The 115343-nt window shown below is 49.6% G+C and carries 106 protein-coding genes, 18 tRNA genes, 2 rRNA genes and 1 other RNA gene (1 of these 127 cut by a window edge); 98 read left to right on the plus strand and 29 right to left on the minus strand.

What is annotated here, in order from left to right; genetic code table 11:
- From G3255_RS05515 to G3255_RS05620, 22 genes are all read left to right on the plus strand, one after another.
- Positions 1–2476 (plus strand): 23S ribosomal RNA (locus tag G3255_RS05515) (it extends 456 nt beyond the left edge of the window).
- 130 nt (positions 2477–2606) lie between these two features.
- A 5S ribosomal RNA gene (gene rrf / locus G3255_RS05520) occupies positions 2607–2722 on the plus strand.
- Positions 2723–2732: 10 nt separating this feature from the next.
- Positions 2733–2807: transfer RNA gene (locus G3255_RS05525), tRNA-Asn, on the plus strand.
- A gap of 5 nt (positions 2808–2812) precedes the next feature.
- Positions 2813–2902: transfer RNA gene (locus G3255_RS05530), tRNA-Ser, on the plus strand.
- A 21-nt stretch (positions 2903–2923) separates the two neighbouring features.
- Positions 2924–2998: transfer RNA gene (locus tag G3255_RS05535), tRNA-Glu, on the plus strand.
- Between the two features lie 6 nt (positions 2999–3004).
- Positions 3005–3080 (plus strand) — tRNA-Val (locus G3255_RS05540).
- A 41-nt stretch (positions 3081–3121) separates the two neighbouring features.
- A tRNA-Met gene (locus G3255_RS05545) sits at positions 3122–3198 on the plus strand.
- Positions 3199–3201: 3 nt separating this feature from the next.
- Positions 3202–3277 (plus strand) — tRNA-Asp (locus G3255_RS05550).
- Positions 3278–3294: 17 nt separating this feature from the next.
- Positions 3295–3370, plus strand: a tRNA-Phe gene (locus tag G3255_RS05555).
- Between the two features lie 13 nt (positions 3371–3383).
- A tRNA-Thr gene (locus tag G3255_RS05560) sits at positions 3384–3459 on the plus strand.
- Positions 3460–3462: 3 nt separating this feature from the next.
- Positions 3463–3546 (plus strand) — tRNA-Tyr (locus G3255_RS05565).
- Positions 3547–3552: 6 nt separating this feature from the next.
- Positions 3553–3626: transfer RNA gene (locus tag G3255_RS05570), tRNA-Trp, on the plus strand.
- Between the two features lie 21 nt (positions 3627–3647).
- Positions 3648–3723, plus strand: a tRNA-His gene (locus G3255_RS05575).
- Positions 3724–3765: 42 nt separating this feature from the next.
- Positions 3766–3841: transfer RNA gene (locus tag G3255_RS05580), tRNA-His, on the plus strand.
- Between the two features lie 7 nt (positions 3842–3848).
- A tRNA-Gln gene (locus G3255_RS05585) sits at positions 3849–3920 on the plus strand.
- Between the two features lie 5 nt (positions 3921–3925).
- Positions 3926–4000 (plus strand) — tRNA-Gly (locus tag G3255_RS05590).
- A 7-nt stretch (positions 4001–4007) separates the two neighbouring features.
- Positions 4008–4081: transfer RNA gene (locus tag G3255_RS05595), tRNA-Cys, on the plus strand.
- A 9-nt stretch (positions 4082–4090) separates the two neighbouring features.
- A tRNA-Leu gene (locus G3255_RS05600) sits at positions 4091–4174 on the plus strand.
- A 212-nt stretch (positions 4175–4386) separates the two neighbouring features.
- Positions 4387–4470 (plus strand) — tRNA-Leu (locus tag G3255_RS05605).
- A 257-nt stretch (positions 4471–4727) separates the two neighbouring features.
- A complete protein-coding gene (locus tag G3255_RS05610; RefSeq protein ID WP_211652904.1) occupies positions 4728–5909 on the plus strand; it encodes an IS256 family transposase in 1182 nt (393 codons plus the stop codon).
- A gap of 329 nt (positions 5910–6238) precedes the next feature.
- Entirely contained in the window at positions 6239–8902 is a 2664-nt protein-coding gene (locus G3255_RS05615) for a cation-transporting P-type ATPase (RefSeq protein WP_211653649.1), read from the plus strand.
- A 27-nt stretch (positions 8903–8929) separates the two neighbouring features.
- Complete coding sequence (locus G3255_RS05620; protein ID WP_211653650.1) at positions 8930–9979, plus strand: C45 family autoproteolytic acyltransferase/hydrolase; 1050 nt, start codon at positions 8930–8932, stop codon at positions 9977–9979.
- Between the two features lie 25 nt (positions 9980–10004).
- Here G3255_RS05620 and G3255_RS05625 read toward each other — a convergent pair whose 3' ends face one another.
- Together G3255_RS05625 and G3255_RS05630 are read right to left on the minus strand one after the other, a co-directional pair.
- Entirely contained in the window at positions 10005–11075 is a 1071-nt protein-coding gene (locus G3255_RS05625) for a C45 family autoproteolytic acyltransferase/hydrolase (protein WP_058381331.1), read from the minus strand.
- A gap of 92 nt (positions 11076–11167) precedes the next feature.
- Positions 11168–11830 carry a B3/B4 domain-containing protein gene (locus G3255_RS05630; protein ID WP_211653651.1) on the minus strand — a complete coding sequence of 221 codons (663 nt, stop codon included), beginning with the start codon at positions 11828–11830 and terminating at the stop codon, positions 11168–11170.
- 65 nt (positions 11831–11895) lie between these two features.
- On the opposite strand from G3255_RS05630, the gene queG reads away from it, so the two are divergent.
- The 3 genes from queG (at position 11896) to G3255_RS05645 (ending at position 14155) form a co-directional block, all read left to right on the plus strand.
- On the plus strand, positions 11896–13041 hold the full coding sequence (gene queG, locus G3255_RS05635) for a tRNA epoxyqueuosine(34) reductase QueG (protein ID WP_211653652.1): 1146 nt from the start codon (positions 11896–11898) through the stop codon (positions 13039–13041).
- A gap of 10 nt (positions 13042–13051) precedes the next feature.
- Complete coding sequence (gene trmL, locus G3255_RS05640) at positions 13052–13525, plus strand: tRNA (uridine(34)/cytosine(34)/5-carboxymethylaminomethyluridine(34)-2'-O)-methyltransferase TrmL (protein WP_211653653.1); 474 nt, start codon at positions 13052–13054, stop codon at positions 13523–13525.
- Between the two features lie 321 nt (positions 13526–13846).
- Positions 13847–14155, plus strand: coding sequence for a hypothetical protein (locus G3255_RS05645; protein WP_101189917.1), 309 nt, complete (start codon positions 13847–13849; stop codon positions 14153–14155).
- 127 nt (positions 14156–14282) lie between these two features.
- Here G3255_RS05645 and G3255_RS05650 read toward each other — a convergent pair whose 3' ends face one another.
- Positions 14283–15584, minus strand: a complete 1302-nt coding sequence (locus tag G3255_RS05650; protein ID WP_211653654.1) for an NCS2 family permease — start codon at positions 15582–15584, stop codon at positions 14283–14285.
- Between the two features lie 155 nt (positions 15585–15739).
- On the opposite strand from G3255_RS05650, the gene G3255_RS05655 reads away from it, so the two are divergent.
- Positions 15740–16570, plus strand: coding sequence for an aldo/keto reductase (locus tag G3255_RS05655; protein WP_211653655.1), 831 nt, complete (start codon positions 15740–15742; stop codon positions 16568–16570).
- Between the two features lie 37 nt (positions 16571–16607).
- Here the strand turns inward: G3255_RS05655 and G3255_RS05660 are convergent, their stop codons facing one another.
- The 3 genes from G3255_RS05660 to G3255_RS05670 are packed head-to-tail and all read right to left on the minus strand — an operon-like array spanning position 16608 to position 18404.
- The gene (locus tag G3255_RS05660) at positions 16608–17450 is read right to left on the minus strand and encodes an RluA family pseudouridine synthase (RefSeq protein WP_211655774.1); all 843 of its coding nucleotides are present in this window, start codon (positions 17448–17450) and stop codon (positions 16608–16610) included.
- 56 nt (positions 17451–17506) lie between these two features.
- A complete protein-coding gene (locus G3255_RS05665) occupies positions 17507–17977 on the minus strand; it encodes a thioredoxin family protein (protein WP_211653656.1) in 471 nt (156 codons plus the stop codon).
- A gap of 1 nt (position 17978) precedes the next feature.
- On the minus strand, positions 17979–18404 hold the full coding sequence (locus G3255_RS05670) for a disulfide oxidoreductase (protein ID WP_058381323.1): 426 nt from the start codon (positions 18402–18404) through the stop codon (positions 17979–17981).
- Between the two features lie 132 nt (positions 18405–18536).
- Here G3255_RS05670 and G3255_RS05675 point away from each other — a divergent pair, with 132 nt between their 5' ends.
- From G3255_RS05675 to G3255_RS05690, 4 genes are all read left to right on the plus strand, one after another.
- Positions 18537–20081, plus strand: coding sequence for a carbon-nitrogen hydrolase family protein (locus G3255_RS05675; RefSeq protein ID WP_121301389.1), 1545 nt, complete (start codon positions 18537–18539; stop codon positions 20079–20081).
- A 75-nt stretch (positions 20082–20156) separates the two neighbouring features.
- Entirely contained in the window at positions 20157–21857 is a 1701-nt protein-coding gene (locus G3255_RS05680; RefSeq protein ID WP_211653657.1) for a phospho-sugar mutase, read from the plus strand.
- A 93-nt stretch (positions 21858–21950) separates the two neighbouring features.
- Positions 21951–23060: a GAF domain-containing sensor histidine kinase gene (locus G3255_RS05685; RefSeq protein WP_211653658.1), complete on the plus strand. Its 1110-nt coding sequence runs from the start codon at positions 21951–21953 to the stop codon at positions 23058–23060.
- Between the two features lie 12 nt (positions 23061–23072).
- On the plus strand, positions 23073–23708 hold the full coding sequence (locus tag G3255_RS05690; protein WP_211653659.1) for a response regulator transcription factor: 636 nt from the start codon (positions 23073–23075) through the stop codon (positions 23706–23708).
- 44 nt (positions 23709–23752) lie between these two features.
- Here G3255_RS05690 and rsgA read toward each other — a convergent pair whose 3' ends face one another.
- Positions 23753–24808, minus strand: a complete 1056-nt coding sequence (rsgA, locus tag G3255_RS05695; protein ID WP_211653660.1) for a ribosome small subunit-dependent GTPase A — start codon at positions 24806–24808, stop codon at positions 23753–23755.
- Positions 24809–25198: 390 nt separating this feature from the next.
- On the opposite strand from rsgA, the gene G3255_RS05700 reads away from it, so the two are divergent.
- Both G3255_RS05700 and G3255_RS05705 read left to right on the plus strand, forming a co-directional pair.
- On the plus strand, positions 25199–26509 hold the full coding sequence (locus G3255_RS05700; RefSeq protein ID WP_211653661.1) for a DUF2254 domain-containing protein: 1311 nt from the start codon (positions 25199–25201) through the stop codon (positions 26507–26509).
- 50 nt (positions 26510–26559) lie between these two features.
- A complete protein-coding gene (locus G3255_RS05705; RefSeq protein WP_211653662.1) occupies positions 26560–27618 on the plus strand; it encodes a mechanosensitive ion channel family protein in 1059 nt (352 codons plus the stop codon).
- A 461-nt stretch (positions 27619–28079) separates the two neighbouring features.
- On the opposite strand, the gene G3255_RS05710 is transcribed toward G3255_RS05705, so the two are convergent.
- The 3 genes from G3255_RS05710 to G3255_RS05720 form a co-directional block, all read right to left on the minus strand.
- The gene (locus tag G3255_RS05710; protein WP_211653663.1) at positions 28080–28643 is read right to left on the minus strand and encodes a hypothetical protein; all 564 of its coding nucleotides are present in this window, start codon (positions 28641–28643) and stop codon (positions 28080–28082) included.
- Positions 28636–29529, minus strand: a complete 894-nt coding sequence (locus G3255_RS05715; protein WP_211653664.1) for a cation diffusion facilitator family transporter — start codon at positions 29527–29529, stop codon at positions 28636–28638. The genes G3255_RS05710 and G3255_RS05715 overlap by 8 nt, the downstream gene beginning before the upstream one ends.
- A 74-nt stretch (positions 29530–29603) precedes the next feature.
- Positions 29604–30959, minus strand: coding sequence for a hemolysin family protein (locus tag G3255_RS05720; RefSeq protein WP_249222068.1), 1356 nt, complete (start codon positions 30957–30959; stop codon positions 29604–29606).
- A 195-nt stretch (positions 30960–31154) separates the two neighbouring features.
- Here G3255_RS05720 and chrA point away from each other — a divergent pair, with 195 nt between their 5' ends.
- Genes chrA through kynB form a run of 3 tightly spaced genes read left to right on the plus strand, consistent with a single transcriptional unit; the run spans position 31155 to position 34258 of the window.
- A complete protein-coding gene (gene chrA, locus G3255_RS05725) occupies positions 31155–32363 on the plus strand; it encodes a chromate efflux transporter (RefSeq protein ID WP_211653666.1) in 1209 nt (402 codons plus the stop codon).
- A gap of 29 nt (positions 32364–32392) precedes the next feature.
- Positions 32393–33634 (plus strand): kynureninase, encoded by a 1242-nt coding sequence (gene kynU, locus G3255_RS05730; protein WP_211655775.1) that lies wholly within the window; start codon positions 32393–32395, stop codon positions 33632–33634.
- A complete protein-coding gene (gene kynB, locus G3255_RS05735; RefSeq protein WP_211653667.1) occupies positions 33635–34258 on the plus strand; it encodes an arylformamidase in 624 nt (207 codons plus the stop codon).
- Positions 34259–34308: 50 nt separating this feature from the next.
- Here the strand turns inward: kynB and G3255_RS05740 are convergent, their stop codons facing one another.
- Together G3255_RS05740 and G3255_RS05745 are read right to left on the minus strand one after the other, a co-directional pair.
- Entirely contained in the window at positions 34309–34746 is a 438-nt protein-coding gene (locus G3255_RS05740) for a low molecular weight phosphatase family protein (RefSeq protein WP_058381310.1), read from the minus strand.
- A gap of 171 nt (positions 34747–34917) precedes the next feature.
- Positions 34918–35439 carry a universal stress protein gene (locus tag G3255_RS05745; protein WP_211653668.1) on the minus strand — a complete coding sequence of 174 codons (522 nt, stop codon included), beginning with the start codon at positions 35437–35439 and terminating at the stop codon, positions 34918–34920.
- A 520-nt stretch (positions 35440–35959) separates the two neighbouring features.
- Between G3255_RS05745 and G3255_RS05750 the strand changes: the two genes are divergently transcribed.
- Entirely contained in the window at positions 35960–37699 is a 1740-nt protein-coding gene (locus G3255_RS05750; RefSeq protein WP_211653669.1) for an ABC transporter ATP-binding protein, read from the plus strand.
- A 1-nt stretch (position 37700) separates the two neighbouring features.
- Positions 37701–39452: an ABC transporter ATP-binding protein gene (locus G3255_RS05755; RefSeq protein ID WP_211653670.1), complete on the plus strand. Its 1752-nt coding sequence runs from the start codon at positions 37701–37703 to the stop codon at positions 39450–39452.
- 128 nt (positions 39453–39580) lie between these two features.
- Here G3255_RS05755 and G3255_RS05760 read toward each other — a convergent pair whose 3' ends face one another.
- Positions 39581–39784: a YheE family protein gene (locus tag G3255_RS05760; RefSeq protein WP_058381306.1), complete on the minus strand. Its 204-nt coding sequence runs from the start codon at positions 39782–39784 to the stop codon at positions 39581–39583.
- A 77-nt stretch (positions 39785–39861) separates the two neighbouring features.
- On the opposite strand from G3255_RS05760, the gene G3255_RS05765 reads away from it, so the two are divergent.
- The 3 genes from G3255_RS05765 to G3255_RS05775 all read left to right on the plus strand — a co-directional run bounded on the left by G3255_RS05765 (position 39862) and on the right by G3255_RS05775 (position 42238).
- Positions 39862–41010 carry a DUF445 domain-containing protein gene (locus G3255_RS05765; RefSeq protein ID WP_249222069.1) on the plus strand — a complete coding sequence of 383 codons (1149 nt, stop codon included), beginning with the start codon at positions 39862–39864 and terminating at the stop codon, positions 41008–41010.
- A 13-nt stretch (positions 41011–41023) separates the two neighbouring features.
- The gene (locus tag G3255_RS05770; RefSeq protein WP_121301008.1) at positions 41024–41371 is read left to right on the plus strand and encodes a YlbF family regulator; all 348 of its coding nucleotides are present in this window, start codon (positions 41024–41026) and stop codon (positions 41369–41371) included.
- 87 nt (positions 41372–41458) lie between these two features.
- Positions 41459–42238, plus strand: coding sequence for an enoyl-CoA hydratase (locus G3255_RS05775; protein WP_211653671.1), 780 nt, complete (start codon positions 41459–41461; stop codon positions 42236–42238).
- A gap of 348 nt (positions 42239–42586) precedes the next feature.
- Here G3255_RS05775 and G3255_RS05780 read toward each other — a convergent pair whose 3' ends face one another.
- Positions 42587–42772: a YhzD family protein gene (locus G3255_RS05780; protein WP_121301010.1), complete on the minus strand. Its 186-nt coding sequence runs from the start codon at positions 42770–42772 to the stop codon at positions 42587–42589.
- Positions 42773–42896: 124 nt separating this feature from the next.
- On the opposite strand from G3255_RS05780, the gene G3255_RS05785 reads away from it, so the two are divergent.
- From G3255_RS05785 to yhaM, 5 genes are all read left to right on the plus strand, one after another.
- Positions 42897–43796: an ABC transporter ATP-binding protein gene (locus G3255_RS05785; protein WP_211653672.1), complete on the plus strand. Its 900-nt coding sequence runs from the start codon at positions 42897–42899 to the stop codon at positions 43794–43796.
- Positions 43789–45039 carry an ABC transporter permease gene (locus G3255_RS05790; protein WP_211653673.1) on the plus strand — a complete coding sequence of 417 codons (1251 nt, stop codon included), beginning with the start codon at positions 43789–43791 and terminating at the stop codon, positions 45037–45039. Before G3255_RS05785 ends, G3255_RS05790 begins: the two co-directional genes overlap by 8 nt.
- A 99-nt stretch (positions 45040–45138) precedes the next feature.
- Positions 45139–46353, plus strand: a complete 1215-nt coding sequence (locus G3255_RS05795) for a metallophosphoesterase family protein (RefSeq protein WP_211653674.1) — start codon at positions 45139–45141, stop codon at positions 46351–46353.
- Positions 46350–49184 carry an ATP-binding protein gene (locus G3255_RS05800; protein WP_211653675.1) on the plus strand — a complete coding sequence of 945 codons (2835 nt, stop codon included), beginning with the start codon at positions 46350–46352 and terminating at the stop codon, positions 49182–49184. Before G3255_RS05795 ends, G3255_RS05800 begins: the two co-directional genes overlap by 4 nt.
- Positions 49181–50119: a 3'-5' exoribonuclease YhaM gene (gene yhaM, locus G3255_RS05805; RefSeq protein ID WP_058381299.1), complete on the plus strand. Its 939-nt coding sequence runs from the start codon at positions 49181–49183 to the stop codon at positions 50117–50119. Before G3255_RS05800 ends, yhaM begins: the two co-directional genes overlap by 4 nt.
- Before the next feature lie 52 nt (positions 50120–50171).
- Here the strand turns inward: yhaM and G3255_RS05810 are convergent, their stop codons facing one another.
- The 7 genes from G3255_RS05810 to G3255_RS05835 form a co-directional block, all read right to left on the minus strand.
- A complete protein-coding gene (locus G3255_RS05810) occupies positions 50172–51101 on the minus strand; it encodes a peptidylprolyl isomerase (protein WP_211653676.1) in 930 nt (309 codons plus the stop codon).
- A 247-nt stretch (positions 51102–51348) separates the two neighbouring features.
- Positions 51349–51534: a hypothetical protein gene (locus tag G3255_RS20380; protein WP_249222070.1), complete on the minus strand. Its 186-nt coding sequence runs from the start codon at positions 51532–51534 to the stop codon at positions 51349–51351.
- Positions 51535–51593: 59 nt separating this feature from the next.
- Positions 51594–52139: a DUF3267 domain-containing protein gene (locus G3255_RS05815; protein ID WP_211653677.1), complete on the minus strand. Its 546-nt coding sequence runs from the start codon at positions 52137–52139 to the stop codon at positions 51594–51596.
- Positions 52140–52243: 104 nt separating this feature from the next.
- On the minus strand, positions 52244–52804 hold the full coding sequence (locus G3255_RS05820) for an HTH-type transcriptional regulator Hpr (protein WP_083509225.1): 561 nt from the start codon (positions 52802–52804) through the stop codon (positions 52244–52246).
- A gap of 115 nt (positions 52805–52919) precedes the next feature.
- Positions 52920–53360: a YtxH domain-containing protein gene (locus G3255_RS05825; RefSeq protein ID WP_211653678.1), complete on the minus strand. Its 441-nt coding sequence runs from the start codon at positions 53358–53360 to the stop codon at positions 52920–52922.
- Positions 53361–53719: 359 nt separating this feature from the next.
- Positions 53720–54253, minus strand: coding sequence for a tryptophan transporter (locus tag G3255_RS05830; protein ID WP_211653679.1), 534 nt, complete (start codon positions 54251–54253; stop codon positions 53720–53722).
- A gap of 103 nt (positions 54254–54356) precedes the next feature.
- Positions 54357–54788, minus strand: coding sequence for an HIT family protein (locus G3255_RS05835; protein WP_211653680.1), 432 nt, complete (start codon positions 54786–54788; stop codon positions 54357–54359).
- A gap of 174 nt (positions 54789–54962) precedes the next feature.
- Here G3255_RS05835 and G3255_RS05840 point away from each other — a divergent pair, with 174 nt between their 5' ends.
- The gene (locus tag G3255_RS05840) at positions 54963–55712 is read left to right on the plus strand and encodes an ABC transporter ATP-binding protein (protein WP_211653681.1); all 750 of its coding nucleotides are present in this window, start codon (positions 54963–54965) and stop codon (positions 55710–55712) included.
- Positions 55696–56913 carry an ABC transporter permease gene (locus G3255_RS05845; RefSeq protein WP_211653682.1) on the plus strand — a complete coding sequence of 406 codons (1218 nt, stop codon included), beginning with the start codon at positions 55696–55698 and terminating at the stop codon, positions 56911–56913. Before G3255_RS05840 ends, G3255_RS05845 begins: the two co-directional genes overlap by 17 nt.
- Positions 56914–56970: 57 nt before the next feature.
- On the opposite strand, the gene G3255_RS05850 is transcribed toward G3255_RS05845, so the two are convergent.
- The 3 genes from G3255_RS05850 to G3255_RS05860 form a co-directional block, all read right to left on the minus strand.
- Positions 56971–58137, minus strand: a complete 1167-nt coding sequence (locus tag G3255_RS05850; RefSeq protein ID WP_211653683.1) for a M20 metallopeptidase family protein — start codon at positions 58135–58137, stop codon at positions 56971–56973.
- Between the two features lie 78 nt (positions 58138–58215).
- Entirely contained in the window at positions 58216–59214 is a 999-nt protein-coding gene (locus G3255_RS05855; RefSeq protein ID WP_211653684.1) for a sodium:calcium antiporter, read from the minus strand.
- Between the two features lie 67 nt (positions 59215–59281).
- Positions 59282–59797, minus strand: coding sequence for an antibiotic biosynthesis monooxygenase family protein (locus G3255_RS05860; RefSeq protein ID WP_211653685.1), 516 nt, complete (start codon positions 59795–59797; stop codon positions 59282–59284).
- A 220-nt stretch (positions 59798–60017) separates the two neighbouring features.
- On the opposite strand from G3255_RS05860, the gene hemE reads away from it, so the two are divergent.
- From hemE to G3255_RS05875, 3 genes are all read left to right on the plus strand, one after another.
- Positions 60018–61061 carry a uroporphyrinogen decarboxylase gene (gene hemE, locus G3255_RS05865; protein ID WP_211653686.1) on the plus strand — a complete coding sequence of 348 codons (1044 nt, stop codon included), beginning with the start codon at positions 60018–60020 and terminating at the stop codon, positions 61059–61061.
- A gap of 21 nt (positions 61062–61082) precedes the next feature.
- A complete protein-coding gene (hemH, locus tag G3255_RS05870; protein WP_211653687.1) occupies positions 61083–62015 on the plus strand; it encodes a ferrochelatase in 933 nt (310 codons plus the stop codon).
- Positions 62016–62167: 152 nt separating this feature from the next.
- Positions 62168–62620: a FixH family protein gene (locus G3255_RS05875; RefSeq protein ID WP_211653688.1), complete on the plus strand. Its 453-nt coding sequence runs from the start codon at positions 62168–62170 to the stop codon at positions 62618–62620.
- A gap of 88 nt (positions 62621–62708) precedes the next feature.
- On the opposite strand, the gene yhfH is transcribed toward G3255_RS05875, so the two are convergent.
- Positions 62709–62834 carry a protein YhfH gene (gene yhfH, locus G3255_RS05880; protein WP_083509120.1) on the minus strand — a complete coding sequence of 42 codons (126 nt, stop codon included), beginning with the start codon at positions 62832–62834 and terminating at the stop codon, positions 62709–62711.
- A 144-nt stretch (positions 62835–62978) separates the two neighbouring features.
- Here yhfH and lplA point away from each other — a divergent pair, with 144 nt between their 5' ends.
- From lplA to G3255_RS05915, 7 genes are all read left to right on the plus strand, one after another.
- A complete protein-coding gene (gene lplA, locus G3255_RS05885; protein WP_211653689.1) occupies positions 62979–63971 on the plus strand; it encodes a lipoate--protein ligase in 993 nt (330 codons plus the stop codon).
- A 71-nt stretch (positions 63972–64042) separates the two neighbouring features.
- Positions 64043–64747: a response regulator transcription factor gene (locus G3255_RS05890; protein WP_211653690.1), complete on the plus strand. Its 705-nt coding sequence runs from the start codon at positions 64043–64045 to the stop codon at positions 64745–64747.
- Positions 64747–65754 carry a HAMP domain-containing histidine kinase gene (locus G3255_RS05895; RefSeq protein ID WP_249222072.1) on the plus strand — a complete coding sequence of 336 codons (1008 nt, stop codon included), beginning with the start codon at positions 64747–64749 and terminating at the stop codon, positions 65752–65754. Before G3255_RS05890 ends, G3255_RS05895 begins: the two co-directional genes overlap by 1 nt.
- Positions 65751–66524 (plus strand): ABC transporter ATP-binding protein, encoded by a 774-nt coding sequence (locus G3255_RS05900; RefSeq protein WP_211653692.1) that lies wholly within the window; start codon positions 65751–65753, stop codon positions 66522–66524. Before G3255_RS05895 ends, G3255_RS05900 begins: the two co-directional genes overlap by 4 nt.
- A complete protein-coding gene (locus tag G3255_RS05905) occupies positions 66496–68430 on the plus strand; it encodes an FtsX-like permease family protein (protein WP_211653693.1) in 1935 nt (644 codons plus the stop codon). The genes G3255_RS05900 and G3255_RS05905 overlap by 29 nt, the downstream gene beginning before the upstream one ends.
- 140 nt (positions 68431–68570) lie before the next feature.
- Positions 68571–70124, plus strand: coding sequence for a fatty acid--CoA ligase family protein (locus G3255_RS05910; protein WP_211653694.1), 1554 nt, complete (start codon positions 68571–68573; stop codon positions 70122–70124).
- 161 nt (positions 70125–70285) lie between these two features.
- The gene (locus G3255_RS05915; RefSeq protein WP_211653695.1) at positions 70286–72265 is read left to right on the plus strand and encodes a S9 family peptidase; all 1980 of its coding nucleotides are present in this window, start codon (positions 70286–70288) and stop codon (positions 72263–72265) included.
- A gap of 47 nt (positions 72266–72312) precedes the next feature.
- Here G3255_RS05915 and G3255_RS05920 read toward each other — a convergent pair whose 3' ends face one another.
- Positions 72313–73089 (minus strand): enoyl-CoA hydratase-related protein, encoded by a 777-nt coding sequence (locus G3255_RS05920; RefSeq protein ID WP_211653696.1) that lies wholly within the window; start codon positions 73087–73089, stop codon positions 72313–72315.
- 100 nt (positions 73090–73189) lie between these two features.
- Here G3255_RS05920 and G3255_RS05925 point away from each other — a divergent pair, with 100 nt between their 5' ends.
- Complete coding sequence (locus tag G3255_RS05925) at positions 73190–74806, plus strand: ABC1 kinase family protein (protein WP_211653697.1); 1617 nt, start codon at positions 73190–73192, stop codon at positions 74804–74806.
- A 210-nt stretch (positions 74807–75016) separates the two neighbouring features.
- A complete protein-coding gene (locus G3255_RS05930) occupies positions 75017–75382 on the plus strand; it encodes a YhjD family protein (protein WP_211653698.1) in 366 nt (121 codons plus the stop codon).
- On the opposite strand, the gene G3255_RS05935 is transcribed toward G3255_RS05930, so the two are convergent.
- A complete protein-coding gene (locus G3255_RS05935; protein WP_211653699.1) occupies positions 75379–75933 on the minus strand; it encodes a competence protein ComK in 555 nt (184 codons plus the stop codon). The genes G3255_RS05930 and G3255_RS05935 overlap by 4 nt on opposite strands.
- Positions 75934–76109: 176 nt before the next feature.
- Here G3255_RS05935 and G3255_RS05940 point away from each other — a divergent pair, with 176 nt between their 5' ends.
- From G3255_RS05940 to G3255_RS05955, 4 genes are all read left to right on the plus strand, one after another.
- Complete coding sequence (locus tag G3255_RS05940; protein ID WP_058381274.1) at positions 76110–76349, plus strand: IDEAL domain-containing protein; 240 nt, start codon at positions 76110–76112, stop codon at positions 76347–76349.
- 201 nt (positions 76350–76550) lie between these two features.
- Complete coding sequence (gene uvrB / locus G3255_RS05945; RefSeq protein ID WP_211653700.1) at positions 76551–78533, plus strand: excinuclease ABC subunit UvrB; 1983 nt, start codon at positions 76551–76553, stop codon at positions 78531–78533.
- A 6-nt stretch (positions 78534–78539) separates the two neighbouring features.
- Entirely contained in the window at positions 78540–81422 is a 2883-nt protein-coding gene (uvrA, locus tag G3255_RS05950; RefSeq protein ID WP_211653701.1) for an excinuclease ABC subunit UvrA, read from the plus strand.
- Between the two features lie 83 nt (positions 81423–81505).
- Positions 81506–82669, plus strand: coding sequence for a DUF4097 family beta strand repeat-containing protein (locus G3255_RS05955; protein ID WP_211653702.1), 1164 nt, complete (start codon positions 81506–81508; stop codon positions 82667–82669).
- 50 nt (positions 82670–82719) lie between these two features.
- On the opposite strand, the gene G3255_RS05960 is transcribed toward G3255_RS05955, so the two are convergent.
- Positions 82720–83262 carry an N-acetylmuramoyl-L-alanine amidase family protein gene (locus G3255_RS05960; RefSeq protein ID WP_211653703.1) on the minus strand — a complete coding sequence of 181 codons (543 nt, stop codon included), beginning with the start codon at positions 83260–83262 and terminating at the stop codon, positions 82720–82722.
- A 162-nt stretch (positions 83263–83424) separates the two neighbouring features.
- Between G3255_RS05960 and hprK the strand changes: the two genes are divergently transcribed.
- From hprK to G3255_RS06060, 20 genes are all read left to right on the plus strand, one after another.
- Positions 83425–84351 (plus strand): HPr(Ser) kinase/phosphatase, encoded by a 927-nt coding sequence (hprK, locus tag G3255_RS05965; RefSeq protein ID WP_211653704.1) that lies wholly within the window; start codon positions 83425–83427, stop codon positions 84349–84351.
- A gap of 21 nt (positions 84352–84372) precedes the next feature.
- Entirely contained in the window at positions 84373–85185 is an 813-nt protein-coding gene (lgt, locus tag G3255_RS05970; protein WP_211653705.1) for a prolipoprotein diacylglyceryl transferase, read from the plus strand.
- Between the two features lie 19 nt (positions 85186–85204).
- Positions 85205–86140, plus strand: coding sequence for a nucleoside recognition domain-containing protein (locus tag G3255_RS05975; RefSeq protein ID WP_211653706.1), 936 nt, complete (start codon positions 85205–85207; stop codon positions 86138–86140).
- On the plus strand, positions 86137–86790 hold the full coding sequence (gene ppaX, locus G3255_RS05980) for a pyrophosphatase PpaX (RefSeq protein WP_211653707.1): 654 nt from the start codon (positions 86137–86139) through the stop codon (positions 86788–86790). Before G3255_RS05975 ends, ppaX begins: the two co-directional genes overlap by 4 nt.
- Positions 86787–87299, plus strand: coding sequence for an acyltransferase (locus tag G3255_RS05985; RefSeq protein WP_211653708.1), 513 nt, complete (start codon positions 86787–86789; stop codon positions 87297–87299). Before ppaX ends, G3255_RS05985 begins: the two co-directional genes overlap by 4 nt.
- 138 nt (positions 87300–87437) lie before the next feature.
- Positions 87438–88601, plus strand: a complete 1164-nt coding sequence (gene hisZ / locus G3255_RS05990; protein WP_211653709.1) for an ATP phosphoribosyltransferase regulatory subunit — start codon at positions 87438–87440, stop codon at positions 88599–88601.
- Positions 88594–89220 (plus strand): ATP phosphoribosyltransferase, encoded by a 627-nt coding sequence (gene hisG / locus G3255_RS05995; protein ID WP_101189964.1) that lies wholly within the window; start codon positions 88594–88596, stop codon positions 89218–89220. Before hisZ ends, hisG begins: the two co-directional genes overlap by 8 nt.
- On the plus strand, positions 89217–90500 hold the full coding sequence (hisD, locus tag G3255_RS06000) for a histidinol dehydrogenase (protein ID WP_211653710.1): 1284 nt from the start codon (positions 89217–89219) through the stop codon (positions 90498–90500). The genes hisG and hisD overlap by 4 nt, the downstream gene beginning before the upstream one ends.
- Positions 90497–91084: an imidazoleglycerol-phosphate dehydratase HisB gene (gene hisB, locus G3255_RS06005; protein WP_249222073.1), complete on the plus strand. Its 588-nt coding sequence runs from the start codon at positions 90497–90499 to the stop codon at positions 91082–91084. The genes hisD and hisB overlap by 4 nt, the downstream gene beginning before the upstream one ends.
- A complete protein-coding gene (gene hisH / locus G3255_RS06010; RefSeq protein ID WP_211653711.1) occupies positions 91081–91710 on the plus strand; it encodes an imidazole glycerol phosphate synthase subunit HisH in 630 nt (209 codons plus the stop codon). Before hisB ends, hisH begins: the two co-directional genes overlap by 4 nt.
- Positions 91703–92431, plus strand: coding sequence for a 1-(5-phosphoribosyl)-5-[(5-phosphoribosylamino)methylideneamino]imidazole-4-carboxamide isomerase (gene hisA / locus G3255_RS06015; RefSeq protein WP_211653712.1), 729 nt, complete (start codon positions 91703–91705; stop codon positions 92429–92431). The genes hisH and hisA overlap by 8 nt, the downstream gene beginning before the upstream one ends.
- Positions 92425–93177 carry an imidazole glycerol phosphate synthase subunit HisF gene (gene hisF / locus G3255_RS06020; protein ID WP_211653713.1) on the plus strand — a complete coding sequence of 251 codons (753 nt, stop codon included), beginning with the start codon at positions 92425–92427 and terminating at the stop codon, positions 93175–93177. The genes hisA and hisF overlap by 7 nt, the downstream gene beginning before the upstream one ends.
- Positions 93174–93800 (plus strand): bifunctional phosphoribosyl-AMP cyclohydrolase/phosphoribosyl-ATP diphosphatase HisIE, encoded by a 627-nt coding sequence (gene hisIE / locus G3255_RS06025; protein WP_211653714.1) that lies wholly within the window; start codon positions 93174–93176, stop codon positions 93798–93800. Before hisF ends, hisIE begins: the two co-directional genes overlap by 4 nt.
- Positions 93801–93881: 81 nt before the next feature.
- Positions 93882–95408: a tetratricopeptide repeat protein gene (locus tag G3255_RS06030; protein WP_249222074.1), complete on the plus strand. Its 1527-nt coding sequence runs from the start codon at positions 93882–93884 to the stop codon at positions 95406–95408.
- Positions 95409–95475: 67 nt separating this feature from the next.
- Complete coding sequence (gene trxB, locus G3255_RS06035) at positions 95476–96435, plus strand: thioredoxin-disulfide reductase (protein ID WP_211653715.1); 960 nt, start codon at positions 95476–95478, stop codon at positions 96433–96435.
- A gap of 206 nt (positions 96436–96641) precedes the next feature.
- The gene (locus G3255_RS06040) at positions 96642–97127 is read left to right on the plus strand and encodes an NUDIX domain-containing protein (RefSeq protein ID WP_211655778.1); all 486 of its coding nucleotides are present in this window, start codon (positions 96642–96644) and stop codon (positions 97125–97127) included.
- On the plus strand, positions 97120–98001 hold the full coding sequence (gene rapZ / locus G3255_RS06045) for an RNase adapter RapZ (protein ID WP_211653716.1): 882 nt from the start codon (positions 97120–97122) through the stop codon (positions 97999–98001). The genes G3255_RS06040 and rapZ overlap by 8 nt, the downstream gene beginning before the upstream one ends.
- 4 nt (positions 98002–98005) lie before the next feature.
- Positions 98006–99001: a gluconeogenesis morphogenetic factor MgfK gene (gene mgfK / locus G3255_RS06050; protein ID WP_211653717.1), complete on the plus strand. Its 996-nt coding sequence runs from the start codon at positions 98006–98008 to the stop codon at positions 98999–99001.
- A 21-nt stretch (positions 99002–99022) separates the two neighbouring features.
- Positions 99023–99973 carry a DNA-binding protein WhiA gene (whiA, locus tag G3255_RS06055; RefSeq protein WP_058381252.1) on the plus strand — a complete coding sequence of 317 codons (951 nt, stop codon included), beginning with the start codon at positions 99023–99025 and terminating at the stop codon, positions 99971–99973.
- Between the two features lie 57 nt (positions 99974–100030).
- Positions 100031–100288, plus strand: coding sequence for an HPr family phosphocarrier protein (locus tag G3255_RS06060; protein WP_211653718.1), 258 nt, complete (start codon positions 100031–100033; stop codon positions 100286–100288).
- A gap of 74 nt (positions 100289–100362) precedes the next feature.
- Here G3255_RS06060 and clpP read toward each other — a convergent pair whose 3' ends face one another.
- Entirely contained in the window at positions 100363–100974 is a 612-nt protein-coding gene (gene clpP, locus G3255_RS06065) for an ATP-dependent Clp endopeptidase proteolytic subunit ClpP (protein WP_211653719.1), read from the minus strand.
- A 166-nt stretch (positions 100975–101140) separates the two neighbouring features.
- Between clpP and G3255_RS06070 the strand changes: the two genes are divergently transcribed.
- The 15 genes from G3255_RS06070 (at position 101141) to ssrA (ending at position 115295) form a co-directional block, all read left to right on the plus strand.
- Positions 101141–101212, plus strand: a tRNA-Arg gene (locus tag G3255_RS06070).
- A gap of 157 nt (positions 101213–101369) precedes the next feature.
- Complete coding sequence (locus G3255_RS06075) at positions 101370–101948, plus strand: LemA family protein (protein WP_211653720.1); 579 nt, start codon at positions 101370–101372, stop codon at positions 101946–101948.
- On the plus strand, positions 101945–102745 hold the full coding sequence (locus G3255_RS06080) for a TPM domain-containing protein (protein ID WP_211653721.1): 801 nt from the start codon (positions 101945–101947) through the stop codon (positions 102743–102745). Before G3255_RS06075 ends, G3255_RS06080 begins: the two co-directional genes overlap by 4 nt.
- A 14-nt stretch (positions 102746–102759) precedes the next feature.
- Positions 102760–102990 carry a glutaredoxin family protein gene (locus tag G3255_RS06085; protein ID WP_211653722.1) on the plus strand — a complete coding sequence of 77 codons (231 nt, stop codon included), beginning with the start codon at positions 102760–102762 and terminating at the stop codon, positions 102988–102990.
- 104 nt (positions 102991–103094) lie between these two features.
- Positions 103095–104138 (plus strand): sugar-binding transcriptional regulator, encoded by a 1044-nt coding sequence (locus G3255_RS06090; protein WP_211653723.1) that lies wholly within the window; start codon positions 103095–103097, stop codon positions 104136–104138.
- Positions 104139–105146 carry a type I glyceraldehyde-3-phosphate dehydrogenase gene (gap, locus tag G3255_RS06095; protein WP_058381245.1) on the plus strand — a complete coding sequence of 336 codons (1008 nt, stop codon included), beginning with the start codon at positions 104139–104141 and terminating at the stop codon, positions 105144–105146. It begins immediately after the preceding gene.
- Between the two features lie 110 nt (positions 105147–105256).
- Positions 105257–106441, plus strand: a complete 1185-nt coding sequence (locus tag G3255_RS06100; protein ID WP_211653724.1) for a phosphoglycerate kinase — start codon at positions 105257–105259, stop codon at positions 106439–106441.
- A 13-nt stretch (positions 106442–106454) separates the two neighbouring features.
- Complete coding sequence (tpiA, locus tag G3255_RS06105) at positions 106455–107216, plus strand: triose-phosphate isomerase (protein WP_211653725.1); 762 nt, start codon at positions 106455–106457, stop codon at positions 107214–107216.
- Positions 107209–108741, plus strand: a complete 1533-nt coding sequence (gene gpmI, locus G3255_RS06110) for a 2,3-bisphosphoglycerate-independent phosphoglycerate mutase (RefSeq protein WP_211653726.1) — start codon at positions 107209–107211, stop codon at positions 108739–108741. Before tpiA ends, gpmI begins: the two co-directional genes overlap by 8 nt.
- Before the next feature lie 55 nt (positions 108742–108796).
- Positions 108797–110092, plus strand: coding sequence for a phosphopyruvate hydratase (gene eno, locus G3255_RS06115; RefSeq protein ID WP_211653727.1), 1296 nt, complete (start codon positions 108797–108799; stop codon positions 110090–110092).
- An 831-nt stretch (positions 110093–110923) separates the two neighbouring features.
- The gene (secG, locus tag G3255_RS06120) at positions 110924–111151 is read left to right on the plus strand and encodes a preprotein translocase subunit SecG (protein ID WP_058381240.1); all 228 of its coding nucleotides are present in this window, start codon (positions 110924–110926) and stop codon (positions 111149–111151) included.
- A gap of 105 nt (positions 111152–111256) precedes the next feature.
- Entirely contained in the window at positions 111257–112003 is a 747-nt protein-coding gene (locus G3255_RS06125) for an alpha/beta hydrolase (RefSeq protein WP_211653728.1), read from the plus strand.
- A gap of 71 nt (positions 112004–112074) precedes the next feature.
- Entirely contained in the window at positions 112075–114348 is a 2274-nt protein-coding gene (gene rnr, locus G3255_RS06130; protein ID WP_249222240.1) for a ribonuclease R, read from the plus strand.
- 48 nt (positions 114349–114396) lie between these two features.
- A complete protein-coding gene (smpB, locus tag G3255_RS06135; protein ID WP_058381238.1) occupies positions 114397–114861 on the plus strand; it encodes an SsrA-binding protein SmpB in 465 nt (154 codons plus the stop codon).
- Positions 114862–114940: 79 nt separating this feature from the next.
- Positions 114941–115295: a transfer-messenger RNA gene (gene ssrA / locus G3255_RS06140) on the plus strand.
- Positions 115296–115343: the final 48 nt, after the last annotated feature.

Raw genomic sequence — 115343 nt, forward strand, 5'->3', positions numbered from 1 at the left:
GGACCATCTCCCAAGGCTAAATACTCCCTAGTGACCGATAGTGAACCAGTACCGTGAGGGAAAGGTGAAAAGCACCCCGGAAGGGGAGTGAAATAGATCCTGAAACCGTGTGCCTACAAGTAGTTAGAGCCCGTTAATGGGTGATAGCGTGCCTTTTGTAGAATGAACCGGCGAGTTACGATTGCATGCAAGGTTAAGGTGAGAAGCCGGAGCCGCAGCGAAAGCGAGTCTGAATAGGGCGAGTGAGTATGCAGTTGTAGACCCGAAACCAGGTGATCTACCCATGTCCAGGGTGAAGGTAAGGTAACACTTACTGGAGGCCCGAACCCACGCACGTTGAAAAGTGCGGGGATGAGGTGTGGGTAGCGGAGAAATTCCAATCGAACCTGGAGATAGCTGGTTCTCTCCGAAATAGCTTTAGGGCTAGCCTCAAGAAGAGAATCCTGGAGGTAGAGCACTGTTTGGACTAGGGGCCCATCCCGGGTTACCGAATTCAGACAAACTCCGAATGCCAGTGATTTATGCTTGGGAGTCAGACTGCGAGTGATAAGATCCGTAGTCAAGAGGGAAACAGCCCAGACCACCAGCTAAGGTCCCCAAATATCCGTTAAGTGGAAAAGGATGTGGCGTTGCTTAGACAACCAGGATGTTGGCTTAGAAGCAGCCATCATTTAAAGAGTGCGTAATAGCTCACTGGTCGAGTGACACTGCGCCGAAAATGTACCGGGGCTAAACGGATTACCGAAGCTGTGGATGGACATCGTAGATGTCCGTGGTAGGAGAGCGTTCTAAGGGCGTTGAAGTCAGACCGGAAGGACTGGTGGAGCGCTTAGAAGTGAGAATGCCGGTATGAGTAACGAAAGACGGGTGAGAATCCCGTCCACCGAATGCCTAAGGTTTCCTGAGGAAGGCTCGTCCGCTCAGGGTTAGTCGGGACCTAAGTCGAGGCCGATAGGCGTAGACGATGGACAACAGGTTGATATTCCTGTACCACCTCCCCGCCGTTTGAGTAATGGGGGGACGCAGAAGGATAGGGTGAGCGTGCCGTTGGTTGTGCACGTCCAAGTTGTGAGATGAGAAACGAGGCAAATCCCGTTTCTATATAACATCAAGCAGTGATGGCAAGAGGTTTACCTCAGAGTCCCTGATTTCACACTGCCAAGAAAAGCCTCTAGCGAGGCGGGAGGTGCCCGTACCGCAAACCGACACAGGTAGGCGAGAAGAGAATTCTAAGGTGAGCGAGTGAACTCTCGTTAAGGAACTCGGCAAAATGACCCCGTAACTTCGGGAGAAGGGGTGCTCTGGTAGGGTGAATAGCCCGAGAGAGCCGCAGTGAATAGGCCCAGGCGACTGTTTAGCAAAAACACAGGTCTCTGCAAAACCGTAAGGTGACGTATAGGGGCTGACGCCTGCCCGGTGCTGGAAGGTTAAGGGGAGTGCTTAGCGCAAGCGAAGGTGCGAACCGAAGCCCCAGTAAACGGCGGCCGTAACTATAACGGTCCTAAGGTAGCGAAATTCCTTGTCGGGTAAGTTCCGACCCGCACGAAAGGCGTAACGATCTGGGCACTGTCTCAACGAGAGACTCGGTGAAATTATAGTACCTGTGAAGATGCAGGTTACCCGCGACAGGACGGAAAGACCCCGTGGAGCTTTACTGTAGCCTGATATTGAATTTTGGTGCAACTTGTACAGGATAGGTAGGAGCCAGAGAACCCGGAGCGCCAGCTTCGGGGGAGGCGTCGGTGGGATACTACCCTGGTTGTATTGAACTTCTAACCCACAAGCCTTAGCGGCTTGGGAGACAGTGTCAGGCGGGCAGTTTGACTGGGGCGGTCGCCTCCTAAAGAGTAACGGAGGCGCTCAAAGGTTCCCTCAGAATGGTTGGAAATCATTCGCAGAGTGTAAAGGCACAAGGGAGCTTGACTGCGAGACGGACAGGTCGAGCAGGGTCGAAAGACGGACTTAGTGATCCGGTGGTTCCGCATGGAAGGGCCATCGCTCAACGGATAAAAGCTACCCCGGGGATAACAGGCTTATCTCCCCCAAGAGTCCACATCGACGGGGAGGTTTGGCACCTCGATGTCGGCTCATCGCATCCTGGGGCTGTAGTCGGTCCCAAGGGTTGGGCTGTTCGCCCATTAAAGCGGTACGCGAGCTGGGTTCAGAACGTCGTGAGACAGTTCGGTCCCTATCCGTCGCGGGCGCAGGAAATTTGAGAGGAGCTGTCCTTAGTACGAGAGGACCGGGATGGACACACCGCTGGTGTACCAGTTGTTCTGCCAAGAGCATCGCTGGGTAGCTATGTGTGGCCGGGATAAGTGCTGAAAGCATCTAAGCACGAAGCCCCCCTCAAGATGAGATTTCCCATTGCGCAAGCAAGTAAGATCCCTCAAAGACGATGAGGTAGATAGGTTCGGGGTGGAAGCGTGGCGACACGTGCAGCTGACGAATACTAATCGATCGAGGACTTAACCAATAAACTGAAACGTGAGTTTCCACAATGTCGATTTATCCAGTTTTGAAAGAATAAGATATTATTTTTAAAAAAATACTTGAAAAAATCGGTATTATTGATATAATAAATCTTGTCTTTCAAATTAGTACAGTCTAGTGATGATGGCAAAGAGGTCACACCCGTTCCCATCCCGAACACGGAAGTTAAGCTCTTTTGCGCCGATGGTAGTTGGGGGTTTCCCCCTGTGAGAGTAGGACGTCGCTAGTCTGGTTATTATTCCGAAGTAGCTCAGTGGTAGAGCACCGCACTGTTAATGCGATGGTCGTAGGTTCGAGTCCTACCTTCGGAGCCAATTATGGAGAGCTGTCCGAGTGGCCGAAGGAGCATGATTGGAAATCATGTAGGCGGGCAACCGTCTCAAGGGTTCGAATCCCTTGCTCTCCGCCAGTATCTTAAGCTCAAAATAAAGGCCCCTTGGTCAAGCGGTTAAGACACCGCCCTTTCACGGCGGTAACACGGGTTCGAATCCCGTAGGGGTCACCATTCAATGGAGGATTAGCTCAGCTGGGAGAGCATCTGCCTTACAAGCAGAGGGTCGGCGGTTCGATCCCGTCATCCTCCACCATTTCTTTCATGCATATAAATAGAAGGAAACTTTAATATTATCGCGGGGTGGAGCAGTTCGGTAGCTCGTTGGGCTCATAACCCAAAGGTCGCAGGTTCAAATCCTGCCCCCGCAACCAAATGGTCCCGTGGTGTAGCGGTTAACATGCCTGCCTGTCACGCAGGAGATCGCCGGTTCGATCCCGGTCGGGACCGCCATTTTTATTAATTAATATGGGTCAGTAGCTCAGTCGGTAGAGCATTAGATTGAAGCTCTAAGTGTCGGCGGTTCGATTCCGTCCTGACCCACCATATTTTTCTCCATGCCGGAGTAGCTCAACTGGTAGAGCAACTGACTTGTAATCAGTAGGTTGAGGGTTCAAGTCCTTTCTCCGGCACCATTAGGTGGGGTAGCGAAGTGGCTAAACGCGGCGGACTGTAAATCCGCTCCTTCGGGTTCGGCAGTTCGAATCTGCCCCCCACCACCAGTTTTTAGGGGCATAGTTTAACGGTAGAACAGAGGTCTCCAAAACCTCCGATGTGGGTTCGATTCCTACTGCCCCTGCCATTTTTTAAAAATATTATGATGGCGGTCGTGGCGAAGTGGTTAACGCACCGGATTGTGATTCCGGCACTCGGGGGTTCAATTCCCCTCGTCCGCCCCATGTTTTTCTTGAGAATTTAATATCATACATAATAATAGCGTGGCGGTCGTGGCGAAGTGGTTAACGCACCGGATTGTGATTCCGGCACTCGGGGGTTCAATTCCCCTCGTCCGCCCCAGTATTATTGGGGTATAGCCAAGCGGTAAGGCAACGGGTTTTGATCCCGTCATGCCCTGGTTCGAATCCAGGTACCCCAGCTTTTGCGGAAGTAGTTCAGTGGTAGAACGCCACCTTGCCAAGGTGGAGGTCGCGGGTTCGACCCCCGTCTTCCGCTCCATTATTTAGGCGGCATAGCCAAGCGGTAAGGCATGGGTCTGCAACACCCTTACCACCGGTTCGAGTCCGGTTGCCGCCTCCAAACTATTTTGCCGGCGTGGCGGAATTGGCAGACGCGCGGGACTCAAAATCCCGTTCCTTCACGGGAGTGTCGGTTCGACCCCGACCGCCGGTATCAATTGATCATCACTCTGCCAAGTGATGAGAGCTTAAAACTCTGACTATCAAAGTCAGAGTTTTTTTCTTTATTTAGGTGAATGATTATAAGTTCTACATAGCAAAGATTTTTTAAAAAATATCTAATAACCCCTTGCAAAATAATCGGTTTACTAATATAATAATAAATGTTCCTGAAAGCAATGAATAATTGTATCTGGATTCAATTTTGCCGGCGTGGCGGAATTGGCAGACGCGCGGGACTCAAAATCCCGTTCCTTCACGGGAGTGTCGGTTCGACCCCGACCGCCGGTATCATTTTCATTGCTCTGCCAAGCAATGTATGGAAAAGCCCTAACTTCGGTTAGGGCTTTTTTCTTTATCTTGTCTTGGTTGCTAAGAGTAGGACTGTTATTAAATAAAGACTACAAGTGAATACAAATGAAATAGAAGGAATTACTTTATTGAAGAGAGCGTAAAATATCTTGTGTAAATGAATAAATAGAAAAAGGAAGACCTTTTCTTGTAGAATTAAGTCACCACAACCAATTCACAGAAAAGAGGCCTTCCCTATGACTCAGTTTACAACAGATATTATGCAAGCTCTAGTAAAAAAAGAAGACATCTCCGAAGTTTTTCGCAAACATTTGGAGACGGCGGTGAATACACTTCTTCAAACGGAACTAACAGCGTTCCTGGATTACGAAAAATACGACCGCATCGGGTTTAATTCCGGCAACTCACGCAATGGTGTCTACACGCGGACACTCCATACGGAGTATGGGGATTTAGAGCTTTCGATGCCACGGGACCGGAATGGCGAATTCAACCAACAGACGGTCGCTCCGTACAAGCGCTCAAACGATACGCTGGAAGCCTTCGTTATTCATATGTTCCAAAAAGGCGTGACCATGTCCGAGATTTCGGACCTGATCGAGAAAATGTACGGCCATCATTACACGCCACAAACCATTTCCAATATGACGAAAGTCATGAGCGAACAGGTCGAGGCGTTTAAATCTCGTCCGTTAGAACAGCGTTATGCGTGTGTCTATCTAGATGCAACTTACATTGCCCTCAAGCGCGACACGGTCTCGAAGGAAGCCGTCTATATTACGATTGGCATCCGAGAGGACGGCTCAAAAGAAGTCTTGGCCTATACAGTGGCACCTACGGAATCCGCATTTGTTTGGGAAGAAGTCCTGTTGGACTTGAAAGAGCGCGGTGTCGAAGAGGTGCTTTTGTTTATCTCCGACGGCTTAAAAGGCATCACTGATCGCATCTTCGCGGTCTTTCCCGATGCTCAATATCAGGCGTGCTGCGTCCACTTGTCGCGTGGGATCCGCCACAAAGTTCGCGTTACCGATCGCAAGGAGATTCTGGATGATTTCAAATCGGTCTACCGGGCAGAGAACCAAGAACTGGGTGAAAAAGCGTTGAAAGCCTTTGTCGACAAATGGAAAACGGCCTATCCCAAAGTGGCGAAATCGTTGGAAGCGAATCCCTATATTTTCACTTTCTACAGCTTCCCAAAATCCATTTGGCGAAGCATCTATTCAACGAACCTGATCGAATCGTTCAACAAGAACGTAAAGAAATACAGCAAGCGCAAGGAGCAATTTCCGAACGAAGATTCCTTGGATCGCTTCCTGGTTTCCCAGTTCGAAATCTATAACCAGAACTTCTCCACCCGTTGCCATATCGGATTCGATCAAGCTCGTGCAGAGCTGACTGAGATGTTCAAGCAAACCTAATCGATATACATACAAGAAAAGGATTTACTTATTTACACATAATTATTGACGGTCTCTTATTGAAGAAAATGCGTGAAATTCTTATAATAAAAATTTAGGTGAAGGGAAGTCTCTTTTCGAACAAAGCGGAAGTGGCCGATGTGCTAAGTTGAAAGAATGGTAGTGGAAACATCTCTAGGGCCCGGGTCTATTCATAGGTATTTTGAAAAGGCAGCTTCTTTTGGAGGCTGTCTTTTTTACATGTATTGGAATATATAACAGGAAGCCATGGGTGAAGGGAAACTGCGTGTTATAATAATCAGAATTACGATCTTGGCGGGGGTGGCAAGGTGGTTACAGACCAAGGATTTGATCAAGAGTTTACGGCTATACTCGATAATCAAGAAGTTCTGATAGAAGAAGGGTTAAGCGAAGTTGAGGTTGTAAAGAGATTAAAGGTTTTTGGCGCCAATGAATTGCCTCAAGGAAAGCGAGAACCTGGAGTTATAAAGTTTTTTAAGCATTTTCATGATGTGCTGATCTATGTATTATTGGCAGCGGCAGTTATTACAGTCGTACTTGGACATTATATTGATACGAGTGTCATTTTAGCTGTAGTTGTCATCAATGCGGCAATTGGCTATATTCAACAGCGTAAAGCTGAGAAAGCATTGGATAGTATACGTGAAATGCTTTCATTCAAAGCGGGCGTATTGCGAGAGGGCAAACGAAAAGATATTCTGGCGGCTGATTTGGTGCCTGGGGATCTTGTTTATTTAAGGGCGGGTGATAAAGTGCCCGCAGATATGCGGCTCATAGAAGCATCGAATCTCCAGCTGGAGGAGTCGTCTTTGACTGGTGAGTCGGATGCAGTAAATAAACAGACTGAAAGACTATCGAGCGATACGGTGCTTGGCGATCGCTCCAACATGGCATTCGCAGGAACTGCTGTTGCATCCGGGTCAGGGTTCGGTGTTGTCATTGCAACTGGAGGAAATACTGAACTCGGAAAAATCAGCAGCGCCATGGAGTCGGTTGAGAAATTGCAGACCCCATTATTAAAACAGACTACTCAATTCGGAAAATTGATATCAGTGGTTATTGTACTGAGTGCAATCGGCATGTTTTTCATCGGTTATTGGGTCCACGACTACGCCACCGCTGAGTTATTATTGGCAATCATCGGCTTGACCGTAGCCGCCATTCCAGAAGGCTTGCCTGCGGTTCTATCCATTATTTTAGCTTTGGGTGTCCAGGCGATGGCTGGGAAGAATGCTATTGTACGGAACTTGCCGTCCGTCGAAACTTTAGGGGCCGTGACGGTAATATGCTCAGACAAAACAGGGACTTTGACGAAAAATGAAATGACGGCGACTTCTGTTATTCTGGCAGATGAAGAAATCAATGTTAGTGGGGTCGGTTATTCACCCGAAGGAATGTTAAAGAAAAACGGAGATGGCATTCGTTTAACTGATCATCCTCGCTTGGCAAAGTTTTTAGCCTGTGTGAAAACGGTTAACGATGCTCATTTGGTCAAAGGGAAAAAGGGGAAATGGTCAATCAGTGGGGGTGCGACGGAAGGCTGTCTGTTGACGCTTGCAGAGAAAGCGGATGACGAAGTAGAGAAGTTGTCGGTGATTATGAAGATTCCATTTGATTCTTCTTATAAATACATGGCTGCTTTGGTGGAAGAGCAGGGAACTAAATGGATCTATGTAAAGGGTGCCCCTGAAAAGCTGCTGGGGATGATACCAAGCGAAGAAAGGAATGAATGGGAGGCGAAGATAGCCTCACATGCAAAACGCGGAGAACGCCTTTTAGGAGCTGCTGTTAAGCAGGTCGATTACACAGTTGAAGGCATAAGCCACGAAGATATGAAGTGCGGGTTTGAGTTTTTGGGCATGGCAGGTATCATTGATCCTCCGCGCGAAGAAGTGATTGATTCAATTGCTCAATGCAAGAAATCCGGAATTCGCGTCAAGATGATCACTGGAGACCATAAAGAAACCGCTGTGGCGATTGGAGCCAATCTTGGAATTGGCGATGGGGTTAAGGCGCTCGAAGGCAGGGAGTTGGATGGCTTAAACGCCCAACAGTTGGAAGTTGCAGCCATGGAATACGATATTTTTGCGCGTACCAGCCCTACAAATAAATTGCAATTGGTTAGAGCTCTTCAAGCCCAGGGACAAGTGTGCGCAATGACCGGCGACGGGGTCAATGATGCACCGGCTTTGAAACGTGCTGATATCGGCATTGCGATGGGAATCAAAGGAACAGAAGTATCAAAAGAAGCAGCTGAGATGGTGCTGGTTGATGATAATTTCAGCACGATTGTCAATGCAGTGAAGGAAGGGCGGCGCGTCTATGATAATTTGAAAAAGACCATCCTGTTCATATTGCCGACAAACGTATCCGAAGGGCTGCTCATTTTTATCAGCATCTTATTTGGCACCACGATTCCGCTCACTGCGGTACAAATTTTGTGGGTCAACATGATTACGGCTGTGACGATTTCCTTAGCGATTGCATTTGAGAAGCTCGAACCTGGTACGATGGAGCGGCCACCTCGGAAAGCCAATAGCCCGTTACTCAGCGGCTATTATATTTTCCGCATCGCTTTTGCATCGGCGATTATCGGAGCGGGCATTTTATGGATGAACAGCATGCTAGAAGCTAGAGATTATGATCAAGGCATCTTGCAGACTATGACTCTACAGGCACTGGTCATCTCACAGCTATTTTATTTATTCAACTGCCGGAGTGAGCGGCATTTTGCGTTGAATCGTGATTTCTTTTCCAATAAAGCGGCCTTTATCGTCTCGGCTATATTGATCCTAGTGCAGCTATCGGTGACGTATGTGCCGTTTATGAATACGCTGCTCGGTACGGAACCAATTGGGCTTAGGTATTGGATTTGGCCGTTGCTGATAGGGGTGAGCGTGTTTGTTATTGTGGAGCTGGAAAAATGGGTGGTGCGCCGAATGAGTAAGAATGTTAATCTTTCGAATAAATAGAAATACGATCAGTAATGAGGAGGAGTTATGAGACAGATACATAGTGAAGTCGTCGAATTCAGAGGAAGCCATTATGATTATGGAATGATGCAAGGGAATACGCTCAAAGAATCGATCACGCTGCACAACCGCCGCGGGCAATGGAAGAGCAAGAGGCCGCGATTTGTCATCGACCCTGCAGAAGCGCAAGCTGCGTTCAATGAATACGCCCCGAAATTATGGGAGGAGTTGAAAGGCCTTGAAGATAGCCTCAAGCTGCCGATTGATGAGGTGCTTCGTGATTTTGGCGGTTACCGGATCGATGCGCCACCGTCGGGCTGTTCGATCGTCAGCGGCGAAGACTTTTTGGTGCGCAACTATGACTTCCATCCGCAGACATATGAAGGCAGGGTCTGCTTGTTTCAACCTGAGGAAGGAAATGCCATCATCGGTCCGAGCCAGCGCATTTTGGGGCGCATGGATGGCATGAACGAGCATGGCTTGGTGATGGGCTATAATTTTATGCACCGGAAAAACCCGGGTGATGGCTTTGTCTGTTATATGATCGGGCGCATCATTCTCGAGAGCTGCGCGACTATCGATGAAGCTGTTGCTTTGGTCGAAGATATTCCGCATCGCGGGTCATTCAGCTACGTTGTGACCGATAAGAGCGGCGCCACAAAGGTCATCGAAGCGACGCCCCGTAAAGTGGTGGTGCGCGATGCAACGGCTTGTACGAATCATTTTGAAATCCAGCAGCATGAAAACCGCAATTATCTAAAGGATTCCTATGAACGCTTGTCAGTTATCGAACAGAATGCAGAAGATGCAGCGGAAGCGTATCGTGCTTATCGCTTGTTCAATGACACGGACCGCGGCTTGTTTTCGAATCTTTATAAGAGCTGGGCCGGAACAATCCATACATCTGTTTATCTACCGAAAGAGCAGGAAGTGTGGTTTGCGCTTGGGGGCGACCAGGAGCCCGAAGTGTTCAATTTTGGGGAATGGCTTGCAGGAAAGCCTGTCCGCAATACATCCGTCCATGGACAGATAGATACTGGCATCGGGTTCGCCCATACCGATGCTTTGTTTAAATAAAAAACGGCTGGAGCATATGAGTGCTCTAGCCGTTTTTTTGTTGCAATGAAGATAGGTCGTCAAGGTACGGAAACGGGAAATGCGTATCGATTTTCCCATTGATGCGTTTCGCCAGCAAGCGTTCGCCTTGGAGCCATTTTTGGAAATCGAACATGAGCGGCAAGCGGTCGGGGCCGATGGCGAATCCGACTTCCAAACTGTTTGGGAAATAGGAAGCCGTATGCAAAGTACCGGAAGCGGTGCTGTATTTGGTGGAAAATACGCCCTGGTCCGAGTCGTTCAATAATCGAAACGCTGCGTATGCGTCGTTTGACGTTGTGGAATGCGTAAGAAGCGCTTCCTCGCGGCGTTTGGAATCGTCTATTTGGTAACGGTTTTCTTCCGATAACACTTCGAAATGGTTCGTCGAAACTGCCGCTTCCCGGACGATGACATTGCGCGGGGAAGTTTCGGCGACGACTGAACGTCCGCTCTTATCCAGCAACACATAGCTGAATGACCGGCGGTGGGGCAGTTCTTTCAATAAATCGACCGCTTCTTCGATTGATGCGCAATGTTCGAGGATCAGGCGTCCGATCATATTGCAGATAAACCCGTCCGCTGAATTGCGGCGGTTGATGAAATTATAGCCCATCGCCAGGCCCTTCTCATTGAGGCCATCCGTCCGTCCTGTAATTTGCATGGACGGCCCGATGGATGCATAGCCCCCGTCAGTCGGCTCGTACAAGGCGAACCGGCCTTCATAGCCTTGCGGTGAGCTGTCATAGTTGCGGACAAGGAAGTCGGAACGGCTCAGGATCGAACAGCCGCTGCGTGTATATTCGATATAATAGCCGCCGAATTCGCGCAGCGCATCATAAAATGGCCATTTCAGGGCATCGGCCAAGCCTTCGATTTCTTCCCAGATGCGTGGGGCAAAACGTTCGAGCATTTCGATGGCCTTCGTTTCATCCACCAATAGCTGCCGGCTGTTTTCGCCGCGCTGTATTTTTCGGTTCGGTAAAAGCAGTGAATCTCTTAACAATTCCCCTTGATGATAGCCGAAATCATAATGGCTGCCGCGGAATTGGATTACGTCGCTATGGACTTTCTTCATGTGGCATCCCTCTTTTTTATCTCAGTATCAAAAGAATACTAGAGTTTTGGGGAGAACAAAAAGAATATGCCTGAAGCGTATGCTTCAGGCAATTAAAGGACGTAGCTTGTCGCTTCGCCGCCATTGATTCCGGTGAACATATTGCCGGCAGCAGTCAATAGCTGCAAGGCATTGTCGCGGTTCATGGACGGGCGGAGGTAAAACACATGTACCGCGTCAGTTGTTTGCGGGGTTACAGCAGTGCGCTTTGAATCGACGTACGGGCTGCCGAATGCGCCTTTTGCATCGCGTGTGACGATGATGTTATCGAGCGTATTGTCGCGGTTATTCAAGCCTTCATAACGGTCATCGGGCTTGCCGAGCGCGATTTCGATCTCGCCTTCGATTTGAGCTGTATCGTACAAACCGAGTGGAATTTCGTACTGAAGCGATAGAAAACTGTTCATATCGATCGCTGAATTGACAGGGACCAGATAGTTTTGTTTACGCACACGGCGGTACAAGGCTTCTGCAGAAGGCCGGTAGCGGTTCGGGTCGCCTCCGAGCGCCTTCCAGGCCAGCTTCCATTCGAGAAGGCCAGGGAAATCCGTTAATTCCTTATCGTCCATATCGAAAAATAATTGCTCCTGGAACAGCTGGAGACGCCCTTTTAACATTTGAGGTGAATCCGAAACGGTGATATTGTTATAATGAATAATGCCGATTTTAAAATCAGGCAGGATCTCTGTAATTTCAGGGTTTACGCGAAAGTCCACAGCAAACATCCTTTCCGTGAATAGTAGAATCATCTTACCATAAATTGGAGCAAGGAGTTATCGACATGAACTTGGATCAATTCCAACAACAACTGGTTGCGTATGCCGCGGAAATCGGAATTGATAAAATCGGCTTTGCTTCGGCCGAACCATTTTTTAATTTAAAGCATCGCTTGATCCGCCAGCAGCAATTGAATTTCCAGTCCGGCTTTGAGGAATCGGATGTGGAGAAACGCACGCGCCCGGAACTATTGATGGAAGAGCCGGTGAGCATCATTGCGATTGCGATTGCCTATCCTTCCAAAATGGAAGGGGCAACGCCTGGTGTCAAAGGGGCACGGCGTGGTATTTTCTCGCGTTCTTCCTGGGGCAAGGATTACCATGCGGCACTTCGGGACCGGCTGGCGCTGCTAGAAGCGTTCATCGCGGCTCATTATCCGGAAGCACGCACAAAATCCATGGTTGATACGGGTGAATTGTCCGACCGTGCCGTGGCAGAACGGGCCGGTATCGGATGGAGCGCGAAAAATACCAATATCATCACGCCAGAATTCGGGTCATATGTCTATTTGGGCGAGATGATCACCAACATCCAATTTGAATACGACGAGCCGATGGAAGATCAATGCGGCGACTGCCGTTTGTGCATCGATACATGCCCGACCGGAGCGATTGTCGAGGGCGGGCAGCTCAATGCCCAGCGCTGCATTTCGTTTTTGACGCAGACAAAAGGCTTCCTGCCGGATGAGTTCCGCTCGAAAATCGGCAACCGGATCTACGGCTGCGACACATGCCAGACCGTGTGCCCGAAAAATAAGCGCAAAGCCAATCGCATCCATCCGGAATTCGACCCGGACCCGGAAATTGCCAAGCCTTTGCTTGAGCCGCTGTTGACTATTTCCAATCGGGAGTTCAAAGAGAAATTCGGGCATGTGTCAGGTTCTTGGCGCGGCAAAAAGCCGATTCAGCGTAATGCCATTTTGGCACTTGCCCATTTCAAGGAGGAGTCGGCAGTGCCCACGTTGATCGAATTAATGAAGACGGATCCGCGCCCGGTCATCCGCGGCACGGCCGCTTGGGCGATCGGCCGCATCGGATTAGATAGTGGAAGACAAGCGCTCGAACATGCACAGCAGCAAGAGAAAGATGAAGAGGTGCTGGCAGAGATCGCTAAAGGCTTGGCATTCTTTTCTGCAGAAACGAAAGGATAAGTGAAGAAATTTGGGAATACACATTGTGTTATATCAGCCACTAATTCCGGCGAATACCGGGAACATTGCACGTTCTTGTGCGGGGACAGGGGTCAGCCTTCATTTGATCAAGCCGCTCGGATTTTCGACGGACGATAAAATGCTCAAACGGGCGGGGCTCGATTATTGGGAGCACGTGGATATTCATTACCACGATGGCCTCGATGAGTTATTTACAGCCTATCCTGACGGCAAATACCATTACATCACCAAGTTTGGCACGAAGACCTACAGCTCGTTCGATTTTTCGGATACCGGGGAAGATTATTTCTTCGTCTTCGGGCAGGAGACAAAGGGCTTGCCGAGGGAATTGATTGATGCCAATCTGGAGCGGTGCCTGCGCATTCCGATGAACGAACATATCCGTTCACTCAATTTGTCGAATACGGCAGCGATCTTGATGTATGAAGCACTGCGCCAACAGGATTTCCCGAATTTAAAATAAACGACAAAAAAGGACAGCGCGTGGGCGCTGTCCTTTTGCATTTCGCATTATTGTCTTTTGTCTGTGCCTGGTTTGTCATCGTATCCAGCAGTGAAGATAGCTACCAAAAACGATACACAAATCCCCAAGATTAAGATCAAGTTCATGAATGACGACCTCCTTGAAATTTGCATCTGTGTTTAGTATAGCGTACCATCGGGAAAAATGAAATATGGAACCCGCTCGAAAATATGGACATTTTCCGTCCATCCGAAAAACTTGAAACTTTTTTGGATGTGATGCGTATATAAGGGTAGGAAGAAAAGGAAGGGATGAACTGATATGAAAATGAAGACATCCGTTGCACTGCTTTGGATTACGGGCCTTGCGGAGGCATTTCTGGCCATTCCGTTCATCGGGGGCGGATTTGTGATTTCTGCAGGCTATGCTCCGCTCGGCATCATGTTCGTGCTGCATGCGATTACTTTGTTCTTTTGCTTTAAAGAATATTCGCCGAAGTTCGGCTCGATTCTGGGGATCATTACAAGTGCACTCGCTTGGATTCCGTTGATTGGTTGGGCGCTGCACTTATTGACAGCGATCGTGCTATTGCTATCCGCAGCCATGTCCGGGCGTTCAGCTAGAGTTTAACAAGAAAAGCACCGAGAAATCGGTGTTTTTTTGTGGGCAAATTTAAAGACGACGAGAATTGGTTTGTAAGCGGCGCTTTCGTTTAAGGCGCAAAAAATCCCCTGCATAGAAGAATGCAGGGGACTTTTTAATGCGGTGCAATGAGAATCTGGATCGTGAACAGCACAGCAAAAATATAAAGGATCGGGTGGACGGCTTTCCATTTGCCTTTGAAGATTTTCATCAGCGGGTAAGAAATGAACCCGAGTGCAATGCCGGTTGCGATGCTTGAGGTGAGCGGCATGGCGAGAACAATAAGGAACGCCGGGAACGCTTCATCGAATTGATCCCAGTCGATTTGCTTGACGGCGCCGATCATTAAGCTGCCGACGATGATGAGAGCGGGAGCGGTGATGGCGGCGACGCCGGAAAGCGAGCCTACGAGCGGCCCGAAAAAGGCGGCTGCGATGAACAGGATGGCGACGGTCAAAGTTGTGAGTCCTGTCCGTCCGCCTGCAGCGACGCCGGCGGAAGATTCGACATAAGCGCTGGTTGGGCTTGTGCCGACCATGGCGCCTGCACTGGCGGCGACAGAATCAGCGAGAAGCGCTTGGCGCACGCGCGGCATTTTATTGTCTTTCATGAGTCCTGCTTGTTTTGCGACACCGATCATCGTCCCGGTCGTGTCGAAAAGCGTGACGAGCAGGAACGAGAACACGACGCCGTATAGCCCGAATTCGGCGACTAGCAGGAACGCTTCGATGGGATTCCAGACGATGATGCCTTCAGGAAGCGACGGCAACTTCATGAAGCCTTCCGCAAATGTCAATTGGCCGGTGAAGAAGGCAATGATGCCCGTTGCGATCATGCCGAAGAAAATCCCGCCGTGAATGTTCAAGGACATGAAGATAAGCGTGATGGCGAGCCCTGCGAGCGTTAATGCGACAGGCGGCGAAGTCAGGTCGCCAAGCCCCACGAGATTCGCTTCATTGGCGACGATCAATCCACTGAGGCGCATGCCGATGAAAGCGATGAACAAGCCGATGCCTGCCGTGATGGCGTGTTTTAAGTTTTCCGGAATGGCTTCAATGAGGATTTTGCGCATCGAGGTTAATGACAGTGCGACAAACAGCAATCCGGAAACGAAGACTGCAGCAAAAGCAGTCGTATAATCAATGGCGCCGTCAGAAGCGAGCACCATGGAAGTGAAATATGCGTTAAGCCCCATGCCCGGAGCAATGGCGATCGGGTAATTGGCGAGCAATGCCATCCACAATGTGCCGATAACCGCTGCTATGATGGTGGCAAGAAAAACCTGGTCGAACGGAACGCCGGCAGCACCTAAAATCACCGGGTTGACGATGACGATATACGCCATTGTCAGGAACGTCGTCATACCGGCAGTAATCTCGGTTCTGACGTCAGTTCCGTGTTCTTTTAACTGAAACATGGAATATCCTCCTTATAAACACGAACATTTTGAACAACACGTTTAATAATATTCGTTTTTAATATCGGATGCAAGAGCTTTTCTCAATCTAGTGGCGAATAGTCGAAATTCCTTTCGACAATTTGTACAATGAAAAAGAATAGGAGGAGAATTGTATGAATCTGACGATTGAATCAACAAAGACCTTACATAATGGAGTGGAAATGCCGCGTTTTGGCCTTGGCGTCTACAAGATGACCGATAAAGAAGCGGCGGTCGAGGCGATGGTAAAAGCGATCGAAACAGGCTATAAAGCGATCGATACCGCTACAGTGTACGACAATGAAGCAGAAGTCGGGGAAGCAATCCGTGCAGGCGGCGTGAAGCGTGAAGAGCTGTTCATCACGTCGAAAGTATGGAATACCGACCAGGGCTACGACCAGACATTGCGTGCATTCGAAGCTTCATTGAAACGGCTGGATATGGACTATCTGGATCTGTATTTGACCCATTGGGCGATCCCCGACACGTTCGAGGAAACCTACCGTGCGATCGAGCGGCTCTATGATGAGAAATTGATCCGTGCTGCCGGCGTTTCCAACCATCAGCAGCATCACCTGGAGAAAATTCTGGCCAAGGCCAATACGAAACCGATGGTCAACCAGATTGAGCTGCATCCGCAATTGACGCAGGAATCATTGCGCGAATTTTGTGCAGCACAAGACATTGTGGTCACTTCCTGGTCGCCGCTTGCGAGAGGGCGCCTGCTCGAAGATCCGGTGCTGTCGGAAATCGGCGAAAAACACGGGAAATCCATCGCGCAGACCATTATTCGCTGGCATCTCCAGAATGACTTGATCGTCATCCCGAAATCGGTGACGCCGTCGCGCATCGTTGAAAATGCCGATGTTTTTGATTTTGAATTAAGTGAAGAAGAGATGAAACAGATTTCAGCGCTCAACCAGGATTGGCGGAGCGGAACCCATCCGGACGAAATCAAGGTTTAATAAAAAAAGGCCAGCGAAGGGGTTCGCTGGCCTTTTGCTATTGTTTTGCTTCGATATCGATTTGCTGACCGGTAAATGGGTGTTTAAAAGCGATGCGGAATGCGTGCAGGAAGTATTCGCCGTCTTCAGTCGGCGGCCCTCCGTACAATTCATCGCCGATGATCGGGTGTTTGACGTGCGACAAATGGGCACGGATTTGATGCGTGCGCCCAGTCTCCAAAGTTAAATGAAGCAGGGAGCGGCCGTCTGCGCGGTTGATGACTTGGTAATGGGTGACGGCGCTTTGCCCGTTTGGTGATACGCGGCGGCGCGTAGCGTGATGGCGGTCGCGGCCGAGCGGGAAGTCGAGCGTCCCGGATTGCCCGCGGACGAGGCCTTTAACGAGTGCTTCGTATTCACGCTGCACAAGCTTTTGTTCAACCATCCGGTCCATGACGTTTTTGGCGATTGGATGTTTGGCCAAAAGCAACACGCCGGAAGTGCCTTGGTCCAGCCGGTGGATATGTTCGATATACGAACCGCCGGATTGCTGGGCGTAAGCCATCAAGCCGTTGATGAATGTATCATCCTGGTGGCTATCATTCGGGTGGGTGGCGAGCCCTTTTGGTTTATTGGCGATGATGAAGTGCTCGTCTTCAAATAAAATCTCAGGTTCGATCGATGGGTTTGGCTGGTACGGCGACTCAGCTTGGGGAATAGTAACAATCAATTGCGTCCCTTTGTCGAGCGGTTCCTGCCAACGTGGTTCTGTGCCGTCTTCAAGACGGACGCCTTTGGCCATGCGCAGTTCGTGCACGGTCTTTTTGCCGAGGCCCCATTCATTTTTCAATAAGTCCGTGACGGTCATGCCTTGTTCCGGAATTTGGTAAGTCCAATTCATCATACAGTCCTCCATAAAAACGGGATCATGCGCGCGGCACATGATCCCGTTTCAGTTTATTTTTTCACGACTTCCTGGAAAAATTGTTCGATATTCTCTTTCGGCTGTGCGCCTGTCCAGCGGGCAACTTCCTGTCCGTCTTCATAATGGACAAGTGTCGGTGTCGCTTCGAGTGCATAATCAGACCAGCCTTGCTCAAATTCGAGCAGGTTGTACTGCAACACATCGACTTCCATATCATCTGCGACAGGCATCAAGATCGGCGTTGTCTGTTGGCAGAATTGGCAAGTCGGGCTAAAGAAATAAACAGTTGTCGGCTCGCCGCTTTGGATCTGTTCATTTACGTCTTCTGGCAATGCGATGTTCTGGTAGTTTTCGTCATCGAGCTGATCGATGGTGGCCGGATTCAAATCATCCGTGCCGTATTGGTTGTCCGCCAGTTTCTCGTCTTGCGATTGATTGGTCAAGAAGACGATCAACGCAAAGATGGCAAGCACGACGCCGGCGATAATCAGCAATTTTTTCATCTTATTGTTCCTCCTTCAATGATTTCCACAGATAAACACTCGTTCCGGCAATCAAAGCGAATGCGATGAGTGCAAGAAACGGGATGGTGATGAATCCGAGGTAATTAATATATTCCCCTGTGCATGGGACTTGCCCGCATGACGGTGCGGAATCCGACAAGAACCGGAGTTTTTGGATGCCGTAATGATACAGCGAAACCGATCCGCCAATGACGGACAGCACGAGCGAGGTCATGGCGATGCGCGGGTTTTTCTGCACATAGGCAACGCCTAGCACAAAGACGAGGGGATACATGAAGATGCGCTGCACCCAGCACAGCTCACACGGAATGTACCCGCGCACTTGGGAAAAATACAGCGAGCCAAGTGTCGCAACTAGGGACACCGCCCACATGAACAGCAAACTGTTTTCTTGACGCTTCGTCATCTTTTGACCCTCTTTTCCGGAATGCTTTCCTTTTGAAGTATAATTCTTAACACCATACAAGTAAAATAATATCAACAACTGAGCGGATGGGCTATAATTAACTTTGAAACTTTTGTGAAGGAGCGCGGTAACGTGGCAGAACAATTCGATTTATCCCATTTTGAAAAAAGCATGATCATCCGTGAGATGAGCTATGCTGATATACCTGCCATTCTGGAAATGCAGCAGCTTTGCTTTCCTGGCATGGAACCTTGGAAAGAAGAGCAGCTCAGAAGCCATTTAGGCGTTTTTGCACAAGGGCAGATCGTCGCGGAACTCGACGGCAAAGTAATCGGTTCCTGCTCGAGCCTATTAATCAATTTCGACGAATACGATGACCGCCATACATGGGACGATGTCACTGACGGCGGCTATATAACGAACCATAACCAGGACGGCTATAATATGTACGGCATTGAAGTCATGGTGCATCCCGAATACCGCCGCATGCAAGTCGGGCAGCGTTTGTACGAAGCGCGCAAAGAACTGGCGCGTGAATTGAACTTGAAGTCAATCATCATCGGCGGGCGCATCCCGAACTACCATAAACACGCAGACGAAATGTCGCCGCGTGAATACGTCGATTCGGTGTCACGCCATAAAATCTATGATCCGGTGCTGACGTTCCAATTGATGAACGGTTTCCAGCTCATGCGGATCAACCCGGGCTATTTGCAGGACGATAAAGCATCGGGCAAATACGCAACGCTGATGGAATGGAATAATGTTGATTACAAGCCGATCTCCAAGCGCCATTTCAAGACTAGTTTACCTGTGCGCATCTGCGTCGTTCAATACTTGATGCGTGCCATCAATTCATTCGACGATTTGGCGAACCAGGTCGAGTACTTTGTCGATGTGGCATCGGATGCCCATTCGGATTTCGTCGTGTTCCCGGAAATTTTCACGACGCAATTGATGTCGTTCTTGAATGAACCATCACCGAGCCAAGCCGTCCGCAAATTGACGGAATTCACACCGCAATATATCGAGCTATTCACGGATCTCGCTGTGCGCTATAACGTCAATATCATTGGCGGCTCGCATTTCGTCAAGGAAGAAAATGATGAGATTTACAACATCGCATATTTGTTCCGTCGCGATGGTTCGATCGATAAACAGTACAAGATCCACATCACGCCGAACGAACGTAAATGGTGGGGCATTTCAGCAGGCGACTCCGTGCGCGTATTTGATACGGATTGCGGCAAGATCGCCATCCAGATCTGCTACGACATCGAGTTCCCGGAACTGGCCCGCATCGCCACCGATATGGGCGCCAACATCATCTTCTCGCCGTTTTGTACGGAAGACCGCCAAGGCTATTTGCGCGTCCGTTATTGTGCACAAGCCCGCGCGGTCGAGAACCAGATCTACACGGTCATTTCCGGAACGGTCGGAAACTTGCCGCAAACGGAAAACATGGATATCCAATATGCACAATCCGGCATCTTTGCGCCGTCTGATTTTGAATTCGCGCGCGATGGCATCGTCGGAGAAACCAACCCGAACTTGGAAATGGTGTTGATTGGGGATGTCGACCTTGAAATCCTCAGACGCCAACGCCAAGATGGCACCGTCAAGCAATTAAAGGATCGCCGCCATGACGTCTACCGTGTGGAATACAAACAAGATTAACTCCAGCCGCTCCGAATCGGGGCGGCTTTTTTGTGGAAAATTTGGTAAACTGATAAGTAATTGGAGGGATGAACCATGACATGGAAACAGCGAATGCAAAAATGGCTCGGACACGAGGGGCTAGATACGAATACGAAACAGCAGCTGCAATTATTATCGGAAGACGAGCAGCTGGCAGAAGATGCGTTTTATCAGGACTTGGTATTCGGAACAGGTGGGATGCGCGGTGAAATCGGGCCAGGCACGAACCGCATGAACGTCTATACCGTCAGAAAAGCATCAAAAGGAATTGCCGATTATATTGAAAGCTTCGGGGAACAGGCGATGAAGCGCGGCGTGGCGATTGCGTTCGACAGCCGCCGCATGTCACCGGAATTTGCTGAAGAAGCGGCACGTACATTTGCAGCGGCCGGCATCCGTGCTTATGTGTATGAATCTGCGCGTACAACGCCGCAATTATCGTTCACGGTGCGCGAACTGAATGCGTTCATGGGCATCGTCATCACAGCAAGCCACAACCCGCCTGAATACAATGGCTATAAAGTATACGGCGAAGACGGCGCGCAATTGGATTTGGAAGCGGCAGACCAGGTCATCGGTTTTGTCAGCCGAGTGGAAGATGAACTGGCAATCGAAAATGATGAGTATGATTCCTCCTTATTGGAAATTCTCGGTGAAGAGCTTGACCGCGCCTATATCGACCAAGTCTTGACGGTGCAGGAAACAAACGTCGAGCCGATCAGCGTCGTCTTTACGCCGCTCCACGGGGCATCAGGCGCGACCGTTCGCCGGGTTTTTGATGAAGCCGGCTATAGCGGCGTGAATTATGTCGAAGAACAAATGTTGCCGGACGGTGAATTTCCGACGGTGGAATCCCCGAACCCGGAAGAATCAACGGCATTTGACCTCGCCCGGAAATACGGCGAAGAGCAGACCGCAGATCTATTGATTGCCATCGACCCGGACGGCGACCGCGTCGGGGCGGCGGTTTGGACCGGTACACAATACGAATTGTTGACCGGCAACCAAACTGGCGGCATCTTGCTGGAATATTTATTGGGCCAGAAAAAAGCAAAAGGCGAACTGCCGGAAGACGGTCGCATCTTCAAGACCATCGTCACTTCCGGATTCGGGGAAGCGGTCGCTAGAAGCTACGGCGTAGAGAGTGAAGACGTGTTGACAGGCTTTAAATTCATCGGCGAGAAATTGCGTGAAAACGATGCGCAGCATGAATTCACTTTCTTATTCGGCTACGAGGAAAGCTATGGTTATTTGATCCGAGATTTTGCACGTGATAAAGATGCCGTGCAAGCGACATTGCTATTGGTCGAAGCGGCTGCCTTCTATAAGAAGCAAGGCAAAAACTTGTATGGCGTATTAAACGAATTATATGAACGCCACGGCTTCTACCGCGAATTGCTCGTTTCGGTGACGAAAAAAGGCATCGAAGGGGCACGTGAAATCACACAGCTGCTCGACGGCTTGCGCACGGCGCCGCCACAATCCATTGCCGGCATCGCGGTTGAAAAAATCGAAGACTACGATAGCCGGACACGGACGCTTGTCGATATGGGGACGAGTGAAGCGATCGTCTTGCCGCAATCAAATGTCCTGAAATATTTCCTGTCGGATGGTTCGTGGGTCTGCGTGCGCCCAAGCGGCACCGAGCCGAAAGTGAAATACTATTTCGGCGTCAAAGCAGCAACCCAGCAGGAAAGCGACGAAAAGCTCGAACTATTGAAAGAATCATTTCTCGACATCGTTGCGAACCGCTGAAAAAGCTCCCCATAGAGGGAGCTTTTTCATTCGAAAGAATGAGGCAAACGCCGGTTCTTATCGTTACAATAGCAACTAGGAGGGATCAGCCCCATGGTGCCTGAACAGCATTCGGACGTCATTTTATTGAAAGAGATCGCGGAGTTGTTGAACGAAGAAACGAATATGGAGCGCATGCTTGGCGGTGCGATCGACAAGCTGCTGCAAAACTCCAATTTTGAAACGGCATGGATCTTTTTCATTGATGAAAAAGGCAAGCACAGACTCGTGGCGCAAGCCAATTTACCGGATGCCCTCGAGGAGCGGGACTGCCGTCATTTAACAAAAGGCGGCTGCTGGTGCGTCAAACGCTATCATGACGGCGATTTGGAAAAGGCGTCGAATATCATCGCCTGCCAGCGCATCGAAAACGCCAAAGCGACACATGGCAAAATCGGCAATATTTCGCATCATGCGACCGTGCCGCTGCAATCCGGCAAGGAAAAATTCGGCTTGCTCAATATCGCTGCGGCCGATACGGTGCGCTTTTCAAAAGACGAACTGGCTTTATTGGAATCGGTCGCTTTCCAGATCGGCTCCGCCATCAAGCGCATCGTCCTGACCAAGCAGGAACAGGAATTGGCACTCGTCAAAGAGCGCAATAGGCTCGCGCGGGATTTGCACGATTCCGTCAATCAGCTGTTGTTCTCGGTCACGTTGACGGCTAGGGGCGGCATCGAAATGGCGGAAGACGAAGCGCAAAAAAGCACGTTCCGGGACATCCAGCATCTCAGCCAGGAAGCGCTCAACGAAATGAGGGCATTGATTTGGCAATTGCGGCCAAAAGGGCTCGAGAGCGGCTTGATCGATGCCATCAAAGCGTACGGGGAAATGCTCGGGCTGTCGATGGAAACGAAAGTGACCGGCGTGATTCAATTGCCGTCGCGTACGGAAGAAACCTTATTCCGCATTGCGCAGGAAGCATTGAATAATGTGCGCAAGCATGCGGGCACAAGCTCCGCTCAAATCTACGTAACGGTCACACCGACCGATGTCTTATTGGTCATCAAAGACGAAGGACTCGGCTTTTCCCCTGCACAAGGCGTGATCCCGTCGATCGGCATGCAAAGTATACGAGACCGGGCGAAAGCAGAAGGCGGCACAGCTGACTGGTCGAGCGAATTAAGCAAAGGAACGGAAATCCTTGTCCGGATTCCGTATTAAAGGAGTGGCAAGATGAGAGTATTGATTGCGGATGATCATCACGTAGTAAGAAGAGGATTGCTGTTTTTCCTGAAAACCCAAAAAGACATTGAAGTGGTGGGGGAGGCTGCGAACGGCATCGAAGCTGTCGAGATGGCAGGCGAGCTGCAGCCGGATATCGTCTTGATGGATCTGGTCATGCCGGAAATGGACGGCATCCAGGCAACCCGAAAAATCAAGGAGTCTTATCCGGATATCATCGTGTTGATGCTCACGAGCTTTTCCGACCGAGACCACATTCTTCCCGCGATCGAAGCAGGCGCGGCAGGCTATCAGCTGAAAGATATCGAGCCGGACGAATTGGTCGAATCGCTGCGCAGCTTGATGCGCGGGGAGAACACGCTGCATCCGAAAGCTTCATCGGAACTAGCGAAAGCGCCGGAAGACCCACCGCCTCACGTTCTCCATCCTTTGACTCCAAGAGAAGCGGAAGTGCTCGCGGAATTGACCAAGGGCAAAAGCAACCGGGAAGTGGCGTCTGCTTTATTCGTGACGGAGAAGACGGTGAAAACGCATATTTCCAATATCTTCATCAAGCTCGAAGTCCAGGACCGGACGCAAGCGGCACTTTACGCCGTCAAGCATGGGTTGACGGAATACGCCAATTGAATGGAACTAGAAAAAGACTGCCGGATGGAAATCCGGCAGTCTTTTTATCTTTTCTTAACAGGGCGGCTGCGTGATTCTTTCGTGCGCTGTTTCCATACCGCGCGTTCTGCCTGTTGTTTGGCGAGATCGCTTTTTCGTTCGATATAGTCGAGCTCACGCAGCAATTTTAAATAGCTTGCATAGCGCTCTTCCGGTAATTCGCCGGAAGCAAGAGCGGATTGGATGCGGCAGCCCGGTTCTTGTTGGTGGCTGCAATCGCGGAAACGGCATTCGGTAGCAAGGATTGTGATGTCTTGGAAGCTCGCACCTAGCCCATCGGCGGAATCAGCAAGCTGGAATTCGCGCATGCCCGGTGTATCGATCAATAAACCGCCGCCTGGCAGCAGCACCAGTTCGCGGTGTGTCGTCGTATGGCGGCCTTTACTGTCGTCTTCCCGGATGTCCTGCACCGCCATTTTATCGCTATGGGTGAGGGCGTTGATGAGCGATGATTTGCCGACGCCCGAAGAACCGAGCAGCGCGCCGGTTTTGCCATCCGTTAAATAGCGATTGAAGGCATCCATGCCAGCACCAGTCAAAGCTGAAACGGCAAACACATCAACGCCGAATGCGGTAGCGGCGACTTCTTTCAAGTAAACTGCCGGGTCTTCGCATTGATCGCTTTTCGTCAGCACGACGACCGGCATGGCGCCTGAATCCCAAGCGGCGACCATATAGCGTTCAAGGCGCCGGACATTAAAATCATGATTGAGCGACATGACCAGGAAGACGTAGTCGAGATTGACGGCGATGGTCTGCATCTCGGACGTTTCGCCGGCCGCTTTTCGGGCGAAGCGCGAACTTCTCGGCAGCAGTTGGTGGATGATGCCTTTGTCTTCTCCAGGCATTTGTTCCAGTGCCACCCAATCTCCGACGCTTGGAAATTCATCGCGGCTGTGGCTATGGCGGTAATTTCCGGACAAAGTAGCTGGCCATTCACCGAAATCGGTCATGACGCGGTAGCCGCTCTTATGTTCGAGAATGACGCGGCCTGGTATTTTCTGTTCAGGCAATGCTTGTTGGAATGATTCATTCCATCCGTATTGTTTGATAATCGACAATGTAACTTCCTCCTATAAAAACGCATAATAAAAACCATGACTGCAATAATGCCTGCCATGGTCTCCGCGCATAGGAAAGAAACGTATCTTCAGCGATACACAGAGGGAGACATCATAGCAAACATCATTAAGTTGCGGGTTGCACGTACTGAAATAGTCACCATAATGCCTCACCTCTTTCCATTAGTTAAGATAATGATAAGGGCAATTGAAGCAGAGGTCAATGGTTTTTTAAGAGTATTTTGACAATGGCATTCGGCTATTCGCGTTTCTTCCATAAGCATCGCTACGTGCTATAGTGAAAGGCAAGGGTGAAATAGAACCAGCGTTTGCCCCAATTGGAATAGGGGAACAAGGGAACAAACGAATATTTTATTAAGGGGGGAAGTTATGAAAAAGATTTTTTACAATTGGCGGGAAAAACTGTGGGTGACCCCTGCAATCTACAGCTTCCTAGCCATATTATTATCCATTGGATTTTTTTATGTGGATTTATTGGTCATTCGGCAATACCGTGAATTCATCCCGGATATCTTGCTGACCAATGTCCAATTGGCCCAAACGATCATGGGCGCGCTCGCTGGGGCGCTATTGACGATGACAACGTTTACGTTTTCCACGATTCTTGTCGTGCTGACGATGTATTCCTCCCAGTTTTCCCCGAGGACCTTGAAGAATTTTGTCCATGACCGTCTTACATGGCGCGTACTGGGGATTTTTTTGGGGGGCTTCATCTATAACACGCTGTCGTTAATGTTCATGCGTGATGCCTTGTACACACATGATGTTATTTCTACGTTTGTCGGGATCGTCATTGCATTTCTTTGCTTGTCGACATTTGCATATTTCATCCATCACATTGCAACGAACGTGCAAGTGGAGAAGTTGATCGAGGAACTTGAAGAAGATGCCGAACGAATCATCGATACGTATAGTGAAAAACAACAGCAGGCAATGGAAATCGATGTACAATGGAATCCCGACGGTTTTGCCGAGACGACCCTTGCCGAAAACGATGGCTATATCCAATTCCTGTATTTCGATAAATTGACGGAATATGCGGTGGAGCACGACCTGGAAGTTGAAATTCTTCACGGCATCGGTGCGTATGTCCATGAAAATACGCCGTTATTCCGTGTCTACCAACGCCAGCAGGAAGACCTCGATTTGAGCCGCTTTATCACGATTGGCACAGAGCGGACCACGGACCAGGATCTTGATTTCGCCATCCAGAAAATGGTCGAAGTGGCATTGCGGGCGATTTCCCCCGGCATCAACGACCCGAATACAGCGAACGGCATCATCATCCGGATCGGGCGGCTGCTCGGCAAATTAAGCCACCTCGAGACCGGGGCAATCACCATTCGGGACAAAGAGAAAAAAGGCCGCGTACGCTATCCGTTTTTTACATTCCCGCATTTTCTCTACCTGACATTCCATCAATTGATCCATTATGGAAAAGAGGATGTATCGGTCGTGGCCGCAATTTTGGAATCTTTGACAAACGCCGCGCAATTATCGAATCCAACGCATCACGAGGCTATTTGGGAAACACAGTTGCATGTGCTTGAACATTTGGAGAAGTCGCCTTTCAAACGCCTTGACCGCCGACACATCCAAGGAAAATTGGATGCGCTGGCAAAAGCGCTGGATCGCCGTCCGGTTCTGCTCAGCGACTACCAGCTGGACCCGCAAGGATGATGTGCAGGAGCATCTAATGGGACGGAGTGCTGCGGGCAAAGGAGGGGCTTATGCAAAAAACGCAATTATTTGAAGGCATCGGCGTTCTGAGGAATTTATCCGTCACGGAGTTTTTCATGTTTTTTCTATATTTATTGTTGATCCTCGTTGGGAAATGGATTGCCCAAGCCGTGCTGAAACGAATCGTGAGGCATGATGGTTATCAAGAGCGGATTTATCCAATTCTCGAAGACATTCTGAATTGGGTCGCCTTTTACGGCAGCATTTTGCTGTTCCTGTTTTATTTTGGGCAGGAAGAATGGCTGAGGACGCCTTTTTACAAAACGGAAGGGGTCGACGTCTCCATTTTGCTGATTGTCGTCGCCATCATGATCGTTACGTTTTCGAGCCGCGTCGTTAAAGCTTTCAATAGTTTTGTCATGCCTTATGTCTATGGCGAATTTGATGTGGAACTAGGCATGAGTTATACGATCAACCGGCTCATTTACTATGCCGTAATGTTTCTGGCCATTGCAGTCAGCTTCACGCTCGTTGGGTTGGATCTGCGGGCAGTCGGCATCGTCTTCAGTGTGCTCGGGATCGGCATCGGTTTCGGCGTCCGAAATATCGCCGCAAACTTTGTATCAGGCATTATCATTTTATTTGAAAGGCCGATGGAAGTTGGGGAAATGGTCGAAATCGATAAGAAAATCGGGCGCATCACGAAAATTAAATTGCGCTCGACAATCGTTGAAACAAATAAAGACGGGACGCTCGTCGTACCGAACCAATATTTTATCGAACAGATCGTCAAGAACCGTTCGGGCGCAAGGCTATTCGCCCGCGTTGTCGTCAGTATCGAATACGGCTGCGATACGGAGTTGGTCTCGAAACTACTGGTACAAGCTGCGGAAAATGAAATTACAAAAATCGACGGCGTGCCTGATGAAAAGCCTGACGCCCAGTTCATCGATTTCCGCAATTCCTCGATGGATTTCCAAGTGGAAGCGCGCGTCTTGAATGTCGAAATGAAAGACCGCTTAGAGAGCCGGATCCGCCATGGCATCGCTGCCTTGTTTGTAGAGCACGGCATTCGCCTCGCGTCCTTACCGGGCGAAAGAACAGAATAAAAGCAAGAAAAAACGCCTGATCTCAAAAAGATCAGGCGTTTTTCAGAGTGTTGAAGAAGTCTATTAATCCATTACGAATTAGAATGGAGTCGTTTTTTCTACATTCAATAATCAATGATCTTTCTAAGTATTTGGAGAAGCGTTCGCTCGTAACCCCTTCTGCTCAATAATGCTGCGCATTACTTTCGCAAAGATAATGTCTCCCGTAGGTCGCCCTTATCTTTCCTGTGGATTAGCGAGACGACCGAGACCCCGCAAGGAATGAATGAGCGAAGTTTAGCTGAGCACATTCATTTGCGACGCATCTGCCACGCAGATGTGTGAGCAAGCGGGTTTTCTGCGATGCTCGAACGAAGTGAGAGTTTAGCACAAGGGTTTCAAAGCGACTGAGGAGGCTTGGGCGCGAGCCCACGGAAAGCGAGCGATAAGCTTCGGAAAATACGACTTCTTACCTTTCTCTGTTATTGTGCTTGAATACGGGTGAATTCGCCTCCTGCCTCTTCGACGCGGCGTGCCAAGGAGTTGTGCATTTCAAAAATCCGTCCGCTGGAGAATTCGACCATGCCGCCGTCGCGGAAATAATAAGCGACCGACTCGATTGAGTTGGTCCCGTCTTCTTTGTGAAGCCGCTCTTCGACCCGTTCAAACTCTTCCCATGTATACGTGGAGGAATTGAACGACAGAGGTGGATTATACGTGAAGCTGTCACGGGTCATATAGTAATAATCACCGAGCGAAAAGGCGATCGACACGAATCCGATGATGGCGACAGCGCCAGACAAAAGCCAGGATTTCAACGGCTGTTCAATCAGCGCTGCGATAAACAATGCGGCCGCAAGCAATACGATGCCCACGCCTCCAAGCACGAGCGACCAGAACGACGTGCCGACGATTTCTGCCTCCGGTGTGATGGTGACGACTTTTGCCGGGTAGAACACGGCAGCTGGAAAAAATAAAGCGGAAATAAGCAGAATGATGCCGAACGTAACCAAAATGATTTTTTTCTGATCGTAAAAATCAGCCATCCTCTTCGTCCTCCTCTACCGAGTAATCGGGTTCTATATGTACGAGGACGACGCAATTTGGTTTCACTTTCTGGATTTTCCGTTCGATTTCTTCAGTGATCCAATGGCTTTCGACTACATTTAAATAAGGCGCCACGCTGACGGTCAAGTCGATGAACATGACATTGCCATGGGTGCGGCCCTTGAAGTCGCGCAGAGCCAGTACGCCCGGCACGCGTCGAATGACAACGGAAAGCGATTCGACAGCTTCTTCGTCAAATGCGTCGGTCAAGGTCAATACCGATTCGCGGAAAATATCCAAAGCTGTTTTGATGATAATGAGCCCGACAAGAAAAGCCGTGATCGAATCAATTAACGGCGCACCGAGGATGGCCCCAATGATGCCGATTCCGGCTCCGATGCTGACAAGCGCATCCGAACGGTTGTCGTATGCGGCAGCCCTGACGGCGGAACTTTTGATTTCGCGGCTCAACTTCAAGTTATAGCGGTAAACGCCATACATGATGGCTGCCGAGAAAAACGCGACAACCGCGGTCAATGGGGAAGGCGGTTCGAGAGAAGGATTGAACACCGTCTTCACTGAATTCAACAGCACTTGAAGGCCGATGACCGCCATAATGAACGAGGCCAATAGGGAAGCAATCGTCTCGGCCTTCAAATGGCCGTAGTGATGGTTGTCGTCCGGCGGTTTTTGAGAAATTCTCAATCCGATCAGCACAGCGACGGAAGCGACGATGTCAGTAACATTGTTCAATCCGTCCGCCTTCAGCGCTTCAGAGCCGCCCCAAAACCCGACGCCAAGTTTGATGGCGCTTAAAAACAGATAAGCCCCGATGCTGAGCCAGGCGCCTTTTTCTCCTTTGCGGAGATTATCGTATAATTCCATTGCAATTCATCTCCAGATTGGATTGTGGGGAAAACGGAAACGACCCTCCAAAGAGGGCCGTATCGCAAATACTATTATACAGGAAGATCTTCAGCAGGTGCTTTTTGAACTTCTAAATAAAGGATATGATGGCCGTCGACTTCCTGGATGCGGAATTCATAGCCTTGTTCGATGATTTTCTGGCCTTCGACTGCATCGAAATGCATGTCCATAAACCAGCCTCCGATCGTATCGATATCTTCCTCGTCGATGTTAATCCCAAGAATGGCGTTCACGGTATCAAGCAATAATTTGGCGTTGAAAATATAATGGTCTTCGCCGAGCTTTTGGACGTCCGGCGCTTCGTCGACGTCGAACTCATCCTGGATATCGCCGACGATTTCTTCGAGTATATCTTCAATGGTGACAAGCCCTGAAGTGCCGCCATATTCATCACGCAAAATGGCCATATGGATGCGTTCACGCTGAATTTTTAATAATAACTCATTAACCGGCATTGTTTCGATAACTTGGATGACCGGCTGGATAAAGGCGGACACCGGCAAATTTCCGGTATCGGGATTTTTCACATAAGCGCTTAATAAATGCTTCATATTGGCGACGCCGAGAACATGGTCTTTGCTGCCGTCCGTAATCGGATAGCGGGTAAATTGCTCGATTCCTTCCAATGTAAATACTTCGCGCAAACTGATATCGTGGGCGATCGTGCTCATCTCCATCCGGGGCACCATGATTTCTTTGGCGATGCGTTCATCGAATTCGAAGATGCGATTGACGTAATCGAATTCAGATACATTGATTTCGCCGCTTTTCAGACTTTCGGACAACAGTAATTTCAATTCTTCCTCAGTGTGGCCCATTTCACTGCGCGATAATTTTTGGATGCCGAATAAGGCTGAAATCAAGCGGGCGATAGCGCTGAATAGGAAAATGAATGGAAACAACAGGATATAAGCAAAAGCAAGCGGTTTAGCAAGCAAGAGGATGACCTGTTCCGGATTGCGGATGGCAAAGGTCTTCGGAAACAACTCGCCGAACACGACCAATAGCAAAGCTATCGCCAGAAATGCCGTCAGAAAGCTTATCCATCCAACACTTGCTGCCGGCAATCCGAGATTTTCGATAATGGGCTGCACCGTTTCCTGTACGAGCGCATGACCTGCCCAGCCGAGCCCAAGCACCGACAAGGCGATGCCCATTTGGCAGGCAAATAGATACGCATCGGCCTGCTCCGTAATTTTCACGGCGGCTTGTGCTTGTTTTTTATTATTGGCAATCGATTCATCAAGACGCCCCGTGCGGATATTGACGATTGCGTATTCGCATGCAGAAAAGAATGCGGCAGAACCGATCAAAGCGGCGATCGCCGCAATTCGTAAAGGTATGTCCAAATGACTCCTTTGCGCCGGTCCTGTTAAGGAAGGACGCAAAGTTTGCACCTCCTGAAAATGAAAGATGGTAGAAATGAAGGCGATTCCCGCTAGCCAATGCATGGCATATTCATTGGAGAATCCGTTCCTTTTTGTTGCAAGCAGAGCTTTTAAAAAGTATACCACCAAAAAGACTAATTATTCAGTAAAAAATATTTACATGGATTTAATATTGAAACATATAAGCAAACCGTTATGATAGAGAAGAATCCAAAAGAGAAAGGGAGATGGATAGTGAATCGAAAAGAACGCTGGATGGAAATCCTCAAAGCCTCGACCAAGCTAGGCTTGACTTCGTTTGGCGGGCCAGCTGCTCATATCGGCTATTTCCGCGATGAATATGTACATAGAAGAAAATGGTTAGACGATAAAGCGTATGCAGACTTGGTGGCATTATGCCAATTCTTGCCGGGTCCTGCAAGTTCACAAGTCGGCATATCGATCGGCATGCTGCGCGGAGGGATTATGGGCGGATTTTTATCTTGGCTCGGGTTTACTTTGCCTTCTGTCGTCGCCTTGATGATTTTCGCCATGCTGATCAGCAGCGGTTCCGTCGACATCGCCTGGCTGCAAGGCTTGAAGATTGTCGCCGTCGCCGTCGTCGCGCATGCTTTGCTCGGCATGGGGAAATCACTGACCCCGGATGTTCAGCGGCTGTTGATCGCCTTTGGTGCGGCCATCGCCATTTTACTGGTGCCGACTGCCTGGGCACAAATCGTCGTCATTCTATTGACGGGCGTCATCGGATTTTTATTGTATCGGAGAGAGCAAGCCCCTGATGCTGTCAAGCTTGCCTTGACCTTCGGCAAAAAGACCGGCCTCGCTGCATGGGGGATTTTTGGGGCCTTGCTGATTGGTTTGCCGCTTATGCGCCCGTTTATCGAATCGAGTGCATTTGCGATTTTTGATATTTTTTACCGTGTCGGTGCGATCGTCTTCGGCGGGGGCCATGTCGTCTTGCCGATGCTCGAGCGTGAAGTCGTGCCTGACTGGATGACGGCAGACGCCTTCATCGCCGGATACGGTGCGGCACAGGCTGTTCCGGGGCCATTGTTTACTTTGTCTGCTTATTTGGGTCAATTGATGAACGGGGCTGGTGGCGTATTGATCGCCGTCATCGCGATGTTCTTGCCTTCATTCCTATTGGTCATCGGGACCTTGCCGTTTTGGAGCGTCATCCGCACGAAGCCTGGCATTCAAGCAGCCTTAAAAGGCATCAATGCAGGCGTTGTCGGCATTTTGCTGGCGGCGCTGTATGATCCGGTTTTCACTTCCGCGATTCAAGGGCCGGTCGACTTCGCCATTGCGATTGCCGCCTTCGGAATGTTAGTCTATTTGAAACTGGCTCCGTGGAAAGTCGTTTTGATTACGGCGCTTCTCGGTGCGCTGGCTTATGCTCTATAGGAATGGAGAGATGAGATTTGGAAACGGCAATGCAGAGAGACCAACGAGATTCATTGGCTAAATTCAAGGAAGAGTTTTTCGTGGAACCAGGAACGATTTATATGGATGGGAATTCACTCGGCCTGATGTCAAAGCGTGCTGAAGTAAAGCTGGTTGCACTGATGGACAGCTGGAAGCAGTTCGGTATCGAAGGCTGGACAGAAGGTGAACACCCTTGGTTTACGCTGGCAGAGACGCTGAGCGAGAAAGCGGCGCCATTATTCGGCGCGAAATCACATGAAGTGATGGTCACCGGCTCGATTACGTCGAATATCCACCAGATGCTGTCGACGGTTTATGCGCCGACAGAGGAGCGTTTTGTCATCTTGGTCGATGAGCTGAATTTTCCGTCTGACATTTATGCAGTAGAGAGCCATTTGCGCCTGCGCGGGCAAGATCCGGCCATCGCCATGCGCAAAGTACCAAGCCGCGACGGCTACACGCTCGAGCTGGAAGATATTTTAGCTGAAATGAAAGACGATGTTGCGGTCTTGTTGTTGCCGTCGGTCCTTTACCGAAGCGGGCAATTGCTGCCGCTCCGTGAGATTACGCAAGCTGCACACAAGCACAACATCATCGCGGGATTCGACTTGGCTCACTCGGCAGGTGCCATGCCGCATAATTTGCATGAGGACGGCGTGGATTTTGCTGTCTGGTGCCATTACAAATACATGAATTCGGGCCCCGGCGGGACAGGCGGCTTGTATTTGCATGAACGCCATCACGATTTGAACCCAGGGATAGCCGGCTGGTTCGGTTCGGACAAGGCGAAGCAATTCGACATGGACCACAGTTTCACGAAGGCTGAAGGCGCCGGTGCTTATCAGGTCGGCACGCCGAATATTTTCAGCATGGCACCGCTGATTGGCAGCCTGGAATTATTCGAAGAAGCGGGAATCGAGGAAATCCGCAACAAATCGCTGGAGTTGACGACGATGCTGCGCGAGAGGCTTGCGGCGCTCGTCCCTTCTTTAATAGATGTCACGCCAAAAGCGGATGAGCAGCGCGGCGGCCATATCGCGCTTGCGCACCCGGAGGCGGCGCGTATTTGCAAGGCGTTGAAGAAAGCAGGGATCGTTCCGGACTTCCGTGCACCGGATATAATCCGCCTTGCGCCGATCGCTTTTTACACGAGCTTTGAAGATGTGGAGAAAGTAGCGCTCGCTTTGAAGGATATTATCGAGCACGAGCTTTACAAAGAATTCAGCAACGAACGAAATGTGGTGGCCTAAATGGCAAAATCGATCATAGACATTTCGATGGCACTGGACAATTCAACTCCTGAATGGCCGGGGGATACGCCGTTTTCCTATCGTTTATCGGTCACGAAAGAGCAAAGCGGCTCGGTGAATATCGGTGAACTCAAGTCAAGTACGCATATCGGCACGCATATCGACGCGCCATTCCATTATGATGAAAATGGCTTGAAGACTGATGAATTGCCGCTTGATGTATATTTGACGACAGCCCAAGTGATGGACGTATCGGGTCAGGAACATGTGCAATTGGCTGATCTGGATGAGCTCGCGCATGGTGTCAATGCTGTGCTGTTGAAGACGGCCGCATGGCAAGACCGCAGCGCGTTTCCTGGCGCTTGGCCGGTATTCGACCCGGCGATCGCCGAGTGGATGAAGGATAAAGGCGTCCGCCTGCTCGGCGTCGATGTGCCATCAGTAGATCCTGAGACGAGCAAAGAGTTGCCGATGCATCATGCGATGAACCGCAACGAGCGCTTTATCTTGGAAGGCATTGTGTTGGATGAGGTCCCGTCAGGTGTCTACAAACTTGCTGCATTGCCATTGAAGATCCGCGGCGGGGAAGGAAGCCCGGTGCGTGCCGTACTTTACGCAGAATAAGGAAAAAGCCGCCATTCGGTTTGAATGGCGGCTTTTTGGTTGTGTTTTTTTCATTGTGTAGGCTGCGACCTGAGAATCGGTTCCATTTGTTTGATGTTCATCGCAATGGCATCGCAAACTTCCTGGTATAAAGCCCATTTCTCGTCATTGTCCGTGCTGCGGATTTCGGGGTTTGGGATATCCCAGCGCACCAATTTCTGCATCGGCAAATCGTCGGGTATATCAGCTTGCTCAAATTCCCCGTCATGCAGGGCAATAATCAAATCCGCCTGTTTCACTTCGTCCGGATTGTACACGCGCTGCTCAACTGGCGGAATCTCCAAGATGATTTCTTTGAGGACTTCTATCGGAATGTCGTTGAAAGATGGTTGGTTCCATGCCGCACTTCTGATGTCCCAGTCCGGCAACATTAAGCGGCTCGCCCAAATTTCAGCCATCAGCCCGCGATGTTGATGTGATGATAGAAAATATACAGTATGTCTCGGCATGGCTGACCCCTTCTTCCTTTCTTTATTTTCGAGCTGGTTTAATTAGTATTCTTTACCCATGTAGTGAATATACCAAACAGATAAATATATGATATTTATTTAATTATGTCAAAAATATGTCATAAAAATAAACATCCCCCTCAGGATGGGGGAGTCCACATCCTAGGGGGATCATTTCACCACAAGAACAGTAGAATTCGAATCTTTGATCAGCTTGCTGCTGATAGAACCGACAAAAAACTTCTGCAATCCGGATTTCCCGCTATTGCCGACAATCAGTAGATCGATGTTTTGTTCATCGACAAATCCGATGATTGTCTTGATGACCGGACCTTCCAGTGCAAGGACGGAAGCTTCGGCATTTTTGGCGTCAAGTTGCTGCTGTATGGAGTTGTGCATATGCTTCGAATATTCCGAAGCGCGGGCCGTATCCACTTCCTGCGGCGGCCGGTAGCCGTCGTCGCCGATTCCCTGTGGCATGAACTGTGCGTATGAACTGTCGACATTTGCAGAAGTAACTGGTGCGGAAGCACGTCCGACATCCATATAGCCTGTGCGTTCTTGCGCTTCTTCGTTGACGTAGATGACTGTTAGTTTAGCGCCTGGAAGAATCTTGGAAAGTTCTATGCCTTTATCCAGTGCCAACCGGCTGCCTTCCGACCCGTCATATGCAATTGCAATATTCTTGTACATGTCTTTCACCGCCTCAATTTGCTGTTATTCTCTTGTTCCCCCAAATATTGCAGTCGCAAACCTTTCGGGTATAACTGGCGGAGGCTGGGGGGAGTGGCAGTACGACTTTTGGCTGAATTGTCATTTTAGTTCAAAATAGCTTGACAATTCAAAAAAACGAGTGGTACTCTTGAACTAACAAATATATGGAAAAGGAGGTTTGGACAATGAAAAAGTTTCAGAAGGCGTTAAAAACCAATTACATAGCATTGCCAGGCACTCCGATGATTTTTAATTGCTATTTACTTCGTGACTAGAAATATTCGGGTTGGGTCTGTGCATCCAGTCCTATTTTCAAGAGCGCATGCCTGAAAACAGGTATGCGCTCTTTTTGTGTGGTTTAAACAGCTTGGCTGCTTAAATAAATAATTAAAACTAAGGGAGAGAAGCATTATGGAAAAGCGTCATGTTAAAAAAGCACTAATCAAGGAATCGCTTGAAGGCGATTAGCCAAACTGAAAATGGAAAGAAGGCGTAATGCATGTTTGATGTTTTATGGAAATTAAAATGGTTTTTTAAAGAAAACTGGCTGCGCTATACAATCGCAGTGGTGCTCTTATTTGTAGCGAATATCCTCGAGATCGTCCCGCCATGGCTGATTGGGGTAGCGATCGACGCCATCGCCCAGCAGGAGCTGACCAGTGAACTGCTGTGGCAGTATGTGGTCGTTTTACTGGTAGCGATGGTGCTAGCTTATGTCATTAATTTCGTCTGGCAATACCAATTATTCGGCGGGGCGTATGTCATCGAACGGCAGTTGCGCTCGAGTTTAATGGGGCATTTCCTCAAGATGACGCCGACTTTTTATGAAAAGAACCGGACGGGGGATTTGATGGCCCGTTCGACCAATGATTTAAAGGCAATTTCCGAAACGGCAGGATTCGGGATCTTGACACTTGTTGATTCGACTTTATACATGGCAACAATTGTCGTGGCGATGGGGATTCTCGTCTCTTGGGAATTGACGTTTTTAGCCATTTTGCCATTGCCGGTCCTCGCGATTGTCGTCCAATTGCTCGGCAAGAAAATCCACGAGCGCTATACCTTGGCGCAGGACGCGTTCGGCGATATGAATGACAGCGTCCTGGAATCGGTCGGCGGCGTCCGCGTCGTCAGGGCGTATGTGCAGGAACGTTCATCTGAAAAGGAATTCCAGGAAATGACGCAGGATGTCTATGAAAAGAATATGGCAGTCGAGCGCATCGATGCGCTGTTCGCGCCAGTCACAAAAGTATTGACGGGCATCAGTTATGTCATCGGCCTCGGCTATGGTGCGTTTCTAGTTTCCGAAGGGACGATGACTTTGGGCGATTTAGTCGCTTTCAACGTTTATCTCGGCATGATCGTCTGGCCGATGTTTGCGATTGGTGAATTGATCAATATCCTGCAGCGCGGCAACGCATCGATCGACCGTGTCAATGAAACTTTGGATTACGAAGAAGACATGGTCGACCCGAAAACGACAAAAGAAACCGGGAACCCAGATCACATCGGATTCCGCGATTTCGGCTTCAAGTACCCACAGTCGACATCGATCAACCTGCAAGGTATTAATTTATCGATGAACAGTGGGCAGACGCTCGGCATCGTCGGCAAGACAGGGAGCGGCAAAACGACATTCGTCAAACAGCTGCTGAAGGAATACCCGACAGGCGAAGGGTCCTTGACGATGAACGGCATTGAAATCAACGAACTGAGCAAGGCGCAATTGCGTGATTGGGTCGGCTATGTCCCGCAGGATCATGTCCTATTTTCGCGCACCATCCTCGAGAACATCCTGTTCGGGAAAGCGGATGCAACGGAAGAGGAAGTGTCCGAAGCCATCAAGCTGTCCTATTTCGAGAAGGATTTGGCAATGCTGCCGAACGGTCTCGAAACGCTAGTTGGCGAAAAAGGCGTCGCGCTATCGGGCGGGCAAAAGCAGCGCATTTCCATTGCGCGGGCAATCATCAAAAATCCGGAAATTCTCATTTTGGATGATTCCCTATCGGCGGTCGATGCCAAGACGGAAGCCAAGATTATCGAGAACATCCAACGTGAACGGGCAGGCAAAACAACAATTATCACGACGCACCGATTGTCTGCCGTCAAACACGCCGATTGGATTGTCGTGCTGGATGATGGGCGCATCATCGAAGAAGGCACACACGAAAAATTAGTGGCAAAACAAGGCTGGTATCATGAACAATTCCTCCGCCAGCAAATCGGGGAGGTGCAATAAGATGGGGACAGGAAAACGATTAACGAATTACGCATTGCAATTTAAGAGCGTCATCATTTGGGGCTTGGTGTTCCTAGCAGTCGCGGTAGCCGCCGATTTGGCCGCTCCACTGATTGCCATGGAAATCATCGATGAACACATTTCGGGAGCCGGAGAAATCGAATTCGGCCCGATCGCACAGCTGTTGGCCTTGTTCTTCGGCTTATCGGTCGTCACGGCAGTGTTCCGCTATTTGCAGTACATCTTGCTGCAAAAAGGCGCGAACCGTGTCATCCGTAAAATGAGGACCGATGTCTTCGAGCAGGTCCAACGTTTGCCGATCAGCTATTTCGATAATTTGCCGGCAGGGAAAGTGGTCGCGCGCATCACCAACGATACCGAAGCGATCCGCGAGCTATTTGTCACGGTGCTTGCGCAATTCGCGACCAGCTTCATGTATATGGCAGGAATCTATGCCGCCCTTTTCTATCTGGACTGGCGCATGGCGGCGATTGCCTTCGTGCTCGTGCCGCTCTTGTATGGATGGATGCTCATTTACCGGAAATATGCTTCGAACTTCAATCATATTGTCCGGGAAAAAGTCAGTGAAATGAATGCCATGATCAATGAGTCAATCCAGGGCATGAGCATTATCCAGGCGTTCCGCCGCGAGAAGCAGATGAAAGGTGAATTTGAAGAGCTCAACCAAAAGCACTTCAAATTCCAGCAGAAATTATTGGTGCTAGAAGCAGCCGCCTCGCATAATATGGTCGGCGTCTTGCGCTCGATAATCTTCGTATTATTTATCTGGTACTTCGGCGGGGCTTCCATGACCGGTAACACGGTTGTCACAGTAGGCGTTCTGTACGCATTTGTCGACTACATCATCCGGCTGTTCAATCCGATCAGCGGCATCGTCAACCAATTCAGCCGTCTGGAACAATCACTTGTGGCAGCTGAGCGCGTGTTCCGCTTGCTCGACCGCCCCGGGGAACCGGTCAGCGATGAGCGGGTCGAACGCTACCAGGGAAATGTGAGTTTTGAACATGTATGGTTTGCATACAAAGACGAGGAATATGTTTTGAAGGATTTATCTTTCGAAGCGAAACAAGGGGAGACTGTCGCACTTGTCGGGCATACGGGATCAGGTAAAAGTTCGATCATGAACTTGCTGTTCCGCTTTTACGACGCGACCAAAGGGCAGATCTTAATCGACGGCGTCAATGTCAATGACTTGCCAAGGCAGGCGGTGCGTGAACACATGGGCATCGTGTTGCAGGATCCGTATTTGTTCACCGGAACGATCGAATCCAATATCACGCTTGGAGACGAACGCGTCAGCCGTGAAAAAGCACAAGCAGCACTTGCAGCAGTCGGCGGCGAGCGCGTCACGAAGCATTTGCCGAATGGCATCGATGAGCCGGTTGTGGAAAAAGGCAGCACGCTTTCTTCCGGACAGCGCCAGCTCGTGTCATTTGCCCGGGCACTGGCATTCGATCCGGCGATTTTGATCCTGGATGAAGCCACATCGAATATCGATACCGAAACAGAGGAAATCATCCAACATGCGATGGATGTCTTGAAGAAAGGCCGGACGACGTTCATCATTGCCCACCGCTTGTCGACCATCAAGAATGCAGACCGCATCTTGGTGCTAGACCGTGGTGAAATCGCTGAATCCGGCACGCACGATCAATTGATGGATCACGATGGCATTTATCACCAGATGTACCGCATTCAATCAGGGATGGCTTCTACCCAGAACGTTGGGTAAGGGGCCTCCCCTTTTTTCTTTTTAAGAGGAAGCAATTCGCTATTGTTGTGAAACCGGCGGCTCTATCTTTATAATATAGCTACGGCTCAGGGTGAAAATGAAAAAAGCGCCGGAACTTTTCCGGCGCTTCAGTCGTATACATGATAGAGCATCAGCTCATGGACCATTTTTTTGATGGCTTCCTCGTCCTGTGGCGGAGCGGATTGCCACACAATCGAGCCGTCCGGATGATACTCGCCGCGAATGCGTTCATTGCGGTAAAAGAATGAGATGTTCCAGCCGGGCAGCCGGCTGTCCTCGAACATCGGCTTGAATTTAAAATGCTGCAGCATTGGAATCCCCCTTTGATCGTCTCTTTCCATTATAGGGGAAGCGGCGCAATAGACAAAGAAGAAATGAGTGACCTTAGTTGAATATTCTACTGACATTAATGCTGATGGCTTTGATCGGTGCCTTAATTGGCGGCATGACCAACCATTTGGCGATCAAAATGCTGTTCTGGCCATACGAAGCGAAATACATCGGCAAGTTCCGTCTGCCGTTTACGCCAGGGCTGATTCCGAAGCGCCGGGATGAATTGTCGCGCCAGCTCGGCCGTACCGTGGTCGAACATTTACTGACTCCGGAAACGTTTAAGAAGCGATTTTTCAATGAAGCGATGCATAAGAAAACCGAGAATTGGCTCAATCGCCAATTGGACTTGCATCTGTTTTCCTCACCCCGCACGTTCAACGAATGGCTGGACCTTGCCAATCAGCAAGATATTGACAGAAAGCTTGAAGCGAAGCTCGACGGGTTGGTTGACCGCAACCGGGACGCCATAGATGACTACATCGCCGGGAAAACTGTCCGGGAATTGCTTCCGGATGCCTGGAAGCCGGGAATCGAGGAAAAGATTTTTGGCGGCGTCAAATACGCCATCGACAGAGGCTCGGACTATTTTGCTTCGCCTGCAGGGCGCCAGACCGTCAAAAGTTTGCTGGATGAATTTCTGGTATCGCGCGGCCGTTTCGGGTCCGTGCTCCACAATTTGTTCGGCGATTCCCAGTCGATCACGAATAAGACCCAATCGGAGATCATCAAATTTCTTAATTCCCCAAAAACCTTTGAACTGCTCGGCACCTTGGCATTCCGTGAGTGGGAAAAGCTGCAGGACAAGCGCGCGGATGAACTCTTGAAGGAATTCGACGCCGAGCCGGCGATTGCGGCCATCAAGCAATATGTCCGCGACCAGGCCCGCATTTCGGCAAGACTAGACGCATCACTTGCAGAGACATGGCCTCGGGGGTTAGAATGGACAAGTGTCAATATTACGCCTCTCATTACGGACTTCGCGTTTGAAATGGGAGAGCAGAAGTTAGAAGAGACCATATTGAAAATCGACATGGAAAATATGGTCAGACAGCAAGTCGATTCTCTGCCGCTCAGCCGATTGGAAGAATTGGTGCTCGGGATTTCACGGAGAGAATTCAAGATGATCACGGTACTGGGCGCATTTCTGGGGGGCTTTATCGGCATACTCCAGGGTTTGCTCGTCACAGTGCTGAATTTAGGGTAGAGGAGAGATTTACATGGCAGTAAATATTTATGACGACATCAACAAATTAGAATCATCGTTCCGTTCAACAGAGGAATTTCAAAAACTTCAAGAAGCGGTTGCACAAGTAACGGCAGATAGCGAAGCGAACGAATTGTTCAAGAAATTCCGTGACCTGCAAGTTACATTGCAGCAAAAACAACAGCAAGGCGAAGAGATCACTGAAGAAGAAATGATGGGTGCTCAAGCGACAGCGCAAGCTGCTCAGGAAAACCCGAAAATCTTGTCTATGCTCGAAGCTGAAATGGCCCTTAGCCAAATGATCGAAGAAGTAAACCGTGTTTTGATCAAGCCAGTACAAGAACTTTACGAAAGCATGTAATTCCAGCAAAAAAAGGGTTTACGGAAAAGACACCGAATACGTAAAGATGAATGCTAATTCATTTTTACGAAGGGGTGTCTTTTTCTTATGTATCAAACGATTATGCTGAAAAAAGATGGGCGTTTGGCGTACTTGGTGCTGAACCGTCCGGATTCAATGAATGCAATGAACGCGAAAATGATGGGAGAGCTCGCAGATTGCTTTGAAAGCTTGAAAAATGACCATTCGGTTCACGCGCTGATCATTTATGGAACGGGAAGGGCATTTTCTGCCGGGGGCGATATTAAGGAAATGGTCGATCCGGAAAACCCGATGAACATCGATGCGGTCATGGAAGACGTCAGCCGCCTGGCAAAAGCGCTTTATACCTTGCCGCAAGTAACAATTGCGGCTGTGCACGGCGCTTCTGCAGGGCTCGGGTTCAGCATGGCGCTTGCCTGCGACCATGTAGTAGCGGAAGAAAGCAGCAAATTAGCGATGAATTTCATCGGCATTGGGCTGATCCCGGACGGAGGCGGCCATTTCTTCCTGAAAGAACGTGTCGGCGTGCCAAGGGCGAAGCAATTGATTTGGGCAGGCCAAGTACTGAAAGCGCATGATGCCCTCGCCAAAGGATTGATCGAAGAAGTGACGGCGGAAGGCAGAGGCTTGGAACAGGCGGAGAAATACGCGCATGAAGTGCTTGCCTCTCCGGTTGCTGCGATGCTGAAATCGAAAGAAATCCTGCACGGGATGAAGCTTTCGGAGTTAGATGAAGTGCTCGCAGGCGAAGCAGCCGGGCAATCGGCGATGCGCAAAACGGCAGACCATCTCGAAGGCATACAAGCCTTCGTCGAAAAGCGCAAGCCTACTTTTAAAGGAAAATGAAAAGAATGGCGGGTTTCCGCCATGCTTTTTTCTATGGAGAAAAAAGGACAAAAAGAAAAAACACGACAACCGTGTTTTTTACAGAGTGTTGAAGAAGTCCATTAATCCATTACGAATTAGAATGGAGTCGTTTTTTCTACATTCAATAATCAATGATCTTTCTAAGTATTTGAAGAAGCGTTCGCTCGACTCCAGTGGATCAGCGAGACGACCGAGACCCCGCAAGGCGCAAAGCGACTGAGGAGGCTTGGGCGCGAGCCCACGGAAAGCGAGCGATAAGCTTCGGAAAATACGGTTTCTTACCTTTCTCGACAAACTAGAAAAAACACGGCGACTGCCGTGTTTTTTTTAGGTATGGAACAATAGGAGTTTGCCGGCTGGAGATGCAAGCCGGTGGGTTTTTTCAGTCAACGCTTTTTCTTCGAGCAGCGCAAGCCCTTGTTCTTTCGCCTCGTCGTCCGTCTCAGCGGTGAAAGTTTCTTCTGTAATCAATTCGCCGGTTTTTTCGAAAGCAGTCAGTTTATAAGTTCTCATATTCGGCACCCCTTTCTGAACGATTATTCAGTTTAAGTATAAAGGGTTTCCGTGGAAATGTCCTGCAAATTTGAAACATTTCGGTTTGGCTGCCGTATATAAAGGTGGAAAGGGGACGTGAATGATGACTTTATCGATTAGAAACGCGACAAAGCAATTTGGCGACTTTACAGCTGTAGACGATATCTCCCTGGATGTAGCCGAAGGGCAGATGCACGGCTTTCTTGGCGCGAACGGGGCAGGCAAGACGACGACCTTCCGTATGGCGCTCGGGCTTCTTACGCCGACACAAGGCGAGGTGCTGTGGCAGGGCCGCCGGATCAGTTATGCAGACAGCCCAGACATCGGTTATTTACCGGAAGAGCGCGGCTTGTATCCGAAGATGAAGGTGCAGGACCAGCTCGTCTATTTGGCAAGGCTGCGGCGCATGGATAAAAAACAGGCGGAACAAGGCGCAAAGGATTGGCTGGAGCGCTTTGAAGTACCCCATTATGCCAATAAAAAAGTGGAAGAATTATCGAAAGGCAATCAGCAGAAAATCCAGTTGATCGCGTCTCTCCTACATAACCCAAAACTATTGATTTTGGACGAGCCGTTTTCCGGACTGGATCCCGTCAATGTGGAAATGCTGAAAAAAGCGATACTCGATTTTCAAAAGCAAGGGGCGACCATTGTGTTCTCCAGCCACCGCATGGACCATGTCGAAGAATTATGCGACGACATGAGCATCTTGGACAAAGGAAAGCTCGTCGTCCATGGCTCGATACGGGAAGTGAAGCGCACATTCGGCAAACAGAACGTCCGCATCCACACAGACGCTGATATCACCGCGCTTGGCGAATTGCCAGGTGTCGAGAAATTTACGCCTCAGCGGAGTGGCGGCGTGTTCCGCATTGCCGATGAAGCGGTCGGCCAAAACTTGCTCGCCCGTGCTTTAGAGCTCGGTCCGGTGCGCCAGTTTGCATTGGAAGAGCCGAGCCTCGAAGAGATTTTCATTGAAAAGGTGGGGCGTGCCCATGTATAGTTTCTGGATCATTTTCAAACAGGCATTCAAAACGAAAGCGATGACGAAATCGTTTATGATCACCACGCTGGTCGTTGTTGCTTCATTTTTCCTGCTGGCAAATCTGCCGTCGATTATCGAGTCATTCGATGGAGATGATGGTTCACAGCAAACGCTTCAAGTAGTGGATGAAACAGGACAGTATACGGAAGCATTGCAAGCCCAGCTCGACCAGCAAGACAGCGCCATTCAATTAGAAGCGAGCGCGCTTTCTGAAGAGCAATTGAGGGCGGATGTGGAAGCAGGCGAAATGGACGCCTTTCTCGTTATCGAAGGCGATGATGGGATGACTGCCCGTTATGTAGCGGAGTCCGCAACTGAATCGGCTCAAGCGGCAGAACTTGAAAACGCGCTCCAGAGCTTACAGACAGCAAGGGTAGCCGAACAGCTGGAGCTCGAAGAAACGGAGCTTGCCCAGTTGTTTGCGCCAGTTGAAATGGAGCGGGAAGCGCTTGCCGAATCTTCCAAATCCCAGGAAGAATTAAGCCAAGCGCGCGGCCTTGTCTATATTTTGATCATGGTCATCTATATTGCGGTCATTTACTACCCGAATATGATCGCTATGGAAGTAGCGAACGAAAAATCCTCGCGCGTCATGGAAATTTTGATTTCCAGCGTCTCACCGGTCAAGCATATGTTTGCGAAGATTGCAGGCATCGGCTCGCTCGGCATTTTGCAGATGATGATTTTCGCACTTGCCGGATATTTGGCGATCCAAAGTTCAGGATCGGATCTGACCGAAGGCGTATTTAGCGTTATGGGCTTTTCGGAAGTGAAATTCAGCACGTTCTTCTACGCGATTCTGTTCTTTTTGTTGGGCTATTTCCTTTATGCCGTGCTTGCGGCGTTGCTCGGATCGCTCGTCAGCCGGACAGAGGATGTCCAGCAATTAATGCTACCGATGATGATTTTGATCATCATTGCCTCATTCATCGCTTTTTCAGGCATCTCCATGCCGGAAGCGGGTTATGTAACGGTCGCTTCCTATATCCCGTTTTTCGCACCGCTCGTCATGTTCTTGCGTGTCGGCCTGCTGGATATTCCGTTATGGGAACCGCTGTTGTCTATTGCGATCATGCTGTTGACGATTGGCATACTTGGCTGGTTCGGCGCCCGCGTTTATCGCGGCGGCGTCTTGATGTACGGTTCATCGCAATCGCTGAAAGATATCCGCCGGGCGATCAAGCTTGGCAACGAAAAATAATGAAGATACTGCTTGCGGGAAGTTTCCGTAGGCAGTTTTTTTTCGCCCACTAAAATGGTAAGATAAGAACAAATATTCGCTTTTGAAAAGGGGATCACGATGGCAAGCATTCGATTTATCCACAGCGCTGATTTACATCTCGGCAGCCCGTTCAGCGGCATGAAAGGGTTAGGTGCAGAGCAATGGAAAACATTGCAGAACAGCACATCGGCCGCTTTTGAACGATTGATTTCCTATACGCTTGAAACGCGGCCTGATTTTTTATTGATTGTCGGGGACATTTATGACGGGGAAGACCGTAATTTGCGTGCACAGTACCGGTTTCAGCTAGGCATGGAACAATTGAATGAAGCGGGCATTCCGGTTTTTTTGAGTCATGGCAACCACGATCATTTAAGCGGGGGCGGAGCGAGTTTTGAACTTCCGTCAAATGTCCGTGTCTTCCACGACAGCGTAGAAAATATGACACTGACAGTGGGCGGCGCAACGGTGAAAATTGCCGGGTTTAGCTACGGCCGCCGTCATGTAACGGAATCGATGATTGAACATTATCCAAGAAAAGAAAGCGGCGTCATCCAGATCGGCATGCTCCATGGCTCTGAGGAAAGTGATACAGAGCACGCCGTATACGCGCCATTCCGCAAAGAACAATTGCGAGCCAAAAACTACGATTATTGGGCGCTCGGCCATATCCATAAACGGCAGCAACTATCCGTCGATCCACCCATCGTCTATCCCGGGAATCTTCAAGGGCGCCACAGGAAAGAATCCGGCTCTAAAGGCTTTTACGAGGTTGTGCTGACAGATGGCCATGCCGATCTGAAATTCATTGCGGCAGAAGCGCTGCGCTTTGAGCGAATTAGCGTTGATTGCAGCAGCGTCCAGCACATGAATGAATTATTTAATATTGTCAAAGAACAGCTTGAAGCGCATGATGCTGAAGCGCTCGTCGCAGAACTGGAACTCCAAAATCTGGATGAGGCAACCCTTCAGATGCTAGAAGACATCCCGAATGCAGAGCTTGTGTATGCTTTACGCGAAGTGCTCAGCGAACAACAGCGCTTTGTCCATATTTCAACTGTGCAGCTCGACAGAAACGGACTGCCTTCGGAGCTATCGCCGTTTGGAAAGCAGCTCGCCAGCCGCCTGGAAAACTGGGAGTCGGGCGATTGGAAACAGGCCTTGAAAGAGCTTTACAACCATCCGAAAAGCGGGCGTTTCCTGCCGCAGCTCGACGATGGGCTGCAGGAGGAACTGCAGGCGGAAGCGGTAATGAAAATCCGCAAGATGATGGCATTGGAGGGCCAGCGATGAAACTTGAAAAACTGATCATTTACGGTTTTGGCCGCCACGAAAACAGGACCATTGAGTTGAACAAACCGATGGCCGTATTTTACGGAATGAATGAAGCGGGCAAAACGACCATCCAGCAATTTGTCTTGCAGATGCTGTTCGGTTTTTCTGCACGCAACCAGCCGCATAAACGCTACGAACCGAAAGCGGGCGGAAAATACGGCGGCCAGCTGCAGCTGAGAGATCCGGTTTATGGCCGTGTCGTGATTGAACGGATAGCCGGAAAATCGGCAGGCGATGTGACGGTCTCGTTTGAAGACGGGCGCCGCGGGGGCGAGGCGGAGCTTTCGGAGCTATTAAGAGGATACGACAGGGCGTCCTATGAATCGATTTATTCTTTTTCTGTCCACGAACTCCAGGATCTCGACCAAATGACGGAACAGGAGCTGACGCGCACGCTATTATCCTCCGGGACAGCCGGTGTCGACCAAGCCGGGAAAATGGAAAGCCAGCTCGAACGCGAAATGGGTGAGCTATTCAAGAAAACAGGGAAATTGCCGCTAATCAACCGTTTGACAGAAGAACTGCGGGAACTTGAAACGGAGTTGCGCGAATATAAACTGCGTGCGGACACTTTCCGACCGGCAACTGAGCGGCTGGAGCACATTAAGCAGCGTTTGGTGGAGCTTGGCCACGCCGAGAGCCTCCTCATTCAAGACATCAAAGAAGCTGAGAAATGGCAGCAAGCGGCACCGTTATTGGCGCGAAAACAACAACTCGAACGCTTGGCGGAAAAAGGCCCAGGGAATTTTCCGGAATCAGGCATCCGCCAGTATGAACGCCTGCTCGATCAGAAAAACGAATTACAGGCCGAAGCAGCTTTTCTTGAAAATGAAATCAATCGCTTGGAGCCGATCGGCGAGTTGCTTGAAACAGATTCGCTATCGGACCTGCTCGGACGTGAAGCCGAATGGCATCAGCTGAATTCTTCATTGAAAGTGAAACAAGAAGAGTGCAGCCGATTGCAGGATGAACTCGGCCGTTTACTGAAATTATGCGGGATGAGCAAAGAGCAGGCACTACTCTCCGATGCCTCTCTTGAACAGGAAGAGCGATTAAAGACCGTATTGGATGCGCTGCAAACCGCTGAACAAGAACAAGCTTTCGGGCAGCGCCGATTGGCAGAAGAACGGCAACGGCTGTCAGAAGCTGAACACGCTTTAAAACAATACCTTGAAGCGGAGCCTCCCGAAGAACAGCGGCAGCGTGCAGAACAATGGGCCGACATCGAGCCGCAGCTGGCACTGGCCAAAGCACAGCAAAAACGGCAAACGGGAACGGCTGCCAATAATCGCCTAGTCCAATTTCTGCTAGGGGCCATAGGAGTTGCCGGCATGATCTTCGCTGTGGTTGCTGCAGACGCTTTTACGGGACTGCTTGCGGCTATGGCACTCGGTGTAGCAGTGTGGCTCTGGTTGCGCGACAGGAAATCATCGAAAGGCAGCACAGATGGTCTAGTGGAACGCTACGGGGGTCAAGAAGCACAATACGAAGCTTTGCTCATCAAGCTAGCGGAATACGATAAAGGGCTTGATGAACGCTTTGACGCGATCGAGTCAAGCAAGCGGAGAATGGCTGCGCTGCCGCAGACAGACAGCAGTGAGGAATTGCAGGAATACCGGCGATTGCTGAAATCGCTCGGTTTTCCGGAAGAAACTTCACGCGCTACCGTCCTCACGTTATTTGATAAATTGCGCGATGTGCATGCAGCCGCTAGCCGGCTGGAGCGCATCACCGAAGAAATAGGGAATTTGGAAGGCGAGCGAGAAGCATGGCTAAAACAGGCGCAGGAGGCATGCGGCAAGCCCGCAAGTGCAAGCAATGTCATCAGCGTGCTTCGTGCGGAATGGGAAGCGCGACAGCAGAAACTCCAGCACGCCGGAAAAATCCGCGAGAAAAACCAGCAGCTAGCGGAACAATCCAGAAAATGCGCCGAGCGATTGGCCAAGCTTTCCGAAGCGATGGATGAACTGTTCAAAAGGGCGGCAGTGGAAGATGAGGATTCATTTTACCGCGCTGCCAAACTATCGGAACAAGCAAGGTCCGCACAGGAACAATTGCAAATGGTCCAGTCGCAGCTTTCTGCCATCGGAGAAGTGGAAAAACCTGCTGTGCTCGGTGATGCAGAAGAGAGCGCAGAACAATTTCTCGAGCATTCGCAGCAACAACTGGATGAGTTGCAGGATGAACGCCAGTCATTATGGGAAGAACAAGCAGAAAAACTTCAATTGACGAAACATTTATTGTCGGACGAAGGACATTCGATGAAACTTCAGGAACTGCAAGCGAAACAAGCGGAGTTCCAGGACGCGGCTAAGGAATGGGCCGTCAACCGTGCAATCGTCGAAGTGTTCAAGCAGACGATGGATGAATTGAAAAAAACGAAGCTGCCGGCAGTACTAAAGCTCTCGGAATCGTATTTCACACAATTAACAGGCGGCGAGTATGTTCGCTTGCTGCTCAGCCAGGATGGGAACTTTGAAGCGCTGCGGAAAGACGGCTTGCGCTTCCGCATCATCGAGCTCAGCCAGGCGACGAAAGAGCAGGCGTATTTGGCACTGCGTTTTGCGCTGGCATCTTCTTTGAAGGAATCCCATCCGTTTCCGATCATCATGGATGATCCGTTCGTCCATTTTGATCGCCGAAGAAGCCAGCAAGTGATAAAATTAGTGGAAGAGCTGCAGGCAGACCATCAGTTCATTTATTTCACATGCCACGAAGCGATGCGGCAAGCTTGGCCAAGTGCCCAGCAAATCGACGTGGCGAACCCTGAAAGGAGCATCCAAGCATGACAAAAGGAATTACAACCCGCGCTGTCGGGGAGACAGTCGATGATTTTCTTCTGATCAAACAATCGGTCAAAGGCGTCACGACGACCGGCAACCCATTCATGTCACTCGTTCTGCAGGACAAGAGCGGTGACATCGAGGCAAAGCTATGGGACACAAAAGACGAACATGAACGGATGTATGCGGCAGAGACAATTGTCAGAGTCGGCGGGGAGATTCATAATTACCGCGGCAAAAACCAGCTGCGCATCAAAAGCATCCGCCCGGCAAAACCGGAAGAGAACTTGACGATTGCCGAGTTTTTGCCTTCGGCGGCGCAAAGTGCGGATGAATTGCACGAAGAAGTGACAAAGTTCCTGTTCGAGATGGAAAACCCGCAAATCCAGCGCATCACGCGCCATATCCTGAAGAAATATCAGCAGCAATTCCTGACCTTCCCGGCCGCGACGCGCAATCACCACGATTATGTATCAGGCCTTGCGGATCATGTCGTCTCGATGCTCAAGCTCGGGAAAGCGATTTGCGAAGTGTATCCGAGCTTGGACAAGGATTTATTGTATTCGGGAATCATTCTCCACGATATCGGCAAAGTCTTTGAACTTTCAGGGCCGGTCGCGACCACCTATACCGTAGAAGGCAATTTGCTCGGCCATATCTCGATCATGGTAACCGAAATCGCAAAAGCGGCGGAAGAGCTCGGCATCGAAGGGGAAGAAGTCATGGTCCTCCAACACATCGTCTTATCGCATCACGGCAAGGAAGAATGGGGCAGCCCGAAAAAGCCGATGATAAAAGAGGCGGAAATCCTCCATTATATCGACAATATTGATGCGAAAATGATGATGCTCGACCGTGTGCTCGGCAAAACGAAAGAAGGCGAGTTCTCAGAACGCGTCTTCGCACTCGATAACCGCTCATTCTACAAGCCGAAACTATAAAGCAGGCACACATAAAAAACCCCCGACAAAGATGTCGGGGGTTTTGTTTTGCTTATTCAGCCGGAGTTTCTTCTGTTTCTTCTTCAATTGGGGCTCCTTCTTCAGGAGCTGGTTCCGTGTTAAGGATTTCATCAAGTGCGCCTTCAAGTTCTTCATCTTTGATGTCGATATTGGCTTCTTCCATCAAAGCTGCGACTTTCGGCAATAGTGTGGATTGATCTGCTTTGGCCATGGCGATTTCAGAACGCAAAGCTTCACGTTGGTCTTCAAGCGGCTCTTGGCCTTCGACTTCACGGGTTTCAGTCACTTGGATAATGTGGAAACCGTGCTGGGATTGGACAGGTTCGCTGATTTCATCGACTTCGAGGGAATAAGCCGCATCTTCGAATTCAGGGACCATGGCGCCGGTGCCGAACCAGTCAAGCGCCCCGCCGTTAGCGGCAGATCCTGGGTCAGTGGAGTATTCTTCCGCCAGTTCAGCGAAATCACCGCCATCGTCAAGTTTTGTTTTCACTTCGTTGGCTGTTTCTTCATCCGCAACTAAGATATGACGCGCATTCAATTCAGTTCCTTGGCGCTCGTACCGCTGCTCGATTTCTTCATCCGTCACTTCGATGTCTTCCGTCAATGCTTTTTCCTGAAGCAAGTTCAGGCGAATGACTTTTTTATAGCTTTCTTCTGTATGGTTGTTTTGAGCGAGAAATTGTTCGAAGTTTTCGCCCATCTCTTCTTTATTGCTCTCAAGCTCTGCTTCCACTTCTTCATCCGATACTTCGTAGTTTGCACCCAATACTTTTTCAATCATAAGGATTTGGATGGCTTGATCGCCGACTGAGGTTTTCATCTCTTCGTATAGTTCTTCTTTTGTCACGTCTCCCGCATCGGAAGTGACGAGCACTTCGCTTTCGGAACCATTGTCGCTGCATGCAGAAAGTGCAAGAACCGCTGCCGCGATGGAAAGGGTAAAGGCTGATTTCTTCATAAAAATATTCGCTCCTAACTTTCTTTCAATCTAAGTTGAATTTATAGGGTGGATGATTTTTCACAAAAGGATAGCCGCTGCTGCATGATGGACAGACCGGATGTTTTTTGTGTTTGTTTTAATTGATGCCGTAGTTACTATATCATAAACGAATGAAAAAATAAAAAGTTCCAAAAAATTGCGAATCCGTTAAAGAGTAGGGGATTTTGAGTGATTCCATAGAAAAAGCACTTGCTCGGGCAAGTGCTTACGGGGTGAATTCAACCCCGACATATAATGAAACAAGCAGGATAAGAATCAATATGTTAATGGTACGAAAAATCTTTTCATGGTTTTCCTCGGGAATTTCCCGTGAGGTGACTAAAGCTAACGTCATCCTATTAATCTGAAATACGTAGAACACTGAAAAAATTACAACTAACGCGACTATCATGAGTTTCCTCCCCTCTGACCTTAACTTCCATTATAGCAAAATGGAAAGAAAAAAGCAGGTCAGGCAATTGGCTGCGGCACCAGGATCTCGAATCCAGTGTCTGTCTCTTCAATGAGTGCGTGCCGCGGCGAGCGCGCCAAATTACGGATATAGATCAAATCCGTAACGGACAAAGCGCTATGGTAGGCAAGCAAAATGGCGAAATAATGGCTATAAGCCGGCCAAATGATGCTTAGCGCGATGATGACCGTATTGATAATCGCAAACGGCGTCACAAGCGCCAGCATAAAGCGCGATTTCCGGACCGGTTCTTTGATGTATAGAGAAATGGTCGGGCATAGCTTCAATTGTTTGCGCATGCTGATTTTTAGGCATTTGCGGCTTCCGAGTAAAGGCAGAAGGTGCAAAAGTTTATGGATAGGGTAGATCGCCAGCATTCCGATCATGAACAGCAGAAAGTTCTGGTCGGATAACGGGTCGGCATACATGATGGCCAGCAGCATGTAATAGCTGGTGAACACCCCGGCGCCGATCAGCGCGGAAATGAAGAACAGGCGGTCAGAACCGTATTGTTTTTTGACGTTGATTGTTTTCCAGCAATGCATATGCGTATCTCCCATTGATGTATAGTGTTGTTGAGCCGATACATACAATACAACGTTTCCTGGGGGAATGCAAGCTTCTTCGGCGAAATTTTTCACCGTGTTTTTCAGCCGTTTTTATTCTCGGTTAAAACGTGGTTTTCCTCATTGAAACGGTTCTCGATGTTTTTGAATGACGCTTCGAAAATCTCCATGAAATCATCACCGTAAATATTGCGGATGATGGCCATGACATCCATGAATTCAGGGAATTTCCCATATAAATTACGCAGTGGAAGGGAACCGTCAACGACTGAATGGGGCGTATCGTGATAGCGTTCGATCATCTCCTGCATCAACTCTTCGCCTTTTTGGGTCAGCTCCACATATGTATTGCGTTTATCGGTGTCGCGTTTCGAAAAGGACAGCAATTCGCGCTCTTCAAGTTTTTTCGAGAAATTGAATGCCGTTGAGACGTGCATGACCCCGAATTTTGCCACGTCGGAAATGGAAGCGCCTTTCAAATGGTAGGAAATCCATAAAATGTGGTGTTCATTAATATTCAGGTCATAAGGTTTTATCCACATCTGCCAATCTTTCTCCACTGCTTTCCATAATGCTTTCGATAATTGCCCAATTCTTTGGCTGTACAGCATAGCTTCTTTCATTGTATATTCTTTGTCATTCACACGAGCACCAACTTTCACCGGGAATATTTTCTTTATTATAGCAATAAAGCAAAGTGAATTAAAGTGAGAATAGTAAAATAATTTAGTCCAAAAAAAACAGCCTGACCAATGATGGTCAAGCTGTCTCGGAATCGTCTTTATCTTTTGCTTTTTTTGGGTCGATTTTCGTCGGTTTGTCTTTTTTCTTCTCGTCTTCGTCTTTATCTTTGCTGATTGCCGCTTGCAACTGCTCGATGGAATTTTGGATTGCTTTAATCTCCAGCTGCAAATGTTCTTTCGCTGGCGCTGTGTCTTCCTGCCATGATTGGAGGGACGCTTTCAAGCCATCCACCGCTTCAGGGACTTGAGTTTTTGACTCTTCTGTCAAGTGGTTGATCGATTCCTTCAATTCATTGATGCGTGCTTTCAGCTCGTTCATTGATTCTTTCCATTCCGAGCCGCTTGATTTGATGGAAGTGCGCAATTCCTCACCAGATTTCGGAGCGGAGAGGATGGCTGTTACGGCGCCGGCGATAAGACCGGCACCGAGACCGGCAAAAAAATTCGAAACTTTCATAAGTGTAAGCGCTCCTTTCGTATCTATCTTTCTTTTCCTTTATTTCACTTAATTAAAACATGGAATGAATCGCTATTCAATAAAAAATGCCTTTCCCTGCAAAAGGGAAAGGCATTTGACGATGAAGAGAAAATCCATAAAATATGTTTTCCGAAGCTTATCGCTCGCTTTCCGTGGGGCGGGAATCGAGCCTCCTCAACCGCTTCGCGGTCTGCGGGGTCTCTCAAACCCGCTGGTCCCACAGGAGTCGAGCGAACACTTCTCCAAACATTGGAATATCTCGTTGAACTTTTAAAGTGATGAAAGTATACATTCCTACATGCAAATAAAACAATCTTCATATAAAAAGTTCTTAAGTATTAGCGAGCCTGCGCGGCTGTGGAACTTTGGAAGTTCGAGCGCTTCATGAGCCCTGTGACAATCGGGAACATGACCGCAAAGGCAACGCCATTCATGATAGTTGCCGGAACGACGACCGTTGCAAGCAGCAGCGTGAACGGAATATCGGCGCCTAGGATGAAGATCGCGGCCGACAGGAAAATGGTTCCTGACAGTACTGTTCCAATTGCAGTGAGCGCAATACCAACCGGCAACTTGGCGGCATGCTTATTCAGTAACGACACAAGTGCGAAAAAGACGAATGCAGTGACGAATTTATCGATGATATTCGGGAAAAAGCCTCCCGGAAAGCTCGAAAACAATCCGGAAATGATTCCGGTGGTGACAGCGAGCAAAAAGACACTTTTCACGTCACGGAACAGCAAGATACCGATAAACATCATCGTCAGCATAAAGTCGGGTTTCATCCCGCCATTGATGCCCGGGATCATCACGTACAATGTCGCACCGACGCTGACAAGCAGCGCCATTAACACAAGATTTTTCGTATTCATTTCTCATCTCTCCTCAGCTCAAGCTAGTTTCTTTTTCCCGGACGTGCCCTCGTGGCCGCCGGCGAAAAACGTATTACGATCTTATCTCGTGGAGCATAGAAAATCAAGCCTCAGAGGCTAGCTTGGTTTTTACCTGTTCGGCAAGTTCCTGGATCTTCTCCGTGGTGTACTCTTTTTCTTTGGTCATCCATTTGGCGCCAAAACCATCGCTTGCACCGTAGCGCGGGATGAAATGCAAGTGGAAATGGAACACGCTTTGCCCGGCTTTTGGCCCGTTGTTGTTCAACAAATTCATGCCTTCCGGTTCGAAAGTTTCTTTGATGGCACTGGCGATCTTCGGCGCTACGCTGAACAATTGAGCAGCTTCTTCCGGCGTCATATCGTAGACAAACTCACGATGGGTTTTCGGGATTAGCAGCGTATGTCCCTTTGATAGGGGCATGATGTCCATAAAGGCATAGACATGCTCATCTTCGTACACTTTGACGCTCGGGATTTCTCCTGCAATGATTTTGCAAAAAATACAATCGCTCATAAACTCATCCTTCCTGTAATGGGTTGGCCGTTCTTTTTTCAGTTTACCATACTCAGTGAGCGAGTCATTCCACATTTCAGCTTGTCACGACCGGGTTCATGAAGCGTCCCATTTCCCGAAAGAATTCGACGCGCAGTTTTGATACAATAGTAAACGAAGAAAGAGGTGTTGTAAGTGGCAATATTGGAAGTAGAAAATTTAACGGGCGGCTATACGAGAAAGCCTGTGTTAAAAGACGTGAGTTTTTCTATAGAAAAAGGTGAATTGGTCGGTTTGATCGGCTTGAACGGGGCAGGGAAGAGTACAACCATCAAGCATATCATCGGCATCATGCAACCGAAATCCGGAACGATCCGACTCAATGGGCGGACCTTCGCGGAAGACATCGACGCTTACCGTTCCGCTTTTTCCTATATTCCGGAAACGCCTGTGCTGTATGAGGAATTGACATTGCGTGAACATCTCGAACTGACGGCGATGGCTTATGGCCTGGAGCAGGAAGTCTTCGAACAACGTTCTGCAGCTTTATTGAAGGAATTCCGCATGGAAAAGCGGCTGAAATGGTTTCCGTCCCATTTCTCAAAAGGGATGCGCCAGAAAGTCATGATCATGAGTGCTTTTCTTGTTGACCCGGATTTGTACATCATCGATGAACCATTCGTCGGGCTCGACCCGCTGGGCATCAAATCGCTGCTCGACCAGATGGAACAGCAAAAGCGCAGCGGCGCATCAGTGCTCATGTCGACCCATATCCTGTCGACGGCAGAACGCTATTGCGACCGAATCATCCTGCTACACAACGGGCGCGTGCGGGCAATCGGCACGATGCCGGAGCTGCGCCAGGCATTCGGCATGCCGGATGCCTCACTCGATGACCTGTATATTGCGATGACCGAGGATGACGACAATGAAGAACCTGCATGAAGTATGGGACAATCGGCTCCGGCGCTACACTGCTGAAGTCCAGAATTATTTAAAATTCATCGTCACCGGCCACATTGCAGTTGTCATGCTGTTCGCCATCGGGGCAGCCGGCTACGCTTACAGCGAATGGGTGCAAAATGTGCCGCCGGAATTTCCGGCAGCGCTATTGATGGCCGTGCTATTCGGGGCGCTATTGTCCTATAGCCCGCCGGTGACTTTATTGAAGCAGGCGGACGGGGTTTATTTGCTGCCTCTCGAAAGCCGGCTCGATGAATATTTGAAGCCGGCATTGCGTTGGACTTATGTGTCGCAGCTGTATTTGCCGATTGTCGTGTTCGTGGTCTCTTTGCCGCTCATCAACGCCTTATACGGCTTGCCTTCGTCTTATTTGATCGGTTTTCCGATTTTATTGCTGCTCGTAAAATGGTGGAATGTCAGGAGCGAGTTTCATTGGCGAAAAGCAAGCGAGGGCCATAAAATTTGGCTCGAGCGCGCGGTCCGGTTCCTGCTCGTTGCCGGCTTTGTGTGGTCGTATATCGACGGCTGGATTATTGTTGCGGCGGCCTTTTTGTTCGCGATGATTTTCTACGGCAAATGGCTGGAGCGCCGCGCTGCGGGAAAAGCATTCCCGTATGGGCATTTTATCGAATTGGAAGAGAACCGCATGCTGCGCTTTTACCAGTTCGCCAATTATTTCACCGACGTCCCGCATTTGAAAGGGAAGGTGAGGGAGCGCAGATGGCTCAACCCGGTTTATCGTTTGATCAAGAGCAAAGCGTCCAATGCGCACTTATATTTGGTGAGCCGGACGTTCATCCGTTCCGATGAGCTGTTCTTTTTGTGGGTGCGTTTAACGCTGATCATCCTGGTTGGAGCTTGGCTTATCCCGTTCCAAATCGCGATTGCTTTATTTGCTGGGGCATTGGCGTTCGCTTCAACGATCCAATTATGGCAAGGCTTGAATCAGTCCCAGCATTTCCGCATGGACCAATTATTTCCGCTTAGCACGCATAGCCGCGAAAAAGCGGTCTGGAATTGGGTGCTCGCCGTCCAGTTGATTCAGGCTGCAGCGGCATTGGTCTTATTGCTGGCACTCGGACAATTTGCAACAGCGCTACTTGTCACAGCAGTCATAGCTGTCGTGTCGCTTGTGACACTTGCAGGCGCCAGAAGAAAGTCAGCACAGCTCAACAACCGATAATCATCATAAAAAGGGCTGGAGAAAATTTTCATTTTCTCCAGCCCTTTGCTATGTCGTTTATTCGTGACAAGTGACCGCGGCTTTGCCGAGTGTTTTCGCGGCAATGAGCATCGCTTCTTCTTTAAAGTCGAATTTCGGGTGGTGGTGGGGATAGACTTCACCGTCCGGCATCGCGCCTGTGAAGAAGAATGTGCCTGGGATTTCCTCGAGGTAATAGGCGAAATCTTCGCCGCCCATTTGCGGCGGGCAATTGAAAACTTCCTTAACCCCCGGCACATCTTCAGCGAGGTCTCTCAGGAATTCCGTTTCCTTTTCGTGAGTGACAACCGGCGGGTAGCCCCGATGGAATTTAAAGTCGATGTCGCTATTAGTCGCGATGGCCGTACCTTTAGCGACGCGCTCCATTTCCTGCTCCATAAGGGTGCGCGTTTCTTCAGTGAAGGATCTGACTGTTCCGTTCAGTTTCGATTGGTCGGCAATGATATTGAACGGGTTCTCTGCAATGAATGATGCAATCGTCAAAACTGCGGACTCGAGCGGGTCCACACGGCGTGCGACAAGCTGCTGCAGGCTGGTCACGAGCTGTGCGCCTGTTACGACGGCATCGACAGTTTCGTGGGGCATCGCGCCGTGGCCGCCGCGCCCTTGGACAGTGATTTCAAAACGGTCCGCCGCTGCCATGATCGGGCCTGTCCGATAATCGATCCGCCCGAATGGCGTCGTCGACCAAAGATGGGTGCCGAAGATGACATCGACGCCGTCAAGCGCCCCGTCTTCGATCATCGGTTTTGCGCCGCCTGGGGCTAGCTCTTCTGCGTGCTGGTGAATGAGTACATACGTGCCAGGGAGTTCATCGCGCAAGCCGTGGAGGATTTTGCCGAGAACGAGCAAGGTCGCCGTATGGCCGTCATGGCCACAAGCATGGACCACGTTCGGGACAGTGGATTTATAGCTGGTTTCTTTCTGGTCTTGGATCGGCAGGGCATCGAAATCGGCGCGCAAGGCGACTGTCTTGCCTGGCTTCCCGCCGCGGATAGTCGCGATGACGCCATTGCCTCCGACTCCGTGACGGATATCGACACCGAGATCTTCATAGAAGTCACGGATGTACTTAGCCGTTTTGGTTTCATGGAATGATGGCTCCGGGTTCATGTGCAAGTGACGGCGGATTTCCACCATTTCAGGGTAGGCATTATCGAGTTCAGCAAAGATCTTTTCAATCATTGGATCATATCCTTCCTAATTTTCTGGATTTTCTCTAGTTTAACATAGCAAAAAACAGAACGGGGAAGCCCCGTCCTGTCAGTAAGTGAAATTCAAATATGAAGCGACAAAGTAAAGCAGGATAACCAAGATGGATGGCACGCTATATGCCCATGTGGAAGCGGTCTTCGGTCTGTAGAGCGAGAACATGACCAGCAAACTCATGACCAGTACTGCGCTTGCAATAATGAAATTGGCGCCCGAGACTTCGGCAATGATCGAGCCTTCCACATAAATCGGGTCCGACAAAGCCAAAATAACCATGTTGAAAATATTGCTTCCGAGAACAGCGCCGACCGCCATATTGACATTGGACAGTCGCAGTGCGACGAAAACCGAAATTGCTTCCGGCAGGGAAGTGGCAGCGGCCACCAGGAAACTGCCGACAAAGCTCGAGCCGATTCCTGTCACAACCGCAATTTCATCACCTGTGATGGAAAGGGCGGTCCCTGCCGCCATGATGATCACAGCCACAATCGCGAAACGGATGCCTGCGTGTTTTGGCGAAAGATGTGCGCTCGGGTTTTTAGGCGCCTTGGCATCGACCGGCTCATCATCCATATCGATTGTATCCAAGTTCGGCAATTTATTGATGATCAACATGCCGACTATATACGTTATGCCGATTGCCAGTGCATCGAGGCCGATCCCGAGGACCGTGACATCGGTGCGCAGCCATAATGCCAAGAGCAATAGCACGGTCAGGAAGATGCCGAGCAGAGAAGAGTAGGTATGGTCCTTGGAAGCGCGCTCGAGCATGCGTCTGCGGTTCAGCAGCAAATCGAATCCGGCTAAAATAAATAAGTTGAATAAATTCGAGCCGATCATATTGCCGACTGCGATATCCGCATTGCCGATGGCGGCTGCCGAGAAACTAGTGGAAATTTCTGGGAGGCTAGTGGCGCCCGCAAGCAGGAGCGTGCCGACCATCATGCCGCCCATCGCTGATTTTTCACTGATGACATCCGCATACTGGGACAATTTAATGGCGGCGAATACGGTGACAGCTGCCGCTAATAGAAAATAAATGAATACCAATAGCTATTCCTCCTAAATGGGTTTCTTCTATTATACATAAAAAACAGCCGGGTTAGCCGGCCGTTGATTACTCGTCTTCTTCAGGTTTTGCTTTATACATGGTGACATAAGAAGAACCGGAGAAGATATTAGCACGTGGTTTTTCTGCTGCTTCCTGCGGCTTCTCTGAATGCGCTTTGGCAAAAGCCTGTGATTCTTTCCATTTTTCATAGAATGCCGGTGATTCCCATTCGGTCAAGACGACATACGTGTCTGAATCGAGCGGCCGCAAGACGCGAAAAGCGACATATCCGGGTTCATTTTCGATGGCGCCGGCGCGATTCTTGAAGCGGTGTTCAAAAATAGGCCGACCTTCGTCGGCAACGGGGATGTTATTCATGACAAAAAATCCCTTTTCGCGGAATTCGCCGGTACCATCGACTACTTCGTAGCGGCGCGGCGTTTGGAAAGTGGATTTTCCTTCGGTTTCGTGCAATAGCAAAGTCGTGTTTTCGCCTTGCATGAGCACCATCGTTTCATCAGCATGCTTTTCACGCATTTTTTTCATAAAATCGTAAGTTCCTGTCGTCATATAAACATTCATTGAAAAAGCCTCCTAGTGATTGAATCCATTTTGAATTGCTACCTCACTTTTCCCTAAAATCGGATGCTTGAAACGGAAGGTGTCAAATCCGTGAAGGCATTCGGGTCTAATTTATGACAATTGCGCCTGGATTCTATACAATAAGGGACGGAGCGTCTATAGTATAGACGGATAATGAAGGATAAACTATAGCCGCAAAGACTGAAGGGATGACTAATTCATGACTTTTAATGATACGTACCTGCGCGCAGCGCGTGGAGAGAAAACCGACCATGTACCGGTATGGTATATGCGACAGGCTGGGCGTTCACAGCCGGAATACCGCAAGATCAAAGAAAAATATTCATTGGAGGAAATTACGCACCAGCCGGAACTTTGCGCTTACGTCACGAAACTGCCGGTCGACCAATACGGCGTCGACGCAGCGATTCTTTACAAAGACATCGTGACACCGCTTCCAGCAATCGGGGTGGACGTCAAGATCAAAGGCGGCGTCGGGCCGGTCATCAGCAATCCGATTCGCACAAAAGCGGACATCGACCGCCTCGGGGAAATCAATCCAGAGCAGGATGTCGACTATGTTTTAAAAACAATTAAATTGCTGACAGAAGAGCAATTGAACGTACCGCTCATCGGTTTCTCGGGCGCGCCATTCACTTTGGCGAGCTATATGATCGAAGGCGGCCCTTCGAAGAGCTATAACAAAACAAAAGCGATGATGGTATCAGAACCGGAAATGTGGTTTGCGCTCATGGACAAACTGGCAGACACGATCATTCCTTACGTGAAAGCACAGATCCACGCCGGCGCAAAAGCGATCCAGATTTTCGACTCATGGGTTGGCGCATTGAATGTGGAAGATTACCGCATTTTCATCAAGCCGGTCATGGACCGCATTTTCAAGGAAATCGGCGAAGAAGGCGTACCGATGACAATATTCGGTGTCGGCGCGAGCCATCTGGCGAACGAATGGCATGAACTGCCGGTAGATGTGGTTGGACTGGATTGGCGTTTGCCGATCACCGAAGCGCGCGAAAGAGGCTTGACGAAAGCCTTGATGGGCAACTTCGACCCGTCTTATTTGCTGGCGGATTGGTCTGTCATTGAAGAACGCACGAAAAAAATCTTGGATATGGGCATGCAAAATGATGGCTATATCTTCAACCTTGGGCATGGGGTCTTCCCGGAAGTGCAGCCGGACACGCTGAAGCGTCTGACGGCATTTGTCCATGAGTATAGTGCAGCACACAAACAACAGAACTAACAAATCTTTGACGAGGTGATTGTGATGAAAAAGACAATGGGATTATTGGTAATGGCGTATGGCACGCCGTATTCTGAAGATGACATCGAGCGCTACTACACGCATATCCGCCGCGGCCGCAAGCCGAGCGAAGAAGCGTTGCAGGATTTGAAAGACCGCTACAAAGCGATCGGCGGCATTTCACCGCTGGCTAGAATCACGGAAGACCAAGCGAATGGCTTGTGTGACCGTTTGAACGAATTGCAGGATGACATCGAGTTCAAAATGTACCTCGGCTTGAAGCATATCGAGCCATTCGTGGAAGACGGCGTGGAAGAGATGAAAAAAGACGGCATCGAAGAAGCGATTTCAATCGTCCTTGCGCCGCATTTCTCAACATTCTCCGTTAAATCTTACAACGGCCGTGCAAAAGAAACAGCCGACAAGCTTGGCATTAAGCTGACTTCAGTAGAAAGCTGGTATACAGAGCCGAAATTCATCCAATTCTGGAGCGAAAAAGTAAGCGCGGCATTTGCTGAAATGTCAGAACAAGAACGCGCGAAATCCTGCCTGATCGTCTCTGCGCATTCCTTACCGGAGAAAATTATTGCGAATGGCGACCCGTACCCAGATCAATTGAAAGAAACCGCGGACTTGATCGCCCAAGCGGCGGGCGTTGAAAACTATGAAATCGGCTGGCAAAGTGCCGGGCAGACGCCAGAGCCATGGATCGGGCCAGACGTCCAGGATTTGACGCGCGAGCTGCATGAAGAAAAAGGTTATAACTCGTTCGTCTACACGCCAGTAGGCTTTATCACCGATCATTTGGAAGTCCTGTACGATAACGACTATGAATGCAAAGTCGTCTGCGATGAAATTGGCGCGGCTTACCGCCGTCCGGAAATGCCGAACGTCGATCCATTGTTTATCGATGGTATGGCCAATGTCGTCTTGAATAAATTAAACGAAAACTGATCCTGGCGAAACCGCCTAGGATGGGAGCTTTCAAGCAATAAACCGTTAATAAAACGCCGCTCGGCAGTCAACTGCGGCGGCGTTTTATCAATGAATGGGCAGAAATTGCGGCAAGTAGGAGCAATTTCTGCCCAGCACGAGGAGGAAATCACATGAAAAAATGGATCGTTTTGCTGCTGGTGCTGCTGTTGGCGGCATGCGGCGAAGAAGATTCATCGGCTGGTGCGGGCGAAATGCCGCAGGAAGTGAAAGTCGAGTTCAATACAGAAGAAACCGCCGACCCGGGCGAAGAAGTGCTGCTATCTGCCACCATTACACAAGGCACAGAAGCGGTGGAAGATGCAGATGAAGTGGTCTTTGAAGTGTGGCAATCAGGAGCTCGCGAAAACAGCGAAATGTTGGAAGCAACTCATACGCAAGATGGCATTTATGAACATAGCTGGACTGTCGAAGAAGAAGGGCTGTATTTCATCCAAGCCCATACAACAGCCCGCCGCATGCATGTCATGCCAAAAATGGAATTGACAGCAGGCGATCCGGATCCAGAATCGATTGTGCCTGACGATAGCGAAGATTCAGATGCCATGGAGAAGATGGGGCATTGATTTTTTCCGTCCCTGCCACTGTTGCACAACAGCTGGAAGACAAGGCATAAAAAAACGGCCGGAGAATTTCTCCGGCCGTTTTGTCTGTTTAGATTTCGTTGCAGGTCTGGCAGTGATTGCCGTAGCACTCGTGCTGCTCTTCGATTTTCTCTCCGCAAGTGGCACACTGTTTCGGGGGCAAGTTCTTGAAGAATTCGACTACGTTCTCAATCATTTCTACCAGCTCCTTTTTGTTATAGTACTGTAAGTGATAAACACAGTGTATTATAACAGTTTAGATCCGTCAACCCTCAACCGTGATTATTTTTAAAAATTCCGTTAAAATAAAGACAGTCAATAGTAAAAAAGGAGAGAGATCATGTATTTCGTAGATAACAAAGGCATCACAGATCCGCGCATCAACCTTGCCATCGAGGAGTATTTATTGAAAACGATGGATGTCGACCAGAATCCATTCCTGCTGTTCTATATCAACGAACCATCCATTATCATCGGAAAAAACCAGAACACGGCAGAAGAAATCAATACCGATTATGTTGATTCGAACGGCATTCACGTCGTGCGCCGGCTTTCAGGCGGCGGGGCCGTGTATCATGACCACGGCAATCTGAACTTCAGCTTTATCACGAAGGATGACGGCAATAGTTTCCGTGATTTCCGCAAGTTCACGGAACCGGTCGTTAAAGCCTTGCAGGACATGGGCGTCAATGCTGAGCTTTCAGGGCGCAACGACTTGCTCGCAGAAGGCCGAAAGATTTCCGGCAATGCCCAGTTCGCGACAAGAGGACGCATGTTCAGCCACGGCACGTTGCTATTCGATACGAAGATGGATGAAGTTGTATCGGCTTTGAAGGTCAATAAAGAAAAAATCGAGTCGAAAGGCATCAAATCGATTCGCAGCCGCGTGGCGAACATTTCGGAATTTCTCGACCAGGAAATGTCGGTGGAACAATTCCGTGAAGCCGTGCTGCATTCAATTTTTGCTGGTGAAGAAAATGTCCGTTTCTGGGAACTCACCGATGAAGACTGGAACAATATCCATGAACTGTCGAAAGAACGATACGCGAATTGGGACTGGAACTACGGCAAATCACCGAAGTTCAATATTAAGCAATCTCACCGTTTCCCGGTTGGCGGCATCGATGTTCGCCTGCAAGTGGAAAAAGGCACCGTACAGGAAGCGCATATTTATGGCGATTTCTTCGGTGTTGGCGATGTATCAGAAATCGAACAGGCGATCACCGGCGTGAAATACGAACGCGCTGCACTTGCTGAAGCAATCGAAGAGATCGACATCCCGAAATTGCTCGGAGGGATCACGACAGAAGATTTCCTCAAGTTGATTTATTAAGATTTTCTGTAGAGCCTGCTTTCGAGCAGGCTCTTTTGTTAGAATAGAAGGAAATGGAAGGGGGAGTAAGTATGGGTGAACAGCGGATATTCATTGTCGAAGATGATGCGAAGATCGCTTCGCTATTATCGGATACATTGCGCAAATATCATTACCAGGTGGAAACTGCGAAAGACTTTGACCGCATATTGGAGGAATTCGCTGCCTTTGACCCCCATTTGATTCTTTTGGACATCAATTTGCCTTCTTATGATGGGTATTACTGGTGCCGGCAGTTGAGGCAGCAGACAACTTGCCCGATTTTGTTCATTTCTGCCAGATCAGGCGAAATGGATCAGGTGTTTGCACTTGAAAACGGCGGCGATGATTTCATTACGAAACCTTTCCACTATGAAATCGTCCTTGCAAAAATAAGAAGTCATTTAAGAAGGGCTTATGGGGAATATGCACCGAAACAAGAAGAGCGAACAGTTCGTGCAGGACGGCTCGTTTTATATATGGAGCGGCTCGAATTGCATTGCCGGGAAGCGGAAATCCCGCTCCAGAAAAAAGAAAGCACTATTTTGGAACTGTTGATTACCGCGCATCCCAAAGTGGTGACGCGTGAGCAATTGCTAGAAGAGCTATGGGATGACCAGGCGTTCGTCGATGAAAATACATTGAATGTCAATATGGCCCGCGTGCGCAAGAAGTTGACGGATTACGGCATCCAGAGTTTCATTGAAACGGTTCGCGGTGCTGGTTACCGGCTGATTCTTGGCAGGGAGGAACAATGATGCTGCGTTTATTCTTGCGTGAATACGCCGCATTTATCGTCTTTCAGATCTTGCTCGTAGGATTCATCCTCATGCTTTACTGGCTCGATGGATTCCGCAATACGGATACGGCCGTCTATTCATTCATCATCAGCTTATTGCTGTTGGCCAGTTTTCTCGGTGTCCGCTTTGCGATGCGCTACCGTTATTACGAGCGCCTGCTGAGCAACCCGCCGAATATGGAGCATGCTTTGCAGCGGGAAGGGCGTTCACCGGAAACGGTGCAGACGGAATTGTATATGCAAAAACTGTACCGCCTGTATCAATACGAAGTGCAGTCGCTTTATGCGGGGCAAACTCGCCATCTGCAATTCATCAACCAATGGGTGCACCAGATGAAGACACCGCTATCTGTCATGCACCTGTTACTGCAGGAGCCGGAAGAACTGGATAAGGCAAGCATCCGTGAAGAAGTGGATCGTTTGCGTGCAGGGCTCGACACGGTATTGATGAACGCCCGCCTCGATACATTTGAGCAGGATATGCAGATCGAGCAAGCGTCGCTGCGCGGCATGGTGTCCGAAATGGTCACGGAAAACAAACGCTTGTTCATCTCGCGCCGCGTCTATCCGGAAATCGACATCGAAGAACGCTACCAAGTGGCGACAGACCGCAAATGGATGAAATTTATCATTGGCCAATTACTGACGAATGCGGTGAAATACACATTCGAAGAAAACAAGAAACTGTATATCCGGGCCAGCTGTCTAGAAGGCACCATTACCTTATCGGTGCAGGATGAAGGCATCGGGATCCCGCCATCGGATTTGCCGCGCGTTACCAAGGCCTTCTTTACGGGAGAGAATGGGCGCCTGAGCGGCGAATCGACCGGGATGGGGCTGTATCTGGCCCAGGAAGTATGCAACCGGCTTGGGCATGAGCTGGAAATCACGTCATCGCCCGGAGAAGGGACGACCGTATCGATCGTCTTTCCTTATCAGGAACAGAATGTAGGGGGATCAACATGACCGTAGTGAAAATCGATGAAGTGACCAAAGTCTATGAAGGAAAAGTGACGCATCGCGCGTTGAACCAATTAAGCTTCGAAGTGGAAAAAGGGGAATTCCTCGCAGTGATGGGCCCTTCCGGAAGCGGCAAGACGACGCTGTTGAACTTGATATCGACAATCGATTCATTGACTTCTGGCACGATCCTCATCAATGGCATCAATCCGCATTCTTTGGATAAAGATGAGCTGCCGCTGTTTAGGCGGCGCCAGCTCGGGTTTGTGTTCCAAGATTTCAATTTGCTGCAGATGCTGACCGTGGAAGAAAATTTGGTGCTGCCGCTGACGCTTGACGGCATGCCAATCAAAGAAATGGAGAGCCGCGTCCAGGAATTGGCGGCGCGGCTCCAGTTGCAGCCGTTTCTCCATAAGAAGCCGAATGAAATTTCCGGCGGGGAAGCGCAGCGCACGGCGATCGGCCGTGCGCTCATCCATCGCCCGGCGCTCATACTCGCGGACGAACCGACCGGCAATCTCGATTCGAAAGCTTCGAAGGATGTGCTCGAGCTATTGAGCGGCTTGAGCCGCGAGGAAGGGACGACGATCATCATGGTGACGCACGACCCGATCGCTGCGAGCTATTGCGACCGTGTTCTGTTCATCAAAGACGGTGAATTCTTCAATGAAATTTATGGGGATGACCGCCGCCAAACCTTCTACCAAAAGATTCTCAACGTGTTATCTCTATTGGGAGGCTCCGTCAATGACCTTTCGCCAACTCGCCTTCCGTAACGTTTTCAGGAATTTGAGAAGCTATGCAGCCTTCCTATTGGCCAGCGTCTTTTCGGTTATGGTGTTCTTCATCTATTCGATGTTCATCTTTCATCCGTTATTCGAAGAAGAAGGTTTCCGTGTATTGGCAGTGCGCGGCATGTTCATCGCGGAAATTGTACTGTATATTTTCACGCTGTTCTTCTTGTTCTATTCCTTGAGCGCATTTTTGCAGGCGCGGACAAAAGAGTTCGGCGTCTTGATGCATCTCGGGATGAGCAAAAAGCAGCTCAATAAATTGGTTTTTTTCGAGACGATGATACTCGGCGGCCTGTCGACAGCGGCAGGGATCGTCTTCGGGTTCGCGTTCACGAAATTCTTTTTCATGGTTGGCCGCGAAATCATGCAGTTGGAGGAATTGCCGCTGTATTTCTCCTGGAAGCCATTCGTTCTGACCATTGGCGCATTTGCCAGTTTGTTCATCATCATCTCGCTCATCAGCGTGTCTTTTATCCGCACGAAGCGCGTTGTCGATTTGTTGGAGGGCTTCTGGAAAACCGAAGAGGAAGCGGCGTATTCACCGGCTTTATCGGCGTTCGGATTGGTGCTTTTGGGCGTTGCGTATTTTCTGGCGGCGACGGTGTCCGACCGTACCGTTTACATCATGGTGTTCATCGTCCCGCCGCTTGCGACGATCGGCACGTATTTGTTTTTCACGCATTCGATTCATACTTTCCTTCAATTGTATAAGAAGCGGCGCAGTATCTATTGGCACAAAACACGGCTCGTGTCGCTTGCTGAAGCGGCGGTTAAGTTAAAAGACAGCGCGCAAATGTTCTTCATCGTGACCATCGTCTCGACCGTTGCCTTTCTGACGGTCGGCACGCTTGCCTCGTTCACTTCCTATACAGCGGAGTTCCGGCAAAGCAATCCGCTCGGTTTGATTTATGTTTCTTTTGAAGGCAATTCACTCGAAGAGCAGCAACTGGACCAGTTGAGGCGTGAACTCAAACAGCAGCAGCTCGCTTACACGCTCGTGCCTTTGGAAGTGAAGCGGCAGACATCGAGCGCAAGCGGCAATGACGTCGACATCATGTCCTTGTCCCAGTTCAACCGCCTCGCCGCAGCGCTCGGCCATGAACCCGCGAGGCTTCAAACCGGCGAAGCGATGTTCGTGCCGTTTTCACAGGAATCGCTCCGTGAGCTGCAGAAAAGTTATGCAGAAACGGAATTGGTGGAAAGTGGGGTGGAGCTGACGATCGACCGGACCTATCCGCAAATCCTGTTTCCGGCGCATACCTTGAATGCCAATACGATCATTATGAACAATGAAGATTTTGCAGAAGTCGATGAACCTTTGACGGGCTATCCGCAAGGTACATCGGATTTCCGTTATTATGCCTTCCATGTGCCGGATTGGACCGAGACTGTCTCGATTGGTGAAAACGTCCGCTACCCAATCAGCGAGGCGATGGTCAGCGGAAATTTTGCCGGACTTAATTATTATTTCGAGAATCCGGGCTACGAATACCGCTGGTTCAAATCCTCTTTTGCGTTGTTATTGTTCATCGGCTTGATGGTGGCGGCTGTGTTCTTGCTGGCTGCCGGAAGTTTCATTTATTTCAAGTTGTATACCGGGCTTGAGCGCGACCGCAGGCAATACCAATTGATGGTGCGTCTCGGGATGACGGAGCGGGAACTTGGCAAAATTGTCAACCGACAGCTCGTTCCACTGTTTTTCCTGCCTTGGGCGCTCGCGCTTCTTCACAGTGCTTTTGCGTTCATTTCACTTCAAGTGGTGTGGGATGAGTTTGCGGAGCTGTCGATTTTGTCCGAGATGGCGATTGTGCTTGGCGGTTTCACGCTCATGCAGATTCTCTATTTCTTCCTGATCCGCTGGCGTTATATCGCCCATTTAAAAGCTTAGAACCCAAGCGAGCCGCCGGTGAATTCCGGCGGCTTTTTGCTGGGGATTTTTGGCGGGCAGTTGTATTGTCTGAAGATTTATTTTATAATGAAAAAAGTAAATATGAATGAGTATTCATTCAACAGAAAGAGGGATATTCAATGAATTTGGGAGAACGTGTTCACGAAATTGCACAACAGGAAGCTGGAAGAATTGCTTATACGTTCATGGGCAAAGACACGACTTACGGCGAATTTGATCAATCGGTATCGAAATTCGCAGGGGCATTGCAGGAACTCGGCGTGGAAAAAGGGGACCACGTCGCATTTTTGTTGAGCAATACCCCGCATTTTCTCATTTCACTCTATGCCACATTGCGGCTGGGCGCGACGGCTGTCCCGGTCAACCCGATTTATAGCCCGGATGAAATCGCTTACATCGTCAATAACAGCGATGCTAAAGTGGTTGTGGCGCTCGATGCCTTGCTGCCGCTTGTGGAAAAAGCCCATCAGGCCTTGCCTGCAGTGGAAACATACGTCATTTGCGAGACAGACCCATCGACTGCTGAAAAAATGGCGCAATTGCCGGAAGCTGTCAAAGGGAAAGTTCGTTCATTCACACAACTTCTTACAACTTCCAACGCATTCGATGGCACGGCTGATATTTCATCAGATGACAATGCCGTCATTCTCTATACGTCTGGGACCACCGGCAAACCGAAAGGCGCGATGCTAACCCATGGCAATCTTTATTCCAATGCCCGGGATGTCGCGGAGTATCTTCAGATCACCCCGGATGACCGTGTCGTGGCCACGCTGCCGGTGTTCCATGTGTTCGCCTTGACGGTCGTCGTCAATGCCCCGTTGATGCAAGGGGCAACGATCGTTCTCGTACCGCGCTTCACGCCGCAAGAGGTATTCGCTGCGACAAAAGCGTCACAGGCAACAGTCTTTGCAGGCGTTCCGACAATGTTCAATTTCATGTACCAATTGCCGGATGTGGATCCGGCCGACTTCGCTTCTGTACGCTTGGCGATTTCCGGCGGGTCCGCGATGCCTGTCGCATTGCTGCATAATTTCGAAGACAAATTCAATGTCCGGATTTCCGAAGGCTACGGCTTATCGGAAGCATCACCTGTTACTTGTTTCAATCCGATTGACCGCGAACGCAAAGCTGGATCGATCGGCACCTCGATCATCAATGTCGAGAACAAGGTCGTCAATGAACTTGGCGATGAAGTCCCAGTCGGGGAAGTCGGCGAGTTGATCGTCCGCGGCCCGAACGTCATGAAAGGCTATTATAAAATGCCGGAAGAAACGCAAGCTGCCATCAAAGACGGCTGGTTATATACAGGGGACCTTGCAAAGGTCGATGAAGAAGGCTATTTCTTTATCGTTGACCGCAAAAAAGACATGATCATCGTCGGCGGCTATAATGTCTATCCGCGCGAAGTCGAAGAAGTTCTATTCGCCCATCCGGCGATTGTCGAAGCGGCAGTTGTCGGCTTGCCGGATGCTGATTTCGGCGAGTCAGTCAACGCCTATGTGGTGTTGAAAGATGACGCGGTTTCCATCGATGAGCTGCAGGGATATTGTGCAGAGCATTTAGCGAAATACAAAGTGCCGCGCCATATGGAGATTCTCGATGAATTGCCGAAAAACACGACAGGCAAAATCCTGCGCCGTTCGCTGAAAGACCAAGCGGTAAAAAAATAACTATGGACCGCTTTCCGCTTTTGCCGGGAAGCGGTTTTTTATTTGCGAAAACCCGCTATCCAGGTTTTCAAAGAGCTTTCATTGAAAAGACAGACAATTACCGATATAGTGAAAGGGCAACTGTTACGATAAACGAAATAGTTATCCAGGAGGCTGAGCGTGTGTTGAAAAAAGCTGTTGAAATAGAAGATTTACTCGAATTAACTTCCGTGACCGACCCGAAGGTTTCACCCGACGGGAAACGCGCGGTATTCGTCCAAACAAAAATGGACGAAGAAGAAAATACATATTATTCGCATGTGCACCATATTTCGCTGGAAACCGGCGAGTCGATTCCTTGGACTTACGGAAAAACCCGCAATAGCCAACCAGCCTGGTCAGCAGACGGCCGCCACATCGCTTTTCTATCCGACCGCAACGACAAGAACCAATTGTATGTCCTTCCAGCAGGCGGCGGGGAAGCGCGCGCTGTGACGGATTTTGAAAAAGGGGTGAGCAGTTTCCGCTGGTCGCCTTGCAATAAGAAAATCTGGGTCAATGCGCTGGTGCAGGACGGAAAAACATTCACGGATCAAGAACCGGAAAAAGAGGACGACAAGAAAAAGCCTGAACCTTACCGCACGACGATCATGAAATACAAAATGGATGGCAGCGGGCTGGTCAAGCAGGACTACCACCGCCAAATCGGTTTTGTGGACCTGGAGACAGGAACGGTGGAGCAGTTGACGGAAGGGCCTTATCATTTTAGCTTGGAAGCCATTTCACATGACGGCACGAAAATGGTGTATGGATCGGCCAAAGAAGAAAATCAGGATTTCATTTTCCGCCAGTCGCTCTACATGCGCGATCTGGAAACGGGAGAAGAAACAGCCGTCATCGAACAAGATGGATATTACGGGGATGCCGCATTTTCCTTCGATGATGCACGCTTGGCGTTTGTCGGCCATTCACGCGCTTATGAAAATGCCACACAAGCCGACTTGTATGTGTATGAAACAGCAACTCAAACGACGCAATGCCTGACAGAAGGCATCGATGCCCCAATCGGCGATTATGTCGTCGCGGACCATCAGCAAGGCGCCCAGGCACCGGGCGTCGTCTGGACGAAAGACGACCATTTATACTTCCAGGTATCTACAGATGGCGATGTGCGCCTGTATTTTGCTTCGCTTGACGGGGCGGTGTATCCGGCTTCCCCGGAAGATGAGCATGTCTACGGCTACGATATCGCTAGAGACGGCAGCTTCGCACTTGCCGCTATCAGCAACCCCGTGTCTCCCGGAGAGCTTTACAAACTTGTCATTTCGACTGGAGAGCGCGAAGCACTGACTTCTGGCAATTCAAACTACCTAGAACAAACGGAATTGATTGCAGCGGAAAGCGTCTCGCATACAACGGAAGACGATTTTGAAATACATGGCTGGCTCATGAAGCCCCGTGGATTCGAACCGGGCGGAAAATATCCGCTCGTCGTCAATATCCACGGCGGGCCGCATGCCATGTACGCCAATACATTCGTCCATGAAATGCAATTGCTTGCAGCAAACGGCTATGGCGTCCTATACGTCAATCCGCGCGGCAGCCACGGCTATGGCCAACGCTTTGTCGATGCCGTGCGCGGCGATTACGGCGGCGGGGATTACCGCGATATCATGGGGGCGCTCGACAATGTTCTCGCAGAAAATGACTGGGTGGATACAGAGCGGCTCGGCGTAACCGGCGGCAGCTACGGCGGTTTCATGACCAACTGGATCGTCTCGCATACCGGGCGTTTTAAAGCGGCTGTGACCCAGCGTTCGATTTGCAACTGGATTTCCTTTTTCGGCGTTTCAGACATCGGCTATTATTTCAGCGAGTGGCAGCACGGAGCCGCCATGGACAATGTCGATAAGCTATGGGAGCATTCCCCGCTGAAATATGCGAAAGACATCCACACGCCGCTGCTCATTTTGCATTCGGAAAACGACCATCGCTGCCCGATCGAGCAAGGAGAGCAATTATTTGTCACGCTGAAAAGCATGCACAAGGAAACGGAATTTGTCCGTTTCCCGGAAGCGGACCATAATTTATCGCGCACCGGCAAACCGAATTTGCGTTTTGCCAGGTTGCAGGAGATTGTCGGCTGGATGGAGCGGCTGTGAATAGAAAAAAGCCAGGCGGAGATTTTTTCTCCGCCTGGCTTTTTTGATTAGCGCCCTTTGAATTCCGGTTTGCGTTTCTCGCCGAACGCGAGCAGCGCCTCAACGCGGTCCTCTGTCGGTATGGTGATTTCGTAAGCTTTCCGTTCGATTTGAAGCCCTGTTTGCATATCGGCGTTCATGCCGTGTTTAATGGCAAATTTAGCTTGCTGCAACGCGATTGGCCCGTTCGCTAAAATCGAGTCCGCAAATTCGCCTGTCATTTGCGCCAAGTCGTCTGGCGCAGCGAGGCGGGTGACGAGGCCGTAATCGAGTGCTTCTGATGATTTCAAGCGGCGCGCGGTCAAGATCAATTCCATCGCTTTCGCCTCGCCGATCAATCTCGGCAGGCGCTGCGTGCCGCCGGCGCCTGGTATGATCGCAAGGCTCGTTTCGGTCAACCCGAGCAATGTATCGTCCGCTGCGATGCGGAAATCACAAGCCAAAGCAAGCTCCATGCCGCCGCCGAACGCGTAGCCATTGATCATGGCAATTGTTGGCTGCGGCAAGTTTTCGATGGTCGTGAACACTTCACCGATTTTGTAGAGATTGCGCTTGACCTGGTCTTGCGTCAAGGTCTTGCGTTCTTTCAAGTCGGCCCCGACACTGAAAGCCTTGTCGCCAGCACCGGTGAAGACGACGACCCGAATATCGGGATTGATGCGGATCGCTTCTGCCACTTGGCCAAGTTCAGCGAGCATATCGTAATTGAATGCATTCATCGAATCCGGCCGGTTCAAAGTGATGAACGCCAAATTTCCTTTTTGTTCATAATGAATTGTTTCCATATCCATCCCCCTTTAATAATCCATCCGTTAAAAACATACCACTTTTTGGACTAATCTGTCACCAAACTCTATAATGGGAACAACAGGGGGGAGCTCATTCATGAATCAGGTTACATATCTCCGTATTTACCGCATCGTTTCCATGGCGATCCGATTTTATTTACAAATATCGCTTTTCCAAAGGCGCAATAGGGGCAAGTGGACTCCAGTCGTTGAACAGCGCTGGAATGAGCTCGTCACCCGCCAGGCAAAAGAATACAAGGAACTGGCGCTCAAGCTGGGCGGCCTGATGATCAAATTGGGCCAATTCTTGTCCACCCGTGCGGATATCATGCCGCCGAGCTTCTTGGCGGAGCTTGAGGGACTGACGGACCGTGTGCCATCCGTGCCGCGAAAAGACATCATCGAAGTGATGGAGCAGGAGTGGAATGTCGAGCATAACAATTATCTGGATGAATTATCGGATCAAGCAATCGCTTCCGCCTCCATCGGCGAGGTGTTCAAAGGCCGCTTGAAAAATGGCACCGAAGTCGCTGTCAAAGTCCAGCGCCCGGGGACCGACCGGATTATCCGCGCCGATTTCCAGGCGATGCGCATTGTCATCTGGCTGGCGAAGAAATTTACCCCGTTCACAAAGCAAGTCGACTTTGACCAATTATACGTCGAGATGACTGAAACGATTGGCGCGGAACTGAACTTCGTCCGCGAACTTCAGAACGGCCGGTCTTTTGCGGACCGCTTCGCGGAAATGAACGGCGTCCACATCCCGGTATATTACGATGAATACACGACGCGCCGCGTGTTGGTGATGGAATGGATTGAAGGCGCAAGAATCACGGACATCAGTTTTATCGAAGAGCACGGGCTCAACCGCCATGAAATTTCCGAGCGATTGTTCATCCTGTTCTTGGAGCAAGTGCTGTATGGCGGCCAGTTTCATGCCGACCCACACGGCGGCAATATCCTGTTGAAGCCAGATGGCACGATCGTGCTGATCGATTTCGGCATGATCGGAACAATCTCCGAGCGCGATTCGCAAGCGATTCTGCTGATTGCGGAAGGCATTCTGTTCAAGAATTATGAACAAGTGCTCGACGGCTTGGAGGATCTGCGTTTTCTGTTGCCGAATGCAGACCGCGATTTATTGGCGGATGCCGTTGAACGGCTCGTCGCCGCTTACGAATCGAATGAATTGATGCAGATGGACAGCTTTGTTGTCGAACGGCTATTGAAAGACATGCAGGATATTGTCCGCACGCAGCCGGTGCAGCTGCCAGCAGAATTCGCCTTTTTTGGCCGGGCGACATCGATTTTCGTCGGTGTCTTGCACGTATTGGATCCGAAAGTTGACCTTTTCGCCCTTGCGCGTCCGCGCGTCTTGGAATGGGCTTCGACTAAGCGTGAAGGGAAAGGCATTTTCGGCAAAGAAGACGTCTTCCGTTGGATCCTCAATTCCACAGGGCCGGCGAGGGCGTTCCCGAAAAAAATCATCAACTTTCTCGATGAACCGGAACGCATCCGCCATTACTTGGAGAACAAGGAAGGCCGGGAGCGCGAGCATCAGCGCAATCTGCAGAGCCGGATGTTCGCCGGCATCTTCTCGCTAGTATCGTTTTCCGGGATTTCATTATCCGTCTGGTTCTGGCACGAGCCGTTCCTATGGGTGTCGTCGGTATTTTTTGTCGGCTCGCTGTGGGCATTCCGTGCTATCCGCTAAACAAAAAATCGCCTTATCGAAATGCAGGTGTAGGGCCTGCATGCCGAAAAGGCGATTTTTTATATGTGAATAAAGGCTGCGCCGGTTCTTCCGGCATGGCAAAAAAACAATCGAAATCGTCCTTTTTTAACTGGCGGCTCTTGCAATTTCCGTATTCCCAGTTAAAATAAAAATAAGAACACTTGTTCCTATACACTAGGGGGTGAGGAAATGCCCCTGATTTCAAGGGCGGAAATAGCCGTGTTTGAGAAGCGGGTGCAATTGCCGATGGTGCTCCTCATTTTGGAACGGGATCGCGAGTGTATCCAAAAAGGGCCTTTTAAACTGAAAGCCCCCTATCTGGAATTACTGGACCGGGCGATCGAACGGGCAAAGGGCGACTTGGCCGAAACCATCGCGTTCATGAGGGCCAATGGCATGAAGGTGAGGCGGGGAAGTAAAGACGACAATTTCTCGGAATATGTATTTTGTCATGGCGGCTATGAAGACCATCGCCGCTATTTGAATATCCGGTTGAAAAATGCCGTTGAAGATCAATTGAGGCTTTATCTGACAGCAGCCGCTAAATCATTTTAATCCAGCGGCTGCTGGCTGCGAGGCGGAAACGCCCGTTTCGTCACATAATTCATCCGGTGGTTATGGACGCGTTGCGCTTTTTTGAAATAGCGGCGCAAAGATCCGGTGAACGAATGCTGGTTGCGAAGCGCAATGGGAGAGATGTCTGCAGGGACGACGACGCCATTGCTGAGCGATACCAAACTGCCTCGCCCGCTATTGTCCGCAGCGATCAAATCGATGGCATCGAAATTGAACCAGATGGAATCCTTGTTTTTCGGAGAGTGGGTAGGAAAGAAAATCAACGGATTGCCGTAATACTCACCGACAATGATTGGCGGTTTGTGTTTAACGCCAATCGCTTTTTGTGCGTAGAGCGTGGCGCTGGCGAGGGAGCCGCGATAGAAAGAGCACGATTTCGCCACAATTTTATAGACTGATTCCTCCACCAGGAATTCGCTGCGGTCTTCAATGACGCGTGTCAAGAGCCGGTGGCCGTCCATATACGGGAGCAGCGCATATGTATTGCTGCAAATTGTATAAGAGACAGGATTTTGATTCTTCTTACCCATGAATATTTACCCCCTAAATTTACTTTACATACCTCATTATAATAAAAAATGGAAAATAAACAATAAGTATTTTCCGAAAAAATTATTTTTTCAATCTCGTTGTAATTTTCAAAAAACTCTTGCTTCTTTCTTGCGCTTTCGTGTATACTAATGAAAAGCATTCGGGGTGAAGAAGAATGGAAAACTATTATTCTTATGCTGACTTCATGAAAGCGATGGCTCAAACGAAAAAGATCACGGAAGCGGAAAAGCTGCTGAATGAGATCTACCTGGATCTGTTCTTGAAGCATGTTCACCGCGAACAGCAGGAAACGCAATTGCTGGCACTTATCGACGAAGCCTTGGATCATAACGACCGCAAATCTTTTGACACATATACTGCACAGCTGCAAGAGCTGAAGCGGGAAGAAGAATGACAAAACCGCCCGGAGCAACTCCGGGCGGTTTTTTTGTGCCTTGAATTACGGCAGCTGGTCTTCACTGGACTGCGAAATTCTACCTGTAAACAAGCGATTTGCTGAATATACTTGAGAAAAAACATACGTTCGCTTTTTGTTAGGGGAATTTTAGGGCATATGTTAAAATAGAAGTAGTGAAAAATACGGGAGGACATATCCATGAAAAAGGAATTTAACCTGCAAGCCCCTTATGAACCGGCGGGCGACCAACCGGAAGCCATCACCCAATTGACCAAAGGCATCATCGACGGCAAAAGGTTCCAGACCTTGCTCGGTGCGACTGGTACGGGGAAAACCTATACGATGTCGAATGTCATTCAACAAGTGAAAAAGCCGACATTGGTCATGGCCCATAACAAGACATTGGCAGGGCAGCTCTATAGCGAGTTCAAGGAATTTTTCCCTGACAATGCCGTAGAATACTTCGTCAGCTATTACGATTATTATCAGCCTGAGGCATACGTGCCGCAGTCAGATACATTCATAGAAAAAGATGCGAGCATCAATGATGAAATCGACAAATTGCGCCACTCAGCGACCAGTTCCTTGTTCGAGCGCGATGATGTCATCGTCATCGCTTCCGTTTCCTGCATCTACGGCCTTGGGTCCCCGAAAGAATACCGGGAACTCGTCGTCTCGCTGCGCAAAGGGATGGAAATCGAACGCAACCAGCTGCTGCGCAAATTGGTAGACGTGCAGTATGAGCGCAACGACATCAATTTCATCCGCGGGACATTCCGCGTACGTGGCGATGTGGTCGAAATCTTCCCGGCTTCGCGCGATGAGCGCTGCTTGCGCGTGGAGTTTTTTGGCGATGAAATCGACCGCATACGGGAAGTCGATGCCCTGACAGGGGAAATCATCGGCGACCGCGAACACGTCGCTATTTTCCCGGCGTCCCACTTTGTTACGCGGGAAGACAAGATGGTCAGAGCCATCGAAAATATCGAAGCGGAACTGGAAGAACGCCTGAAGGAAATGCGTGCGGAAGATAAATTGCTCGAAGCGCAGCGGCTCGAGCAGCGTACGCGCTACGATTTGGAAATGATGCGCGAGATGGGCTTCTGCTCAGGCATCGAAAACTATTCACGCCATTTGACGCTGCGTCCAGCAGGCGCGCAACCTTATACATTGATCGATTACTTCCCGGACGATTTCCTGCTGGTCGTCGACGAAAGCCACGTCACGTTGCCGCAAGTGCGCGGCATGTTCAATGGTGACCAGGCGCGTAAGAAAGTGCTTGTCGACCACGGTTTCCGTTTGCCATCCGCTATGGATAACCGCCCGCTGACATTCGATGAGTTCGAAGAGCATATCGACCAAGCGGTGTTCGTTTCAGCAACGCCAGGCCCTTATGAACTCGAACATACGCCGGAAATGGTCGAGCAAATCATCCGTCCGACAGGCTTGCTTGACCCGGAAATCGAAATCAGGCCGATCGAAGGGCAAATCGATGATCTTATGGATGAAATCCAGAAGCGTAAAGAGCGCGGGGAACGCGTATTGGTCACGACCTTGACGAAGAAGATGTCGGAGGACTTGACGAACTACCTGAAAGAAGCGGGCGTCAAAGTCAATTACCTGCATTCCGAGATCAAGACGCTCGAGCGCATCGAGATCATCCGCGAATTGCGGATGGGCGTATACGATGTGCTAGTTGGCATCAACTTGCTGCGTGAAGGTCTCGATATTCCGGAAGTTTCATTGGTGACTATCCTCGACGCCGACAAAGAAGGCTTCTTGCGTTCGGAACGTTCCTTGATCCAGACGATGGGGCGTGCTGCCCGGAACGAGAACGGCCACGTCATCATGTATGCGGACCGGATCACGGATTCGATGCAGAAAGCGATCGATGAGACAACCCGACGCCGCACCATCCAGGCGGCTTATAATGAAGAACACGGCATTACGCCGGTAACCATAAAGAAAAAGATCCGCGACGTCATCCGTGCAACAGAAGCGGCGGAAGAAGCGGAAGAGTATGTCAGCAAAGCGGTCGAAGGCAAGAAACTCAAAAAAGAAGACCGCATGAAGCTCGTCACATTGCTTGAGAAGGAAATGAAAGAAGCGGCGAAAGCGCTCGATTTCGAGCGTGCCGCAGAACTGCGTGATACAGTGTTGGAATTGAAAGCGGAAGGATGATAGGACTTGAAAAACCAAGAGATACGCATACAAGGCGCGCGTGCCCATAACTTAAAAAACATCGACGTCACGATTCCCCGCGATAAGCTCGTCGTCATGACCGGTTTATCCGGTTCGGGGAAATCATCCCTGGCGTTCGATACGATCTATGCGGAAGGCCAGCGCCGCTACGTCGAATCTTTGTCGTCTTATGCACGGCAATTTCTTGGCCAAATGGATAAACCGGACGTCGATTTGATTGAAGGTTTGTCTCCGGCGATTTCGATCGACCAGAAGACGACAAGCAAAAACCCGAGATCGACCGTAGCGACCGTGACAGAAATCTACGATTATATCCGGCTCATGTACGCGCGGATCGGAAAGCCGATCTGCCCGAACCACGGTATTGAAATTTCTTCGCAGACGGTCGAACAGATGGTCGACCGCTTAGTTGAATATCCGGAACGGACGCGCATGCAAGTGCTGGCGCCGCTCGTATCAGGACGCAAAGGCACCCATGTGAAACTGTTGGAAGATGTTAAGAAGCAAGGATATGTACGGGTTCGCGTCAATGGCGAGCTCATCGATTTGGATGACAATATTTCGCTCGATAAAAACAAAAAGCATTCCATTGAAGTGGTCATTGACCGCGTCATCATGAAAGACAGAATTGCCCCGCGCTTAAGCGACTCGCTGGAGTCTGCCTTGCGTCTAGGGGAAGGGCGAGTGCTGGTGGATGTCATGGACGAAGAGGAATTGCTGTTCAGCGAACATCATGCTTGCCCAATTTGCGGATTTTCCATCGGTGAATTGGAACCGCGCATGTTTTCCTTCAACTCGCCATTCGGGGCCTGCCCTGAGTGCGACGGGCTTGGGATGAAACTGGAAGTCGATCCTGAACTGGTCATACCGGATTGGGATGTCAGCCTCGCGGATCATGCCATTGCCCCGTGGCGCCCGACGAGTTCGCAATACTATCCGCAATTGCTGCAGGCGGTATGCAGCCATTTTGGAATTGAGATGGACGTGCCGATGAAAGAATTGCCTGAAGACCAGGTGAACATCATCCTGCATGGTTCCGATAATGAAAAAATCCGTTTCCGTTATGAAAATGATTACGGCAAAATCCGCGACAGCCATATTTTCTTCGAAGGCGTGCTCGCGAATGTCGACCGGCGCTACCGGGAAACCAGTTCCGATTATATTCGGGACATGATGGAGAAATTCATGGGTCAGCAACCATGCCCGACATGTTCAGGCTACCGGTTGAAACCGGAGTCATTGGCAGTCAAAGTCAATGATCTCCACATCGGGCAAGTCGTTGAATATTCGATTACGGAAGCGCAAGCGTTTTTCGACAGCTTGACGCTTTCGGAGAAAGACCGCCAGATCGCTACTATGATCCTCCGCGAAATTCAAGAGCGTGTCGGTTTCTTGATCAATGTAGGGCTTGATTATCTGACATTGAACCGCGCATCGGGTACATTGTCAGGCGGCGAAGCACAGCGCATCCGCCTTGCAACGCAAATCGGGTCACGGCTGACAGGCGTTCTTTATATTCTCGATGAACCTTCAATCGGCCTTCATCAACGCGACAATGACCGATTGATTAGCACATTGAAAAATATGCGCGATATCGGCAATACGCTCATCGTCGTCGAACATGACGAAGATACGATGATGGCAGCAGATTACCTGATTGATGTCGGCCCTGGAGCCGGCGTACACGGGGGCGAGATTATTGCTGCCGGTGCACCTGAAAAAGTGATGAAAAATAAGAAGTCGTTGACCGGCCAGTATTTGAGTGGCAAGAAGTTCATTCCGCTGCCGGCTGAACGCAGGCAGCCGAACGAACGGAAGATTTCAATCCGCGGAGCCTCCGCGAATAACTTGAAAAATGTCGATGTCGACATTCCGATCGGGTTGTTCACAGCGGTTACTGGAGTTTCGGGTTCTGGGAAAAGTACCTTGATCAACGAGATCCTTTACAAGTCGCTTGCCCATAAACTGAACCGTGCGCGGGTCAAGCCGGGCCAGCACAAATCGGTAGAAGGCATCGAGGAACTGGAAAAAGTCATCGATATTGACCAATCACCGATCGGGCGCACACCGCGTTCCAACCCGGCGACTTACACAGGCGTATTCGATGATATCCGAGATGTTTACGCGACGACCAATGAAGCAAAAGTGCGTGGCTATAAAAAAGGGCGCTTCAGCTTCAACGTCAAAGGCGGGCGCTGTGAAGCCTGCCGCGGCGACGGCATCATCAAAATCGAAATGCATTTCCTTCCAGATGTCTATGTGCCGTGTGAAATCTGCCACGGCAAACGCTATAACCGCGAAACGCTGGAAGTGAAATATAAAGATAAAAACATTGCAGACGTGTTGGAAATGACGGTGGAAGATGCTTATGGATTCTTCGAGAATATCCCGAAAATCAATCGTAAATTGAAAACCATCGTCGATGTCGGGCTCGGCTATGTAACGCTCGGGCAGCCGGCGACTACACTGTCCGGTGGCGAAGCGCAGCGTGTCAAATTGGCTTCAGAGTTGCATAAACGCTCCAATGGCAAGTCGTTCTATATTCTGGATGAACCGACGACTGGGCTTCACGCCGATGATATTTCACGCTTATTGAAAGTGCTGCAAAGGCTAGTGGACAATGGCGATACCGTGTTGACGATCGAACACAATCTCGATGTCATCAAAACGGCCGATTACTTGATTGACCTCGGCCCAGAAGGCGGAGACAAAGGCGGCACAATCTTGGCCACTGGCACGCCGGAAGATATCGCTAAAGTCGAAGGATCCTATACAGGCATGTATTTGAAACCGATCCTCGAGCGGGACAGCGCACGCATGAAAGAACTGGTCGGCAAGGCAAGCACTAAGAAAAGAAAAGCAAAGTGAAACTTTCCTTCGATCCAAACGTATCATTAAAGTAGAACAGGAATTTCTGCGAAGGCAGAAATCCGAAGAGGAGGCCAAACGATATGCAAAGTGAAAAAGAACGCATTTTGGACATGGTTGAAAACGGCACCATCTCGGCACGCGAAGCGGTTGAGCTATTGAAAGCGGTCGATGGCGGGGAGACGGGTAATTCTTCAAAAGATTACGGCCGTGAAACTTACCGCGGTTCACGCGGCAAGCGTGGATTCTTCCGTCCGGAAGACATGTTCAAAAAGTTTTCGAAAGACTTTTCGAAGGATTTTTCCAAGAACATGTCCAAGGATTTCAATCAACTTGGAGACCGGATGATGCAGTTCATGCAAACGTCCGCCGATAAGCTGAAAACGATGGAATTCGATTCGCCATTCGGTGAAGCCGTACGTTTTGAACACACCTTTACGGAAGAAAGTGCGGATCTCCACACGATCATTGCCGATATCGCTAACGGGCAATTGGAAGTTTTCCCTTCACAGGACGGTTCGATCCGAGCAGAATGCAGCGTCAAGGCATTTCGCGCAGAATCTCCGGAGCAGGCAAAACAGGATTTCCTGGAAAAATTCGTGTTCATTGCGGATGACCGTAAATTGCGTATCATCAGCGACTTGAAAACGACGCAAGTGAATCTCGTCTTATATGTCCCAGCAGCGGCGTTTGAACAAATCGTCGTCCGCCTGTTCAATGGCGGCTTCACGATGAAGCGTCTCGATTCGGCCTTGATCAAAGTTAAAACTGCAAACGGCAAGATTGATTTGAAAACGATCCAATTCGAAGAAGCTGAGCTTGAAACAGCTAACGGCCCGATCCAGATGATGGAAGTGAAGGGCCGCGAAGTTGAGGCGGAAACTTTGAATGGGCGTATTTACATCGATGGGGATATTGAAGACATCGACGCGAAGTCTTTAAATGGCAATGTTGTCGCGACGACGCGCAGCAAAGAAGCGAAAAAGCTCGAAGCGAAAACTTTGGCGGGCAATGTAGAGATTTACATCCCGCAGCATTTGGCGCTGCGTGGGGAAGTTTCTTCAAATCTTGGACGTATGGATGTTTTGCTGCCGGATATTAACAGCAGCCACGAACAAGGCCAGTTTATGCAGAAGAAAATGCATTTCACGAAAACAGGGGATGTGGAGTCTGCAGGCGGGCCATTGCTTGTCTACGGTGAAACCAAAACCGGTTCGATCCTCGTGCGTTATTTAACAATCGACTGAACCATATAAAAAATCCCAGTGGAGAAAATTCTCCACTGGGATTTTTTGCGTTATCGTTCCATACAGGTGATGGCAAAGCTGATGGCGCGTGCACAGCGCTTGCGGTAGTCATCGGATTGCAGCAAAGCTGCTTCATGCCGGTGCGTCATAAATCCACATTCCACAAGAACTGCAGGCATGACGGTATCCCGCAGCATGGCGAAATCCGCAGTTTTCAATCCGCGGTCTTTCCGCTGCGTCGATAAGATCAACGAATCCTGGAGCAGCTGGCCCAATTTGCGCGTGCGTGCAGGAGCTGTGGGATAGATAAAACTTTCAATGCCTTGTGCGGGGCTATAGTTATTTCCTGCTGCATTCGCATGGATCGATACCAATAATTCGGCACCGGACCGATTGGCGAAACTTGTCCTTTCCTTCAAAGGAACATCACGATCTTGCTGATGGCTAAACAACACCGTGTAACCATCTGCCGCCAAGCGCTTTTTCACTTCTTCAGCGACTGCATTGTTGAAATGGAATTCGCGCATCCTGCCGTCTGGCGTCCGTTTGCCGATCGTCCCCGGCCCGTGGCCTGCATCAATAATAATCTTCATTTAACATTCCCCCTTCATTCCTTATATAGAAGGAAAGGGTGCGAAAGGGGACGAAATTCTTCAATTTCTTTTTTTCCATGTTAAAATAAAAACAAACCGCCGCAAAACGAAGGAATTATCTGGGAAAATCAATTTGCGCAGCCGGGGGAATGAGGGAAAACTATGGGACAAGTAACAGTGAAACAAGTAATGGATATGTTTGGCTTGAAACTGATCAGCGGCCAAGAAGGCATTGGGCGCCATATTGCCATCAGTGATATTTCGAGACCGGGACTGGAAATGGCAGGCTATTTTACCCATTATCCAGCGAACCGCATGCAATTGCTCGGGAAAACGGAATTGTCATTTTTCGCCATGCTAAAACCGGAAGAACGCTTGGACCGGATGATGAGATTGTGTGCGGAGGATACGCCCGCCATCATCGTCTCCCATGGGGTCGATGTACCGGAGGAATTGGTCATCGCCTCTTCTGAAAAACATGTGCCGGTGCTCGGGACGAACATGACGACCACCCGCTTCTCGAGTTTGCTGACGAACTTTCTAGAAAGCCATCTCGCTCCGACGACTGCTGTACACGGCGTGCTGGTCGACATTTACGGCATCGGTGTACTCATCACCGGAAAAAGCGGCGTCGGGAAAAGTGAAACCGCATTGGAACTCGTCAAGAAAGGCCATCGCCTCGTAGCGGATGATTGCGTGGAGATCCGCCAAGAAGGCGAAAGTACGCTTGTCGGACATCCGCCGAAGCTGATTGAGTATCTGCTCGAGATTCGCGGTGTCGGCATCATCGACATTATGACTTTATTCGGAGCGAGTGCCGTACGTAACTTTAAGCGTATTTCACTCGTCATCGACCTCGAGCTCTGGGATCAAGATAAAACTTACGACCGTCTCGGGCTAGAGGAAGAGACGATGAAAATCATTGATACGGATGTGACGAAGCTAACGATTCCTGTACGTCCAGGACGTAACCTTTCCGTTATTATCGAAGTGGCCGCGATGAACTACCGCCTGAAACGGATGGGCGTCAATGCCGCTGAGGAATTCTCCAAGCGGCTTGATGATGTCATCGCACAAGATACAAATTAAGCGAATGGGAAGGTGCATTATATGTATTCAGTTTTAGCAGCGATCGATCCGGTGGCATTTTCACTCGGGCCGATTGATGTCCGGTGGTACGGCGTCATCATTGCGGCCGGCATCGTCATCGCGTTTCTCGTCGGCCAAAAAGAAATGGTCAAGCGCGGTTTGCATCCGGATTATTTGACCGATCTATTGATCTGGGCTGTGCCGCTCGCCATCGTTGGTGCGCGCATTTATTATGTGATATTCGAATGGGAAAATTATAAAGATCAGCCTGCCCAAATCATTGCCATCTGGAATGGCGGGATTGCGATACACGGGGCCTTGATTGCTTCTGTCATCGTCGCCTACATATTTACGAAAAGCCGCAATACGCCGTTTTTGAAAGTGGCGGATATCTTGGCGCCAAGTATTTTGATCGGCCAGGCTATCGGGCGCTGGGGCAATTTCATCAACCAAGAAGCGCACGGCGGAGAAGTATCGCGCCAGTTTCTTGAGAGTCTGTTTATTCCCGATTGGATCATCAACCATATGTACATAGATGGTGCTTACTACCACCCAACCTTCCTCTATGAATCGATGTGGAGTTTGGTGGGGATCATCATTTTGCTGCTGCTGCGCAAAGTCAATTTGGTGCGCGGGGAAATGTTCTTCTTCTATATGATCTGGTATTCAGTCGGCCGTTTCTTCATTGAAGGAATGCGCACCGACAGCCTATACGTCATCGGCGAATTGCGTGCTGCACAACTTGTGTCGGTCATCGCGATCGTCATTGGGCTTGCGTTCATCATCTACCGGCGCGTGGCCATCAAAAACCCGCCGCGCTATTTGGATAAATAACTAGGAAAGAAGAGATTGAATGTCGACAGTGAAAAATGGCTTGAAAGCCGGATTAAAGACTACGTGGTCACTCGGAAAAATCATTTTTCCGATTACTTTGCTCATCACCATGCTGCAATTCACGCCGGTATTGCCATTTATCATCGATTTAATCGCACCGGTCATGGGAATATTCGGCCTAAGCGGCGAAGCGGCCGTTCCGCTTGTGCTCGGCAACGCGCTCAATCTGTATGCCGGAATCGCCGGAATCTTATCGCTTGAACTGACCGTTAAAGAAGTATTCATTTTGGCGGTCATGTTATCGTTCTCCCATAACATCTTTATCGAAACCGGCGTCGCTTTGAAAGTCGGCGTCCGTTTATGGGTTGTCTTGGTGGTACGTTTCGGGCTTGCAGCTTTATCCGGCATCTTGATTAACCTGTTCTGGTCGGGCGGCGGGGAAATTGCGCAATACGGCTTTGCACCTGAAGTCGCTGCTGCACCGGAAACATGGCTTGGCATCTTCTTGCTTGGTTTGGAAAAAGCGAGTTTTGGCGTGCTTCAGCTGGCGATGATCGTCATCCCGCTCATGCTAATGATTCAAGTATTGAAAGACCGCCATTATTTGAAGAAAATCTCGAATATGATGGGGCCGCTCACACGGCTGATCGGCGTCGAGAAAAATGCCTCGTTGACACTAGCCTCCGGGTTGATTTTCGGGTTGGCGATGGGAGCAGGTGTGATGATCCAAGCAGTCCAGGAAGATGGCGTCAGCCGCAAAGATGCGACACTCGCCTTTATCTTCCTTGTTGCGTGCCACGCGATTGTCGAGGATACCTTGATTTTTATCCCTCTCGGCATCCCGATTTGGCCGCTGCTGCTGATTCGGGTCATCACTGCTCTCGCCTTGACGATATTCATCTCTTATCTATGGCGGCGGGCTGAAGACAATCGGAAGGAAGTGCTCTCTACATGAACAAAGATATAACGACTTTATTGTTTGATTTTGATGGAACCTTACTCGATACGAATGAATTAATCGTCCAGACATTCCTATCGGTGCTCGGCGAACATTTTCCGGGCGAATACGGACGGGAAGATGTGTTGCATTTTATCGGCCCTTCATTGGAACAGACCTTTACAAAAATCGCACCGGACAAAGTCAGCGAACTGAGCGATCAGTACCGCCGTTTAAACCGGACGCTCCATGATGAATTGGTGTCTGAATACGACGGGGTTGCAGAAACTTTGCGGACCTTAAAATCCAGAGGCTTGAAAATGGCGATCGTCTCCACTAAACGTGAAGAAACGATCTTGCACGGCTTGAAGTTGATGGGGGTGCACGATGTGTTCGATGTCTTGGTGGCATTGGATCATGTGCAGAACCCGAAACCGCATCCAGAGCCGCTTGAACTGGCATTGCGCTTATTGGAAGCAGATCAGCAAGAAGCCTTGATGATCGGTGATAATTCACACGACATCGAAGGCGGAAAAAATGCTGGCGTCCGCACAGCAGGCGTCGCATGGACTGCAAAAGGAGAAGAGTTTTTAGCGAGCTTTGAACCGGATTTCATGTTGCAGCATATTTCCGACCTGTTGGAATTGACGAAGGCGGGCGTAAAATGAGACGCACCGAGCGATATCCTGTTGAAGGGGCAAATTCGCTTTGGCATATCTACAAAACCGTGCCGTTCTGGAAAGTCTCGAAAAACTTTCTAGTCATCCAGACGGCTCGCTATACACCGTTTTTGCCGATGAAAAACTGGCTATATCGCCAATTTCTCGGCATGAAGATCGGCAAGGAAACTTCGTTTGCGCTGATGGTCATGCCGGATGTCATGTTTCCTGAACGTATACAGGTCGGGGACAATACTGTCATCGGCTATAATACGACCATTCTTGCGCATGAATACTTGATTGAAGAATATCGGCTCGGTGACGTCTCGATCGGTGACCGTGTCATGATCGGAGCAAACAGTACGATTTTGCCCGGCATCAAGATTGGGGATGGCGCCATCGTCTCCGCTGCCACGCTCGTCCATAAAGATGTACCGGCTGGTGCTTTTGTCGGCGGAAACCCGATGAAAATTATCTATACAGCCGAAGAAATGGCCGTTCGACAAGCAAAATCCTGAAAGCTCAGCGCTTTCAGGATTTTTTTATACTCCTTGCTTGACGAGCTAAAGCGGCTTGCGCTAAAATAAGAATCACTTTAACGATTCATCACTCTAGCGAACTAAAGTGAAATAACCGATAATAGGAAGTGTTCAACGATGACCATCGAAATGTTTGAAAAACCATTAGGCATGCGTGACGATTTTCCTTTAATTGCAAAACAAAAAGCAGATTTGAGAAAACAAGGCACTCAATTGATCGAGCAGTCAGGATATGAACTGCTGCAGACGCCGACTCTGGAATATTACGAAACGATCGGGAAGATCTCCGCTATTTCAGATGATGCTTTGTTCAAGCTTCTCGACAGCCAAGGAAAGACGCTCGTCTTGCGGCCGGATATGACCTCCCCGATTGCACGGGTTGCAGCATCGAAATTATTGCGCGAAAAAATGCCGATCCGTCTCGGCTATTACTCCAATGTGTTCCGTGCGCAAAAGCGTGAAGGCGGGCGCCCTGCGGAATTTGAGCAGATGGGCGTCGAGTTGATCGGAGACGATTCTTTATATGCAGATGTGGAAGTGATCAGCCTGGCTTGGGATATTTTGAAAGAATTGGGCATTGGTTCTGCCCGCATCGTAATTGGCCACACAAGGCTGCTTGAACTGATATTGGCTGATTTCGGGCTGGATGCAGAACAAATCGGCAAAGTGCGCGAACTATTTGTTGCCAAGAACGGTGTAGGGGTCGAACAATTGGCAAAAGAGCTGCCGATTGCTGAAGACAAGCTGGCGTCGTTTTTGAAATTGATGCAGGCGACAACAGTCGCGGACTGGAAACGCTGGATCAACGAAGAAAATGAAGAACAACGCGAACTTTACCGGGATATGGAGCGCCTTGAACAACTGCTTGAACGCAATGGCCTCGGGGATGCAATCACTTTTGATATCTCCTTCAGCAGCCACATGACTTATTACACCGGATTGGTGTTCGAATTCTACGGAGCTGGCAGCGGATTTCCGCTCGGCAGCGGCGGGCGCTATGATGGCTTGATGGAACAGTTTGGCTTGCAGGTCGGCGCGACCGGATTCGGGTTGCGTGTAGACCGATTGCTGGAATCGGTACCGGCTGAAAAAGAAGAGCAACCGCACACATTGATCTTATTCGATGAACAAAGCGAGCAACATGCATTCAACAAAGCGCAACAAATAAGAAATTCAGGAAAACGGGTGACTTTGCAGTATGCACCGGCCGTTAAAGCGCTGGAGCCGTTCACTGCCTTGTTCACCGAAGTCATCAGAGAGGAGGAGCTGCGCAATGGATGAATTGACGATTGCCATGCCAAAGGGCAGAATCTTTGAAGAAGCATACGAGCTATTGGTCGGGGCGGGGTATGACCTGCCGAAAGAGCTCGACGATTCGCGCAAGCTGATCGTCGAAGCGCCGAATGAAAAATTCCGCTTTATTCTGGCGAAGCCGATGGATGTGCCGACTTATGTCGAGCACGGTGTAGCGGATATCGGAATTGCTGGAAAAGACGTCTTGCTTGAGCACGATAGAGACGTACACGAATTATTGGATCTCGGCATCAGCGCATGCTATATCGCGACTGCCGGATTGCCGGATACGGAAATGGACGAAGTGACGCCGCGCATTGCGACGAAATATCCGGCGGTGGCTTCACATTATTACCGCAGCAAAGGCGAACAAGTTGAGATCATCGAATTGAACGGCTCAATCGAATTGGCGCCGCTGATCGGCTTGTCCGATCGAATTGTGGATATCGTGTCGACTGGGCGCACGTTGAAAGACAACGGCCTAGTGGAGTATGAAAAAATCGCGGACATCACCTCGCGCCTTATCGCGAATCCTGTCAGCTACCGCTTGAAGCAACAGCGTATTACCGAATTGGTCGATAAACTGCGGGAGCAGGTGGAACGATGAACATCCAACGCCTGACAGATGAGTTGTCGATTCGTCGCCAATTAGCCGACGGCACAGAACAGCAATTGCAAGCGGTAAAAGAAATCATTCAAGCGGTGCGGAGCGAAGGCGATGCAGCTTTATTGCGCTTTGCGAAAAAATGGGACAAAGCGGAGTTGTCAGCATTAAAGGTGACACCACAAGAAATCCAGCAAGCAGCTGAGCGTTTCGATCCCCAACTGCTTGCCGACCTGACAGAAGCGGCGGACAATATCCGCAGCTATCATGAAGGCCAACAGCAACAAGGCTACCGCCAAGACCGGGCGGACGGATCGTATGTCGCCCAGCGCGTCACGGCTATCGAATCTGCCGGTTTGTATGTTCCGGGCGGTACGGCAGCCTATCCATCCTCCGTCTTGATGAACGTCATTCCGGCACAAGTTGCCGGAGTCGGGCGTATCGTCGTTGTATCACCGCCTGATAGTGAAGGGAATCTGTCGGACGGGGTGCTTGTGGCAGCACATATTCTTGGAATTAAAGAATTATATAAAACTGGCGGGGCTCAAGCGATCGCGGCACTCGCTTACGGGACGGAATCGATCCAACCGGTCGATAAGATTACAGGGCCCGGCAATATCTTCGTAGCGCTCGCAAAACGCGAAGTGAACGGCGACGTCGCGATCGATATGATTGCAGGGCCGAGTGAAATCGCCATCATCGCCGATGACAGCGCGTATGCGGATGAAGTGGCGGCGGATTTATTGTCCCAAGCCGAACACGATCCGCTGGCAAGTGCTGTATTATTGACTGAGAGCCGTGCGCTTGCCGAACAAGTCGCTGGGGAAGTAAAAAGACAATTGGCCACTTTGCCGCGTGAAGCGATTGCCGCGGCGTCGATCCGTGACCACGGCGCCATTTATGTGGCAGATAGCCGCGCTGAATTGATTAACGCTGCCAATCAACTAGCTCCAGAGCATTTGGAGATCATGACAGAAGATGCGGAAGCGGTAGCGGAACAAATCGATCACGCAGGCGCGATTTTTATCGGCCGTTATTCATCGGAACCGATCGGCGATTATTTTGCCGGCACGAATCATGTCTTGCCGACCAATAGCACGGCGCGCTTTTCGAGCGCCTTGTCCGTCTATGATTTTGTTAAACGGACGAGCATTGTTCATTACAGCGAGCAAGCATGGCGTGAAAATCAAGAGAAAATTGCAAGGCTCGCACGGCTGGAAGGCCTCGAAGCACACGCACGTGCAGTCGAATCGCGCGCTTGGAAAAAGGAGAGTCAATCATGAGGAAATCGGACATTACGCGAAAAACCAATGAAACGGAAATTGCCGTCAGCTTCTCACTCGATGGAAAAGGACAGGCGGATATCAATACAGGGGTGCCATTCATGGACCATATGCTGGATCTTTTTATCAAGCATGGCCAGTTTGACGGGCGTATCCACGCAAATGGCGATACCCATATCGACGACCACCATACGACAGAAGACATCGGGATCGTCCTTGGCCAGGCAGTGCTTGAAGCATTAGGCGATAAAAAAGGCTTGCGCCGCTACGGCAACGCCTTTGTGCCGATGGATGATGCGCTCGCGCAAGTCGTCATCGATTGTTCGAACCGCCCTCACCTGGAATTCCGGGGAGATATCCCGAACGCCAAAGTCGGCGCATTCGATACGGAACTCGTGCATGAATTTCTGTGGAAGTTTGCGTTGGAATCACGAATGAACGTCCACGTCATCGTCCATTACGGACGCAATACGCATCACATCATCGAAGCGGTCTTCAAGGCGCTTGCCCGCGCGCTCGATGACGCGACGATGATCGACCCACGTGTAGAAGGCGTCCCGTCGACAAAGGGGCTATTAACATGATCGTCGGAATTGTCGATTACGGCATGGGCAATTTATTCAGCGTCGAACAGGCATTGAAAAAACTGGAATGCACCGTCATTACTTCAGACGATGCACAAGTCTTGGCGGAAGCGGATGCAATCTTGCTTCCGGGCGTCGGCGCTTTTCCGGATGCCATGAAACGCTTGGAGGAAAAAGGCCTAGCCGAATTCATCCGTTCTCTTCCGGAGCAGAAGATCCCATTGCTTGGGATTTGCCTCGGTATGCAATTATTATATGAAGACAGTGAAGAAGGCAGGCCGGTCAAAGGGCTTGGTTTATTGAAGGGCCATATCCGGCGCTTCCCGAAAGGCGCTTACCGCATCCCGCATATGGGATGGAACCGCCTGAATTTCACGCACCAGCCGTATTGGCTTGAAGATATACTGGAAGATACACATGTTTATTTTGTCCACTCGTTTTTGGCGACCGAGACAGCCGATTCCGAAGTCTTTGCGACGGCTGAATACGGCGGGCTTGAAGTGCCGGGGGTTGTCGGCGGCGGATTGATTACGGGGATGCAATTCCATCCGGAAAAATCGGGCGAGTTCGGTCATTATTTATTAGCACAGTGGATTGTAAATGTCAGGGGGGATTTCCATGAGTGAATTTCAAATATATCCGGCGATCGACTTGAGGGGCGGAAAGTGCGTTCGCTTGTTCCAAGGCGATTATGGCCAGGAGACGGTTTATGCGGATTCGCCTGTTGAAATGGCGCAAAGTTTTGTGGAAGCCGGGGCTAAATGGATCCATATGGTCGATTTGGACGGCGCGAAAGATGGCAGCCGCATCAACGATCAAGTGGTCATCGAAGCGGCAAAGCTCGATGCCAACATCCAAGTAGGCGGCGGCATCCGCAGCCGTGAAGACATCAATCATTATTTATCGAACGGCGTTGCACGGGTCATTATCGGCAGCCTGGCCGTGCGGGAGCCGGAACTGGTCGCGTCATTTATCGAAGAGTTCGGTGCAGAGCGGATTGTCATCGGCATCGATGCGAAAGACGGCATGGCGGCGACAGAAGGATGGATTGAAACTTCACATAAGCCGGCATCTGAAGTGGCTGCTTATTTTGCTTCAAAAGGGGCGAAACATTTCATCTATACCGATATCTCGACAGACGGCACGCTTGCCGGCCCGAATATCGACGCTAACCGCAAGCTCGTCGCCGATGACGCTTCGCAAGTCATCGTATCCGGTGGCATCGGAACGCTCGATGACGTGAAAAAAGTCAAACAAGCGGCTGGCGACAGCCCGATTGCCGGACTCATCATCGGCAAAGCTTTGTATGAAAACCGCCTCACGCTCGAGGAGGCGCTGTCATGCTGACGAAACGCATCATCCCATGCCTCGACGTTAAAGAAGGACGTGTTGTCAAAGGCGTGAGCTTTGTGGAACTTCGGGATGCGGGGGACCCTGTGGAACTCGCCAAATTCTACGATGAACAAGGCGCAGATGAATTGGTCTTCCTGGACATTTCCGCTTCACACGAAGGCAAGGAGACGATGGTTGAAGTGGTGCGCATTGTCGCCACTGAACTATCGATTCCTTTTACCGTGGGCGGAGGCATCCGGACGCTTGATGACATGAAACGCATGCTGCGTGCAGGCGCGGATAAAGTCTCCTTGAATACGGCGGCGCTCGACCGGCCGGAATTAATTAAAGAAGGAGCGGATTTCTTCGGATCGCAGTGCATTGTTGTCGCCATCGACGCGAAAAGAAATGGCGACAGCTGGGACGTCTACACGCACGGAGGCCGCAACCGGACTGACTGGGATGCAATCGAATGGGCGAAAAAAGCCGTCGCTTTAGGGGCTGGAGAATTGCTTTTGACCAGCATGGACAGCGATGGCCAGAAAGATGGATTCGATGTCGAACTCACCAAGGCAGTGCGTGACGCAGTCGAAGTGCCTGTCATCGCAAGCGGCGGTGCAGGAAACCGTGAGCATTTCCAGCAAGTGTTCGAACAGGCAGATGCGGATGCAGCCCTTGCGGCATCGATCTTCCACTATAAAGAAACGAGCGTCAGAGAAGTGAAACAGTATCTGCAGCGAGAAGGAGTGAATGTCCGGTGACAAATGTGAAATACGACGAAAACGGGTTAGTGCCCGTCATATTGCAAGACGCATCTACAAAACAAGTGCTGACTTTGGCTTATGCCAACGAAGAAGCGGTCAAGCGCACGATCGACACGAAAGAAACCTGGCTGTACTCAAGAAGCCGCAAGGAACTTTGGAATAAAGGCGCGACCAGCGGCAATACGCAGCGCGTCCAGTCCGTACAGATTGATTGCGACGGCGATTCCTTGATTTATGAAGTGATCCCGAACGGCCCGGCCTGCCATACTGGGGAGACGAGCTGCTTCCATGAAACTTTGGCAGGGGAACGTACGGAATCCGCTTCGGACATGATTACCGAACTTAGCGCGTTGATCAAACAACGTGAAACCGATATGCCGGAAGGCGCGTATACGACGTATCTATTTGAAGAAGGCGTCGATAAAATCTGCAAGAAAGTCGGGGAAGAAGCGGCAGAAGTCATCATCGCTGCTAAAAACCGCGATGCTCGTGAGCTGGCAACGGAAAGCGCAGACCTGCTTTACCATCTGCTTGTATTGCTGCAGGAACAGAAAGTTGATTTTAAAGAAGTTACAGGTGTGCTCGAAGAACGCCACACCGCGAAAAAGACAAGTAAATAATAGGGAAATATGCTATAATAACAGCACATTTAGGGATAGGAACGATTTCTGTCGTTCCTTTTCCTGTTACGGAGGCATATTTTGGAGAAAAACAAAAGAAAAAATTTCGATAATGTCGTGTCATTCATTCCGACAGGGGAATTTTACTATCAAAAAGCACTCAAGGAGCTGCAGCGCGAACATTACGATAAAGCGTATAAGTATTTGCAGCGGGCGAAAGAACTGACTCCGGATGATCCGCTCATCTTGATGCATTACGGAGTGGTGCTGATGGAGCGGCAGGAGTTCGAGCTGGCGATGGATGAATTGCGCACTGCCCATAAGCTCGATCCGGAAGAACCGAATATTTTATTCTTTTTGGCTGAAGTCCATGCACATCTGGGCTTGTTTTTTGATGCCCGGAAATATGCCAAGGCTTATCTTGAAAAGGATACCCGCGGGAGCTACGCGGCGGAAGCGATGGAAATCATCGATTTTGCCGAGCAAGAAGACTGGCAGCTGTTCGATGATGAAGGCGAAGCCCATAATAGCGAGTATTATTATTTGCAGGAAAAGGCGCGCCGATTGATGGAACAAGGCAAGTTTCCGGAAGCGATCCAGTTATTGGAAGAAGTGATCGAAGAAAAGTCGGATTTCTGGGGGGCCTATAATAACTTGGCGCTGGCATATTTTTATGTCGGGGAAACGGAAATGGCGAAATCGCTGCTTCACGAAGTACTTCGCAGAAACACCGGCAATCTGCATGCCTTATGCAATTTAGCGGTGTTCCATTATTATGAGAAAAACGATGAATTGGACGATATCCTTGGCTTACTGAAAAAGATCCAGCCATATGTCTTTGAACATCGCTATAAATTGGGTGCGACCTTCGCTTTGGTCGGTAAATACAAGGAAGCGTACCGCTGGCTAAAAAGCCTTCAAAAACGCGGATTTGACGGAGACCCGGCGTTTTATTTCTGGCTGTCGCATGCTGCTTATCATTCCGGCCATGAAGAAACTGCAAAGTACGCATGGGAGCAGTTGAAGCGGATGGATCCGGCAAAAGAAGGGTATGAGCCGTGGGGAGAGCAGCCTGTAATGCCGCATGTCGATGCGCTCGAACACGATCGCGATTTTCTCATCCATAAACTCGACCATTCCCATTTAAGCGAGCGGATTTACGGTTTGTACCTGCTCGGCAAATCTTCGCATAAGCAAGAAATCATCTCGCATCCGAATTGGCTGAAATCCGAGCAGCCTTCCGTTTTGGAAACCTATATGCTCGGTTACGCACTCGGCCATCCATTCCGTGAATCGGTTAAAGAAGAAAAAGCCTTTTTGCGCGCAATGGAAACAGCGGAGCGCTTGTATTACCAAAAAGGGATGGTAGACCGTGAAAATGACGCCATCTTCCAATTATGGTTTGTGCTGTCGGAACAGGCCTTTGATGCGCAGTATGCGTTCCGCAACCCGGCAGCACTTGCCGCTGCTGTCAGCTATATGGTTGAATCGACGGAAAAACGGGAAACAACAAAAAAAGCAGTCGCTGCAAAATTCGGCACATCTGCTGCCACAATGGCCAAATATGTTGATGAATTAAGCGGATTTTTGCCGAATTTCAAGGACTAGGCATAAAAGTTGAAGGCGGCAGTTTATTGCTTTACGATTTAGCTAGTGATAACGAGGAGGGCCTATAATGACAGAAACGACTAATATTTATGATGTGTTAATCATCGGTGCAGGGCCAGCAGGCATGACAGCTGGGGTTTATACGTCCCGAGCGAACCTTTCGACGCTCATGCTTGAGCGCGGGATCCCTGGCGGACAGATGGCCAATACCGAAGAAATTGAAAACTACCCAGGATTCGACCATATTCTCGGTCCTGACCTATCCACTAAAATGTTCGAACATGCGAAAAAATTCGGAGCCGAGTATGCTTACGGCGATGTAACCGAAATTATCGACGGCGATGAATTCAAAACAGTCAAAGCCGGATCGAAAGAATACAAAGCCCGCGCCATCATTTTGACGACTGGAGCCGAGTACAAGAAAATGGGCATTCCAGGCGAAAACGAACTGGGCGGCCGCGGCGTCAGCTATTGCGCAGTGTGCGATGGCGCATTCTTTAAAGGCAAAGAACTGGTCGTTGTCGGCGGCGGGGACTCTGCCGTTGAAGAAGGAGTCTACTTGACGCGCTTCGCGGATAAAGTGACAATTGTCCACCGCAGAGACGAGTTGCGCGCACAGAAAATCCTCCAAGACCGTGCGTTTGCCAACGACAAGATCGACTTTATCTGGAGCCATACCGTAAAAGAGATCCGCGATAAAGACGGCAAGGTCGGAAGCGTTACCTTGGTATCGACAAAAGACGATGCCGAACGGGAATTCGAAGCGGACGGCGTGTTCATTTACATCGGCATGCTGCCTTTGACAAAACCATTCGAATCACTGGGCATCTTGAATGACCTGGGTTATATCGAAACAAATGAAGAAATGCAAACTTCGGTGCCAGGAATCTTCGCGGCAGGCGATGTACGGGATAAAACTTTGCGCCAAGTCGTCACGGCGACTGGCGACGGCAGCATCGCCGCGCAAAGCGTCCAGCATTATGTAGAAGAGCTTGCAGAAAAGATTGCTTCAAAAGCGCAAGCTTAACGCTTTCTTAATCCCTTTGTAACAGCATTGTCATGCAAAAGAGGTATAGTAAGTAGTGTAAATCAACCCCCTTTTTATATAGTTATTTTTGACAGGCTGCTTTCCGGATTGTCCGGGGAGTGGCCTCTTTTTTTGCATTCTTTTGCATGACACGCCAGGATAGATGTATAATGAAAATAGTTTATATTAGATGCGGAGTGGCAAATGTGCAGCGAATCGCGAATTTATTGCTAATAGAGAATGGCAAAGTATTATTGATGAAAAAGCCGCGCAGGGATTGGTATGTAGCTCCTGGCGGCAAAATGGAAAGCGGCGAATCGATTTATGAAGCGGCCATCCGTGAGTTCAGGGAAGAAACGGATGCAGAACCGTTCGGCGTTCACTTGAAAGGCGTTTACACCATGATGATCCAAGAAGGTGGAAAGACGGTGGATGAATGGATGCTGTTTACGTTCAGGGCGACAAAGCTCCGCGGGATCCCATTCGAAGAAACGCGCGAAGGAATTCTCGAATGGCATCCAGTGGAAAGCCTGCATACCCTGCCGATGGCGGAAGGGGACCGGACGAACCTATTATTTGCGGCTTATCAGGAAGGCGTCCAATACGGGACCTTCTATTATACGCCAGAGTTCGAACTGCTAGAAGAGAACATCCAATCATCGACTGAAGAGGTGAACCGCCAGCATGGATAAGCATAACGAAGAAACCGAATTGATCATCATCACCGGCATGTCCGGTGCAGGCAAGACAGTGGCCATCCAAAGTTTTGAAGATCTCGGTTTTTTCACAATCGATAATCTTCCCCCGGCGCTTCTTCCCACATTCATCAAATTGATGCGGGATTCAGGCAAGTCGATGAAGCGCGTCGCAGCGGTCATGGACCTTCGGGGCGGCGATTTTTTCGCAAGCCTCGTTGATGCAATCGATGATCTATCGAAAGAACCGGAAGTGGCGATCACCATCCTGTTCCTAGATGCGGAAAACCAGACGCTCGTCAGCCGCTATAAAGAAACGCGGCGTTCCCATCCGCTGTCGCCAGGCGGGCTTGTGCTCGGCGGCATCAAAAAAGAACGGGATATGTTGAAAGACCTGCAAGGGCGGGCACATTATATGTATAATACGTCAGACATGAGCCCACGCCAGCTGAAAGAAAAAATTACGTCGGATTTCGCTTCGAAAACAAGCAATGTCTTTACGGTCAATTTGATGTCTTTCGGCTTTAAGCATGGCATGCCGATTGATGCCGACCTGGTTTTCGATGTACGCTTCCTGCCGAATCCTTATTATATAGAGGAATTGAATCCGCAATCGGGCTTGGATCAGCCGGTTTCCGATTATGTCTTGAAATGGCAGGAGACGCAGACGCTGGTGAGTAAGCTTGAGGATTTATTCGATTTCATGATTCCCCAGTACAAACAAGAAGGCAAAGCGCAATTGGTCATTGCTTTTGGCTGCACGGGCGGCCAGCACCGATCTGTAACGCTTGCTGAATATTTCGGGAAATACCTAGCGAAAAACAACAAAGTCAGCATTACGCATAGAGATGTGAAAATCAGAAAGGGCTGAGCATATGGAAAAAAGTCTCCAGCAAAAACGAGTCGTAATCATCGGGGGCGGTACCGGTCTGTCCACTTTGCTGAGGGGCTTAAAAACTTTTCCGCTCGACTTGACGGCAATCGTCACAGTGGCAGATGACGGAGGCAGCTCTGGGCGTTTACGCGATGACTTGGATATTCCTCCGCCAGGGGACATTCGCAACGTCATGGCCGCATTGTCGGACGCAGAACCGTTAGTTGCGGAAATGTTCCAATACCGCTTCAAGCATTCGCTCGATTTGGAAGGGCATTCACTAGGCAATCTGATGCTTGCGGCATTGACCGATTTGACCGGTGATTTCTCCCACGCAGTGCGGGAAATGAGCCGTGTCTTGAATGTCAATGGCACGGTTTTGCCTGCTGCCAATCAATTGGTGACCTTGAATGCAGAACTAGAAGATGGAACCATCATTAAAGGTGAATCCAAAATTCCCGCCTATATGCAGCCGATCAAGCGTGTATTCCTTGAACCGGCCGGCGTCAGAACATTGCCGGATACCATACAGGCGATTCAATCAGCGGATGTCATCGTCATTGGGCCGGGTTCCTTGTACACAAGCATCTTGCCCAATTTGCTCGTGAAGGATATCAAAAAAGCGCTGCTCGAAGCGAAGGCGCGAAAAATCTATATTTGCAATTTGATGACCCAGGCGGGCGAAACATACGGCTATACAGCCTCGGACCATGTGAAAGCATTATACGACCATGTAGGCGTAAACTTTCTCGATGCCATTTTGATCGACAAAGTTCAAATGCCGCAGGGAGTGGCTGAAAGATACAAAAAAGAAAAAGCATGGCCGGTGGAATACGATGAAGAACGCCTGAAAAATATGGGGCTTGAAGTATATCGCCATGATATTGCGAATATTTTTGGGGAAGCCGTACGGCATGAACCGATGAAAGTGGCGAAATGGCTTTTTGAATACACCAGCAGCGAATCGCAGGTACCATCGCAGCGCCGGTATTCCTAAAGCTTGAAAGGGGGGGCATAATTGTCTTTTGCATCAGAAACAAAAAAAGAAATGACGCAGATTGAAGTGGATGATTGCTGCGGCAAGGCAGAGCTGTCGGCGATGATCCGCATGAATGGCACGCTGTCATTCTCCAATCGCCAGTTGAGCCTGGATATCCAAACTGAGAACGCAGCTATTGCGAGAAGAATCTATACCTTGCTAAAGCGCTTCTATAAAGCGTATCCGGTGGAGTTGTTAGTTCGCAAAAAAATGCGGTTGAAAAAAAACAACGTCTATATTTGCCGCTTGCGGGAAGGCGCAAAATTCGTGCTTGAGGATTTGTTAATCTTGTCGGAAGGCTTTCAGTTTCAGCAGGATATCTCCCCTGAACTGATCTCGACGACGTGCTGCAAGCGCTCATATTTGCGCGGTGCCTTTTTGGCCGGAGGGTCGGTCAACAATCCCGAAACGTCCTCTTACCACTTGGAAGTGTATTCTTCCTATAAAGACCACGCTGAAGCGCTGGTCATCCTGATGAACCATTTCCAATTGAACGCGAAAATGATTGAGCGGAAAAAAGGATTTGTGACTTATTTGAAGGAGGCGGAGAAAATTTCTGACTTCCTCAGCTTGACTGGCGCCCACTCGGCGCTATTGAAATTCGAGGATGTCCGAATCCTTCGCGATATGCGTAATAGCGTCAATCGTTTAGTCAATTGCGAAACGGCCAATTTGAATAAGACAATTGATGCGGCGTTGCGGCAAATCGAAAACATCCGCTTTATCGACCAAGTGATCGGAATCGACCAATTGCCGGATCGCCTGAAAGAGATAGCCCGCTTGCGTGTGGAGTACCAGGATGTCACACTGAAAGAACTGGGCGAGATGGTATCGACAGGAAAAGTGAGCAAGTCAGGCGTCAACCACAGGCTCCGGAAAATCGATGAGATTGCCGAGTCGTTGAGAAAAGGCGAAACGATCAGCCGGTAATAAGGCTGCTCTTTTCTATAGATTGCGTGACAGTCAAGTTTTCGGAGGAGGATATGCATGGTAGAAAAACAAGTGGAAGTGCAATTGAAATCAGGATTACAAGCGAGGCAGGCGGCATTGTTCGTACAAGAAGCCAATCGCTATAGTTCGGATGTATATTTGGAAAAAGGCGATAAGAAAGTCAATGCTAAAAGCATCATGGGCATCATGAGCTTAGCTGTCAGCAAAGGAACCAACGTGACAATTTCGGCCGACGGCGCCGATGAAGAATCCGCAGTCGGTGCGCTGGCGCAATTGATTGATAAAGAAGCATAAAGCCATACGCTTTAAGCATCAAAAAAAGAACTGCCCTTCATGCAGATGCATGAAGGGCAGTTCTTTTTTATGATTTACTCTTCTTTTTCGTGATTTTCCGGCAATTTGTTGCGCGTGATGATTTGGTCGATGAGACCATATTCGAGTGCACGTTCTGCAGTCATGAAGTTATCGCGGTCTGTATCTCGTGAAATCACTTCAAGTTCCTGGCCAGTGCGTTCTGATAGAATTTGGTTCAACTTCTCGCGCAAGAACAAGATGCGTTTTGCGGCGATTTCAATTTCGGTCGCTTGCCCTTGAGCTCCGCCAAGTGGCTGGTGGATCATGACTTCAGCGTTCGGCAATGCATAGCGTTTGCCTTTTGTGCCGGCTGCCAGAAGGAAAGCGCCCATGGATGCAGCCATGCCGATGCAAACTGTCTGGACATCTGGCTTGATGAATTGCATAACATCGTAGATCGCCATACCGGCTGTGATGCTGCCGCCTGGGCTGTTAATATAGATGGAAATATCTTTTTCCGGATCCTCAGCTTCAAGGAATAGCAATTGCGCGACGATGGAGTTGGCGACGTTATCGTCAATTCCGCTGCCGAGCATGATGACGCGGTCTTTCAATAGGCGGGAGTAAATGTCGTATGCACGTTCGCCTCTGCTTGTCTGTTCGATTACTGTAGGGATTAAATTCATGGATTATTTCCTCCTTCAGGTAAATGTAAGTGCTGCTGAAACACCGTTCAGCCGTACATTCATCATACACACCATGGTCAATGAAGGTCAAATCTAACGAATTGAAAATAGGCGCTTGAAATAAGAAGAAAGCTTTTGTATAATAGAAAAGTCGCGAACAACATTTGCCCTCGTAGTGTAAAGGATAACACGTAAGATTCCGGTTCTTGAGATGGGGGTTCGATTCCCTCCGAGGGTGTAAAAAATAAAAAACCGCACAGCCTGCCAAAGGCTGTGCGGTTTTTTTATTGAATCTTTTTAGCCCCTGAAACGTAGAATCAGGTGTATTGGGTTTCAAGGAACAAGCTGTCAGGGAAAACAAATAATATTATTGTAAAAGAAAAGGAGACGGGAAAATGAAAAAATTACTTATTCCATTGCTACTGGTGATTGGGCTGATCGTCATTGCCATCGCCGTATTCGGTTCAAGTTATAATAGTTTTGTTCAATTGGAAGAAGACGTCAATCAATCGTACGCGCAACTGGAAAGCCAATTGCAGCGTAGGCTTGATTTAATCCCGAACTTGGTCGAGACGGTAAAAGGTTTTGCTGACCAGGAACAAGAGGTCATCGATAGTGTCACGGAAGCCCGTTCAAGCATGGCGAATGCCGGATCGGTTGAAGAGCAGGCAGAGGCAGACGCCGAATTGAGCGGTGCGCTTAGCCGCTTGCTGGTCGTCGTCGAGAACTATCCGGAAATCCGCTCGAGTGAGAATTTCCAGCAATTATCCGATGAACTGGCCGGAACAGAAAACCGGATCGCCGTCGCCCGCCAAGACTATAATGGCTCGGTGACAGAGTTCAACCGGGAAGTCCGCAGTTTCCCAGGCAATATGGTGGCGGGAATTTTCGGCTTTGATGAAAAGGAATATTTCGAAGCTGATGCTGGGGCGGAAGATGCGCCGGATGTGGACTTTGGGACTGACGAAGAATGATCCGAAGAATTTCTGTTTTGCTCATGCTGTTGCTGATGCTCGCCGGAACCGCGCAGGCGGCAGAATTTCCGGAGTTGACTGATGATATTTACATCCAGGATATTGCCGGCATCTTGAGCGAAGAGCAAGAAGCCGAGATCAAGAGCTTGGGCGCTGGCCTGGAAGATGCAACCACTGCACAGGTTGCCCTCATGGTTGTCGATTCGCTTGAAGGCGAGCCGATCGAAAGCTACGCCAATAAAGCGTTGCGCCATTATGGTGTAGGTTCTGCGGAAGAAAACAACGGCGTAATGGTAGTACTGTCGATGACGGACCGTGAGATTTATATCGAAATTGGCTACGGCCTTGAAGGGGCACTTCCTGATGGGAAAGTCGGGCGCATTTTGGATGATTACGCTGTTCCGTATTTGCGTGAAGACCAGCCGGACGAAGCGATTCTCAATACGTACCAAGCGCTGTACAATGAAGTTTCTGCGGAATACGGCTGGGACGGGGAAGCGGTCAGCCCACAGCCGCTCAATGAAGTGACGTCAGGCAGCAGTGAAGGTGAAGGCGGCTTTATGCAGCCGATCGTCACGTTCCTGATCGTACTTGTTTTGTTGTTCCTGTTTACAGGAGGCGGCGGCGGACGTGGACGTCGCGGCCGCGGAAGAACCATGAGGCGCGGCGGATTTTTCGGGCCCGGCAGTTTTGGCGGCGGCTTCGGAGGCGGTTCCGGCGGCGGTTCCGGCGGCGGAGGTTTCCGCGGCGGCGGGGGCGGCTCTTCGGGAGGCGGCGGAGCCGGGCGAGGCTTCTGATAAGGAGGAATGGCATGTATACACTCTATACCCGGCCGAACTGTGGGCTTTGCGAAGAGGCAAAGTCTGCATTGCGGTTGCTGCAGGAAGATTACCCGATCGACTTCTGGGAAATCAATATTGAAGAAGATGAACAATTGCACGAACAATATATGCTGATGATTCCGGTGCTCACGAAACAGGAAAATGTGCTGCTCTACGGAAATTTCGGCTACGGCGAACTTCTGGAAGCGTTAATTCTTTAACGCTTCTTTTTATTTGCATAAATCTAATAGCTCGGCTACAATGAATCTAGTGGGACGTAATTATATGTAGTGGGACAGAAAACGTCCAACAAAGGGGTGGAGCGATGGATCCAGTTCTGCAAGCGCAAGTGCATCTATTGCCTGAACTGCCAAGCTTGCTGAAAAAGCGCTATAGCATCCTCGAGCTGATTCAAACCGAACAGCCCGTGGGAAGGCGCACGATCAGCGAGATGACAGGCGCAGCCGAAAGGGAAATCCGCAAAGAGACCGACTTATTGAGGGACCAAGCCTTAATCGAAATGAGCAAGAGCGGCATGAGCCTGACGATACTGGGGGACGATGTCCTTGACCAACTCCGTGAGCTGGTCAAGGAATTGGCTGGGACCGCTGAGCTCGAAGTTGGGCTTCAAGCGAAACTCGGCATCAAACAAGCAGTCGTCCTGCCAGGGGATAGCGACCGGCTATCATCGGTCAAAGCCGCTATCGGCAGGCAAGCCGCTCGCATCGCGGAGGAAATGTTCGAAAGCTGCCGGACGATCGCTGTAACTGGCGGCAGTACGATGGCCGCCGTGGCAGCTGAAATCCGTACGGCGAAGAAAAATCCCGCCATGCAGTTTATCGCTGCTCGAGGCGGCCTGGGGGAAGAAATGCTTCACCAGGCGAACACCATCGCTTCATCCTTTGCCGAAAAAACAGGTGGAGCTGTCCGCACGCTTTATCTGCCTGAGCATTTGAGTGCTGAAGCACTTGAAATGATGATGAGGGAACCTGTCATCAAAGAAATGATGGAGCTCTATGACCGGACGGATTTAGTCATCCACGGAATCGGCGATGCAGAAGAGATGGCCATCAGGCGCCGCTCTTCCGTGAACGAAGTCGAGAAGATCAAAACAGGCGGAGCTGTCAGCGAAGCCTTCGGTTATTATTTCGATAAAACCGGAAAAATAGTTTATCGCATCCCAACAGCGGGCATTCAATTAGAGCAGGTCCAAAAAGCACCGGCCATCATGGCGGTCGCCGGAGGACGCACGAAAGCGCGTGCCATCGAATCTTATTTCCAGGCCGCGCCTGAACGTACCATCCTCGTTACAGATGAGGGAGCAGCAAGGGCAATACTCAACCCAACAACAAAATTGGAGGAATTATAAATGACTTTAAAATTAGCAATCAATGGTTTTGGCCGTATCGGCCGTGTCGTATTCCGTGAAGCAATGCAAAACAGTGAAGTGGAAGTAGTAGCAGTCAATGACCTAACAGATGCAGCTATGCTTGCACATCTATTGAAATACGATTCAGTGCACGGAACGTTGGACGCTGAAGTTACAGCAGAAGGCAACTCAATCTTCGTCGATGGCAAGGAAATCAAAGTATTCGCTGAAAAAGACCCAGCGCAATTGCCTTGGAAAGAGCACCAAATCGACATCGTGTTGGAATCGACAGGAATCTTCACAACAGAAGAAGCAGCATCGAAACACATCGAAGCTGGCGCTAAGAAAGTCATCCTTTCAGCTCCTGGCAAAGGCGGCATGAAGATGCTGGTTATGGGCGTTAACGAAGAAACGTATAACCCTGAAGAACACCACGTCGTTTCAAATGCATCTTGCACAACAAACGGCTTGTCCGGCATCTCTAAAGTGTTGAATGAAAAATTCGGCATCAAAAAAGCCATGATGACAACAATCCACTCTTACACGAACGACCAAGCATTGCTTGATGCGCCTCACTCTGACTACCGCCGTGCGCGTGCAGCAGCTGAGTCGATGATTCCGACAACTACTGGCGCAGCGAAATCTGTTGCAAAAGTATTGCCTGAACTTGACGGCAAAATCGATGGCATGGCAATCCGCGTTCCAACACCGAACGTTTCGTTGATCGACCTTGTCGCTGAACTTGATAAAGATGCTTCTATTGAAGAAGTAAACCAAGCGCTGAAAGAAGCGACTGAAAACGAGCTGAAAGGCTACTTGGAATACAGCGAACTTCCGCTTGTATCACGCGACTACAATGGCAGCAAAGCTTCAGCTACAGTAGATGCTCAATCTACAATGGCTCTAGGCGGCAACATGGTGAAAGTTCTAGCTTGGTATGACAACGAATCCGGCTACTCTGCACGCTGTGTAGACTTGGCTGTACACATGTACAAAAAAGGGCTGTAAGCTGAAAATCATAGCTTAATTACCAATGAACCTCTATAATAAAGAGGGTAAAAGGGGTGGGGAATTAACCCCACCCCTTATTTTTTTGAATATAAATAGGAGGTATTTTCATGCTGCAGAAAATGACCATGAAAGACTTGGATTTGAAAGGAAAACGCGTATTTTGCCGTGTAGATTTCAACGTACCGATGGAAGACGGGAAAGTGACTGACGACACGCGCATCCGTGCGGCCATGCCGACGATTGAGTATTTGGTCGGGCAAGGCGCAAAAGTGATCTTGGCAAGCCATCTCGGTCGCCCGAAAGGCCAAGTCAACGAAGACATGAGACTAGCTGCGGCAGGCGCACGGTTGGCCGAATTGCTCGGCAACGACGTGAAATGCCTTGAAGAATCCGTAGGGGACACAGTGGAGCAGGAAATCGCTTCACTTGAACCAGGCGAAATTCTATTGCTTGAAAACGTTCGTTTCCATGCGGGCGAAGAAAAGAATGACCCGGAACTCGCAAAACAATTTGCGGCTCTCGCGGATGTATTCGTCAACGATGCATTCGGGGCTGCCCACAGAGCGCATGCTTCCACTGCAGGAATCGCCGAACATTTGCCGGCGGTATCCGGCCTGTTGCTCGAAAAAGAGCTGGACGTTCTCGGCAAAGCTTTATCAGAACCAGACCGTCCGTTTACTGCCATCATCGGCGGGGCGAAGGTAAAAGACAAAATTGGCGTCATCGATCATTTGCTCGACAAAGTCGATAATTTAATTATCGGCGGCGGGTTGTCGTACACCTTCCTCAAAGCGCTCGGCCATGAAATCGGCAATTCACTTGTCGAGGAAGACAAACTTGACCTTGCCAAATCGTTTATCGACAAAGCGAAAGAAAAAGGCGTGAAGTTCTATTTGCCGGTTGATGCGACAGTCGCGAACGAGTTCTCGAAAGATGCAGAGACCAAAACGGTGAAAATCGAAGAAATTCCGTCCGATTGGATGGGGCTCGACATCGGGCCGGAAACAGCGAAAATGTATGCCGATGTCATCAACCAGTCGAAGCTCATCATCTGGAACGGGCCAATGGGCGTGTTTGAAATGGAAGCTTTTGCAAACGGCACGAAATCCGTCGCTCAAGCGATGGCAGAAACACCAGGCTATACAGTCATCGGCGGCGGCGATTCCGCAGCGGCAGTCGAGAAATTCCATGTGGCAGATAAAATGGACCATATTTCAACAGGTGGCGGCGCTTCTCTGGAGTTCATGGAAGGCAAGGATTTGCCAGGCGTTACCGCATTAACCGATAAATAAAGGGAGTGTTTTTGTGAGAAAACCGATCATTGCAGGAAACTGGAAAATGTATAAAACAGCATCACAAGCGAAGGAATTTGTAGAAAAAGTAAACGGCTTGGTGCCGGATGCAGAAAAACTCGATTCTGTCATTTGTGCCCCGGCTCTATACCTGACTCAATTAGTGGATGCTGCTGAAAACAGCGCATTGAAAATTGGCGCACAGACGATGCACGATAAAGGCGAAGGCGCATTCACTGGTGAAATCAGCCCTGTGCAATTGGCAGACATCGGCGTCGACTATGTCATTATCGGGCATTCCGAGCGCCGACAGTATTTCAATGAAACCGATGAAACAGTCAATGCAAAAGTGAAATCGGCATTTTCACATCAATTGACGCCGATCCTATGTGTCGGTGAAACTGATGAACAGCGTGAAGGGGGCCAAATGGAAAGCATCGTGGAATCGCAAGTCGAAAAAGCAGTAGAGGGCTTGACCGATGCACAAATCGCTGAGCTAGTCATTGCTTACGAGCCAATCTGGGCAATCGGAACAGGTAAAACAGCGACAGCTGAAGATGCCAACGAAGCTTGCGGCATCGTCCGCAAAAAAATCGCTTCACTTTACAGCGATGAATCGGCTGAAAAAGTCCGCATCCAGTACGGCGGAAGCGTGAAACCTGCCAATATCCAGGAATTGCTCTCGATGGAGCATATCGACGGCGCGTTAGTCGGCGGTGCGAGCTTGGAAACGGAATCGTTCGTCAAGCTGTTGGAGGCGGGTTCAAATGCGTAAAACGGCCAATCCGGCTGCCTTGATCATCCTTGATGGTTTCGGCTGCCGCGAAGAAACCGCTGGAAATGCAGTTGCACAAGCGCATAAGCCGAATTTCGACAGACTGTGGAACGAATATCCCCATGAATTGCTGACAGCTTCGGGTGAAGCGGTCGGTTTGCCGGACGGGCAAATGGGCAATTCCGAAGTCGGCCATTTGAATATCGGTGCGGGCCGCATTGTTTACCAAAATTTGACACGTATCCATAAATCAATCAAAGACGGCGATTTCTTTGAAAATCCCGCATTTCTAGATGCTGTCATGAACGCTAAAGAAAACGGCAAAGCTTTACATGTCATGGGCTTGCTCAGCGACGGGGGCGTCCATAGCCATTATGAGCACCTATTCGCTTTATTGCGCCTCGCGAAACAGCAAGGCTTAAGCGAAGTCTATGTACACGGATTTTTGGACGGCCGCGATGTCGGTCCGAAAACCGCGCTTCATTATATAGAAGAAACTGAAAAACAAATGCAGCAAATCGGCATTGGGCGCTTCGCTTCCATCAGCGGACGTTATTACGCGATGGACCGTGACAAACGTTGGGAACGCGTTGAACTTGCTTACCGGGCAATAGTCGACGGAACCGGGCCAAGCGCCAGTTCCGCTGCGGCCGGCGTTGAGGCGTCTTATGCAGAAGGGGTTGTCGATGAATTTGTCCTGCCGTTTACGGTCAAGGAAGAAGGGGAAACGCCTGCTGTCATTGAATCAGGCGATTCCGTCATCTTCTTTAATTTCCGTCCGGACCGGGCCATCCAATTGACAACTGTGTTGACACGTCCTGATTTCGCTCATTTCCCGCTAAGCATCCAGCATCCGAAAGATCTGGTGTTTATTAGCTTCACGATCTATAGTGAGGAATTGAAGACCCGAATTGCTTACGACAACGTCAATTTGGTGAATACAATCGGGGAAGTATTATCGGCGAACGGCATGACGCAATTGCGCATCGCTGAAACGGAAAAATATCCGCACGTCACCTTCTTCATGAGCGGTGGTCGGGAAGAAGTGTTCCCGGGGGAAGACCGCATTCTCGTGTCATCACCGAAAGTGGCGACTTACGATTTGCAGCCTGAAATGAGCGCCTATGAAGTGACCGACCGTCTCGTCGAACAAATCGATGCAGGCGCACACGATGCAATCATCTTGAACTTCGCCAATCCAGACATGGTCGGCCATAGCGGCATGCTCGAGCCGACAATCAAGGCAGTCGAAGTCGTGGATGAATGTCTTGGCCGTATCGTTGAAGCACTCCATCGCCAAGGCGGATCGGCGCTCATCACAGCCGACCACGGCAACGCGGACGAAGTGCTGACTGAAGACGGCTTGCCGATGACTGCGCATACGACAAACCGTGTACCTGTCATCTTGACGAAGCATGGGGAAGTATTGCGGAGCGGTGGAATTCTAGCGGATCTCGCACCAACTATCCTCAAGCTGCTTGATGTTAAGCAGCCGGAAGAGATGACTGGAAAGCCGTTGTATTAAAACATTTTACAATTATACAAATTGAACAAACCATTTGAAAAGGGAGCTGTTGACATTGCCAATTATTACACACATCCAAGCACGCGAAGTACTCGATTCTAGAGGGAACCCGACTGTTGAAGTTGAGGTATTCACAGAAAGCGGCGCATTCGGCCGTGCAATCGTGCCATCTGGCGCATCTACTGGAGAACACGAAGCGGTTGAACTTCGCGATGGCGATAAGAGCCGTTACCTTGGTAAAGGCGTCCTTAAAGCAGTGGATCACGTAAACAACGAGATCGCTGATGAGTTGGAAGAAAACTATTCAGTACTGGATCAAGTATCCATCGACCAAGCGTTGATCGAGCTTGACGGAACTGAAAACAAAGGCCGCCTCGGCGCTAACGCGATTCTGGGTGTTTCCATGGCAGTTGCCCATGCAGCAGCGAACTATTTGGACATGCCTCTTTACCAATACCTCGGCGGATTCAACGCCAAGCAATTGCCGGTACCGATGATGAACATCCTCAACGGCGGCGAGCATGCGGATAACAATGTCGACATCCAGGAATTCATGGTAATGCCAGTAGGCGCTGAATCTTTCCGCCATGCCCTTCGCATGGGTGCAGAAATCTTCCACAACTTGAAAACTGTACTGAAAGACAAAGGCTATAACACATCTGTAGGCGACGAAGGCGGATTCGCACCAAACCTTGGCTCGAACGAAGAAGCACTTGAGACGATCATGGTTGCGATCGAAAAAGCCGGCTTCAAACCAGGCCAAGACGTCTTGCTCGCAATGGACGTAGCTGCTTCTGAAATCTACGACAAAGAAAAAGGCGTCTACACATTGGCTGGCGACAACACGGTCAAAACTTCTGCTGAAATGGTCGACTGGTATGAAGAGTTGGCAAATAAATACCCGATCGTTTCCATTGAAGACGGATTGGACGAGAACGACTGGGATGGCTTTAAGCTATTGACAGACCGTATCGGCGATAAAGTACAGTTGGTCGGCGATGACTTGTTCGTTACGAACACGAGGAAATTGGCACAAGGCATCGAGCAAGGCATCGGCAACTCGATCCTGATCAAAGTAAACCAAATCGGTACATTGACTGAAACATTCGATGCAATCGAAATGGCGAAACGCGCTGGCTACACAGCGGTCATCTCCCACCGTTCAGGCGAGTCGGAAGATGTAACGATTGCAGACATCGCAGTTGCGACAAATGCAGGTCAAATCAAAACAGGCGCACCGTCACGTACGGACCGCGTAGCGAAATACAACCAATTGCTTCGCATCGAAGACCAATTGCACGACACAGCGAAATACTTGGGCGTTAAAACTTTCTATAACTTGAAGAAATAATAGCGAATAGGTGAGGGGAAGCTGCCGGAGATTTTTTCCGGCAGCTTTTCTGTTAGAATGTGTGAGCAAGATAGAGCTTGCTTAGTGTAAGTTGTCTGAAGCTGATTTATGAATCATTGTAAAAAGCTTACGCTTCAGGGGCATGCTTGGGGCTCTCAGGATGCGAGTCATGCAGCTGATGCGACAGGACGTCGCGTTTTCAGCTGCCCGATAATAGGGGCGGGCTTCGAGCCCTTATGGCTACGCCATATAGGTCTCGCCTGTCCCGCGCAGTCCCTCCGGCGTCAGCCCCTTGCGCTTCAGCTTTGAAAAATTTCTATAAAAACTGGGCTTTGCTCATAGACTTTCTAATAAATATCGGGTGTTAATCAGAACGGAGCAAAATAGCGCAGAACCCCTTACTGCTCCTGCAGCGCTTCGCACTGCATCGCAAAGAATTCGCCTCGTTCACGTCGGCTAATTCTTGCCTGCGGGAAAGCGAGACAGATAAGACCCTGGACTGAGCAAAGCGAGGGAAGCGGCTCAGCGCTCGCCCGCGGCAAATGTATAGGCGAAGTAAAGCTAAGCCTATACATTTGCGATGCTCGAGCTTCGCGAGAGTAGAGCAAGCTTTTGTTGCAGCTATTTTGCGGAGTGAAGTTTAAATGCAATCTTACTTTCCGCTCTACTAGATAAAGCAAATGCTCCTCACCAACAGATTCAAAAAAGAATGAACAGAAAAAGATGAAATGGTCTAAACTATTTGTATTTTTTAGGGGCTCTATTGCTTGAGGTTTCAATTTTTGGTAAACTAGAGTTTGTTGTGAAGGTTCTTTTCAGGAGGTGGTATTTATGCATACATTGTTAATGACATTACTTCTTATCGTCTCGATCGCTTTGATTGTTGTCGTTCTATTGCAATCAGGGAAAAGTGCAGGTCTTTCAGGAGCCATCTCCGGTGGAGCAGAGCAACTTTTCGGCAAGCAAAAAGCCCGTGGGTTGGATCTTGTCCTACACCGGGTGACGATCGTCCTTGCTGCCTTATTCTTTATTCTGGCTATCGCCGTAACGAAAGTATAATGTAGAGCACATCGCCTGACCATTTAGTGGTTGGGCGTTTTCTTTTAGGGGAAATTGGGCACAGGCCTATATAATAGTAAGTAAATTTAGTTGGAGGGAAAGTTTATGCGCATTTCACAACCAAAACCATTCTTCTTTGAGCAAGGGCCGCGTGCGGTTCTGTTATTGCACGGCTTTACCGGCAATTCCGCAGACGTCCGGATGCTCGGGCGATTCTTGGAAACGAAAGGCTATACAAGCATCGCGCCGCATTACGCAGGGCACGGTGTGGCACCGGAGAAGCTAGTGGAGACAGGCCCTGTGGATTGGTGGAAAGACGTCGAACAAGCGTATCAAACACTGATTGACAAGGGATACCAGGAGATTGCGGTGGCTGGTTTATCGCTCGGCGGCGTATTCAGTTTAAAACTGGGGTATACAAAGCCTATAAAGGGCATTGTGACCATGTGCGCGCCGATGCACATGAAATCTACCGACTTGATGTACCAGGGCGTTTTGGAGTATGCCCGTGAATACAAGAAATATGAAGGAAAAGATGATAAGCTTATCGAAGAAGAGATGAAGAAGTTCGAGGAAAAGCCGATGGAAACACTCGCTGAACTGCGTGAGTTGATCGGTGAAGTACGGAATAACGTCGATCATGTCTATGCACCGCTTTTCGTCGTCCAAGGCTCATTGGACAAAGTCATCAATACAGAGTCTGCGAACATCATCCATGACGAAGCGGAGTCGACTGACAAGCGCATCAAATGGTACGAGAAATCGGGCCATGTCATTACGCTGGATCAGGAGAAAAAGCAATTGCATGAAGATATATACGAGTTTCTCGAATCGCTCGATTGGAGCGTGTGAGACGGTCTCAAAAGGAGGAGTTAGGATTGGACAAGAATGAACAGTCATTGGATCAGCGTTTATTGGCCTTTATGCGCGAAGAAGCATACAAGCCATTAACGGTGACAGAAATTGAAGAACAGTTCGGCTTTGAAGACGCCGACGAATTTAGGGAATTGGTGAAGACACTCGTCAAGCTCGAAGAAAAAGGCGAATTGGTGCGTTCACGTTCAAATCGCTACGGTGTGCCGGACCGCATGAACTTGATGCGCGGCAAATTCATCGGACACGCCAAAGGCTTCGGCTTTTTTGCGCCTGAAGAAGCTGGACTCGACGATGTTTTTATCCCGCCGAATGAAGTGAACGGAGCGGTAAACGGCGACACAGTCATGATCCGTGTTTCTGAAGGGTCATCTGGAGACCGCCGCGAAGGATCCGTCATCCGCATCTTGGAACGCGGCACAACGAAAGTCGTCGGCACGTTCCAGGCGAACAAAGGCTTCGGCTTTGTCGTCACAGATGACAAGAAAATGAATATGGATATCTTTATTGCTAAAGACGATACACTCGGTGCCGTCGACGGCCATAAAGTCGTCGTCGAAATTACCGGTTGGCCGGAAGGGCGTTTGTCCGCAACGGGCATGGTTACACAAGTGCTCGGGCACAAAAACGACCCTGGCGTCGATATTTTGTCGATCATCCATAAATACGGAATCGAAGTGGAATTCCCGCAAGATGTGCTGGACCAGGCAAATGCTGTACCGGACCAAATCGATCCTGAAGACCTGAATGACCGCCGTGATTTGCGCGATGAGCAGATTGTGACGATTGACGGGGCGGATGCGAAAGATTTGGATGATGCTATTCAAGTCAAGAAGTTTGATGATGGCACATACAAACTCGGCGTCCATATTGCAGACGTCAGCCATTACGTGACGGAAGGTTCTGCCATAGACCGGGAAGCTTATGACCGCGCGACCAGCATTTACTTGACGGACCGCGTCATTCCGATGATTCCGCACCGCTTGTCGAACGGCATCTGCTCGCTCAACCCGCAAGTCGACCGTCTGACCTTGTCTTGTGAAATGATTTTCAACGACAAAGGGGAAGTGTTGTCCCACGATATTTTCCAGAGCGTCATCAACACATCGGCACGCATGACCTATACCGATGTCTATGAAATTCTTGAAAAAGACAATCAGGAATTGAAAGAACAATATGCTGAACTGGTTCCGATGTTCGAATTGATGAAAGAACTTTCAGCTGTCTTGCATCAGCGCCGCATGACCCGCGGAGCGATCGATTTTGACTTTAAAGAGTCCAAAGTAATTGTGGACGATGAAGGTTACCCGATTGATATTGTTGTTCGTGAGCGCACAGTTGCTGAGCGTTTGATCGAAGAATTCATGCTCGCAGCGAACGAAACTGTCGCGGAACATTTCCATCGCATGGATGTGCCGTCGCTATACCGCATTCACGAAGAGCCGAAAACGGAAAAATTGCAGCGCTTTTTCGAATTCATTACGAATTTCGGTATTACTGTGAAAGGCTCAGGGGATGAAGTTTCTCCGAAGGCGTTGCAGGAAATCATCGAATCTATCGCAGGCAAACCTGAAGAGCCAGTCGTGTCGACGATGATGCTGCGCTCGATGCAACAGGCGAAATATTCTTCAAACAGCCTTGGCCATTTCGGATTGTCGACGGAATTCTATACGCATTTTACGTCGCCGATCCGCCGCTATCCGGATTTGATCATCCATCGTTTGATCCGCACGTATTTGATTGAAAAAGACTTGTCGAAAAAGACAATTCGCCATTGGGAAGCGGAAATGGATGATATCGCAACTCACACATCTGACCGTGAACGCCGTGCAGTAGAAGCCGAGCGCGATACGGATGCACTGAAGAAAACACAGTACATGGCAGATAAAGTCGGAGAAGAATTCGACGGCATTGTCTCATCTGTGACGAACTTCGGCATGTTTGTCGAGCTGCCAAATACCATTGAAGGTTTGGTCCACGTATCCAACTTGACGGATGATTATTATCAATTTGATGACCGTCAGATGATGATGATTGGCGAACGGACAAAGCGCCAGTTCCGCATCGGTGATGAAGTCAAAGTACGGGTGATCGGTGTCAAACCGGAAGAGTCATCCATCGACTTTGAAATCGTCGGCATGACACAAAATACGCGCCGTAGTTCGCGCAAAGAAACCCCGAAAGTGATTCGCAGCGGCCGTAATGGCGATAAGCCAAGAGACGGCAAGAAGCGCGGCGAAGGCGGGGCAGACCGCAAGCCGAAAAATAAGAAAAAGTTTTATGAAAAGCCTGCCAAACAGCAAGGGCGTAACAAGAAGAAATAAAAAAAGCGGCCGCGTGCCGCTTTTTCCAACAGTTTGAGGTGAACAGAAATGGCCAAAGGAGAAGGCAAAGTAATTGCCCAGAATAAAAAAGCGGGATTCGATTTCGCGATTGAAGAAACGATCGAAGCAGGAATTGTCCTGCTCGGTACGGAGATTAAATCCGCCAGAAGCGGCAAAGTGCAGATTAAAGATGCATTCGTCCGCATCCGGAACGGGGAAGCCTGGATTTCCAATATGCACATCTCGCCGTATGAACAGGGCAACCAGTTTAACCACGACCCGCTGCGCTCGCGCAAGCTTTTGCTTCACAAAAAGCAGATTAACGAACTTGTCGGCAAATCGAAAGTCGAAGGGGCGGCAATCGTCCCGCTCAAGATGTACTTGAAAGACGGATATGCCAAAGTGCTGCTCGGCGTCGGTAAAGGGAAGAAAAAATACGACAAGCGCGAAGACTTGAAGAAGAAAGACGCGAAGCGGGCAATCGACCGCGCGCTCAAAGAGAGAAGCCGTTAAACTTGAACTCTGACCTGTTTTGTCCTATACTGGTAACAGTACACCGAAGCTAAACCACTTCCGTGTTCTCTTTTAATGAGGGGACGTTACGGATTCGACAGGGATGGTTCGAGCTTGGGTTGCGCGTCGGAGGATCGGCTCCGTCATCAACGTAACTTATAACAACTGGCAAAACTAACAACAACCTAGCATTCGCAGCGTAAGCTCGGATCTGCTTTATGTAACCATCGCCCATGTGGCTGCATAGAGCTCACTTTTAGTGGGATACGGCAGTCAGTGCCGTTTGAGCTGACTGCAAGAGATTCTCGAACTAGCCCTCATGACGCCTGCTTGTCGGCAGATTGAGCGGCGAAACTCCAATAGATAAGCTACACGCGTAGATGCTCAAGTAACGGAGTCTCTGGACGCGGGTTCGACTCCCGCCGTCTCCATAGAATTTTATGGAGTATACGAAACGCCAACATCCTCTTGAAGGATGTTGG

The sequence above is a fragment of the Planococcus sp. MSAK28401 genome (genome assembly GCF_018283455.1).
GTDB lineage: Bacteria > Bacillota > Bacilli > Bacillales_A > Planococcaceae > Planococcus > Planococcus alpniumensis.

Coding starts and splice junctions, on each gene's coding strand:
- G3255_RS05610 (WP_211652904.1), top strand. CDS start 4,728: ATGACTCAGTTTACAACAGATATTATGCAAGCTCTAGTAAAAAAAGAA.
- G3255_RS05845 (WP_211653682.1), top strand. CDS start 55,696: ATGAAGAACCTGCATGAAGTATGGGACAATCGGCTCCGGCGCTACACT.
- secG (WP_058381240.1), top strand. CDS start 110,924: ATGCATACATTGTTAATGACATTACTTCTTATCGTCTCGATCGCTTTG.
- hisA (WP_211653712.1), top strand. CDS start 91,703: ATGAGTGAATTTCAAATATATCCGGCGATCGACTTGAGGGGCGGAAAG.
- G3255_RS05860 (WP_211653685.1), bottom strand. CDS start 59,797: ATGAATGTTTATATGACGACAGGAACTTACGATTTTATGAAAAAAATG.
- G3255_RS05795 (WP_211653674.1), top strand. CDS start 45,139: ATGGCAAGCATTCGATTTATCCACAGCGCTGATTTACATCTCGGCAGC.
- G3255_RS05905 (WP_211653693.1), top strand. CDS start 66,496: ATGACCTTTCGCCAACTCGCCTTCCGTAACGTTTTCAGGAATTTGAGA.
- G3255_RS05650 (WP_211653654.1), bottom strand. CDS start 15,584: ATGTTTCAGTTAAAAGAACACGGAACTGACGTCAGAACCGAGATTACT.
- G3255_RS05925 (WP_211653697.1), top strand. CDS start 73,190: ATGAATCAGGTTACATATCTCCGTATTTACCGCATCGTTTCCATGGCG.
- mgfK (WP_211653717.1), top strand. CDS start 98,006: ATGGAAAAAAGTCTCCAGCAAAAACGAGTCGTAATCATCGGGGGCGGT.
- G3255_RS06075 (WP_211653720.1), top strand. CDS start 101,370: ATGAAAAAATTACTTATTCCATTGCTACTGGTGATTGGGCTGATCGTC.
- G3255_RS05750 (WP_211653669.1), top strand. CDS start 35,960: ATGTTTGATGTTTTATGGAAATTAAAATGGTTTTTTAAAGAAAACTGG.
- G3255_RS05930 (WP_211653698.1), top strand. CDS start 75,017: ATGCCCCTGATTTCAAGGGCGGAAATAGCCGTGTTTGAGAAGCGGGTG.
- G3255_RS05800 (WP_211653675.1), top strand. CDS start 46,350: ATGAAACTTGAAAAACTGATCATTTACGGTTTTGGCCGCCACGAAAAC.
- G3255_RS05620 (WP_211653650.1), top strand. CDS start 8,930: ATGAGACAGATACATAGTGAAGTCGTCGAATTCAGAGGAAGCCATTAT.
- G3255_RS05940 (WP_058381274.1), top strand. CDS start 76,110: ATGGAAAACTATTATTCTTATGCTGACTTCATGAAAGCGATGGCTCAA.
- G3255_RS05785 (WP_211653672.1), top strand. CDS start 42,897: ATGACTTTATCGATTAGAAACGCGACAAAGCAATTTGGCGACTTTACA.
- G3255_RS05895 (WP_249222072.1), top strand. CDS start 64,747: ATGCTGCGTTTATTCTTGCGTGAATACGCCGCATTTATCGTCTTTCAG.
- smpB (WP_058381238.1), top strand. CDS start 114,397: ATGGCCAAAGGAGAAGGCAAAGTAATTGCCCAGAATAAAAAAGCGGGA.
- lgt (WP_211653705.1), top strand. CDS start 84,373: ATGTATTCAGTTTTAGCAGCGATCGATCCGGTGGCATTTTCACTCGGG.
- G3255_RS05660 (WP_211655774.1), bottom strand. CDS start 17,450: ATGAATTGGACTTACCAAATTCCGGAACAAGGCATGACCGTCACGGAC.
- hisZ (WP_211653709.1), top strand. CDS start 87,438: ATGACCATCGAAATGTTTGAAAAACCATTAGGCATGCGTGACGATTTT.
- G3255_RS05710 (WP_211653663.1), bottom strand. CDS start 28,643: ATGGCTGATTTTTACGATCAGAAAAAAATCATTTTGGTTACGTTCGGC.
- G3255_RS05910 (WP_211653694.1), top strand. CDS start 68,571: ATGAATTTGGGAGAACGTGTTCACGAAATTGCACAACAGGAAGCTGGA.
- yhaM (WP_058381299.1), top strand. CDS start 49,181: ATGACAAAAGGAATTACAACCCGCGCTGTCGGGGAGACAGTCGATGAT.
- hisG (WP_101189964.1), top strand. CDS start 88,594: ATGGATGAATTGACGATTGCCATGCCAAAGGGCAGAATCTTTGAAGAA.
- kynB (WP_211653667.1), top strand. CDS start 33,635: ATGGCAAAATCGATCATAGACATTTCGATGGCACTGGACAATTCAACT.
- G3255_RS05715 (WP_211653664.1), bottom strand. CDS start 29,529: ATGGAATTATACGATAATCTCCGCAAAGGAGAAAAAGGCGCCTGGCTC.
- G3255_RS05830 (WP_211653679.1), bottom strand. CDS start 54,253: ATGAATACGAAAAATCTTGTGTTAATGGCGCTGCTTGTCAGCGTCGGT.
- G3255_RS06125 (WP_211653728.1), top strand. CDS start 111,257: ATGCGCATTTCACAACCAAAACCATTCTTCTTTGAGCAAGGGCCGCGT.
- G3255_RS05670 (WP_058381323.1), bottom strand. CDS start 18,404: ATGACGAAGCGTCAAGAAAACAGTTTGCTGTTCATGTGGGCGGTGTCC.
- G3255_RS05835 (WP_211653680.1), bottom strand. CDS start 54,788: ATGAGCGATTGTATTTTTTGCAAAATCATTGCAGGAGAAATCCCGAGC.
- G3255_RS05920 (WP_211653696.1), bottom strand. CDS start 73,089: ATGGAAACAATTCATTATGAACAAAAAGGAAATTTGGCGTTCATCACT.
- G3255_RS05680 (WP_211653657.1), top strand. CDS start 20,157: ATGACATGGAAACAGCGAATGCAAAAATGGCTCGGACACGAGGGGCTA.
- G3255_RS05810 (WP_211653676.1), bottom strand. CDS start 51,101: ATGAAGAAATCAGCCTTTACCCTTTCCATCGCGGCAGCGGTTCTTGCA.
- G3255_RS05825 (WP_211653678.1), bottom strand. CDS start 53,360: ATGAAAGTTTCGAATTTTTTTGCCGGTCTCGGTGCCGGTCTTATCGCC.
- clpP (WP_211653719.1), bottom strand. CDS start 100,974: ATGAATTTAATCCCTACAGTAATCGAACAGACAAGCAGAGGCGAACGT.
- G3255_RS05700 (WP_211653661.1), top strand. CDS start 25,199: ATGAAAAAGATTTTTTACAATTGGCGGGAAAAACTGTGGGTGACCCCT.
- G3255_RS05790 (WP_211653673.1), top strand. CDS start 43,789: ATGTATAGTTTCTGGATCATTTTCAAACAGGCATTCAAAACGAAAGCG.
- G3255_RS05665 (WP_211653656.1), bottom strand. CDS start 17,977: ATGAAAAAATTGCTGATTATCGCCGGCGTCGTGCTTGCCATCTTTGCG.
- G3255_RS06080 (WP_211653721.1), top strand. CDS start 101,945: ATGATCCGAAGAATTTCTGTTTTGCTCATGCTGTTGCTGATGCTCGCC.
- G3255_RS05975 (WP_211653706.1), top strand. CDS start 85,205: ATGTCGACAGTGAAAAATGGCTTGAAAGCCGGATTAAAGACTACGTGG.
- G3255_RS05775 (WP_211653671.1), top strand. CDS start 41,459: ATGTATCAAACGATTATGCTGAAAAAAGATGGGCGTTTGGCGTACTTG.
- G3255_RS05625 (WP_058381331.1), bottom strand. CDS start 11,075: ATGAAGAAAGTCCATAGCGACGTAATCCAATTCCGCGGCAGCCATTAT.
- G3255_RS06100 (WP_211653724.1), top strand. CDS start 105,257: ATGCTGCAGAAAATGACCATGAAAGACTTGGATTTGAAAGGAAAACGC.
- G3255_RS05685 (WP_211653658.1), top strand. CDS start 21,951: ATGGTGCCTGAACAGCATTCGGACGTCATTTTATTGAAAGAGATCGCG.
- G3255_RS05985 (WP_211653708.1), top strand. CDS start 86,787: ATGAGACGCACCGAGCGATATCCTGTTGAAGGGGCAAATTCGCTTTGG.
- G3255_RS05960 (WP_211653703.1), bottom strand. CDS start 83,262: ATGAAGATTATTATTGATGCAGGCCACGGGCCGGGGACGATCGGCAAA.
- G3255_RS05655 (WP_211653655.1), top strand. CDS start 15,740: ATGAATCTGACGATTGAATCAACAAAGACCTTACATAATGGAGTGGAA.
- lplA (WP_211653689.1), top strand. CDS start 62,979: ATGTATTTCGTAGATAACAAAGGCATCACAGATCCGCGCATCAACCTT.
- G3255_RS05770 (WP_121301008.1), top strand. CDS start 41,024: ATGGCAGTAAATATTTATGACGACATCAACAAATTAGAATCATCGTTC.
- G3255_RS05850 (WP_211653683.1), bottom strand. CDS start 58,137: ATGATTGAAAAGATCTTTGCTGAACTCGATAATGCCTACCCTGAAATG.
- G3255_RS05890 (WP_211653690.1), top strand. CDS start 64,043: ATGGGTGAACAGCGGATATTCATTGTCGAAGATGATGCGAAGATCGCT.
- gpmI (WP_211653726.1), top strand. CDS start 107,209: ATGCGTAAAACGGCCAATCCGGCTGCCTTGATCATCCTTGATGGTTTC.
- G3255_RS06060 (WP_211653718.1), top strand. CDS start 100,031: ATGGTAGAAAAACAAGTGGAAGTGCAATTGAAATCAGGATTACAAGCG.
- G3255_RS06090 (WP_211653723.1), top strand. CDS start 103,095: ATGGATCCAGTTCTGCAAGCGCAAGTGCATCTATTGCCTGAACTGCCA.
- hisH (WP_211653711.1), top strand. CDS start 91,081: ATGATCGTCGGAATTGTCGATTACGGCATGGGCAATTTATTCAGCGTC.
- hisB (WP_249222073.1), top strand. CDS start 90,497: ATGAGGAAATCGGACATTACGCGAAAAACCAATGAAACGGAAATTGCC.
- G3255_RS05645 (WP_101189917.1), top strand. CDS start 13,847: ATGAAAATGAAGACATCCGTTGCACTGCTTTGGATTACGGGCCTTGCG.
- G3255_RS05935 (WP_211653699.1), bottom strand. CDS start 75,933: ATGGGTAAGAAGAATCAAAATCCTGTCTCTTATACAATTTGCAGCAAT.
- uvrB (WP_211653700.1), top strand. CDS start 76,551: ATGAAAAAGGAATTTAACCTGCAAGCCCCTTATGAACCGGCGGGCGAC.
- G3255_RS05875 (WP_211653688.1), top strand. CDS start 62,168: ATGAAAAAATGGATCGTTTTGCTGCTGGTGCTGCTGTTGGCGGCATGC.
- gap (WP_058381245.1), top strand. CDS start 104,139: ATGACTTTAAAATTAGCAATCAATGGTTTTGGCCGTATCGGCCGTGTC.
- G3255_RS05690 (WP_211653659.1), top strand. CDS start 23,073: ATGAGAGTATTGATTGCGGATGATCATCACGTAGTAAGAAGAGGATTG.
- G3255_RS05900 (WP_211653692.1), top strand. CDS start 65,751: ATGACCGTAGTGAAAATCGATGAAGTGACCAAAGTCTATGAAGGAAAA.
- G3255_RS20380 (WP_249222070.1), bottom strand. CDS start 51,534: ATGATAGTCGCGTTAGTTGTAATTTTTTCAGTGTTCTACGTATTTCAG.
- rapZ (WP_211653716.1), top strand. CDS start 97,120: ATGGATAAGCATAACGAAGAAACCGAATTGATCATCATCACCGGCATG.
- hprK (WP_211653704.1), top strand. CDS start 83,425: ATGGGACAAGTAACAGTGAAACAAGTAATGGATATGTTTGGCTTGAAA.
- trxB (WP_211653715.1), top strand. CDS start 95,476: ATGACAGAAACGACTAATATTTATGATGTGTTAATCATCGGTGCAGGG.
- hisD (WP_211653710.1), top strand. CDS start 89,217: ATGAACATCCAACGCCTGACAGATGAGTTGTCGATTCGTCGCCAATTA.
- ppaX (WP_211653707.1), top strand. CDS start 86,137: ATGAACAAAGATATAACGACTTTATTGTTTGATTTTGATGGAACCTTA.
- G3255_RS06085 (WP_211653722.1), top strand. CDS start 102,760: ATGTATACACTCTATACCCGGCCGAACTGTGGGCTTTGCGAAGAGGCA.
- chrA (WP_211653666.1), top strand. CDS start 31,155: ATGATAGAGAAGAATCCAAAAGAGAAAGGGAGATGGATAGTGAATCGA.
- queG (WP_211653652.1), top strand. CDS start 11,896: ATGAACTTGGATCAATTCCAACAACAACTGGTTGCGTATGCCGCGGAA.
- kynU (WP_211655775.1), top strand. CDS start 32,393: ATGCAGAGAGACCAACGAGATTCATTGGCTAAATTCAAGGAAGAGTTT.
- G3255_RS05740 (WP_058381310.1), bottom strand. CDS start 34,746: ATGCCGAGACATACTGTATATTTTCTATCATCACATCAACATCGCGGG.
- G3255_RS05955 (WP_211653702.1), top strand. CDS start 81,506: ATGCAAAGTGAAAAAGAACGCATTTTGGACATGGTTGAAAACGGCACC.
- G3255_RS05745 (WP_211653668.1), bottom strand. CDS start 35,439: ATGTACAAGAATATTGCAATTGCATATGACGGGTCGGAAGGCAGCCGG.
- G3255_RS05755 (WP_211653670.1), top strand. CDS start 37,701: ATGGGGACAGGAAAACGATTAACGAATTACGCATTGCAATTTAAGAGC.
- G3255_RS05780 (WP_121301010.1), bottom strand. CDS start 42,772: ATGAGAACTTATAAACTGACTGCTTTCGAAAAAACCGGCGAATTGATT.
- hisF (WP_211653713.1), top strand. CDS start 92,425: ATGCTGACGAAACGCATCATCCCATGCCTCGACGTTAAAGAAGGACGT.
- G3255_RS05760 (WP_058381306.1), bottom strand. CDS start 39,784: ATGCTGCAGCATTTTAAATTCAAGCCGATGTTCGAGGACAGCCGGCTG.
- hemE (WP_211653686.1), top strand. CDS start 60,018: ATGACTTTTAATGATACGTACCTGCGCGCAGCGCGTGGAGAGAAAACC.
- G3255_RS05705 (WP_211653662.1), top strand. CDS start 26,560: ATGCAAAAAACGCAATTATTTGAAGGCATCGGCGTTCTGAGGAATTTA.
- rnr (WP_249222240.1), top strand. CDS start 112,075: ATGCGCGAAGAAGCATACAAGCCATTAACGGTGACAGAAATTGAAGAA.
- G3255_RS05815 (WP_211653677.1), bottom strand. CDS start 52,139: ATGCATTGCTGGAAAACAATCAACGTCAAAAAACAATACGGTTCTGAC.
- yhfH (WP_083509120.1), bottom strand. CDS start 62,834: ATGATTGAGAACGTAGTCGAATTCTTCAAGAACTTGCCCCCGAAACAG.